Source organism: Lactobacillus sp. W8172, from assembly GCF_016102055.1.
Classification (GTDB): domain Bacteria; phylum Bacillota; class Bacilli; order Lactobacillales; family Lactobacillaceae; genus Lactobacillus; species Lactobacillus apis_A.
Map to the genome: position 1 here is coordinate 230,687 of NZ_JACFPG010000001.1, position 115,343 is coordinate 346,029.

Annotated in this window: 100 protein-coding genes, 1 other RNA gene and 2 other annotated features (2 of these 103 running past the window's edge); of the genes, 67 read left to right on the forward strand and 34 right to left on the reverse strand. The window is 35.9% G+C overall.

The genetic code is table 11. The features are described from left to right. A protein-coding gene (locus H3R21_RS01080; RefSeq protein ID WP_052726776.1) for a TipAS antibiotic-recognition domain-containing protein crosses the window boundary here: on the reverse strand, positions 1-165 show its 5' portion. It extends 147 nt beyond the left edge of the window; the window shows 165 of its 312 coding nt (coding positions 1-165); its start codon is at positions 163-165; its stop codon lies beyond the left edge, outside the window. A 183-nt stretch (positions 166-348) separates the two neighbouring features. Here H3R21_RS01080 and H3R21_RS01085 point away from each other — a divergent pair, with 183 nt between their 5' ends. From H3R21_RS01085 to H3R21_RS01105, 5 genes are all read left to right on the forward strand, one after another. Further along, on the forward strand, positions 349-858 hold the full coding sequence (locus H3R21_RS01085) for a dihydrofolate reductase (protein ID WP_198182402.1): 510 nt from the start codon (positions 349-351) through the stop codon (positions 856-858). Position 859: 1 nt separating this feature from the next. Next, positions 860-1,051, forward strand: a complete 192-nt coding sequence (locus H3R21_RS01090; RefSeq protein WP_109715538.1) for a hypothetical protein — start codon at positions 860-862, stop codon at positions 1,049-1,051. Between the two features lie 63 nt (positions 1,052-1,114). Then, positions 1,115-1,357, forward strand: a binding site (T-box leader). Between the two features lie 42 nt (positions 1,358-1,399). Further along, positions 1,400-2,254, forward strand: coding sequence for a MetQ/NlpA family ABC transporter substrate-binding protein (locus H3R21_RS01095; RefSeq protein WP_198182404.1), 855 nt, complete (start codon positions 1,400-1,402; stop codon positions 2,252-2,254). Positions 2,255-2,282: 28 nt separating this feature from the next. Next, a complete protein-coding gene (locus tag H3R21_RS01100) occupies positions 2,283-3,344 on the forward strand; it encodes a methionine ABC transporter ATP-binding protein (RefSeq protein WP_198182406.1) in 1,062 nt (353 codons plus the stop codon). Then, positions 3,337-4,038, forward strand: coding sequence for a methionine ABC transporter permease (locus H3R21_RS01105; protein ID WP_109715535.1), 702 nt, complete (start codon positions 3,337-3,339; stop codon positions 4,036-4,038). Before H3R21_RS01100 ends, H3R21_RS01105 begins: the two co-directional genes overlap by 8 nt. A 78-nt stretch (positions 4,039-4,116) precedes the next feature. Here H3R21_RS01105 and H3R21_RS01110 read toward each other — a convergent pair whose 3' ends face one another. Together H3R21_RS01110 and H3R21_RS01115 are read right to left on the reverse strand one after the other, a co-directional pair. Further along, on the reverse strand, positions 4,117-4,398 hold the full coding sequence (locus H3R21_RS01110; protein ID WP_046306988.1) for an HU family DNA-binding protein: 282 nt from the start codon (positions 4,396-4,398) through the stop codon (positions 4,117-4,119). Between the two features lie 158 nt (positions 4,399-4,556). Beyond that, positions 4,557-5,411 carry a glycosyltransferase family 8 protein gene (locus tag H3R21_RS01115; RefSeq protein WP_122035277.1) on the reverse strand — a complete coding sequence of 285 codons (855 nt, stop codon included), beginning with the start codon at positions 5,409-5,411 and terminating at the stop codon, positions 4,557-4,559. Between the two features lie 172 nt (positions 5,412-5,583). Between H3R21_RS01115 and H3R21_RS01120 the strand changes: the two genes are divergently transcribed. Both H3R21_RS01120 and H3R21_RS01125 read left to right on the forward strand, forming a co-directional pair. Continuing rightward, entirely contained in the window at positions 5,584-6,234 is a 651-nt protein-coding gene (locus tag H3R21_RS01120) for an SLAP domain-containing protein (RefSeq protein ID WP_198182408.1), read from the forward strand. 200 nt (positions 6,235-6,434) lie between these two features. Next, positions 6,435-7,154, forward strand: coding sequence for an MIP/aquaporin family protein (locus tag H3R21_RS01125; protein ID WP_198182410.1), 720 nt, complete (start codon positions 6,435-6,437; stop codon positions 7,152-7,154). Between the two features lie 59 nt (positions 7,155-7,213). Here H3R21_RS01125 and H3R21_RS01130 read toward each other — a convergent pair whose 3' ends face one another. Continuing rightward, entirely contained in the window at positions 7,214-8,095 is an 882-nt protein-coding gene (locus tag H3R21_RS01130; protein WP_046306982.1) for a LysR family transcriptional regulator, read from the reverse strand. Between the two features lie 193 nt (positions 8,096-8,288). Between H3R21_RS01130 and H3R21_RS01135 the strand changes: the two genes are divergently transcribed. The 7 genes from H3R21_RS01135 (at position 8,289) to H3R21_RS01165 (ending at position 17,939) form a co-directional block, all read left to right on the forward strand. Then, positions 8,289-9,242 (forward strand): N(4)-(beta-N-acetylglucosaminyl)-L-asparaginase, encoded by a 954-nt coding sequence (locus H3R21_RS01135; protein WP_198182412.1) that lies wholly within the window; start codon positions 8,289-8,291, stop codon positions 9,240-9,242. Between the two features lie 22 nt (positions 9,243-9,264). Beyond that, on the forward strand, positions 9,265-9,903 hold the full coding sequence (locus tag H3R21_RS01140; protein WP_198182414.1) for a copper homeostasis protein CutC: 639 nt from the start codon (positions 9,265-9,267) through the stop codon (positions 9,901-9,903). Between the two features lie 52 nt (positions 9,904-9,955). Continuing rightward, positions 9,956-10,195: a binding site (T-box leader), on the forward strand. 141 nt (positions 10,196-10,336) lie between these two features. Continuing rightward, positions 10,337-11,716, forward strand: coding sequence for a branched-chain amino acid transport system II carrier protein (gene brnQ / locus H3R21_RS01145; RefSeq protein ID WP_198182416.1), 1,380 nt, complete (start codon positions 10,337-10,339; stop codon positions 11,714-11,716). A gap of 124 nt (positions 11,717-11,840) precedes the next feature. After that, complete coding sequence (locus tag H3R21_RS01150) at positions 11,841-13,886, forward strand: copper-translocating P-type ATPase (protein WP_198183049.1); 2,046 nt, start codon at positions 11,841-11,843, stop codon at positions 13,884-13,886. 187 nt (positions 13,887-14,073) lie between these two features. Further along, positions 14,074-15,477 (forward strand): class II fumarate hydratase, encoded by a 1,404-nt coding sequence (locus tag H3R21_RS01155; RefSeq protein ID WP_198182418.1) that lies wholly within the window; start codon positions 14,074-14,076, stop codon positions 15,475-15,477. 18 nt (positions 15,478-15,495) lie between these two features. Then, entirely contained in the window at positions 15,496-16,893 is a 1,398-nt protein-coding gene (locus tag H3R21_RS01160) for a flavocytochrome c (RefSeq protein WP_198182421.1), read from the forward strand. A 116-nt stretch (positions 16,894-17,009) separates the two neighbouring features. Continuing rightward, positions 17,010-17,939: an L-lactate dehydrogenase gene (locus H3R21_RS01165; RefSeq protein ID WP_046306973.1), complete on the forward strand. Its 930-nt coding sequence runs from the start codon at positions 17,010-17,012 to the stop codon at positions 17,937-17,939. A 122-nt stretch (positions 17,940-18,061) separates the two neighbouring features. On the opposite strand, the gene H3R21_RS01170 is transcribed toward H3R21_RS01165, so the two are convergent. Together H3R21_RS01170 and H3R21_RS01175 are read right to left on the reverse strand one after the other, a co-directional pair. Further along, positions 18,062-19,009 (reverse strand): sugar-binding transcriptional regulator, encoded by a 948-nt coding sequence (locus H3R21_RS01170; protein ID WP_198182423.1) that lies wholly within the window; start codon positions 19,007-19,009, stop codon positions 18,062-18,064. Between the two features lie 125 nt (positions 19,010-19,134). Continuing rightward, positions 19,135-19,635 (reverse strand): aminoacyl-tRNA deacylase, encoded by a 501-nt coding sequence (locus H3R21_RS01175; protein ID WP_198182425.1) that lies wholly within the window; start codon positions 19,633-19,635, stop codon positions 19,135-19,137. 60 nt (positions 19,636-19,695) lie between these two features. On the opposite strand from H3R21_RS01175, the gene prmA reads away from it, so the two are divergent. The 7 genes from prmA to galE all read left to right on the forward strand — a co-directional run bounded on the left by prmA (position 19,696) and on the right by galE (position 29,175). Next, complete coding sequence (gene prmA, locus H3R21_RS01180; protein ID WP_198182427.1) at positions 19,696-20,640, forward strand: 50S ribosomal protein L11 methyltransferase; 945 nt, start codon at positions 19,696-19,698, stop codon at positions 20,638-20,640. A 427-nt stretch (positions 20,641-21,067) separates the two neighbouring features. Next, positions 21,068-23,305, forward strand: a complete 2,238-nt coding sequence (locus H3R21_RS01185) for a bifunctional (p)ppGpp synthetase/guanosine-3',5'-bis(diphosphate) 3'-pyrophosphohydrolase (protein WP_198182429.1) — start codon at positions 21,068-21,070, stop codon at positions 23,303-23,305. Further along, positions 23,305-23,742, forward strand: coding sequence for a D-aminoacyl-tRNA deacylase (gene dtd / locus H3R21_RS01190; protein WP_198182431.1), 438 nt, complete (start codon positions 23,305-23,307; stop codon positions 23,740-23,742). Before H3R21_RS01185 ends, dtd begins: the two co-directional genes overlap by 1 nt. A gap of 270 nt (positions 23,743-24,012) precedes the next feature. Continuing rightward, positions 24,013-25,299 carry a histidine--tRNA ligase gene (hisS, locus tag H3R21_RS01195; RefSeq protein ID WP_198182433.1) on the forward strand — a complete coding sequence of 429 codons (1,287 nt, stop codon included), beginning with the start codon at positions 24,013-24,015 and terminating at the stop codon, positions 25,297-25,299. 8 nt (positions 25,300-25,307) lie between these two features. Next, the gene (gene aspS, locus H3R21_RS01200) at positions 25,308-27,152 is read left to right on the forward strand and encodes an aspartate--tRNA ligase (protein ID WP_198182435.1); all 1,845 of its coding nucleotides are present in this window, start codon (positions 25,308-25,310) and stop codon (positions 27,150-27,152) included. Positions 27,153-27,218: 66 nt separating this feature from the next. Further along, entirely contained in the window at positions 27,219-27,719 is a 501-nt protein-coding gene (locus H3R21_RS01205) for an NUDIX hydrolase (protein ID WP_198182437.1), read from the forward strand. A gap of 433 nt (positions 27,720-28,152) precedes the next feature. After that, on the forward strand, positions 28,153-29,175 hold the full coding sequence (gene galE / locus H3R21_RS01210) for a UDP-glucose 4-epimerase GalE (protein ID WP_198182439.1): 1,023 nt from the start codon (positions 28,153-28,155) through the stop codon (positions 29,173-29,175). 860 nt (positions 29,176-30,035) lie between these two features. Here the strand turns inward: galE and tpx are convergent. Both tpx and H3R21_RS01220 read right to left on the reverse strand, forming a co-directional pair. Next, positions 30,036-30,539 (reverse strand): thiol peroxidase, encoded by a 504-nt coding sequence (gene tpx, locus H3R21_RS01215; RefSeq protein WP_046306957.1) that lies wholly within the window; start codon positions 30,537-30,539, stop codon positions 30,036-30,038. A gap of 79 nt (positions 30,540-30,618) precedes the next feature. After that, complete coding sequence (locus H3R21_RS01220) at positions 30,619-31,812, reverse strand: aminotransferase class I/II-fold pyridoxal phosphate-dependent enzyme (protein WP_198182441.1); 1,194 nt, start codon at positions 31,810-31,812, stop codon at positions 30,619-30,621. A 147-nt stretch (positions 31,813-31,959) separates the two neighbouring features. On the opposite strand from H3R21_RS01220, the gene msrB reads away from it, so the two are divergent. Further along, positions 31,960-32,388, forward strand: a complete 429-nt coding sequence (gene msrB, locus H3R21_RS01225) for a peptide-methionine (R)-S-oxide reductase MsrB (RefSeq protein WP_198182443.1) — start codon at positions 31,960-31,962, stop codon at positions 32,386-32,388. Positions 32,389-32,439: 51 nt separating this feature from the next. Here msrB and H3R21_RS01230 read toward each other — a convergent pair whose 3' ends face one another. From H3R21_RS01230 to H3R21_RS01240, 3 genes are all read right to left on the reverse strand, one after another. Beyond that, a complete protein-coding gene (locus tag H3R21_RS01230; protein ID WP_198182445.1) occupies positions 32,440-33,318 on the reverse strand; it encodes a YitT family protein in 879 nt (292 codons plus the stop codon). Positions 33,319-33,547: 229 nt separating this feature from the next. Beyond that, positions 33,548-34,093 carry a peptide-methionine (S)-S-oxide reductase MsrA gene (msrA, locus tag H3R21_RS01235; protein WP_198182448.1) on the reverse strand — a complete coding sequence of 182 codons (546 nt, stop codon included), beginning with the start codon at positions 34,091-34,093 and terminating at the stop codon, positions 33,548-33,550. 120 nt (positions 34,094-34,213) lie between these two features. Continuing rightward, positions 34,214-35,041 carry a pyruvate, water dikinase regulatory protein gene (locus H3R21_RS01240; RefSeq protein WP_046306951.1) on the reverse strand — a complete coding sequence of 276 codons (828 nt, stop codon included), beginning with the start codon at positions 35,039-35,041 and terminating at the stop codon, positions 34,214-34,216. A 178-nt stretch (positions 35,042-35,219) separates the two neighbouring features. Between H3R21_RS01240 and rpsU the strand changes: the two genes are divergently transcribed. The 10 genes from rpsU to rpoD all read left to right on the forward strand — a co-directional run bounded on the left by rpsU (position 35,220) and on the right by rpoD (position 45,321). Then, on the forward strand, positions 35,220-35,396 hold the full coding sequence (gene rpsU / locus H3R21_RS01245) for a 30S ribosomal protein S21 (protein WP_046306945.1): 177 nt from the start codon (positions 35,220-35,222) through the stop codon (positions 35,394-35,396). 133 nt (positions 35,397-35,529) lie between these two features. Further along, positions 35,530-35,973, forward strand: coding sequence for a GatB/YqeY domain-containing protein (locus H3R21_RS01250; RefSeq protein ID WP_198182450.1), 444 nt, complete (start codon positions 35,530-35,532; stop codon positions 35,971-35,973). A 17-nt stretch (positions 35,974-35,990) separates the two neighbouring features. Next, entirely contained in the window at positions 35,991-36,947 is a 957-nt protein-coding gene (locus H3R21_RS01255) for a PhoH family protein (protein ID WP_198182452.1), read from the forward strand. After that, complete coding sequence (ybeY, locus tag H3R21_RS01260; protein ID WP_198183051.1) at positions 36,947-37,471, forward strand: rRNA maturation RNase YbeY; 525 nt, start codon at positions 36,947-36,949, stop codon at positions 37,469-37,471. The genes H3R21_RS01255 and ybeY overlap by 1 nt, the downstream gene beginning before the upstream one ends. Next, positions 37,471-38,379: a GTPase Era gene (era, locus tag H3R21_RS01265; protein ID WP_198182454.1), complete on the forward strand. Its 909-nt coding sequence runs from the start codon at positions 37,471-37,473 to the stop codon at positions 38,377-38,379. Before ybeY ends, era begins: the two co-directional genes overlap by 1 nt. Position 38,380: 1 nt before the next feature. Beyond that, complete coding sequence (gene recO, locus H3R21_RS01270; protein WP_198182456.1) at positions 38,381-39,136, forward strand: DNA repair protein RecO; 756 nt, start codon at positions 38,381-38,383, stop codon at positions 39,134-39,136. A 239-nt stretch (positions 39,137-39,375) separates the two neighbouring features. Next, on the forward strand, positions 39,376-40,293 hold the full coding sequence (gene glyQ, locus H3R21_RS01275; protein ID WP_074425307.1) for a glycine--tRNA ligase subunit alpha: 918 nt from the start codon (positions 39,376-39,378) through the stop codon (positions 40,291-40,293). Then, positions 40,286-42,355 (forward strand): glycine--tRNA ligase subunit beta, encoded by a 2,070-nt coding sequence (gene glyS / locus H3R21_RS01280; RefSeq protein ID WP_198182459.1) that lies wholly within the window; start codon positions 40,286-40,288, stop codon positions 42,353-42,355. Before glyQ ends, glyS begins: the two co-directional genes overlap by 8 nt. Before the next feature lie 21 nt (positions 42,356-42,376). Then, a complete protein-coding gene (gene dnaG, locus H3R21_RS01285; protein WP_198182461.1) occupies positions 42,377-44,200 on the forward strand; it encodes a DNA primase in 1,824 nt (607 codons plus the stop codon). After that, entirely contained in the window at positions 44,200-45,321 is a 1,122-nt protein-coding gene (rpoD, locus tag H3R21_RS01290; protein WP_198182463.1) for an RNA polymerase sigma factor RpoD, read from the forward strand. Before dnaG ends, rpoD begins: the two co-directional genes overlap by 1 nt. A gap of 97 nt (positions 45,322-45,418) precedes the next feature. Here rpoD and H3R21_RS01295 read toward each other — a convergent pair whose 3' ends face one another. Both H3R21_RS01295 and H3R21_RS01300 read right to left on the reverse strand, forming a co-directional pair. Then, a complete protein-coding gene (locus H3R21_RS01295) occupies positions 45,419-45,859 on the reverse strand; it encodes an 8-oxo-dGTP diphosphatase (protein ID WP_198182465.1) in 441 nt (146 codons plus the stop codon). A gap of 51 nt (positions 45,860-45,910) precedes the next feature. Beyond that, positions 45,911-46,225: a hypothetical protein gene (locus H3R21_RS01300; RefSeq protein ID WP_198182467.1), complete on the reverse strand. Its 315-nt coding sequence runs from the start codon at positions 46,223-46,225 to the stop codon at positions 45,911-45,913. 142 nt (positions 46,226-46,367) lie between these two features. Between H3R21_RS01300 and H3R21_RS01305 the strand changes: the two genes are divergently transcribed. The 8 genes from H3R21_RS01305 to H3R21_RS01340 all read left to right on the forward strand — a co-directional run bounded on the left by H3R21_RS01305 (position 46,368) and on the right by H3R21_RS01340 (position 53,164). Continuing rightward, the gene (locus tag H3R21_RS01305) at positions 46,368-47,054 is read left to right on the forward strand and encodes a class I SAM-dependent methyltransferase (RefSeq protein WP_198182468.1); all 687 of its coding nucleotides are present in this window, start codon (positions 46,368-46,370) and stop codon (positions 47,052-47,054) included. Continuing rightward, entirely contained in the window at positions 47,047-47,844 is a 798-nt protein-coding gene (locus H3R21_RS01310) for a Nif3-like dinuclear metal center hexameric protein (RefSeq protein ID WP_198182470.1), read from the forward strand. The genes H3R21_RS01305 and H3R21_RS01310 overlap by 8 nt, the downstream gene beginning before the upstream one ends. A 14-nt stretch (positions 47,845-47,858) precedes the next feature. Further along, positions 47,859-49,103: a peptidase T gene (pepT, locus tag H3R21_RS01315; RefSeq protein WP_198182472.1), complete on the forward strand. Its 1,245-nt coding sequence runs from the start codon at positions 47,859-47,861 to the stop codon at positions 49,101-49,103. A 370-nt stretch (positions 49,104-49,473) separates the two neighbouring features. Next, positions 49,474-49,827 carry a GntR family transcriptional regulator gene (locus H3R21_RS01320; RefSeq protein WP_046306922.1) on the forward strand — a complete coding sequence of 118 codons (354 nt, stop codon included), beginning with the start codon at positions 49,474-49,476 and terminating at the stop codon, positions 49,825-49,827. A gap of 11 nt (positions 49,828-49,838) precedes the next feature. Next, positions 49,839-50,543: an ABC transporter ATP-binding protein gene (locus tag H3R21_RS01325; RefSeq protein ID WP_198182474.1), complete on the forward strand. Its 705-nt coding sequence runs from the start codon at positions 49,839-49,841 to the stop codon at positions 50,541-50,543. Further along, positions 50,543-51,364 (forward strand): hypothetical protein, encoded by an 822-nt coding sequence (locus H3R21_RS01330; protein WP_198182476.1) that lies wholly within the window; start codon positions 50,543-50,545, stop codon positions 51,362-51,364. Before H3R21_RS01325 ends, H3R21_RS01330 begins: the two co-directional genes overlap by 1 nt. 229 nt (positions 51,365-51,593) lie before the next feature. After that, positions 51,594-52,298 (forward strand): ABC transporter ATP-binding protein, encoded by a 705-nt coding sequence (locus H3R21_RS01335; RefSeq protein WP_198182478.1) that lies wholly within the window; start codon positions 51,594-51,596, stop codon positions 52,296-52,298. After that, positions 52,298-53,164, forward strand: a complete 867-nt coding sequence (locus H3R21_RS01340) for a hypothetical protein (protein ID WP_198182480.1) — start codon at positions 52,298-52,300, stop codon at positions 53,162-53,164. The genes H3R21_RS01335 and H3R21_RS01340 overlap by 1 nt, the downstream gene beginning before the upstream one ends. A 77-nt stretch (positions 53,165-53,241) precedes the next feature. Here the strand turns inward: H3R21_RS01340 and H3R21_RS01345 are convergent, their stop codons facing one another. Then, on the reverse strand, positions 53,242-53,433 hold the full coding sequence (locus H3R21_RS01345) for an LBP_cg2779 family protein (protein WP_046306912.1): 192 nt from the start codon (positions 53,431-53,433) through the stop codon (positions 53,242-53,244). A gap of 61 nt (positions 53,434-53,494) precedes the next feature. Continuing rightward, entirely contained in the window at positions 53,495-54,073 is a 579-nt protein-coding gene (gene lepB, locus H3R21_RS01350; protein WP_046306911.1) for a signal peptidase I, read from the reverse strand. Positions 54,074-54,156: 83 nt separating this feature from the next. Between lepB and H3R21_RS01355 the strand changes: the two genes are divergently transcribed. Genes H3R21_RS01355 through H3R21_RS01370 form a run of 4 tightly spaced genes read left to right on the forward strand, consistent with a single transcriptional unit; the run spans position 54,157 to position 58,035 of the window. Continuing rightward, complete coding sequence (locus H3R21_RS01355; RefSeq protein ID WP_198182482.1) at positions 54,157-54,909, forward strand: SAM-dependent methyltransferase; 753 nt, start codon at positions 54,157-54,159, stop codon at positions 54,907-54,909. Continuing rightward, entirely contained in the window at positions 54,899-55,864 is a 966-nt protein-coding gene (locus H3R21_RS01360) for a hypothetical protein (protein ID WP_198182484.1), read from the forward strand. Before H3R21_RS01355 ends, H3R21_RS01360 begins: the two co-directional genes overlap by 11 nt. Then, positions 55,857-57,227 (forward strand): RsmB/NOP family class I SAM-dependent RNA methyltransferase, encoded by a 1,371-nt coding sequence (locus tag H3R21_RS01365; RefSeq protein WP_198182487.1) that lies wholly within the window; start codon positions 55,857-55,859, stop codon positions 57,225-57,227. The genes H3R21_RS01360 and H3R21_RS01365 overlap by 8 nt, the downstream gene beginning before the upstream one ends. Positions 57,228-57,246: 19 nt before the next feature. Further along, complete coding sequence (locus H3R21_RS01370; protein ID WP_198182489.1) at positions 57,247-58,035, forward strand: HAD family hydrolase; 789 nt, start codon at positions 57,247-57,249, stop codon at positions 58,033-58,035. A gap of 55 nt (positions 58,036-58,090) precedes the next feature. On the opposite strand, the gene fni is transcribed toward H3R21_RS01370, so the two are convergent. Genes fni through mvk form a run of 4 tightly spaced genes read right to left on the reverse strand, consistent with a single transcriptional unit; the run spans position 58,091 to position 62,100 of the window. Beyond that, positions 58,091-59,107, reverse strand: a complete 1,017-nt coding sequence (gene fni, locus H3R21_RS01375; RefSeq protein ID WP_198182491.1) for a type 2 isopentenyl-diphosphate Delta-isomerase — start codon at positions 59,105-59,107, stop codon at positions 58,091-58,093. A gap of 8 nt (positions 59,108-59,115) precedes the next feature. Next, entirely contained in the window at positions 59,116-60,198 is a 1,083-nt protein-coding gene (locus tag H3R21_RS01380) for a phosphomevalonate kinase (protein ID WP_198182493.1), read from the reverse strand. Between the two features lie 34 nt (positions 60,199-60,232). Then, positions 60,233-61,192 carry a diphosphomevalonate decarboxylase gene (gene mvaD, locus H3R21_RS01385; RefSeq protein ID WP_198182495.1) on the reverse strand — a complete coding sequence of 320 codons (960 nt, stop codon included), beginning with the start codon at positions 61,190-61,192 and terminating at the stop codon, positions 60,233-60,235. Then, positions 61,192-62,100, reverse strand: a complete 909-nt coding sequence (gene mvk, locus H3R21_RS01390) for a mevalonate kinase (protein WP_198182497.1) — start codon at positions 62,098-62,100, stop codon at positions 61,192-61,194. The genes mvaD and mvk overlap by 1 nt, the downstream gene beginning before the upstream one ends. Positions 62,101-62,177: 77 nt before the next feature. Between mvk and H3R21_RS01395 the strand changes: the two genes are divergently transcribed. The 7 genes from H3R21_RS01395 (at position 62,178) to nth (ending at position 75,332) form a co-directional block, all read left to right on the forward strand. Then, positions 62,178-65,714: a PD-(D/E)XK nuclease family protein gene (locus H3R21_RS01395; protein ID WP_198182499.1), complete on the forward strand. Its 3,537-nt coding sequence runs from the start codon at positions 62,178-62,180 to the stop codon at positions 65,712-65,714. 3 nt (positions 65,715-65,717) lie between these two features. Continuing rightward, a complete protein-coding gene (addA, locus tag H3R21_RS01400) occupies positions 65,718-69,335 on the forward strand; it encodes a helicase-exonuclease AddAB subunit AddA (RefSeq protein ID WP_198182501.1) in 3,618 nt (1,205 codons plus the stop codon). A gap of 19 nt (positions 69,336-69,354) precedes the next feature. Continuing rightward, complete coding sequence (locus H3R21_RS01405; protein ID WP_370628073.1) at positions 69,355-72,165, forward strand: helicase C-terminal domain-containing protein; 2,811 nt, start codon at positions 69,355-69,357, stop codon at positions 72,163-72,165. Beyond that, the gene (locus H3R21_RS01410; protein ID WP_198182503.1) at positions 72,134-72,616 is read left to right on the forward strand and encodes a hypothetical protein; all 483 of its coding nucleotides are present in this window, start codon (positions 72,134-72,136) and stop codon (positions 72,614-72,616) included. Before H3R21_RS01405 ends, H3R21_RS01410 begins: the two co-directional genes overlap by 32 nt. A 66-nt stretch (positions 72,617-72,682) precedes the next feature. Next, a complete protein-coding gene (gene asnS, locus H3R21_RS01415) occupies positions 72,683-73,981 on the forward strand; it encodes an asparagine--tRNA ligase (protein WP_046306889.1) in 1,299 nt (432 codons plus the stop codon). Positions 73,982-74,056: 75 nt separating this feature from the next. Next, positions 74,057-74,698 carry a DnaD domain protein gene (locus H3R21_RS01420; RefSeq protein ID WP_046306888.1) on the forward strand — a complete coding sequence of 214 codons (642 nt, stop codon included), beginning with the start codon at positions 74,057-74,059 and terminating at the stop codon, positions 74,696-74,698. A 4-nt stretch (positions 74,699-74,702) separates the two neighbouring features. Beyond that, positions 74,703-75,332, forward strand: coding sequence for an endonuclease III (gene nth / locus H3R21_RS01425; RefSeq protein WP_046306887.1), 630 nt, complete (start codon positions 74,703-74,705; stop codon positions 75,330-75,332). A 110-nt stretch (positions 75,333-75,442) separates the two neighbouring features. Here nth and H3R21_RS01430 read toward each other — a convergent pair whose 3' ends face one another. Next, positions 75,443-77,782, reverse strand: a complete 2,340-nt coding sequence (locus tag H3R21_RS01430; RefSeq protein WP_198182505.1) for a transglycosylase domain-containing protein — start codon at positions 77,780-77,782, stop codon at positions 75,443-75,445. Continuing rightward, positions 77,763-78,404 carry a Holliday junction resolvase RecU gene (recU, locus tag H3R21_RS01435; RefSeq protein WP_232349866.1) on the reverse strand — a complete coding sequence of 214 codons (642 nt, stop codon included), beginning with the start codon at positions 78,402-78,404 and terminating at the stop codon, positions 77,763-77,765. The genes H3R21_RS01430 and recU overlap by 20 nt, the downstream gene beginning before the upstream one ends. A gap of 69 nt (positions 78,405-78,473) precedes the next feature. Here recU and H3R21_RS01440 point away from each other — a divergent pair, with 69 nt between their 5' ends. The 11 genes from H3R21_RS01440 (at position 78,474) to H3R21_RS01490 (ending at position 90,185) form a co-directional block, all read left to right on the forward strand. Continuing rightward, positions 78,474-79,043 carry a DUF1273 domain-containing protein gene (locus H3R21_RS01440; protein WP_046306884.1) on the forward strand — a complete coding sequence of 190 codons (570 nt, stop codon included), beginning with the start codon at positions 78,474-78,476 and terminating at the stop codon, positions 79,041-79,043. Positions 79,044-79,134: 91 nt separating this feature from the next. After that, complete coding sequence (locus H3R21_RS01445; RefSeq protein WP_046306883.1) at positions 79,135-79,566, forward strand: DivIVA domain-containing protein; 432 nt, start codon at positions 79,135-79,137, stop codon at positions 79,564-79,566. A gap of 26 nt (positions 79,567-79,592) precedes the next feature. After that, positions 79,593-79,958, forward strand: an RNA gene (rnpB, locus tag H3R21_RS01450) — RNase P RNA component class B. Between the two features lie 64 nt (positions 79,959-80,022). Further along, on the forward strand, positions 80,023-81,147 hold the full coding sequence (locus H3R21_RS01455; RefSeq protein WP_046306882.1) for a class I SAM-dependent RNA methyltransferase: 1,125 nt from the start codon (positions 80,023-80,025) through the stop codon (positions 81,145-81,147). Further along, a complete protein-coding gene (locus tag H3R21_RS01460; protein ID WP_198182507.1) occupies positions 81,144-82,370 on the forward strand; it encodes a metallophosphoesterase in 1,227 nt (408 codons plus the stop codon). The genes H3R21_RS01455 and H3R21_RS01460 overlap by 4 nt, the downstream gene beginning before the upstream one ends. Positions 82,371-82,382: 12 nt before the next feature. Continuing rightward, positions 82,383-82,721: an acyltransferase gene (locus H3R21_RS01465; protein WP_198182509.1), complete on the forward strand. Its 339-nt coding sequence runs from the start codon at positions 82,383-82,385 to the stop codon at positions 82,719-82,721. Positions 82,722-82,893: 172 nt separating this feature from the next. After that, positions 82,894-84,570, forward strand: a complete 1,677-nt coding sequence (locus H3R21_RS01470) for a formate--tetrahydrofolate ligase (protein WP_198182511.1) — start codon at positions 82,894-82,896, stop codon at positions 84,568-84,570. Positions 84,571-84,579: 9 nt separating this feature from the next. Continuing rightward, entirely contained in the window at positions 84,580-85,038 is a 459-nt protein-coding gene (gene lspA, locus H3R21_RS01475; protein ID WP_074425351.1) for a signal peptidase II, read from the forward strand. After that, positions 85,038-85,946, forward strand: coding sequence for an RluA family pseudouridine synthase (locus tag H3R21_RS01480; RefSeq protein ID WP_198182513.1), 909 nt, complete (start codon positions 85,038-85,040; stop codon positions 85,944-85,946). The genes lspA and H3R21_RS01480 overlap by 1 nt, the downstream gene beginning before the upstream one ends. Positions 85,947-85,950: 4 nt before the next feature. Continuing rightward, entirely contained in the window at positions 85,951-87,006 is a 1,056-nt protein-coding gene (locus tag H3R21_RS01485; RefSeq protein WP_046306876.1) for a carbamoyl phosphate synthase small subunit, read from the forward strand. Between the two features lie 2 nt (positions 87,007-87,008). Next, a complete protein-coding gene (locus tag H3R21_RS01490) occupies positions 87,009-90,185 on the forward strand; it encodes a carbamoyl phosphate synthase large subunit (RefSeq protein ID WP_198182515.1) in 3,177 nt (1,058 codons plus the stop codon). A gap of 45 nt (positions 90,186-90,230) precedes the next feature. On the opposite strand, the gene H3R21_RS01495 is transcribed toward H3R21_RS01490, so the two are convergent. After that, a complete protein-coding gene (locus tag H3R21_RS01495; RefSeq protein ID WP_198182517.1) occupies positions 90,231-91,919 on the reverse strand; it encodes an NFACT family protein in 1,689 nt (562 codons plus the stop codon). Between the two features lie 351 nt (positions 91,920-92,270). Between H3R21_RS01495 and H3R21_RS01500 the strand changes: the two genes are divergently transcribed. The 3 genes from H3R21_RS01500 to H3R21_RS01510 all read left to right on the forward strand — a co-directional run bounded on the left by H3R21_RS01500 (position 92,271) and on the right by H3R21_RS01510 (position 95,467). After that, positions 92,271-92,684, forward strand: coding sequence for a MarR family winged helix-turn-helix transcriptional regulator (locus H3R21_RS01500; RefSeq protein ID WP_198182519.1), 414 nt, complete (start codon positions 92,271-92,273; stop codon positions 92,682-92,684). 73 nt (positions 92,685-92,757) lie between these two features. After that, positions 92,758-93,633 (forward strand): DegV family protein, encoded by an 876-nt coding sequence (locus tag H3R21_RS01505; protein WP_074425361.1) that lies wholly within the window; start codon positions 92,758-92,760, stop codon positions 93,631-93,633. Positions 93,634-94,486: 853 nt separating this feature from the next. Beyond that, on the forward strand, positions 94,487-95,467 hold the full coding sequence (locus H3R21_RS01510; RefSeq protein WP_198182521.1) for an SLAP domain-containing protein: 981 nt from the start codon (positions 94,487-94,489) through the stop codon (positions 95,465-95,467). A gap of 402 nt (positions 95,468-95,869) precedes the next feature. Here H3R21_RS01510 and xerS read toward each other — a convergent pair whose 3' ends face one another. Then, the gene (gene xerS / locus H3R21_RS01515) at positions 95,870-96,955 is read right to left on the reverse strand and encodes a tyrosine recombinase XerS (protein ID WP_198182523.1); all 1,086 of its coding nucleotides are present in this window, start codon (positions 96,953-96,955) and stop codon (positions 95,870-95,872) included. Positions 96,956-98,673: 1,718 nt separating this feature from the next. Here xerS and H3R21_RS01520 point away from each other — a divergent pair. Next, positions 98,674-99,033 (forward strand): helix-turn-helix domain-containing protein, encoded by a 360-nt coding sequence (locus tag H3R21_RS01520; protein ID WP_046306868.1) that lies wholly within the window; start codon positions 98,674-98,676, stop codon positions 99,031-99,033. Positions 99,034-99,108: 75 nt separating this feature from the next. On the opposite strand, the gene H3R21_RS01525 is transcribed toward H3R21_RS01520, so the two are convergent. From H3R21_RS01525 to parE, 4 genes are all read right to left on the reverse strand, one after another. Then, positions 99,109-100,041, reverse strand: a complete 933-nt coding sequence (locus tag H3R21_RS01525) for a manganese-dependent inorganic pyrophosphatase (RefSeq protein ID WP_198182525.1) — start codon at positions 100,039-100,041, stop codon at positions 99,109-99,111. Positions 100,042-100,101: 60 nt separating this feature from the next. Further along, positions 100,102-101,037: a LysR family transcriptional regulator gene (locus H3R21_RS01530; protein ID WP_122035126.1), complete on the reverse strand. Its 936-nt coding sequence runs from the start codon at positions 101,035-101,037 to the stop codon at positions 100,102-100,104. Positions 101,038-101,177: 140 nt separating this feature from the next. Further along, on the reverse strand, positions 101,178-103,631 hold the full coding sequence (gene parC / locus H3R21_RS01535) for a DNA topoisomerase IV subunit A (protein WP_198182527.1): 2,454 nt from the start codon (positions 103,629-103,631) through the stop codon (positions 101,178-101,180). Between the two features lie 13 nt (positions 103,632-103,644). Further along, positions 103,645-105,603 carry a DNA topoisomerase IV subunit B gene (parE, locus tag H3R21_RS01540; protein WP_074425371.1) on the reverse strand — a complete coding sequence of 653 codons (1,959 nt, stop codon included), beginning with the start codon at positions 105,601-105,603 and terminating at the stop codon, positions 103,645-103,647. A 97-nt stretch (positions 105,604-105,700) separates the two neighbouring features. Here parE and plsY point away from each other — a divergent pair, with 97 nt between their 5' ends. Next, entirely contained in the window at positions 105,701-106,336 is a 636-nt protein-coding gene (plsY, locus tag H3R21_RS01545) for a glycerol-3-phosphate 1-O-acyltransferase PlsY (protein ID WP_046306861.1), read from the forward strand. Between the two features lie 112 nt (positions 106,337-106,448). Here the strand turns inward: plsY and H3R21_RS01550 are convergent, their stop codons facing one another. The 7 genes from H3R21_RS01550 to topA form a co-directional block, all read right to left on the reverse strand. After that, a complete protein-coding gene (locus H3R21_RS01550; RefSeq protein ID WP_198182529.1) occupies positions 106,449-107,819 on the reverse strand; it encodes an MFS transporter in 1,371 nt (456 codons plus the stop codon). 217 nt (positions 107,820-108,036) lie between these two features. Next, positions 108,037-108,927: an aldose 1-epimerase family protein gene (locus H3R21_RS01555; protein WP_198182531.1), complete on the reverse strand. Its 891-nt coding sequence runs from the start codon at positions 108,925-108,927 to the stop codon at positions 108,037-108,039. A gap of 19 nt (positions 108,928-108,946) precedes the next feature. Further along, entirely contained in the window at positions 108,947-110,356 is a 1,410-nt protein-coding gene (gene hslU, locus H3R21_RS01560) for an ATP-dependent protease ATPase subunit HslU (protein WP_198182534.1), read from the reverse strand. Positions 110,357-110,373: 17 nt separating this feature from the next. Further along, entirely contained in the window at positions 110,374-110,898 is a 525-nt protein-coding gene (gene hslV / locus H3R21_RS01565) for an HslVU peptidase proteolytic subunit (protein WP_046306853.1), read from the reverse strand. Then, entirely contained in the window at positions 110,898-111,827 is a 930-nt protein-coding gene (xerC, locus tag H3R21_RS01570; RefSeq protein WP_198182536.1) for a tyrosine recombinase XerC, read from the reverse strand. The genes hslV and xerC overlap by 1 nt, the downstream gene beginning before the upstream one ends. A gap of 2 nt (positions 111,828-111,829) precedes the next feature. Next, positions 111,830-113,146, reverse strand: coding sequence for a methylenetetrahydrofolate--tRNA-(uracil(54)-C(5))-methyltransferase (FADH(2)-oxidizing) TrmFO (gene trmFO, locus H3R21_RS01575; RefSeq protein ID WP_198182538.1), 1,317 nt, complete (start codon positions 113,144-113,146; stop codon positions 111,830-111,832). Positions 113,147-113,246: 100 nt separating this feature from the next. After that, positions 113,247-115,343, reverse strand: partial view of a type I DNA topoisomerase gene (gene topA, locus H3R21_RS01580; protein WP_198182540.1) — the 3' portion only. 9 nt of this gene lie beyond the right edge of the window; only the last 2,097 of its 2,106 coding nucleotides appear in the window; its start codon lies off the right edge, out of view; the stop codon is at positions 113,247-113,249.

A 115,343-nucleotide genomic window follows, 5' to 3' on the forward strand; every position in this document is an offset into this window, starting at 1 on the left:
AATTATTTTAAGCCATTTTTGGTGGTTTTGGAAAATCGTATCGCTTAGTTCAGTTTCCTTACTAGGATCTTTTACTACTTGTTGCAGTTCCCGGACTAAGTCAGCTTCAGTTGCTTTCATTTGGTTAAATTTCTCTTCGGAAAAATTGTCAGCTTTACTATTCATTATCTTCTCCTTTTCCTTATTGATTTTATTTAACCACTATAGCAAATTAAATTACAGTATTTTTGCATGAAATGATTAGTGAAAAGGATTATTTAAAAATATAAGAATAAAATTGGTAGAGCTGTAAGCAAAGACTAGCCTTAAATGCGTAAAGCGCGCTATAATGGAGTTGGAGATGAAGTAATGATTACATTTATTTGGGCTGAAGATGAACAACACAAAATTGGTCTAGATGGACATTTACCGTGGTATATTCCTGAAGATCTGAAGCACTTTAAAACCTTAACGATTAACCATCCGATTATAATGGGACGAAAGACTTTTAATAGTTTGCCACGTATTTTGCCTCAAAGACGGCATATTGTACTATCACAAAATCAAGTTTTTAAAGAAGAGTATGAACATAATCCGCAAGTGGTAGTTGTTTCATCAGTTAACAGCTTAAATAAGTGGATTAATGCGCATCAAACAGAGCAACTGTATGTAATTGGTGGAGTTTCAGTCTTTGAAGCTTTAAAAGACCGCGTAGATTGTCTTGAAAAAACTGCAATTGCTGCAATTTTTCCTGCCGATACTGTAATGCCAGATCTTAATTATGATGATTTTAAATTAAGTAAAAAAGTGCATCATCAAGCTAATAACAAATGTCAATATTCATATGATTTTTTAACTTATCTAAGGAAGAAGGATTAGAATGAAGAAGATGATTATCGCTGCTATTATTCTGCTAATTTGTGTGTTGGTTTTGATTAGTAGCATTATACAAGCAGAGAGTATTAACCATAACTTTTGGTGGCAAGCTATTGGTATGGCTATTGTTACCTTTTTTGTAGGAAGAGTTAATGTCGACTTATTCCATAATTTAAAAATCGACCATCTTAAGTAATTTTTAAAATTTGTAGTTGACAGAACAAAAACTAGATGCTAAATTAATAAACAATTAAATAATTAATACATCTTGAAAAGCAGAGTAACTATTATGATTACTGATAAAGAGAGCTGGGATTTTGGTGAGACTCAGCCAGTTAGTAGTGGTGAACATGGGCTCGAAATGATGACCGTTAGTGATATTTAGCTACCGGCGGAGTTGCATCCGTTAGCATTGCAAGCTATTGATTGATAGCTAGTGAGAGATTTATTACGTGAGTAATAAATAATTTAAAGGTGGTAACGCGAAGCACTCGTCCTTATAGATAGGACGGGTGCTTTTTTAGTTTATTTTGGAGGTTTTTTAATGTCGAAGAAGAGAAATAGAAATATTATCATTGGGGTAATAGTCGCAATTATCGTTGTCGCGATAGGTTGGTTTAGCTTTGGTCCTAAACCAAATAATCAAAAGAGTAGTAACCATGTTGTAACGGTCGGAATTGTCAGTGAAACAAAACCCAAACAGGATATTTGGAAGCACGTTGCAGCTACAGCAAAAAAGAAATACGGCGTAACTGTTAAAATTAAGAATTTTACTGATTATACTCAACCTAATAAGGCTGTCAAAAACGGTGATATTGATTTGAACGCTTTCCAACACTATGCATTTTTAGATGCTTGGAACAAGTCAAACCATGGTGGTGTTGTAGCAATTGGTCGAACAGAAATTAATCCAATTAGATTATATTCTAAGAAGTACCATAAACTTAGTGAACTGCCAGAGGGTGCAACAATTGCGGTTCCAAATGATGCAAGTAACGAATCACGTGCACTTTTCGTTTTAAAGAATGCTGGTTTGATTACTTTACCTAAAGACAAGAAACTACCAACAGTGGCTGATATCGTTAAGAACCCAAAGAAACTTAAGGTTAAAGAAGTAGCAGCAGACCAATGTGGTCGTGTAATTGATTCAGTTGACGCAGCGGTCGTTAACAATGACTTCGCTCGTCCTGCAGGCTTAGGTAAGAAACAAACAATTTTCGTTGAGCCGATTAATAAAGACTCATTAAAATGGGTTAACATCATTTGTGCTCGTAAAGGTGAAGAAAAGAAGAAGGACTACTTAGCAGTTGTTAAGGCTTACCAAACCGAAGAAACAAAGCGTTTGGATAAGAAATATTACGGTGACATGCAAAAAACTGCTTGGGATATCAAGTTTTAGTCATCTTTAACGAATGGAGAAGATTTGTATGGGTATTATTGAATTACAGCATGTTAATGTGGATTTTCCTAATAAGAAAAGAGAGGTTGTGCGCGCTGTTCATGATGTCAATTTGACAATAGAAAAAGGCGATATATACGGAGTTGTTGGCTTCTCTGGTGCTGGTAAATCGACATTGGTTAGAACAATTAATCTGTTACAAAAACCAAGTGGCGGTAATATCAAAGTCAATGGCACTGATTTTATTAAAGATGGTAAGCAAGTTATTTCTAATAAGGACTTGCAATTAGCTCGAAGAAAAATTGGAATGATTTTTCAAAATTTTAACCTTTTAAATGAAATTACTGTTGTTGAAAATGTCGCTTTTGCCTTGAAGCATTCTGGTTTAAAAGACAATGAGGTTGAAGAAAAATCATTGAAATTGCTGGAATTGGTTGACTTAAAAGAAAAAGCTGAATTCTATCCAGCTCAACTTTCTGGTGGTCAACAACAGCGTGTGGCAATTGCTCGCGCATTAGCCAATGAACCAGATATTCTGATTTCTGATGAGGCAACGAGTGCACTTGATCCACAAAATACCCAACAAATTTTGGATTTACTAAAGAAATTAAAAGATGAACTTAATTTAACAATTGTTTTAATCACTCATGAAATGAGTGCTGTCAAGAAAATATGTGACAAAGTTGCGGTAATGCAACAAGGCAAAATTGTTGAAAAAGGTAACCTAAGAGACGTAATTCTTCATCCGAAAAACGCTCTAACCAAGAGTTTTGTTGGTGGATCACTGGAAGTAATTAATACTCTTAAATCACTCAATTTAAGTAATTTAAATGATGAAGAGGCAATTTACCAACTTATTTATAGTGTCGCCAATGTTACCAAAACTATTATCATTGATCTTTACCGAGAAATTGACGTTGAAGCAAGTATGCTTTATGGTAACGTCGAATTGTTAGACGATGAGCCAATTGGAACATTGCTGGTCTTAGTTAAAGGAGACAGTGAGAAGCAGCAACAAACTGTTCAATTTTTAGAGAAAGAACAGGTTGCAGTTACGCGGTTAAATGAGAAAGGTGACTTATATGAGTAGTTGGTTTAATAAAGTTTTTCCAAATGTAATTAATTTAGGTTGGACTGGAGATACTGGCTGGGCATCCAGCATATATCAAACTTTGTTCATGACGTTTTGGTCAGCAATTTTTGGGGGGATTCTAGGTATTGTCTTTGGGGTAGTCCTAGTTTTGACTAAAGAAAATGGTGTTAAGCCCAATAAATTTTGGTTCAATCTTTGTGATAAAATTGTTTCCATCTTTCGTGCAATCCCGTTTATTATCTTGCTAGCTTTTATTGCTCCAGTGACCCAAATAATTGCTGGAACCCAAATCGGAATGAATGCTGCACTTGTGCCATTATCTTTAGGAGTTTTTCCTTTTTATGCCAGACAGGTTCAAGTTGCTCTAGAAAGTGTAGATCAGGGTAAGATTGAAGCTGCACAAAGTTTAGGTGCAACAACTTGGGATATTATTTTCAATGTTTATCTGAACGAAGCGCGCTCTGAGTTAGCCAGAGTTTCAACTGTAACTATAATTAGTTTAATTGGGCTAACGGCAATGGCAGGTGCAATCGGTTCAGGTGGACTAGGAAACACAGCTATTTCTTACGGTTATCAGAGGTTTAATAATGATGTTACATTCGTTGCCACTTTGCTAGTTGTAATCTTGATTTTTATTGTTCAAATTATTGGTGATTTCTTAGCTAAACATTTAAACCACCAAAATAGATAAACTAACTATAAATAAAAATAAACAGCAAAAAAACAACAGGCAATTTTGCCTGTTGTTTTTTATTTAAGAAATAAGTAATTATTTTACAGCATCCTTTAAAGCTTTACCTGGCTTGAATGCAGGAACTTTAGTAGCAGGAATAGTCAAAGTCTTACCAGTTTGTGGGTTACGACCTTTTCTTTCGGCACGATCACGAACTTCAAATGAACCAAAGCCGATGATTTGAACTTTTTCACCTTTAGCTAGGTTATCCTTGATTGATTCGATTAAAGAATCGATCACTTTTTCTGCGTCTTTTTGCTTAAGACCAGTTTTTGCTGAAACTTCTTTAGTAAGTTCAGATTTGTTGATTGAAGCCATATTTTCTTCTCTTTTCTATAAATTTTTTAAACAATTCGACAATTTTGAAAAAAATCATACATAAATGACGAAATGCTTTGTGTCGCTTGATATTTCGCAACTTTTTATATTTTAGCACAGTTCCTGTGTCCTTCAATAGAAAAACGCAAATATTGTCGTTAGTTTATTTGTTTAAGAACACGATTAGTCATTTGTTGGTAGTTTAAATACAGTGCTTTGAATCTTGAGTGTTTTTCCTTTTGCCATGGTTTGGGTTTGCCGCAAAAATGTAAAATACTGGTGTTTTCCATTACCCATTCGGTGTTGTATTCGCCTGTACTTCGAGTGAGATACACAGAATAGGCTCTTGCATCATAGTTCCAGCGGGTTTCAGGTATCTTCAAAATGTCCTCACCATAAAGGTAGTTTAGAATATCTTGATCAGGCAAGATTAAGGAATCATGATGCTCTTCGATTGCCTTTGTAATATCTTCAATGTTTACCTTTTGTCGCATCTGATCCAAATCCATTAGCATGATGCCGGAATTAAAATAGCCAGTTGTTGTCCCAAGTCGGATATTATTAATCGAGCTCATAATATCTGTTAGACCTTCATGGACAGAAGCAGCGAACATTTTATTTTGAAGATCTAGATCCCATAGAGGCTTAATTGAGTTGATAACCAAGATGTCAGGATCTAGATAAATAACCCGGTGTAGATTATCTGGTAAAACTTGTCCCGAAAGAAGACGGAAATACATTTCTTTAGGATAATCATGTAAGTTAAGTAATGAATCCGGGAAAATAATATTTTGGTTCATTGCTACAGTTTCGAGCTTAACATTAATTTGTTCACAAAATTTTTCAAGTCCAGCTAGGGCAGAGTCATCGATGTTATCGTGAATCAGCCAAACGCGGAAATCTTGGTCTAAATTGTTAAGTCTGACGGAATACATCATTACCTCAAGGGGCTTAAGATAGTTTTGGTCAATTGTGACCAAAATTTCAATTGGACTGGATTTTCGCTGTTTCATATAAAATCTTCCTTAATAAAAATTGTAAATGAAGTTACCTTCCTAGTATAAAGCAAAATAATAAGAGATACATTCATAGTATAAAAATTTTAATTATTCTAAATACAAGAATTAATTCAATTAATGTAGTAAAATTATTTCTAATAAGATTATTTTATCAATGAGGTGTAATATGAACAAAAAAACGCTATTTAGTTTAGTTGGTGCAGCTTCAATTGCTGTTAGTTTAAGTGCAACTGCTCCAGTTTTGGCAGCAGAAACTACTAATCCAAACCCAACATCAACTACCACAAATACTCCTTCAACAGGTCAAACTGGAACAACTGATACAACTAAACCTACGGACAATGCTGGTACATCAAAGGAACCAACACCCTCTAAGCCTATTAATACTGCCGATTTAAATAAGGCTATGAGTCTTAATGCTAAGTATGCTAAGTTGACAAGAAATTCTTATGTATATGATGCTAAAGGCAAGCGTGTTAAGAATGCCAAGTTAAAGAAGGGCACTATAATTTTTGTATCTGGGTTGACAACTCCAGACGGACAGGTTTTGATTGGCTATAATAACAAAAAGGGTAGGTACATTAAGGTTAATAATGTGGTACTCTTTAAGGCGGTTCAATATAAAGTAAAAAAGAACGCATATGTATATAACAGTAAAGGTAAACGCAATACTCGTGTTTACGTGCCAAAGGGGAAAACAATAACTGTCTTTAAGACTAAGAAAATTAACGATATTAAATACGTTGCTTTTTCTAATTCACAGTACATTAAATGGTCAGTTTTAGACCATAAGAGCGGCAAAGTTATTTCAGGATAATCTTTCTTTTTAAAAGGGTACCTTACTAATTAGGCACCCTTTTTGATTCACACTAACATAGATATATACCTTCATCCAAAAGGATACTGCTAAAAAAGACCAAAATTTTGTTTACAAAATAACGGCAATACTATATATTTAATAAAGTCTTTTTTACTATAAATTTTATTTATAGGAATAATAAAAGTGGGAGAAGAAAAATGAATAATAGTTTGTCTATGCAGTTAATAGGTGAATTTCTAGGAACGGCAATGCTCGTTTTGCTTGGTGACGGTGTTTGTGCGGGAACTAATTTAAATAAGTCGAAATCAAAAGGAGCAGGTTGGATTGTCATTGCTTTTGGCTGGGGTTTTGCCGCCGCATTCAGCGTTTATTGTGCTCGCTGGTTATGTCTAGGACACTATAATCCTGCAGTTACCTTTTCGATGGCAATTGCTCATAAATTGCCATGGTCGTCAGTTTTACCTTATTTCTTAGTGCAAGTACTAGGTGCTTTTGTTGGTGCTGTTTTAGTATGGTTAACATATTACCCACATTGGAAAGAAACAGATGATCAAGGAGCAATTTTAGGTTCTTTTGCTACTGATCCAGCAATTCGTAGTTATGTTTGGAACTTTTTCACCGAAACGATCGCAACTTTCATTTTAGTATATGGACTGCTTGCATTAACTAATGGAGATTTGGCTGACGGGTTAAATCCTTTACTTGCTGGCTTCCTAATTGCATCAGTTTGCTTATCACTTGGAGGACCTACAGGAGTTGCATTAAACCCGGCACGTGATTTTGGTCCTAGATTGGCTCATCAACTATTGCCAATTGCTAACAAGGGTAAATCAGACTGGGCCTACAGTTGGATTCCAATCGTAGCACCATTAGTTGGTGGGGCACTTGCTGCTTCATTATTTAATGTGCTAGCTTAATAATCAAAAAAGCTCATGACTTAACTAGTCATGAGCTTTTTTATTTACTCTTAAAAAAACTAAGATTCGAAATGACGAAGGATATCAATTCCTTTTTTTTGATATTTATTTGGTACGAAACTTTTGCGCATTGCAATTTGCATGTAGGCATATAATTTTTGACCTGACTTAAGTCTGATAACATGCACTCCATTTTGTTCCTTAAGTCTACTTTCCATCACAAGTGCAATACCAACGTTTCTTTTAACTAAGTCTATCACCGTTTGCATTGTTTGTGCAGTGTATATGACATTAGGAATAAAATTACCTAATTTACCGACTTCTTCAAGACACTCTCTAGTTAAGAAACCACGACTACGTGCAACAAATTTTCTATTTTTAAGATTAGCCGCACTAATTTGATGAACATCTTTCCACTGATCTGTTTCACTAGTAATAAGTACTAATTCAGTTTTGTTTAGGTTATGAACAAAATACTCAGGATCGTTAATTGGAACCATCCAAGAATAAATAGCAACATCAACATTTCCATTTTTTAATTCAGCGAACGCGTTTGAGGAACGTTCAATATTTGTATCAATTAAATCAGTTAGGCCTGCCTGATAAAACTTCAGGATAATGTCAGCAATGTAAGAATTACCTGCTTCACCGGAAAAGGCAAGACGAAGTTTTTTGTCACTGGCGTGTCTAACATCATAATTGATATCAGACATGTCCTGCAATAATATTTGAGCTTTTTCATAAAGCATCTCACCCGCAGCCGTTAGTATAATTTTGCTCTTTCGGTTTTTCTGTAAAATTAGCGGATCATCAAATTTTTCAGATAGACGTTTGATTGCCATTGAGATAGTTGGTTGGGTTACATCAAAGAGAGCAGCGGTTGCTGTGTAATTACCCGTCTCTACTAGTTTACAAAAGTATAGAAGATCTTTTTCGTTCATATTATATCTCCTAGTTATAATCAATAACTTTTATAATTCTCTATCTTTTCTGATTATATTAAACTCAAGTTAAACTTGCAAATATTCCTTACCAGACGCTTTATTTGACCATTTTCGTCTTTAGCTTTTGCTTGTCACAATTTTAGGCCTAGTATAAGATTAACGTTAAGAAATGGTAAAGGGAGGCAAAATTATGACCTGGGCAGCAATATCAACCTGGAGAATGTCATTTGATGGCTTAAGTGAAGCTAGTGTACTTTTAGATAAAGGAATTAATGCTGGTGATGCAGTTGAAAAATTAATTAATGTTGTAGAAAACAATGAACACTACAAATCTGTTGGTTTTGGCGGTTTGCCGAATGAAGAGGGCATAGTGCAAATGGATGCTGGCTTTATGGATGGCGATACATTTGCGCAAGGATCAGTTGCTTCAATAGAAAATGTTAAAAATGCCATTTCAGTGGCGCGGAAATTAAGTGAAAATAAAACTAATAGTTTCTTAGTTGGTGATGGCGCAACGAAGTTTGCTGCCAAAAATGGTTTTGAAATGACTAATATGCTAACAGAAAAAGCCAAAAAAGAATGGCAAGGGCGGCTAAGTGCTAATCATCAGGAGCAACTCCGTGCCTACGATGGCCACGATACAGTTGGTGCGGTAACGCTTGATCAGCAAGGCTCGATGGCAGCCGCAACATCTACATCTGGTTTATTTATGAAAAAAGATGGGCGTATTGGAGACTCACCTTTATCTGGATCAGGTTTTTATGCTGATAGCCAAGTTGGTGCTGCTGCAGCAACTGGACTAGGTGAGGATATTATGAAGGGATGCTTGTCCTACGAGATTGTTCGTAAAATGGCCGAGGGACAGTCACCTCAAGATGCATGCGATCAGGCACTGTTTTCTTTTGCTAAAACTTTAACGGATCGTTATGGAAGTTGTGATGCCATTTCGCTGATTGCCTTAAACTCTAAAGGAGAATGGGGAGTTGCAACAAATGTTGAGTTTGCTTTTTGTGTTTCTGATAATGAGCATGAGGCAAAAATCATGATTGCTCAACAGGCGGCAAAAGATAGGACTAAAATTTTCCCAATGACGGAAAAATGGTTGGCAGATTACCAAAAAAGAACAGAGTCAACAATTGATTAAGCTATAAGGAAAAAGATAGAGAATGTTAAAAGAAGCTTGCGTTGAAAATTTTACTAATGTACCTAAAGTGATTGCTGAAGGAGCCAACCGAATTGAACTTAATAATGATTTGGCTGCTGGTGGTACGACACCTTCATTTGGAGTAACTAAAAAAGTCGTGGAATATGCGCATAACTTGGATGTCCCAGTGGTGGTAATGATTAGACCTAGAGCAGGTAATTTCGTTTATACAAAAGATGAAATAGCCATTATGCTTTCGGATATTGAAATGGCTTCACTGGCAGGAGCAGACAGTGTTACTTTTGGGTGTATTGATATGAATGGTGATTTGGATCAAGAAAATATGAGTAAATTGATTCAACTAGCTCATGTCCTTGATTTGGAAGTTGTTATGCACATGGCTTTTGACGAGATAGCTGAGAATCAGCAACAAAATGCTATTGATTGGTTAAGTTCTAAAAAAGTTAAACGCATTTTGACGCACGGGGGCAGTTTAGAGCAAACTATTTCCGATAATTATCCTCACTTAAAAGAAATTATTAATTGGGCTAAAAATAAAATTGAAATTCTTCCTGGTGGTGGAATAACTGCTCAAAACATAGCTAAAGTAGCTAGAGAGCTCGATGTTAATCAAATGCACGGGACGAAAATCGTGAGCTAACGCAAAAAAATTATTGACAAAAAATAAGACAATAATTAAAATACAATTAATATAAAAAGCAATGAAAAGAAGAGTAAGATTATTTAAAGCGTATTAGAGAGTTCTGTTTGCTGAAAATGAACCGTGAGAGTAGTCTGAAAGTAACTTTGAGCTATATGGTGAATTTTTAGTAGCTAATATTGGTGACACCCATTATCGTGTTAGCGTATCGCAGTTATGCCGTACGTGAAGTGACCTAACGACATTTTGTTCGTTGGTAAAATAGGTGGTACCGTGCTAAAGCACCCTTGATGAAAATCAGGGTGCTTTTTTTATTGGTTTTCAAAAAGTTCAAAGTTAAAGTACATGCTAGAAAGTGAGAGAAATGAAAAGTATTTTTTAAAATGAGCATCAATTGGAAACACACAGAAATATGAAAAGGTAGGAGAGTAAAATGGAAGAATTTAAAGACGATATTAATAAAAAGCCATTAAGTTGGAAGGAATACTTAGTAGTTGCCTCATTATTGTTTGGTTTGTTTTTTGGAGCTGGAAATTTGATTTTTCCAATCCATTTAGGCCAATTATCTGGAGCAAATTGGGGGATGGCAACTTTTGGCTTTTTAGTGACAGCGGTTTTGTTGCCCTTACTGGCTGTCTTAGCGATTAGTGCTAGTCATGCTAAAGGTGTTTATGATATTGGAAAGCCCTTAGGACCTAAATTTGCATTGATTTTTATGGTTTTAATCCATTTGACGCTAGGACCATTATTTGCAACACCACGTACTGCGAGCATTTCTTTTTCGGTCGGGTTAGCACCAGTGCTGCCACAAAAATATGCGAAAACTAGTTTATTAATTTTTTCGGCTATTTTCTTTATTTTAGCTTTTATCATTGCATATAAGCAATCAACCATTTTAAGCAGTATTGGAAAAGTCTTAAACCCACTGTTTCTGATTTTATTATTCTCGGTATTTTTACTTGCAGCTCATTCGCCAATGGGTGCTGCTAAAAATCAAAGTGCTACGACTGCTTATCAAACAATGCCATTTTTTAACGGCTTCTTGCAAGGATACAACACAATGGATGCTTTAGCTGGTCTTGCTTTCGGTTATACGATTGTGTCTGCCGTTAATCAATTAGGTAAGACATCTGCTAAGAGTAATGCTAAAGTAACCGCGAGAGCGGGTGTGATTGCTACAAGTGCGATCGGGGTTATCTATATTGGCTTAATTTGGTTAGGTGCAACTACATTAAATCACTTTAAAATTGCGCCCGAGGGTGGAACAACGTTTAATCAAATCGTTACTTATTATTTAGGGGATGTTGGCCATGCACTTCTTGCAACCCTAGTTACACTAACATGTTTGACTACTGCTGTTGGTTTAATTGCAGCATTTGCGCAAGACTTTCACCGTAGTTTCAAAAAGATTAGCTATCACGCATGGCTTGCTATCATGACATTTGTTTCCTTTATCACGGCTAACTTTGGCTTAGATACGATTATTGCTTGGTCCACACCAATGTTGATGTTTTTATATCCAATTGCAATGGTTTTAATCATTTTGTCAATTTCAGGTACTCTTTTTGATCATGATCCAGTTGTTTATTATTGGGGAGTTGGGTTAACACTAATTCCAGCTGTTTTTGATATGCTTGCGTCATTTCCTCCAGCAATTAGTCAACAGGGCTGGGCATTAGCACTAAAATCGATTCAATATCGTTTCTTACTATTTTCAGACATTGGTATGGATTGGGTTATTCCAACTGTTCTTGGGCTGGCAATTGGTTTTGCTGTTCACTTTTATCACAAAGCTAAATTGCAAGATGCTTAACCATTCATATAGTTCAACTTTTAGAGCCTCTTCTTTGACATCACTGCTTGATAAAAGTAGATTTAACTTAAAGAGTTAATTAAATTGATGTAAAAAGAAGTGGGGGCTAATTATTTTGAACGATATGAATATGAGCAAGCAAGGTAAAAATAAAAGTGCTCAGTCTGGGACAAAAATGCACCACTCATCAATGCAAATGAGTGGTGGCAACATGATGATGCACGGAAATCAGATGATGGACATGGGAAATCTAAAACAAAAATTTTGGATTTCTCTAGTGCTTGCATTACCGATACTGTTTCTATCACCAGCAATGGGAATTAGTTTGCCTTTTCAATTTTCTTTTAACGGTTCTGAATGGATAGTAGCTCTTTTTGCAACTATCCTATTCTTTTATGGTGGCGAACCATTTTTAAAAGGTGCTTTTTATGAGTTAAAAGCAAAAAGACCTGAAATGATGACCTTAATCTCCCTTGGCATTGTTACGGCGTATGTTTATAGTATCTATGCTTTTGTTGAAAACAATATCTTACATAATCAAAATCAGGTAATGGACTTTTTCTGGGAATTGGCAACCCTAATTTTAATTATGTTATTAGGTCATTGGATTGAAATGTCTTCCATGATGAGTGCAAATAGTTCAGTAAATGACCTAGCTAAATTATTACCAGATAAGGTCCATCTTCAAGATAATGGTCAGACAAAAGATGTTTCAATTAACGATGTGCAAAAGGATGCAATTGTTTTAGTTAAACCAGGTGAGAGCGTACCGTTAGACGGAATTGTCATTGACGGCTCCAGTGATGTTAATGAATCCTTGGTTACAGGTGAATCACAAAGTGTAATACGTAAAGTTAATGATAAAGTAATCGGTGGTTCAATTAATGGTTCTGGCACAATTGTCGTTAAAGTATCTAGTTCAGCTAACTCTGGTTTTTTGGCAAACGTAAACAAGTTAGTTCAGTCATCGCAAATGAATAAATCTAATTTGCAGAATTTAGCAGATCGCGTGTCCGGTTGGTTGTTTTATGCAGCACTAATTATTGGTGTCATTGCTCTAATTGTCTGGACTAGTTTAAAAGGAATAAGTAACGGACTGGAGCGGATGGTTACAGTCCTAGTCATTGCCTGCCCACATGCATTAGGTTTAGCTATTCCTCTTGTAAATGCAAAAAGCATGTCAATTGGTGCAAAAAATGGGCTGTTGATTCGAAATCGCAATGTAATTGGTATTAGTCAAAAAATTAAATATGTTGTAATGGATAAGACGGGGACACTGACTGAAGGAAAATTTCAGGTTCGTCAGTTTGATACACTAAACCAAACAATCAATAAGGAAGGTGTATTAAGATTAATTGCCTCGCTTGAACAAGATTCAACGCATCCAATTGCAAAGAGTATCTTGCAATTTGCCGATGAAAAGAAAATCAGTCTTTTACCGTTATCAAATAGCAAAACTGCTTCGGGTAAAGGTGTTACTGGAACAATTAACGGCAAGGATTATCAATTAGTCAATGAAAAAACCGCTCGTTCTTTAGTTAATAATTTTCCTAAAATATCTGCTGCTGATTATACGGTAAGCTATCTTTTGCAGGATTCCAATTTGCTCGGGTATGTTGCAGTTGGTGATCAAGTTAAGAAAACAGCAATTTCACTAATTAAAGAACTTAAAGCCCAAAACATTATTCCAGTAATGTTAACTGGTGATAATGAAAATGTTGCGGATAGTATTGCAGAAAAGCTGGGAATTACAGAAGTTTACTCAGGGCTTTTGCCAGAAGATAAACAAAAAATTATCGGAAAGTATCAAGCTAATGGCAATAAGGTAATGATGGTAGGGGATGGAATTAACGATGCTCCTAGCTTAGCAAAAGCTGATATCGGTGTAGCTATTGGTACAGGAACAGATGTTGCAATTGATTCTGCTGATGTCGTTTTGGTTAATAGTAATCCAATTGATATCATCAATTTTTTAAAGCTAGCTAAGAACACACAGAAAAAGACAGTTGAAAATTTATGGTGGGGAGCCGGCTATAACATTATAGCCTTACCACTTGCTGCTGGTGTTTTAGCTCCAATTGGAATTCTTCTCCCACCAGCAGTTGGCGCAATCTTAATGTCGCTTTCAACTGTGATTGTGGCTATCAATGCGGAAACAATCCGAATATAAAACTATTAAAAGGCATCTAAAGAAAGGTGCCTTTTGTCTTTTATTAACTTTTTAAATAATTAAAATGATAGCACTTTAATTTGAAAAATATTGAACAAAAATTAAATAACGCGTATCATAAATAGTGAGGTCGCGAAAGAAATATTTTTCAGTTAGAATAGAAATATAAGTTAAAAAGGAGAAGCAAATGAGCGAAGAAGAATACCGTGTTGAAAGTGACACTATTGGTCCTGTAAAAATTCCTAAGGACGCATTATGGGGACCCCAAACAGAAAGAAGTCGAAATAACTTTCCAAGTGGGGAACTCATGCCGCTGGCAATTATTCGTGCATTTTTAAACCTGAAAAAGGCTGCTGCTGAGTCAAATGTCGAAGTAGGCGATGAACCAGAAGAAAAAGGTGCAGCAATTGAAGATGCAGTTGATCATCTTTTACAATTAAATGATGAAGATTTGCGTAAAGATTTTCCACTTCACGTATTGCAAACAGGTTCTGGTACTCAAAGCAATATGAATGTTAATGAAGTTGTTGCCAATTTAGCTAATAAATTACACCCTGACTTAAATATTTTGCCAAACGATGATGTTAACCGTGGTCAATCCTCTAATGATACTTATCCTACTGCAATGAATATCGTAGCTGTTGAAGCACTTGATAAGTTAGAGCCAGCTATTCAGCATTTAATTGACGAACTAAAGATTAAGCAAGATAAATACTGGAAGACTGTAAAAGTAGGACGTACGCACTTGCAAGATGCAACTCCAATTACCTTTGGACAAGAAGTCTCTGGCTATATTTCTGCTCTGAAACATGACTTATCATACATTCAAGAGTTAAAACCTACTTTATATGAATTAGCAATTGGTGGTACGGCTGTTGGTACTGGACTGAATGCTGCTCCAGGTATGACAGAAAAAATTGTTGCTAAATTATCCGAAGTTTACGGTCATGAGTTCAAAGTTAAGACCAACAAATTCTGGGGTTTAGCTCATCATTCTGGTATTGATGTTGTTCATGGAGCATTAAAGACTCTAGCAGCAGATATGTTTAAAATCGCGCAAGATATTCGCTTTTTAGCCTCGGGTCCAAGAGCTGCTTACCATGAATTAAATATTCCTGCTAACGAACCAGGTTCTTCAATTATGCCTGGTAAAGTTAACCCAACTCAAGCTGAAGCAGTGACTATGGCAGCTGCTAAAGTTTTTGGTAATGACACAACAATTACTTTCGCTGCTTCACAAGGAAACTTCGAAATGAATGTCTTTAAAACCGTCATGATTGCTGCCTTTTTGGATTCATGCGATATTTTGACAGGTACAATTGAAGGCTTTGCCGATAAGATGATTTCTGGTTTAACAGTTAACTCAGAAAAGATGGATGAATTACTAGAAAATTCATTGATGACAGTTACTGCATTGTCACCTCATATTGGTTATCATGCTGCAGCTAAGATTGCACAAGCTGCAGATAAAGAAGGAACAACGCTTAAAGAAGCAGCTTTGAAGAGTGGCGAGTTAACAGAAGAACAATACGATCAATGGATGGATTACATGCAAATGACTAATATTGATCGAACAGAACCAGAAGATTAAACTTACAGGAGGAATTTGATGGCTAAATTTGTTTTTACACCCAATGATAGTTCTGAGATTGCCAATGATTACGATGCTGTAATTATTGGCGCGGGTGGAGCAGGACTTACTGCTGCAATTCAAGCAAATGAATTAGGATTAAAAGTGGCCGTTTTTGAGAAAAACGCAGAGCTTGGCGGTAACACTAATCGGGCTTCGTCCGGAATGAATGCTTCTGAAAGTCTTGTTCAAATCAATGAAGGTATCATTGATAACAAAGAAGATTTTTACGAGGAAACGCTAAAGGGTGGTGGACGCTTGAATGATCCAGAACTACTTCGCTATTTTGTTGATCACTCTGCTTTAGCAATTGATTGGTTAAGTGATCATGGAATTGAATTAACTAATCTGACAATTACAGGTGGAATGAGTAAAAAGAGAGCTCATCGTCCCGCTTCAATGGCTCCAGTAGGTAATTATCTTGTATCAGGTGCGCTTGAACAGATTCAAAAAGAAAATATTCCTGTGTTTAACAATACTAAAGTGACGAAACTGATCCGTGCTGATAAGCAAAGAGTTACTGGTGTTGAAGTTGAAACACCTGCGGGTACTAAAACAGTAAGTGCTAAGGCAATTTTACTAGCAAGTGGTGGTTTTGGTTCTTCTAAAGAGCTTATCAAAAAGTATCGTCCTGATTTGGTTGATTTTAAAACTACTAATCAGCCTGGAGCAACAGGCGATGGCTTAAAACTAGCTGAAGAAGTTGATGCACAGCTTGAACAAATGGACTTTATTCAAGTTCATCCAACTGCACAGACCGACACTGATCACGTGTATTTAATTGGTGAAGGCTTACGTGGTGAAGGAGCAATTTTGGTTAATAAATCTGGTAAAAGGTTTGTTAACGAAATGAATACTAGAAAAATTGTTTCCAATGCAATAAATGATTTGCATGAAGGAGGAGCATATCTAATATTTGATCAAGGCATCAGAGAAAACTTTACTGCAGTCGAATTTTATGATCATGTTGGTCTGGTTAGCCATGGAAACACATTACAAGAAGTTGCGCAAGCAATTGATGTTGATGGTGATAATCTTCAGGCAACTGTCGATACTTGGAATGATGCTATTAATCAAAAGAATGACGCTCAATTTGGCAGAACTACTGGAATGGATCGCTCAATTACCAAGGGACCTTTCTTTGCTATTCACATTAATCCTGCCATTCACTACACCATGGGCGGAATTCATATCACGCCGAAGACTGAGGTCTTAGATACTGACGGTAATGTGATTTCGGGCCTATATGCAGCTGGTGAAGTTTCCGGTGGGCTTCATGGTAATAACCGAATTGGTGGAAATTCAATTGCTGAAACAGTAATTTTTGGCCGTCAAGCAGGTATGCAGATGACTGATTACGTAAGAAATAATAAATAGTTTATTTAAACCAAAAAGTGCTTAGCCTAGTGCTAAGCATTTTTTACGAAGTTAGCTCTATACATCATATTTTGTAAAGAGCTATATAATATACATATTTGAGAGGAATACAAGTTATGTCGAGAAAAGTTTTACTAGTTGGTGATGGAGCAGTCGGTTCAACTTTTGCCAACGACCTTTTGCAAAATACTCAAGTTGATGAATTAGTGATAACAGACGTGGTTAAAGAAAAACCAATTGGAGATGCAATGGATCTTGAGGATATTACTCCATTTGTTGGTTCATGTAATATTCATGCAGGCGAATATACTGATGCAAAGGATGCAGATGTTGTAGTTATTACAGCCGGTGTACCACGAAAACCAGGTGAAACTAGGTTAGATTTAGTCAATAAGAATGTTAAGATTTTAAAGAGCATCGTTCAACCCATTGTGGAATCTGGTTTTGATGGTATATTTGTTGTTTCTGCGAATCCTGTTGATATATTGACCACCATAACGCAAAGGCTTTCCGGCTTTCCTAAGAATAAAGTTATTGGTACAGGTACTTCACTAGACTCAGCTCGACTAAAAGTTGAGTTGGCAAAAAGACTGAATTTATCTGTCAAAGAAATTACTTCTATTGTGCTGGGAGAACATGGTGACACCTCATTTGAGAATTTTGACGAAACGGTTGTTGATGGTAAACCATTATCCAAATTTAGTGAACTGACTTCGTCAGATTTATGTAATATTGAAAGTTACATTCGTCAAAAAGGTGGGGAAATTATCAAAAACAAAGGGGCAACTTTTTATGGCATAGCAATGATGCTAGCGAAAATTGTTGGTGCTATTTTGGAAAATAAGGCAATTGTTTTACCTTTATCAGCGCCAATAAATGGTGAGTATGGTATTAAACATGATTTGTATTTGGGAACTCCTGCAGTGATTGATGGTACTGGAATTAGTAGCGTAATTGAAACCAAACTATCTGAAAGAGAATTAGCAAAAATGGTCGATTCTGCTGATAGAATGCAGAAAATTTTAGATGGTATTGAACTATACTAATACAGCTGATCATGAAACGTAAGTAAAAACTTTTAATGCAGGAAAATGATTAAAAGTTAAACAAAAAAGTGGGGACAAGCATCGCTGTCCCCACTTTTGTTATAATGACTGGCTAAAAGGCTTCAACTAAAGCTTTTATTTTTACGTAAAACTTGTTCAGCGATTCCACTATTGGTTATCAGATGCGTAATCATGTCGCCTCTGAGTGCTCCAAGAAGTGCATCTTCTTTGAAATGGTTTTTTACGATGATAAAGCGATTAGGTACCTGCATTAAAGTATCTAAGTTAATGCCGCAAATATGTGGTTCAATTGGTTTGTAAAAGTTACCATTAATGTCATAGGGACGACCGAAAACAATTCCCGCAACTTGATGACTATCAACATTTTGCAAGACACTTTTAGCATAATTGTCCATAAAAAACTCGTTAGATTCAAGCGATTGCATAGTTCCAAGGCTTGCACAAACCATGTCAAGTTGGTCAAACATTTCTTCGGCGTGGACATAAAATGGTTCTTTCTTTAATTCTGTTACTGTACTTGTATTAACAGAATAAAGTGGCGCAGGAAAAGTCAGACATTTAGCATTAAATTTGTCTGCAGCTTCCTGCACCAATTGGTTTTTCCTTTTGCCTGCATTGACAGCTTGACCTAGAAGCTGCACGAACGTTAAATCCTCACGATTAGCTTCAGAAAAGTCGTTAATAACTTCGCGTAAAAGTGCACCCCACGTTAAACCAACTACATGCGCAGATTTTGTATAATTTTGAATTTGCTTTGCAGCATAGCTAACAATTACTTCATTATCTTGGTTTTTGGTTTCCAGATCTTCTAGGATGTAAACTTCCTTTAGATTGAATTGCTTGCGAAATTCACTTTCCAGTTTTTGCGATCTCTTTGGTGTTTGCGCAATACTAATTTTTACAATGCCCTTGTTTCTTGCGTCTTCAAGTGACTTTGTAATCAAATAACGCGATAAGTTATATTTCTCTGATATATCTGCAATATTCATTTGACTTAAAAAATAGTCATGTGCAATATTAGCAAGCTGTTCATCTGTTAATAATGTCATTTTTAGATTCCTCATCTTTGATCTTATTTTTAAATTATATTCGAAAAAAGCGCTTCATTCTACATTAAAAACAGGATTTAGCTTAAAATAACAATTTAAAAAATCACTTTTAATATTCTTATTTTCTATTCGAGTATATCACAGAAGGTTCCGTCAGTAATTTTCTGTAAATCGTTTGGATTTAAAAAAACACTCCTGCCTATTTTTCCACTTGAAACAGCAATTTCTGTTTCTTTTTCCATACTTGAATCAAGAAAAATTGGAAAATGCTGATTAAAATGGATTCCAATTGGCGTATTGGCACCGTGAACATACCCGGTAGTTTTCACAAGATCCTTTAAAGGAAGCAATTCGCATTTTTTGTTACCTGAATTTTTAGCTAGCTTTTTCATGCTTAAATACTCAGTAACAGGAATAACACCAACTAGAGGACCGGTCTTATTGCCTGAACAGACAATTGTCTTATAGACCAAATGTTCATTCTCGTTTAAAATAGATGTATCCATTTGCGCTACACCACCAGAATCTTCTTGTGTAGCAAATTTTGCTGGACGATAAGATATATTGTTGCGTTCAAGTATTTTTTCTACTAACGTTTTTTCAATATTATTTTTCTTCTTAGACATAATTATCACCTTAGTTAAATATTAGCATTGATGAGGGTGGTTGAAAAAGGGAGTTTAGTCATGAAATTATTAGTTATAAAAATAGAAACAAGTCATGAAGTTGAAGATGCGCTTACTGTCTTTAGTCAAGACGAATTGAACTGCCTAGGCACTGAAACACGTAAACGCTCTGATTTTGAAAATGCAGGTGAGCAGAAAGATTCAACCATTGTACAACTTGATGAAATTGAAAACTTGCCTGAGGATTTAGAGTTCTTTTCATATTTTAATGAAGATGCGGACCGCGATGGTTTAATTGAAAGTTATCAAGCTAAATTAACGGAGTTAAAGTCTTATGGTTTAGACATAGGCTTAAATCAAATCAGTTCTTCTTATATTGAAGACAAAGACTGGAATACGGTTTGGCAAAAATTCTATCATGTAATCAATTTTTCGCGTCACTTGGCAATTGTTCCAGAATGGGAAAATTATCAACCAAAATTTCCTGATCAAAAATTAATCAATTTGGACCCAGGCTTGGCTTTTGGTACAGGCGGACATAAAACTACTCAGCTAGCAATGATGGGGCTAGAACGTGCGCTTATTGAGCCTAAGAGTGTGATTGATGTTGGAACTGGATCTGGAATTTTAGCAATTGCTGCTTCACTTCTTGGCGCAAACAAAGTTGAAGCAACAGACATTTCAGATGAGGCAGTTACATCAGCACAGGCTAATATTGCACTTAATCACATAGGTAATATTGAGGTTAGAAAAGCAAGTTTATTAAAAGACGTTCATGGAAAATTTGATATTATTGTTGCTAATATTTTAGCGGAAATTTTGCTCGACTTAATCCCGCAATTAGATGAACACTTGAATGAAAATGGGCAAGTAATTTTTTCCGGGATAGATTATTTACAATTAGATAAAATCAAAGACGCACTTATTAAAAACGGCTTCCACATTGTTCTAACAATGCAACAGGATCGTTGGGTTGGATTAGTAATCGAGCGTATCGAAAAATAAAAGTTAAATTTAGATAAAAAGTACTATAATATTTAATTAAGTTAAGTAAGGAAAAAGAATTGATCGATAAATTAGAACAAATAGCACTAATTAAAAAATTGAATCAACATAAACCGATGCCGATTATTTGGTGGACATGCTTAGTACTTGTTTTGCCTCTCTTATGTAGTTTATTAGGAATTCAAACAATTTGGCGTGTAGGTTTATTATTTTGTGTTTTTAATTGCGTGGTCAGCTATCAAGTAGGAAAATTAATTAAAACACTTACCCTGAAGCCATATTGGCTGCTTTTTTTACCAATTTGTTTTTGTTTACTAGTATTATTAAAGTATGCAAAATACAATCTGTTATTTGGACTAATTTATCTAATTTTTGAAGTCTTTGGCTTGATGGACAGACAAATCTATAAATAGAAGGGGTGGATTCGATGTCAAAATACGTTGAAATGACGCATGAACAGGTAATTGATGCCTGTAAAAAATATCTCGATGATGAGCAGATTGCTTTTATCGAAGAGGCGTATCAATTTGCGAAGAAAGCGCACGCAAATCAGAAACGTGCTTCTGGACAACCGTATATTGTCCATCCAACTCAGGTAGCTGGTACATTAGCTAATTTAGGTCTTGATCCTGATACAATCGCTGCAGGTTTTTTACATGACACTGTTGAAGACACAGATGTAACTAATGATGAATTAAAAGAAAAATTCGGAAAAGACGTTGCTTTTATTGTTGACGGTGTGACCAAGCTAAATAAATACGAGTACAAGTCTCACCAAGAGTTTTTGGCCGAAAATCACCGAAAGATGTTAATCGCAATGGCTAAAGATATTCGTGTAATTATGGTTAAACTAGCCGATCGTTTACACAATATGCATACGCTTGAGCATTTAAGACCTGATAAGCAACGGCGTATTGCTTCAGAAACGATGGACATTTATGCGCCACTTGCTGATCGTTTGGGTATTGGAACAATTAAATGGGAACTTGAAGACTTGAGTTTTCACTATTTAAATCCTAAGGAATATTACCGTATCGTTAATTTGATGAGTTTAAAACGAAGTGAACGCGAAAACTATATCAATGACACGATAAATACCTTGAAAAGTAGTTTAGATAGCTTAGGAATCAAGTATGACATTCAAGGACGTCCAAAACACATTTATTCCATTTATAAAAAAATGGTTAATAAGCATAAGGATTTCAATGAAATCTATGACTTACTAGCTGTGCGCGTTATCGTGGATACTGTCAAAGATTGTTATGCTGTTCTGGGTGCAGTTCACACTAAATGGAAGCCAATGCCAGGACGCTTTAAAGACTACATTGCCGTACCTAAGGTTAACGGCTACCAGTCACTCCATACCACAATTATTGGGCCTGGTGGGCGTCCACTTGAAATTCAGATTAGAACTGAGCAAATGCATGAAGTTGCTGAATACGGTGTTGCCGCACACTGGGCATATAAACGTGGCAACTTTAACGGAGTTGAGCAAACCGATTCTAATGAAAAGCTTGACATGGTGCGTGAAATTCTTGAGCTTAAAGATGAAACTCAAGATGCCAGCGAATTCATGAAAAGTGTTAAGAGCGAGATTTTTTCTGATCGTGTTTATGTTTTCACACCAAAAGGTGAGGTATACGAATTACCAAAAGGTTCTGTAACTCTAGATTTTGCCTATGAAATCCACACCCAAGTTGGTAGTCATGCTGTTGGCGCTAAAGTTAACGGCAAACTTGTTCCACTTGATTACAAATTGAAAAACGGCGACGTCATTGACATCATGACTCAGTCCAATGCCAGCCCTTCACGTGACTGGATTGATCTTGTAAAAACATCTCGTGCACGTAATAAGATTAGACGCTACTTTAGAAACCTTGACCGGGAAAATAGTATCGAACAAGGCGAGCAAATGGTAGCCGACAATTTGCGTGAGCAAGGTTTTGCCCCTAAAGAATTTATGGATAAGGAACATATCGATAAATTATTGGAAGACATGAACTATCACATGGCCGATGAAATGTACGCTTCTATTGGATTTGGTGATCTTTCGGCAATCAGTGTCGTCAACCGGTTGACTGCTGATATTCGGCATGAAAATGAGCGAAAACGACAAAAAGAGCTTGAAGAAGAAATTTTAAATTCCGGTCAAAAGGCAGTTTCAGAGTCAAATGCCAAAAATAGTTCCGCGACAATGAAAATCAAGCATAAAAATGGTGTGATGATTCAAGGAATCAGTGACCTAATGCTTCATTTAGCCAAATGCTGTAATCCGGTTCCAGGAGACGACATAGTTGGTTACGTTACTAAAGGACGTGGAGTTACTATCCACCGAAGTGATTGCCGCAACATTGCAAATAATAAAGATAGTCAAGGGCGCCTAATTGAAGTTGAATGGGAAAACGTAGAAGAAAGTAGCGCACAATCATTTAACGCAAATATTGAAGTTTTTGGCTATAATCGCAGCAAATTACTTAGTGATGTGATTACAATGCTAAACTCATTGACTCCAAATATTAATAATCTTTCTGGTAAAGTGAATGAGGACAACATTGCCCATATTTATGCTACAGTTGCGGTTAATAACTCAGCTAAGTTAGATCGTATTTTAGCCAAATTACGCGACATTCCAGATGTTTATGAAACTAGAAGGGCAGATAATTAATGCGAGTTGTAATTCAAAGAGTTAATCATGCAGATGTTAAAATTGACGGAGAATCCGTTGGTAAAATTGAAAAAGGTCTTCTTTTACTCGTTGGCCTAAAAGAAGGAGATAACCTAGAAACAGTCAAAAAAGCAGCTGCTAAAATCTCTAAAATGCGTATTTTTGAAGATGAGAATGGCAAAACAAATTTAGGCATTAAAGACGTTGACGGTAAAGTTTTGAGTGTTAGTCAATTTACTTTACTTGCGGATACCAAAAAAGGAAATCGTCCGAGCTTTATTGAAGCTATGCGACCGCCAAAATCCAAAGAACTTTGGGAAGCTTTTAACCAAGAACTTGAAGATAATGGTTTAGAAGTTGCAACCGGAGAATTTGGTGCAGATATGAAAGTAAGCCTTGAAAACGATGGTCCGTTCACTATTGTTTTAGATTTATAAGAAGTTCAACCTAAATCTAGTTGACATTTTTACAGCAAAAATATATTCTTAAAAAAGAATTATCAATGACAAAGACTGAAGATTAGCATTTTTATTGACAGAGACCGTGGATTGAGCTGAAAAAACGGATAAAAGCTAACTGTGACCCCTTTACCAGATAATAAATCGTTTCGCGAGCGTTATTCGCAGCAGGTAAAAGGTGGTACCGTGCTAACTCAGAGCGCCCTTGATTTTATTCAAGGGCGCTTTTTTTATTAGAAGGATGATTAAATGAAAGTACAAAAGCCGAAAGGAACAGTTGATATTCTGCCAGACCAATCTGGTTCTTGGGAAAAAGTAGAGCAAATCCTGCGTGATTTTTTTAAACAGGCAAATTACCGTGAAATTCGTACACCTAGTTTTGAAAACTACGAAGTTTTTTCTCGTTCGAGTGGTGAAACCTCCGATGTAGTTGAAAAAGAAATGTATGACTTTAATGATAAAGGTGGGAGACATATTGCCTTAAGACCAGAGGGAACTGCCGGTGTAGTTAGAGCTTACGTCGAAGATAAGCTTTATGCACCCGAGGTTGTTAAACCGCTTAATGTTTACTATATTGAGTCAACATTCCGCTATGAACGACCACAAGCAGGACGTCAGCGTGAGTTTCATCAAATTGGTATTGAAAGCTTTGGCTCCGACAATTCATTGGCAGATGTTGAAACAATTGTATTAGCTCATGATTTGCTAGCTAAATTAGGTGTGAAGAATTATGAATTGCACCTTAACACACTAGGCAATGAAGAAGTTCGTCAAAATTATCACGATGCTCTTGTTAACTATTTTGAACCATTAAGAGATCAATTATCTGATGATTCAAAAAGAAGATTGGAGAAAAACCCTCTTAGAATTCTAGATTCAAAAGATGAGCAAGATCAACAATTTTTGGATGACGCTCCTAAGATCATCGACTATCTCAACGATGAGGCAAAGGAAAACTTTGACAAAATTCTGGCAATGCTGGATCAGTTAGGCATCAAGTATGTAATTGATAATGATCTAGTACGTGGGCTTGATTATTATACTGGCGTGATTTTTGAATTCATGGTTGAGGACAAGAGTATTTGGCAATCTAAATCAACAATTTTGGGTGGCGGTCGCTATAACCACCTAGTTGAAGAATTCGATGGCCCTGCTACACCAGCTGTTGGTTTTGGTATAGGCGAAGAGAGACTAATGCTTGTACTTCAAAAGCAAAATCCAGCACTATTTACTGATGAAGGAATTGACTTTTTCATTACTAATATTGGTGAAGGGACTGAAATTAAGACAGTAGAAATTGCACGTGCACTACGCAAGCAAGGCTTTAAAGTGCAATACGATGTTGACCAAAAGAAGCTTAAAGCTCAGTTTAAAAAGGCTGATCGAGTTCACGCTAAATATGTAATTACCCTTGGCGAAAAGGAAGTTGAAAACGGAGCTTTGAATATTAAACGCCTACAAGATGGTAAAACACTAGATTTAAAGTTTAGTGATATTGAGAACATGCAAGAAAATATAGCAAAATTAAAGGACTAATATAAATAATGGAAAAAAGAACAAATTACTGTGGCAACATTACCGCTGACTATTTAAACCAAGAAGTTAATCTTTATGGCTGGGTTCAACGCGTTCGGAACTTGGGTAGCCTTGTTTTCATTGATTTACGTGATCGGGAAGGAATTGTTCAAGTTGTTGTTAACCATGATTCTGGTAAAGAATTAATGGAAGCAGCAGACTCACTTGGTAACGAATACGTTATTCAAGTTAAGGGTAAAGTGGTTAAGCGCTCCAGTGTTAATCCCGAAATGAAAACTGGTGAAGTTGAAGTTGATGCCAGTGAGATCATCGTTTTAAACAAGTCGCAAAACCCACCATTTGAAATTAAGGATAATATTGAAGTAAGCGAACAAACTAGATTAAAGTATCGTTACTTAGATTTGCGTCGTCCTAACTTACAATCAGCAATTATTTTGCGGGCAAAAATCTTACAAGCTACCCACGAGTATTTCGATCAAAACGGATTTATTAATATTGAGACTCCTGTATTAGGTAAGTCTTCTCCTGAAGGGGCACGTGATTATTTAGTTCCTTCACGAATTTATCCTGGAAGTTTTTACGCTCTACCTCAATCACCACAATTATTCAAGCAACTGTTAATGGGTGCAGGTTTTGATAAGTATTACCAACTAGCAAGATGTTTCCGTGACGAAGATTTACGAGGAGATCGTCAACCTGAATTTACCCAAATTGATATGGAAACTTCATTTACTGATGAGCAACAAGTACAGGATTATACTGAGGGCTTGCTCAAAAAGATTATGAAAGATGTTATGGGAATTGATTTGAAGACTCCAATTGACCGTATTTCATGGACTGACGCAATGAATAATTATGGTACTGATAAACCTGACATTCGCTTTGGTATGTTAATTCATGATTTAAGTCCTATTTTTAAAGATAGTGACTTTAAGGTCTTTTCAGGTGCAATCGCTGATGGCGGCTTTGTTAAGGGAATAGCTGTTAAAAATGGTGCGCAGGCATATTCGCGTAAGCAAATTGAAAAGAAACAAGATTACATCAAACGCTTCCATGCTAAAGGTCTAGCTTGGGTTAAATTTGAAGATGGCGAATTTTCTGGTCCAATTGCACGCTTCTTGAATGATGAAAATCAGAGTGCATTAATTAAGGAATTTGGCCTTGAAGGTGGAGAGCTTCTTGTCTTCGTAGCTGATAAGTGGAAGGTTTGTTGTGACTCACTTGACCACTTGCGTCGTGAGTTTGCTAAAGAAACAGATATTATTCCTAAGCATGAGTTTGATTTTGTCTGGGTTGTTGACTGGCCATTATTTGAATATGATGAAGGAATTGGTAGATGGATTGCTGCTCACCATCCATTTACGATGCCTGACGATGAGGGTATTGAACTACTTGACACGGATCCACATAAGGCACATGCGCGTAGTTACGATATCGTAATGAATGGTGATGAACTTGGTGGAGGTTCAATCCGTATCCATAAGCGTTCAATCCAAGAAAAAATGTTTAAAGCACTGGGCTTTACTAAGAAGCGTGCCTATGAACAATTTGGCTACTTACTTGAAGCCCTAGACATGGGATTTCCTCCACATGCTGGTTTAGCAATTGGATTAGATCGTTTTGCAATGCTACTTGCCGAAAAAGATAATATTCGTGATGTACTTGCTTTCCCTAAGAATGCAAATGCTTCTGAGCCAATGATGCATGCACCAGCACCTGTAGCCGAACAGCAGTTAACTGACTTAGGTGTTAAGGTAGAAGATCAGTACCGTGAAGCTGCTGCCCAAATTGATGCCAAGTTGCAAGAACAAGCACTTAAAGACTATGCATCCCATTCAACTTGGGAAGAATAAAGATTAATGAAAAGCATGAAAATGTACTTCATGCTTTTTTGTTACTAAAAAAGAAGGATTAGATTAATGACTGAAAAATATCATCGTGCTTTTGGGTGTTACGGCATTATTGGTAATAAAAAGGACTTAGTTGTAATAAAGAAATTAGGAGGACCCTATATTAATCGCTATGACTTACCCGGTGGTAGTCTTGAAGATGGGGAAGAATTAAACCATGCCCTTGTTCGTGAGGTGAAGGAAGAAACAGGATTGAGTGTTTTAGATTTTCACCAAATTGGAGTAACTTCATTCAGATATCCATGGGATTACGAAAAATGGCATTTCAATCAACATATTTGTGTTTTTTATGAAGTAACTAAAACTGATGGTAGTTTAGCAGCAGAAGTTGACCAGTTTGAAGGTCAAGATGCATTGGGTGCAGTCAGAGTAAGTCTAGATCAGCTTAACTTGGAAAACTCTTCGCCATTAGTATTGAAGGCTAAAGAATACTTACTTAAAAGAAATTCGTTTAGTCTAGCAGATCAAACATTTAAAAAATGGTCAATACTTAAAAAAGCTGTTTTTTAAAGCAAAAAAATCAACTTGCTAATGAAGTGATCTCCAAAATTTAGGACAAATTTAATTTGCACTTTTATTCCTTAATAAGCATGCCTTTTTCACCTAATTTTACTTGTATTGAAATCAAGAAATCTTGTGTTTGCAACAATATATAATTATTAAACCAAAATAAACTATAAATTGCGGACTATTTAACAAAATGATAAAATTTTTTATATGAATTATTTAGAGAGAATACAGGACATACTGAGTTATGAGTCAGCAGAAGAAGATATTTATTCATCCTGCAACAAAGATTGTAATTAGATGGTCTTTCTAAGAATATCATAGTTGATTATGTCGATAGTGGACCGGAAGTTTTTAAACTTTTTGGTAACTATAAATACTATATTGCAAGTGCTATAACAAAAATATCTGAATTTAAAATAGAGGTAAAATAACTATGAAAATAAATAAAGTTTTAGTTACGGGTGGAACAGGATATATAGGCTCCCATACAGTTTTAAGACTGTTGGAATGTGGTTATGAAGTTACAGTTATAGAAAATTTGAGCAACTCTAGCGTTGAAGTATTAGATAGTATTAAGAAACTAACGAAAAAAACTGTAAAGTTTTATAGAGTTAATTTGTTAAATAAAGCAGAACTAGAAAATGTATTTGCTGAAAATAAATTCGATGCAGTAATTCATCTTGCTGCATACAAAGCCGTTGGTGAGTCAGTAAAAAATCCGTTAATGTATTATGATAATAACTTGATTAGTACATTGAATGTATTGAGCTTAATGAAAGAATTTAATATCGATAATTTTGTATTTGCTTCATCAGCAACTGTATATGGAGACCCTAAAAAAATTCCTATTACAGAAGATGAAGCGATAAAGCCTGAAAGCCCTTATGCTAATACCAAGGCTATAATTGAAAGTATTATGAAAGATTTGTCAAAAGAAAAACTAAATTCAATTAGTTTACGCTTTTTCAATCCTTTAGGTGCTCATCCAAGTGGAGAAATTGGGGAAGAGCCTAGTGGAATTCCAAAAAATTTAGCTCCTTTTATTGCTCAAGTTGCTATTGGAAAAATTGAAAAATTGAAAGTATTTGGAAATGATTATCCTACCAAAGATGGCACTTGTATTAGAGACTATTTGCATGTAATGGATTTAGCGGAAGCATTTGTGTGTGCACTTCGAAAATTAGATGAATCTCCTAATGGTTATGAGGCTTTCAATATAGGCAGTGGGTCAGGATATAGCGTATTTGATATTGTTCACGCGTTTGAAAAGTGTACTGGTAAAAAAATAAACTATGAAATTATCGGAAGAAGACCAGGGGATGTTCCAGAGTTAAGAGCTGATTCTAAAAAAGCCAATCATTTATTAAAGTGGCAGCAAACAAAGAATTTAGATGAAATGTGTAGAGACACATGGAAATGGCAATCAAGCCATCCTAATGGCTATGAAAGTAAATAACTATGATTGAATCAAATGTAGATTTTGATAATTTAAAATGGTAAAGTAACAAAATAAAAACTGTGAATTGACGACTTATCCATTATGAATAGCGGAAATGGACAGAATGTCTCTAGCTTTGTTAAAAAATACAGAATAAGCAAATATGGGGTATTGTAACAGATGAAAAATTTAATACGTCTGTTAAATTTTGGATTGTAGGATTGTTATTTCCTATAATGACTTCAAAAATGCCGCAAGAATTTGCATTTGCTATTTTAAGGGTAATTTGTTTTACAAGCGTCATATTTGTTCCTGAAACTAAAAAGGCTATACGCTGAAACAAATTGAATCGGAAACCTCAAAATTTCACTACTAATGTTTGAGAAGCTGACCAAGTTACTTTTAAAATAAACTGCATAGAATTTGATATATTCCTAAATCAAAGACAAGCTCAATATTATAATTGAAGACTAACACCTGATATTCAGATTGTGTTAGTCTTTTTAGTTTTATCTTAAATCCCTAATTACTTTAAATATGACGAAGAAAACGCTCGCTAGCCCTTTATCTTGCTCAAAACGATCATTTTCCTAATTGATTAATGCTTCACATTTGTTATGAGGCGTTACATTTTTGAGTTTAACATCATGATATCCATTTTTACAGCACAATTAGCCAACGCTTAAGGGATTTCTCTATGAATCGCTGTGTGGTTTGATTGATATTATCATAATAAGTTGCTCCTCAAGGTCACCAGAATTAAAATTAATCAAAACTAAAAGGACTAACTTCGATTGAATATCGGAGTTAGTCCTCAGTTAACAGCTAATATAAAGTGTCCTAATTTTAGGGTTCACATCATTAGCAAGTTGCCTTTTTTACTTCAAATACTTTAAATTATCTAAGAAAGCTAAAGCCGCATTGTAATTTGGTTCGTTAGTCATTTCTTGAACGAGTTCTTGATAAATAACTTTCTGATTAGCATCAACAATCCAAATACTTCTAGAATCAACGCCAGTCGACTCAATGTATAGCCCCATCTTCTTACCAAAATCAAGCTGGTCATCTGATAATAGTTCCATTTTAGCAACACTTTCAGTAGCACACCAATCCTTTTGCTCCACAGGGCTGTTTGTTGAAACAGTATAGAAATCAACATCTTCATACTTATCAACTTCACCGTTGAAGCGCTTAGTTGAAATGCTGCAGACGCTAGTGTTAATATTTGGCACAACACTAATTAAAGTTGGTTTGATAATTAAATCAGCCATCTTAACTACTGATTCATCAGTTTTTTTTACTTTAAAATCAGGTAGTGTTTCGCCAACAACAGGTGGTTGACCATTAGTTGTTAATGGTTCATTTTTCATTGTAATCTTCATTAAAAATCTCCCCTAAGCAAATAACATAACACTAATTATTTTAACTTAAAGAAGAAGAGATCCTCAAGCAATATGCTTATTATTTATTTAAAAAATCCTGCACATAATCGGTAATTCTGTCAACTGCTGTTCGCAGATGTTCTTCAGAAGAGGCATAGGAGAGACGAACATAGCCTTCGCCGCCTTCACCAAAATAGCTTCCCGGAACAACACCAACTTTTGCTTTATTTGCCAAATCAGTTGCAAACGCGACATCATCTGAACCAAAATGTTCAGGAATTTTGGCAAAAATGTAGAAAGCACCTTCAGGTGTTGCCATTGTAAAGCCATTTTTTTCAAGACCCGTTTGAATGATGTGAAGACGCTTTTCGTAAATTGCGCGTGCTTCTTCATAGTCTTGCTCACCATCTTCTAATGCTTTGGCAGCTGCAATCTGTACGTTATCTGTTACAGAAGTAATTAAGAAGGAACTTACTTTAACAACTGTCTTCATAATTTCGGCTGGACCAGCAATATAGCCAATTCTCCAGCCAGTCATTGCGAAGCTCTTTGACAAACCGGAGAGTAGAATGGTACGTTCAGGAATAATCTGAGCAAGTGAATAGTGCTTCTTGTCGTTATAGGTTAATTCTGCATATATTTCGTCACTAAGTGCAAATAAATTGTAATCAGTAATAACCTGGGCCAACTGCTCAAGTTCTTCTTTATCATATACTCGGCCAGTTGGATTTGAAGGATCTGTCAGCACGATTGCCTTAGCACCTTTTCCTTCATTATTCATTACTCGCTTTAAATGATTAGCAGTCAAAATGAAATTGTCTTCTGAGGTTTCAACTTCAATTGGAATACCACCAGCCATTTTAATAATTCCAAAATAAACGCCCCAAACGGGTGTTGGAACAATTACCTTGTCGCCAGGGTTAAGTACGGACATCAATGCAACATTCAGTGCTGCTGTAACTCCGACTGTAGCACAAATTTCATCAGCTGGATTATAGTAAACATCTAAACTGTCTTTCAGATAGTCACTTACAGCGTTTAAATACTCTTTTTTACCAGCCTCAGGTGCATAGTGTGAGTCATCATTTTTTATGTCTTCAATCGCGGCTCGTTTTATGCGTTCGGGTGTTTGAAGATCTGGCTCACCGACAGTCAGTTTAATAATTCCTGGAATCTGTGAAATTTTATTGCTGAAGGCACGAATTTCTGATTTTGGAATTTCATTAATCTTTTTGTTAATTGTATTGGATAAACTTTTTGCTAAAGTTGGCATAAAAACGAACCTTTCTTAATTTTTTTATTCAGATACAATTATAACCTAGTATCGTTCGAGGGAAAGTATAAATTAGTATTAATTTATTAAGCTTTATGACTGGTTATTAAAAGAAACTTTGTTATAGTTGATTTAGAAGGTGAGAAAATGGATCAAGAAAAGAAAAACGAAAGACTAAAAAAACTGTCAAAAGACCAATTTGAAGTTACCCAACACGCCGCAACTGATTATCCTTTTAAGGGCAAGTACGATGATTTCTATCAAAAGGGCATTTACGTTGATGTTGTTTCGGGAGAACCTCTGTTTTCTAGTGAAGATAAATATGACGCTGGTTGTGGTTGGCCAAGTTTTACAAAGCCAATAAAAAAATTAGTTTACAATCGCGATCAGTCGCTAGGCATGGAACGTACAGAAGTAAAGAGTCCAGACGCTGACTCCCATTTAGGACACGTATTCAATGATGGGCCAATCGACCAAGGTGGCTTGAGGTACTGTATTAATTCATCAGCTTTAACTTTTATTCCTTATAATGAACTTGAAGAAAAAGGATATGGTGAATACAAGAAGCTTTTTTAATAAAAAGGCAATAAAAAACTGCATTTCAATTATTGAAGTGCAGTTTTTAGTTTAAACAATTTCTTGTTCCTTAAAGCTTCCATATACTTTTTCTACTTCAGTAACACTCATGAAAGCATAGGGATCACTTTTCTTAACGATTTGTAAAACGTCGTACATATCGTAACGATCAATGACTGTAATCAAAACTTTTTTCTCAATATGACTATAGGCTCCTTCAACATCATGAAAAATTGTGATCCCACGGTGCATCTTTTCCTGAATACCATCAATAATTGCCTGAGGCTGATCAGTGACAATTGTAACTTGCAATTTTTGATGTTGGGTATAAATTGCATCTATTACTCGTCCGTTGATAAAAATTGTCAAAGCAGAATATAAGGCGCGATTCCAGCCAAAAGCAAAGCCCGCCGCAGCAATAATAATTAAATTGATCATAATACTAACCTTACCGTAACTTGCACCGGTTTTTTTCCGAATCACAATGCCAATAATATCTAGTCCACCAGTTGAAATCCCGTTCTTTAGTGCAAATCCGGTTCCCATACCATTGATCATACCACCAAAAAGTGCACAAACTAATGGGTCAACATGCATATCTATTGGATGAATTACACGCATCATAATCGAGCCCAAGATGACTGTGATTATTGTAAACAAGGTGAATTTATGACCTATTTTAAGCCATGCAATTAAAAGTATTGGTAAGTTTAACGCAAAGTACATTACAGACGTTGATAAAGTGAAGGGTAAAAAACGTGAACTCAGCGTATTAATCAACTGTGCAAAACCAGTAATTCCCGATGAATACATATGGCCAGGCTGCCAAAAGAAATTTAAGGCAATTGCAACTGCTAATGAATAGAAAAAAGAAGCGGAGATTTTGGAAAGTAGGCTGTAACGCCTATTGAAAGTATCTAGTTTGTCCATTAAATTTTGAGTCCTTTATAGTTTATTTCATAATCTAGCAACATCAATTCGGTCATAATATCAGTTTCAGCAATTAATTTTAACAAAAAAGCAACCAGGTTTTAGACTGATTGCTTGATAAATGCAAAATTGCTTTTAGCTTAAGCTCACTGAACTTTATCTAAAACTGTTGCATTTTATACTAACACTATTATTACTTAAAATGATCTCAATTTCTAAAATTTTAAAATTAATCTTGCCAATGTTCTTTTATAAAGGCATCACGACCACCGGATTCTTCTAGTTGGTATCTAAGTGGATCTTTTTTATAGAAGTCTTGGTGATATTCTTCAGCTGGGTAAAAGGGACAAGCAGGTTCAATACTTGTGACAATCGGTTCAGAGAATTTACCACTATTTTGTAAATCAGCCTTGGATTTTTCAGCTGCCTCTTTTTGCGCAGGAGAATTATAAAAAATTACCGGACGATAATTATCACCACGATCTTGAAATTGACCGGAAGCATCAGTAGGATCAGTTACTTGCCAATAGTATTGTAGTAATTGATCATATGGCATAGTTTCAGGATCAAAAGTAATCTGTACCGCTTCAGTATGTCCAGTAGTTCCAGAGCAAACTTCTTCATATGTTGGATTAGCAACGTGGCCACCGGTATAGCCAGAAACAACTTTTTTGATTCCAGGTAAGGAGTCGAATGGTTTTACCATACACCAAAAGCAACCACCAGCAAATATTGCTGTATCAAAGCCGTGATTATCAGATTGTTTGTTAGTCATATGTCCACACTTTCTTTTTAAAAAGCACTTAAATTGATAATTAGACTAATTGTATTTCAAGGGGCAATAGTCCGCAACCAATACGGTTTACGTAAGAATTCAAAATAGCTTCAATATTAATTAGTCTTCGATACCCAAGTGGTCTAAAATTAAAGCAGCAGTTTCTTCTATTGATCGATGGGCAACATTGATGACAAAGCAGCCCAATTTGTCGTAGAGCTTTTGAGCAGAGTCAAGCTCAGCCTTAATTGCATCAGTATTTGAATAAGTAGTGTCTGGGTTTAAGCCATAAGAAATCATTCGTTGACGTCTAATTTCGTTTAGAACAGATAAATCATTTGTGAGACCGATGATTTTCTTTGGATCTACCTGATATATTTCTTTAGGAATATGAGTGTCAGGAACTAAAGGAAGATTAGCAACTTTCAAATTTTTATTTGCTAAGAACAGGGAAAGTGGGGTTTTAGAGGTTCTTGAAACGCCTAGTAGCACAACGTCAGCTTCCAAAAATCCTTTCGGATCTTTACCATCATCGTACATAACTGCAAATTCCATCGCAGAAATACGATCAAAGTATTTTTGGTTCATTTTATGTTGCGCACCAACTTTCATTTGTGGACGAAGTCCGGTAACCTTTTGGATTGCTTCGACAGCAGGAGAAAGAATATCGATGCTCTCAATATGATGTTCACGTACAAACCTAATAACTGGGATCTGCATTTCATCTTTTACTAAACTGTAGATGAGAATTAGATTTGGATATTGCTCAATTTCTTTAAATGTTTCTTCAAGCTTTTCCTTGCTAATAATAAATGGGTATCTACGATAGTTGATTTCTGCATCAGGGAATTGTGCTGCAGCAGCAACTGCATTATTAAACGCTGTATCTCCCGCAGAATCGGAAATAATTACTATGTTAACTTCTTTTTTTGGTGTATTTTCAGCCATTATTTGCTCCTTTTTTATTTTAATTATACATTTTAATAAAAATCTTTTACAGATTTAGTAGAAAAAAATAAGAAATCGCAAAAAATATTACTCTTTTGTATTGACCGTGGAGGATGGTTTGATATAATTGATATAAATGTATGGCGGTAACGTCAAGAAATGGAAGGAGGGATCACATATGGCCAAGACAGTCGTTCACGAAAACGAGTCTATTGATGATGCTCTTCGTCGTTTCAAACGTTCCGTTTCAAGAAGTGGTACTTTGCAAGAATACCGTAAACGTGAGTTTTATGAAAAACCTAGTGTCCGCAGAAAGCTGAAATCTGAAGCAGCTCGGAAGCGTAAGCATTATTAATAACCAAAAACTTCTATCAAGTTGATAGAAGTTTTTTTGTGCCACAAATACTAGTTTTATTGCTAATTTGCTAATCATTACTTATAGAATTTGGTATAATTTAGCTATACTTTTTAGAAAGAGGGAGTTTACTTTGAGTTTATCTGAACAAATAATGTCTGACATGAAAGAAGCAATGAAATCTCGCGATAAGATTAAATTGAATACCGTAAGAATGATTAAGTCTGCTTTAATGAACGAAAAGATTAAGGTTGGTCATGATCTTACTCCAGATGAAGAACTAACAGTTCTCAACCGTGAGAAAAAACAACGTGAAGAATCAATCGAAGACTTTACAAAAGCTAAACGTGAAGATTTAGCTGAAGATACTAAGAAAGAACTTGCTGTTGTTGAAAGCTATATGCCAAAGCAACTTTCAAAAGAAGAACTTGAGGACCTTGTTACTGAAGCAATTAAAGAAGCAGGTGCAACAAGTAAATCTGAATTTGGCAAAGTAATGAAAGTGCTCATGCCAAAAATTAAGGGTAAAGCTGATGGTAAAGTAGCTTCTGACGCAGTTCGCAATCACCTTAACTAAAGAAAAGGAGCAATTATTTGGCTCAAACTACTTTTATTCCTAAAAATGCTGAAAATATTCAAAAACTTGTAGGGGTTAATGATAGAAACTTAAGCATACTGGCCGAAGGATACGATGCAACAATTGTTGATACCGGAAATCAAATCGTGATTGAAGGCAATGACGATAGTATTAAAAAGACGCTGGCTGTTTTGAAAGCTCTTGACAACATCGTTAGTGCTAATATTAATATTAGTGCTCCAGATGTTGTTAGTGCAATGAAAATGGCTGAAAAAGGCACAATTGAGTATTTCCCTGATCTTTATAAACAAATTCTAATTCGTGATGCTAAAGGTAAACCGATTAGAATCAAAAATATGGGACAGAAACAATATGTTGAAGCGATTGAAAAAAATGACGTTGTTTTTGGTATCGGTCCAGCTGGTACTGGAAAGACTTTTTTGGCAGTTGTTTGCGCAGTAGCAGCTTTCAAAAAGGGTGAAGTGTCTAAGATTGTTCTTACTAGACCTGCCGTTGAAGCAGGGGAGTCACTTGGCTTTTTGCCTGGTGATTTGAAAGAAAAAGTTGACCCGTATTTGCGTCCAATCTATGATTCTCTCTACTCAATTTTGGGAACGAATACAACAGATCATTTGATGGAGCGTGGGGTAATTGAAGTTGCACCTTTAGCTTACATGCGTGGCCGTACATTAGATGATGCTTTCGTAATTTTGGATGAAGCACAAAACACGACTGACGCACAAATGAAAATGTTTCTAACTAGACTTGGCTTTAATTCAAAAATGATTGTTAACGGCGACATGACACAGGTTGATTTACCTGGTCGTCAACGCAGTGGCTTAATTGATGCGCAACATATCTTAAAGAATATTAGTCAGATTAAGTTTATTCATTTCTCAGCTAATGACGTCGTAAGACATCCAGTTGTCGCTAAAATTATCAGTGCTTATGAAAAGGAAGAAGAAAAACATTGATTACACCAATCGATATTACCTATAACGATGAGGTTGGCTTTTTAAAAGATAGTGATGAAAATTGGGAAGATTGGATTTCTCAGCTTTTGTTACTTGCAAAAAATGAAATTAGCAAAGACACCAATTTAGAAATGAGTATTAATTTTGTTGACGAAAAGCGTAGCCAAGAAATTAATAAAAAATATCGTGGAAAAGATCGCCCAACAGATGTAATTTCATTTGCCATTGAAGATGGTGGCGATAATTTGGATTTGGCTATTTTCAGCGATGATCCTGAATTTCGCGAAGACATCGGTGATCTTTTTATGTGTCCTAGTGTAATCAAGCGTCATAGTGAAGAATATGGCACGGGCTGGTATCGTGAATTTGGCTATACACTTGTTCATGGCTTTTTACATCTTAATGGTTATGACCATATCGATCCAGCGGAAGCAAAAGAAATGTTTGGCATTCAGGGCAAAGTTTTGGAAACTTATGGTTTGCCATTATACCCTGATCAATTGGATGAAGGCAGAGGTAAATAATGTCTCAAGAAACAAAAAATAAATCAGGTTTTGTAGCTCTAGTTGGGCGACCAAACGTTGGAAAATCGACTTTGATGAACTATTTAGTTGGTCAAAAGGTGGCAATTACTTCTAATAAGCCGCAAACAACCAGAAATAAAATCTCCGGTATATATACTACTGATGATATGCAGGTTGTCTTTGTTGATACACCAGGAATTTTTAAGCCACATTTAGAACTTGACGACTACATGGATAAGGCAAGTTTTTCAAGCCTAAAAGATGTTGACCTGATCTTATTTATGGTGGAACCAGAAAAAATGGGACGTGGTGATGAGTATATTATCGAGCAACTTAAAAAAGTAAATGTTCCAATTCTTCTACTTATAAATAAGGTTGATCAGGTTAATCCTAATGAACTTTTGCCAATAATTGATGAGTATCACAAACTTGATGTTTTCAAAGAGTTTTTACCAATATCTGCTACTCAAGGCGTCGGAATTGCTGACTTGATCGAAGTACTGCGCGAATATTTGCCTGAAGGGCCAGATTATTATGATCCCGAACAAATTACAGATCGTCCTGAGTACTTCATGGTTGCTGAACTGATTCGTGAGCAAATTTTAAAATTAACTGCTGAAGAAGTTCCACATGCAGCTGCTGTTTGGGTTGAACGAATGAATCAACATGAAAATAACAAGCTACAAATTGAAGCAACTATTTATGTTGAAAAAAGTGGACAAAAAGGCATCATCATTGGTAAGGGTGGTGCCATGTTAAAACAGATTGGCATCAAGTCTCGCAAACAAATTGAAGAACTCCTAGGTGAAAAAGTCAATCTTAAGTTATGGGTGAAAGTTCAGCGAAACTGGCGCTCTGATCCAAGATTTTTGAAGCAAATCGGTTATAATTCCAAGGATCTTTCGTAAAATGAGCAAAGAGCTAAAAGAAGTACAAGGAATTATCTTTAAGCGTCAAAAATTTCATGAGGCAGACCTTTTAGCTAAAATAATAACGAAAAATAGCGGGATTATTACAATGATTGCTCGTGGTGCACTTAAGCCTAAGTCTAAATTAGGTGCGAGTCTGCTAAACTTTTCTTACGGTACATATGTGATTGTTTCTTCTGGACAAGGTCTAAGCAATCTCCGCACCTATAAAAATGTTAAGCAGTTTGATGGCATCTTTAATGACCTAACAAAAAATGCCTATGCCTCATTTATTTTGGACTTAGTTGACCATGCTTTTGTCGAGTATCAGGATTTAGGTAAGTACTATGATTTAACAAGTCTAGCTCTTACAAAAATCAACGATGGCGAGGATGCTGAAATGATTACTCAGACAATCCAAATGCAACTTTTAGCAGCTTATGGGGTTGAACCTGAATTGCGTCATTGTGTGATTTGTGGTAAAGAGACCGGTGACTTTGATTATTCAATTGTTAAGGGTGGAATCATTTGTAGCAATCACCTCTATACTGATGCTTCCCGCTTGCATTTGCAGCCAAAAGAAACTGCAGTTCTAAGAACGATTGGCTTAATTCCATTTTCACGTTTAGGCACAATAAAAATTAATCAGGATACAAAAAAAGCTACACGAAAAGCAATTGATCGAATATATCAAGAAACTATTGATTTAAACTTAAAAACAAAAAAGTTTCTTGATGAGCTTAATTTATTTACCTAATCCTTTAGATTAAAATATGATTATGGTAAAATACTATTGTATTTTGACGAAGATGAGGATTAAAAAAAGTACCAGTAAAGCGAATGTTAGATAGTGGAAGGACATCTGGGAAACGGCACCTCTAGTCAAACTAATTAAGAGCAGGGAAATATCCCTGAATTAGGGTGGAACCGCGATAAATCGTCCCTATGCAGTGTTGCATAGGCTTTTTTTATGGCCTGATGCAGGGAGGAAGAAAAATGGCACAGAAAAAAATAACAATTCAAGACATGATTTTTAAATTAGAAGAGTTTTGGTCTTCTAAGGGATGTATGGTAATGCCATCTTACGATGTTGAAAAAGGTGCTGGTACCATGAGTCCATATACTTTCTTAAGGGCTGTTGGACCTGAACCATGGGCTGCATGTTATGTTGAGCCTTCTAGACGTCCCGCAGATGGACGCTATGGTGACAATCCTAACCGTTTATTTCAACACCACCAATTCCAAGTAGTTATCAAACCTGCTCCTGACCAAATTCAGCAATACTACTTAGATAGTCTTAAGGTTTTGGGTATTAATCCATTAGAGCATGATATTCGTTTTGTTGAGGATAACTGGGAAAACCCATCAATGGGTTGTGCTGGTGTTGGCTGGGAAGTCTGGCTTGACGGAATGGAAGTAAGTCAATTTACTTATTTCCAAACTGTTGGTGAACTTGACGTTAAACCAACTATGAGTGAAATTACATATGGTGTTGAAAGACTTGCTTCCTATATTCAAGATGTAAACTCCGTTTTTGACTTGGAATGGGGAAATGGCGTTTTATACCGTGACATCTTTAAAGAAGCAGAATACGAAAACTCTAAATATGCTTTTGAAGAATCTAATCAAGATGACTTGTTGAAGTTCTTTGACGTGTACGAAAGAACAGCGAAAGAACTAATCAAGTTAAATCTAGTTCAACCAGCTTATGATTATATTTTGAAGTGCTCACATACCTTTAATTTGCTAGATGCTCGGGGAGCAGTCTCTGTTACAGAACGTGCAGGATATTTAGCTAGAATTAGAAATATGGCCCATGAAGTGGCTGTATGTTTTGTTGAAGAACGAGAAAAAAGAGGCTTCCCTTTACTGAAAAGCGCAGAAGACAAGAAAGCGGGGCTTGAAAATGACTAAAGACTATTTATTTGAAATTGGAACAGAAGAAATGCCAGCACATGTTGTTGCAAAAAGCGTTAAACAACTTGCTGACAGAACTCAAAAGTTCTTGAAAGAAAATGGCTTAAAGTTTAAGGATATCAAAACTTTTTCTACACCACGTCGATTAACTATTTTGGTTGAGGATTTGGCTGAAAAGCAAGAAGATATTGATGAAATAAAAAAGGGACCTGCCAAGAAGATTGCTTTGGATCAAGATGAAAATTGGACTAAGGCTGCTCAAGGTTTCGTTCGTGGTCAAAATATGACTACTGACGATATTTACTTTGAAGACCTAAAAGGCACAGAATATGCTTATATTCACGTCCAAAAAGAAGGTGAAAAAGCTACTGACATTCTTTTAGGAATGAGTGACATTATTAAGGCAATGACTTTCCCAACTAAAATGCGTTGGGGCGATTCAAATGACTTTGAATTTGTTCGACCAATTCACTGGTTGGTTTCTTTGCTTGGCAATGAGGTCGTTCCTGTTCAAATTCTTGATATCACTGCAGGTCGAAAGACTGAAGGCCACCGCTTTTTGGGTGATTCAGTTGTTTTAGCCAATGCTGATGATTATGAAGATGCTTTAAGAGATCAATTTGTCATTGCTGACGCTAAGAAGCGTAAAGAAATGATAGTTGACCAAATGAATGAGCTGGTTAAACAAAACAATTGGAAAATCAAGATGGATGCTAACTTACTTGAAGAAGTAACTAATTTGGTTGAATATCCAACTGTCTTTGCTGGCTCTTTTGATAAAAAGTATCTTGAAATGCCTCAAGAGGTATTGATTACCTCAATGAAGGATAACCAGCGTTACTTTGAAGTTTATAATAAGGATAACCAATTAATTAATCATTTTATTTCCGTACGTAATGGAAATAAGGATTATTTAGAGAATGTTATTTCTGGCAACGAAAAAGTTTTAGTTGCCAGATTAGACGATGCACAATTTTTCTACGATGAAGATCGTAAGTATCCCCTTAGTCATTTTGTCGATAAGCTTAAGAATGTTTCTTTTCATGACAAAATTGGCTCTATGTCTGAAAAAATGGAACGTGTACGTATAATTGGTGATTACCTCGCAAAGCAATGGAATCTTGATGATCAAACTATCAAGGACTTTGATCGTGCTAGTGAATTGTATAAATTTGATCTTGTAACTCAAATGGTTGGCGAATTTGCTGAGTTACAGGGTGTAATGGGTATGCACTATGCAAAACTTGCTGGTGAAAAAGATGATGTTGCGATTGCAATCAAAGAACACTACATGCCAACCACTTCAGAAGGTGAGTTACCAGAAACTGTAGTAGGTTCATTACTTTCAGTTGCCGACAAACTTGATACAATCATCACTTTCTTTGCTGTAGATATGATTCCAACTTCATCTAATGATCCTTACGCCTTACGTCGTTACGCTTATGGAATTGTACGTATTTTAATTAATCAAAAGTGGTCATTAGCCTTCAACAAAGTTTTGCCTGAACTTGTTTCTGCATTGAACGGAAAAACCCCCGCTAAGTTACCTAAGTCTGATGAAAAAGAAGCAGAAATTGCATCCTTCATCCGTGACCGGATTAACCAGTATCTGACTAAAAACAACTACAAATATGACATTATCGATGCAGTGCTTGCATCAAGTCAACAGGATCCAATTCAAATTTTAGCAGCAGCTAATGTTCTGCAATTACATCATGACGACGAGCAGTTTAGACCTGTTGTTGAAAGTCTTATTAGAATCAACAATATTTTGAAAAAGGCTAAACATAAAGGAAATAATGTCGTTAATCCAGACTTGTTTGTTAACGAAAGTGAAAAAGAACTTTACTCTGGTGTCAACAATTTACAAGACTTAACTGATTTAACGCAACTTTATGATGGTTTTGTTAAATTACAACCAGTTATCAATTTCTATTTCGAAAACAATATGATTTTGGATAAGGATGAAGCAATTAAGAACAATCGGTTAAATCAATTAGGTGCAGTGGCACAGCTTGCTGAACATTTAGGTGATCTAAGTAAGCTAGTCATTAAATAATTTATCAAAGTAGGTGAAAAGATGGCTGGATTGATACCTGAAGAGACGATTAGCAAGGTACGTGAGAACGTCAATATTGTTAATGTCATCAGTCAATACGTTTCACTAGAGAAAAAGGGGAAAGACTACATTGGTCTTTGCCCATTTCACGAAGAAAAAACGCCTTCCTTTACAGTCAATGAAGGAAAACAATTTTTTAAGTGCTTTGGTTGTGGCAAAGGCGGTAATGTTTTTACCTTTTTAATGGAAAAAGAAAATTTAACTTTTCCAGAAAGCGTGCAAAAGATTGCTGATTTTGCTCACATTGAAATTGGTGAATATGGTCAACAAAAGCCTAAATATTCCAACATTTTAATTAAAATAAATGAGGAAGCTGCTGATTTTTATCATCGAGTCTTAGTTTCAACTAATGCTGGTAAACGTGGTCTTGAATATGCTCGTGAAAGAGATTTAAGTGATGATATCCTAAATCACTTTCGTATCGGGTACGCACCGAAACAAAATAATCTTCTCCTAACATATTTACGTGGTAAGGACTACAGCGATGAAGATTTATTAGCAAGCGGTTTATTTGTTCAGTCTAAGAGTGGCGAGATGTTCGATCGCTTTAGAGATCGATTAATGTTTACTCTTACAAATGAGGGCGACTATGCAGTAGGCTTTTCAGGTAGGCGACTATCAACGGATAAAACTGAGGCAAAGTATATCAATAGCCCCGAGACAAAAGTCTTTGAGAAATCACAAGTCTTATTTCATTTTTCTGAGGCGAAAAAGGCGGCTAGATCTGAAAATCATTTAGTTTTGTATGAAGGATACATGGACGTAATTGCAGCTTATAAAGCTGGGGTAAAGTCAGGTATTGCGTCAATGGGTACAAGCTTAACTGACCAACAAGTTTACATGTTGAAACGAATCACTAAGAACATCATTATTAATTATGATGGTGATGATCCAGGAGTGCATGCAGAAGAACGAGCAGTTAAACTGTTTAATAAAGCTGGAGGTTTTGACTTGGGTGTCGTTGTCCTACCAGAAAAACTTGATCCTGATGAATATGTTCAAAAATATGGCGTTGAGAAATATCAAGAACAGATCAAAGGTGCATTAACACCGACAGACTTTTTCCTACAACGACTTGCTAAGAAATATAACTTAGATAATGATCGGCAGAAGCTTGCATATCTCGACGAAGCTATGCAAGAAATTGCTCAGCTCTCAAATCCAGTTGAACAAGATTTATATCTGGATAGGATTGCACAGCAGCAAAATGTTTCTAAAGATTCATTAAAAGTAAATTTGCTAAAATATCGCCGCCAATTTAATGCTGCTAAGCAACATACGGGCGGACAAATTTTAAATGAAGCAGAATTTCAACAAGATAACGGTCCAGCGCCAGAGTATCATCAAGATATTGTTGTTAAGAATGATTCGGTCCAAACAAGGCTATTGTACTTATTCATCCATTCTGAACATGCTCGCGATTATCTTTTGCAGCACAAGTTTTTATTTCCTGATTCCGATTATCAAAAATTAGCGGAATTATGGTTAAATTTCAGCGAAACTCACGAAAAACCGACAGTAAATAGTTTTTTAAATTTTATTCCTGAACAACTTCAAGGTATAATAGTTAATGCCGAAATGGCAGATATGCCTCAGGATTTTTCAGACCGTGAGATTTGTGAACAAATCTATGCTTTAGACATGCGCCAAGTTGACAAACAACTAAATAAGTTGATGAATGAACTTCAAGATGCAAAGAGAACTATGGATACGGACAAAATAATGTCTATTACGCAACAAATTTTACAGTTAAAGAGAATTCAAGGGCAGAGGGGGGCTTTATAGTGACAGAAAAGAAAAGCACTAGCGAAAAAGAACAACCATCTTTAGATAAAGTAGTACAAGAGGTTGTTAAAGCGGTTAAGAAAGATAAATCAATTACTGAAACTGAATTTGTTAATCGTTTGGTTAAGCCCTATGATTTAGAGGGAAAAGCAGTCGATCAATTAGTTCAAGAGTTTGAAGATAACGGCATCAGTATAGTTGATGAAAATGGTGATCCATCCAAACTAGCTTTGAAGAAGCAAAAAAATGTTGAAAAGGCTGAACTAAAAGATATGTCAGCCCCTTCAAGCGTCAGGATGAACGATCCAGTAAGAATGTACTTGAAGGAAATTGGACGTGTTCCACTTCTTAACGCAGATCAGGAAATTGCTCTTGCAAAGAGAATTGAAAAAGGCGACGAAGAGGCTAAGCAAGAATTAGCTGAAGCTAACTTACGTTTAGTTGTCTCAATTGCAAAGCGCTATGTTGGTCGTGGTATGTCATTCCTTGACTTAATTCAAGAAGGAAACATGGGTCTAATGAAAGCCGTTGACAAGTTTGATTACAGTCTTGGCTTTAAGTTTTCGACTTATGCTACTTGGTGGATTCGTCAAGCCATCACTCGTGCAATTGCTGATCAGGCTCGAACAATTAGAATTCCAGTTCATATGGTTGAAACAATCAATAAGCTGATTAGAATTCAAAGACAATTGTTGCAAGACTTAGGTCGTGAGCCAACTCCAGAAGAAATTGGTGCTGAAATGGATATGCCAACTTCTAAAGTGCGCGACATACTAAAAATTGCTCAAGAACCTGTTTCTTTGGAAACACCAATTGGTGAAGAAGATGATTCTCATTTAGGTGACTTTATTAAAGACAAAGATGCAACTAGTCCTGAACAACATGCTTCATATGAGATGCTCAAGGAGCAGCTAGAAGAGGTACTTAATACTTTAACAGATCGTGAAGAAAATGTTTTACGCTTGCGTTTTGGTCTTGATGATGGTCGGACAAGAACGCTTGAAGAAGTTGGTAAAGTTTTTGGCGTTACAAGAGAGCGAATCAGGCAAATTGAAGCAAAGGCACTACGTAAGTTGCGTCATCCAAGTCGTTCAAATCAGCTGCGTGATTTCTTAGATTAAATAGTAAATTAAAAGCTTAGTTTCATTACAATGGATGGAATTAAGCTTTTTTTGTATCTAAAATAGCTAAAAAGTGCTTTTAGCAGCAGTTTACACTTTAAAATAATTCATCTCGGCTATCATCCAAAATATGCTCATCAATATCGTCGTTAAAGTATACAAGTAAGTCACGATCAAAATTATAGGCCAATTGATGATTTAACAATTCTTCTTTCGTCATCCAAACTAAGTTTCCTTCATGAGAAGCTTTTACAGTACCTGTAAACTCTGTCGCAATATAGAAAAAAACTAAATAACGATGATCGTTTTCATCAAAAAATTGCTTAATACCACTAAGACGTGGATTTTTAATGGCGAGATTGGTTTCTTCTTTAACCTCACGAATAACAGAATCATAGAAAGACTCATGTGCTTCAACATGTCCACCCGGAAAAGTTAAACCCGGCCAGGAGGGATCATTTCGATCAATGACTAAAATTTGTTCACCTTTTTTTATCATACACATATTTGTTAAAGTAACTGGTTCCGTCCGATCCAAATTTAGAATTCTCCATCTTTTTAAAAATATTTAACTTTGCGTTCTTTAAAGCTACTTTCCAAAAGGATGAAATGGAAAGTTTTTGCCATTGATATTAATTGTTTGGCTGTTGCTGTCACTGATAATCTTTCCCTTTACGGTATTAGATGTGGACAGGTCGGATTTTTTCAAAGGAACATTGGTCCAAATTACCCTTAAATCTACTCCGTTATCAGTGCTCTGCAAATTATTTCTGAACAAATCTGGCTGTAGAATTTCTGGAGGTACAGCGACGTTAACCGAAGTAGGCATTACCGGCTGAATTAATTTTCTATTTAGCTGATCTCGAATAAAGGGCTTGAGTTTATGAGTCTCTGATTTATTCATTCAAAAAAGTCCTCTCATTACAAAATTACGATATTTTTATTATAAATCTTTTATCAGTAAAAAATACAGCGGTTTCTAACTATTTTGAACAAAGAGCGGTAAGTGTATGCTAAAATTTTATACATGGAAAGTAGGTCAAAAAGTGAATTTACGTTTAAACAAACTCGCAACGATGGTAGATCAAGATGCGCGAATTGCAGATATTGGTACAGATCACGCATACTTACCAATTGAATTAGTCAAATCGGGCAAGGTCAATTTTGCAATTGCTAGTGATATTGGAAAAGGGCCGCTTGATAATGCAAAACAGGATATTAAAGAGGCTAGTTTAGAAGGAAAAATAGACACTCGCTTAGGAGCTGGACTTGAAACCATCTCAGCCAAAGACAACATTGATACTATAGTGATTGCTGGCATGGGTGGTAACTTGATGAGTCAAATTTTAAATGATGCCTTAGTTGACAAAAAAATGAGTTTCGACACCTTAATTCTCGAACCAAATGTTGGAGAATATGGCGTTCGCAAATGGTTAATGCAACACAGCTACCAAATTGTCGATGAACAAATTGTCGCTGAAGCCGGTCATACTTATGAGCTGATTAAAGCTAGAAAAACTGAATCAGATATCCCATTAACAGAAAAAGAGCTATATTTTGGTCCAATCCTAATTAAGACTAAAAATCAGACTTTTACTAGTAAATGGATGGGACAGCTAAAGTACCAACAAAATTTGTTAGTCAATTTAAATAAGGCAAAAAATAAAGATATGTCTCATATCAAACAGGTTCAAGAACAGATTGAAATGATCAAAGGAGAATTAAATGACTAAAGTTAAAGACCTTGTGAAAGTTTTAAACGATTTCTTTTCCGAAAAAATTGCAAGTGCTGGGGATCCCGTTGGCATTCAAATTGGTTCTTTAGAGCAATCAGTAACCAAGGTTATGACCACGTTAGATGTTCGACCACAGGTTGTTGACGAAGCAATAAAAGAGCATGTTGATCTAATTATCAGCCATCATCCTTTAATGTTTAGACCTGCACCTAACTTAAACTTTGCTGATCCGCAAAATGAAATGTATGGCAAAATAATTGCTAACGGCATTACTGTCTATTCAATTCATACTAATTCTGATAAAGCTCAAGATGGGTCTAGCGATTGGCAGGCAGAAGAATTAGGTTTGACTGATGTACAGCCTTTTTGCCTAGATAGTGATGGCATTGCTATTGGACGAAAAGGCAAGCTGCCTAAAACGCTTTCGGCAATTGATTTTGCATACTATGTAAAAGAGAAAATGAATATCAAAATGGTTAGATTGATTACTGCTGATAACCAGCAACAAATTTCAACTGTTTCACTTATTTGCGGAGATGGGGGTAAGTACTGGCACCAAGCAGTTACTGAAAAGATAGATGCCTTTGTAACCGGAGACGTTTATTATCATACTGGTCACGATATGATTTCTTCAGGAATAACAGTAATTGATCCTGGGCACTATACAGAAAAATTATTTAAGGATAAAATATATGAAAAGTTAATTAAATGGAATGAAGAAAATAATTGGGATGTTAATGTTATTAAGTCACATGTTTCAACTAACCCATTCCAAGATTTAGTTTAAATAAAGGAGTTTTTATGGAATACCCAAATTTATTACCCAGATTTTTAAAATATGTAAAAGTTAACTCGCGTTCGGATGAGCACTCAGACCGTTTTCCATCCACTAAGCGTCAAGAAGACTTTCAGAAAGAAGTTGTAATGAAGGATTTAGAGGATTTGGGCTTAAGTGATGTACATTACAACCAAAAATCCGGCTGTGTAATTGCTGAAATTCCTTCAAATATTGATTATGAAGTTCCAGTAATGGGTTTTCTAGCACATTGTGATACGGCAGATTTCAATGCGGAAAATGTTCGCCCACAAGTCCATGAAAACTATGATGGTAAATCAAAAATTCAATTAGGTGATTCTGATTTTTACTTGGATCCTGAGGTTTTCCCTAACCTCAAAAAATATGCCGGTAAAAAGCTTATTACTACATCAGGTGATACATTGCTAGGTGGAGATGACAAGTGTGGTGTCAGTGAAGTAGTAACTCTAGCTGAATATTTGATGAATCATCCAGAAGTTAAGCATGGAAAAATTCGTTTGGCCTTTACACCTGATGAAGAAATTGGTACTGGTGCGCCTCACTTTGACATTGATGAGTTTGGTGCAGACTTTGGGTATACACTTGATGGGGCTGCTCCAGGTAAGCTTGACTGGGGAACTTTCTCAGCAGCAACATTTACACTTAACATTCAAGGAGTAAACGTTCACCCATCAGTTGCTAAAAACCAGATGATCAGTGCAATTCAAGTAGGTATTAACTTCCAAAATCAACTTCCAGCAGATGAAGTACCAGAAAAAACTGATGGACGACAAGGCTTCTTCCATTTAACTGATTTCCAGGGATCCGTTGATAATGCATACCTTGAGTACATTGTCCGTGACTTTGAACGTGATGGTCTTGAGCGTCGTAAAAACTTGGTTAAAGACATTGTCACTAAAATGAATGATGAATTTGGTACTGAGCGAATCAAATTAACAATGAGAGATCAATATTACAATATGGCAGATGAACTTGAAAAACACATGGATGTTGTTAACTTAGCAAGAGATGCATATCGTAAAGAAGGATTGACTGAAATCGACGAGGATCCAATTAGAGGTGGTACAGACGGTAGTCAACTGACTTATCGTGGTTTACCATGTCCAAACCTATTCTCAGGTCAGGAAAACATGCATGGTCGTTACGAATACACTGTTTTAGAATCAATGTACAAAGCAGTTGACGTTATGATCAGAATGGTCGAAATGAACGCAACAAATAATAAATAGTGAAACAAAAAAGGTTAGAAAAGCACTTTCTCTAAAATTAACTTAAATGAGATAAGTGCTTTTATATCAATGATAATTAGTGTTGGGTAATACCAGCTTAATTATGCACATCTACTCTAATAATCAAAAAATGCCGATTAAAACGTTGCTATTAATGAGTTAATCGGCTTTTTTGTTTGAAATTAAGTAAAAATGCAGAGTCGTGGAACACTGAAAAAATAATAAGACTCTTATAAACGATCAATAAGAACATAAAATTGCTTTTTAGAAGTATTTATTAGGAAGAAATAAAAAAGATTGCACTAACATATAAACTGCGGTATTATTACAGTGTATTAGAAATGTGATACAGTAAAAGGATGGTGGATTTGTGGAATTCAAGGATAATATTCCCATTTATCTGCAAATCAAGCAATATCTATATCGTCAAATTGTTACCGGCGAATTAAAGCCAGGACAGAAAATTCCTTCTGTACGTGAACTTGCAGTTCAATTGACTGTTAATGTAAACACGGTACAAAGAGCTTTGCAACAAATGAACGTAGAGGGGATTTTGTATACTAAGCGCGGAGAAGGTAATTTTGTTACCGAAGATACAGACTTGCTTGAAAAGACAAAACAGGAATTGATTAATGATGAGCTAAATAAATTTGTTCAAAGTATGAATGATTTGGGTGTGTCAAATGATCAAATTCATGATATCTTATCAGCTTATTTAAAGTAGGGGAATAGTTAATGAGCAATCTCTTAGAAATTGAGAATTTAACATATAGAAAGAACCTAAAAGTGATTCTTAAAGATATCAACTTAAACTTAAAGCATGGCAAAATCGTTGCTCTTTTAGGCGAAAATGGTGCTGGTAAAACAACACTGATGCGCATAATTGCAGGAATTAATAAAAATTTTCTCGGCATGGTTGCGGTTGATGGAGCTCAACCAGTTGAGGACCGTAAAAGACTCATTTCTTTCTCTGACAGTTTGTCAGGATTTAAGGAGAATACTAAAGTTGCAAAAATAATTAATTTTTATGAATATCTTTATGATGATTTTGACAAAGATAAATTCAAGCAGATACAAAAGTTCATGAGGTTAAATGATGACTTATGTTTGTCCGAAATGTCAAAAGGTATGAGGGAAAAGCTAATTATTGCTCTGACTTTTTCACGTCAAGCAGAACTCTATTTACTCGACGAACCTTTCTCTGGAATTGACGCGATGGCTCGAAAAAAAATTATTAGTTCAATTATTCTGTGGAAAGCAGATGAAGCAACTATTCTAATCTCTGATCATTTCGTTAACGAAATTGCTTCTATGCTTGACGAAGTTGTTGTTGTAAAAGATAAAACAATCTACTGTCACAAGTCAACTGAAGAAATACGTGAGAGTAACCAAAGCATCGAAGAATTTTATGAGAACATATATGGAGAGGGTGAAGAATAATGTTCGGTCGGCTTTTTGCTACTTTATTTACACGAAAAATTAAGAAGGCCAACTACGTATTGCTTGTCCAATTAATTGCAGCCATAGCAATTACTGTACTCAGTTTTACTACGAGTGGACATGTTTATTTTGGAAGGCAAGATTTAGGGGTTTTTCCATCATTTTTCATGTTTGTCCTCTTTTTCTCCTTTATTGCAGCATTGGCTTTATACTGCATAACTTGTAATGAAAATGAGTCAATTAATGTGAACCAGTCTTTGCGGTTATTACCAATCTCTGATTCAAAGTACTATTTAGATAATATCTTCACTTCAATTGCAACATTAGCATATTTTGCATGTATAGAAGTTATTGGCATAGGTATTAGCTTTTTGTTAGCCTTTCAATTTGATGGCACATTTCATTCAGAATTTATGACATCGTTCGAAAAAAGTGGTTTTGTTTTCAGTGTTAACGATTTTATTGTTGTTATCCAGTCACTAATCTTACTTGTTTTATTTTGTCTACTCTTTTATCTAATGCTTAGTTTTTTAAACTTCTCAAGCCAAGCAATTATTAGTTTTTTACCAGTGTCAATTAAAAACAAGTCTTTGCTGGGGTTCATCCGCGTTTTCCTGGTGTTCATTCTCATATGGGCATTAGTCAAAGGAATCCGAGCTCTAACGCCTATTTTTGATGCACCATTTGCAGTCTTCTTTCAATCAACATCATCAAATGATTTAATGGAACCAATTTCGGTGTTCATTTGCTTTGACTTGCTTTTCATTACCATTAATTTGTTCTTGTTCAATCAATATATTGAGCCAAAAGAAAAGAAATAACTATCAAACTACTCATTAAGAATATTAGTGAGTAGTTTTTTGTTAAAAAGGATTGCATGGCAGATTTTTTTAGTCTATCATAATAGTGTAATAGAAATATAATACAGTATAAACAGCTGATTTGATCTCCAAATTGAATTATCTCTGGGTATGAAGATTGACAAACGTACTCGTATAAAGCAAAAGATTTAGTTGTTAATAAAGTGTATTAGAACTAGGAGCGAACTTAATGGGAAATCTACTAGAAATCAAAGATTTGACGTATCGGAAAAATCAAAAAACGATCTTAAATAATGTCAATCTAACATTAGGACCAGGAAAAATTGTTGCATTATTAGGAGAAAATGGTGCAGGAAAAACTACTTTGATGCGTATTATTGATAGTATGGCTAAAAATTATCATGGCACTGTAATGGTAGCAGGAGAGGATAATGAAGTGGAAAGGAAAAAGCACATATCCTTTACTGATAATTTATCTGGATTTTCTGAAAATGCAAAAGTAGAACAAATTAGCAAATTCTATGAAGTTATTTATCAAGATTTTGATGTAAATGAATTCGAACAGCTACGTGGTTTTATGAAAATTGATTCTGAAATGCGTCTTTCTGAAATGTCAAAAGGTATTCGTGAAAAACTAGTTATTGCGCTAACATTTTCGCGTAAAGTAGATTTATATCTATTAGATGAGCCCTTTTCCGGAATTGACGCGATGGCTCGAAAAAAGATTATTAACTCAATTATTTTATGGAAGGCTAAGGAATCTACTATTTTAGTTTCTGATCACTTTGTTAACGAAATTTCTTCCATGCTAGATGAGGTTGTGATTATTAGAGATCATACTGTATATGAACATTTATCAGCGGATGATATTAGAGCTAAAAATCAGAGCATTGAAGAATACTATGAAGGACTTTATCAGGAGGAAGAAGAATAATGTCACTTTTTAATTGCTGCTTTACTGAACTATTCAAATTAAAAACTAAGAAGCTTAACACCTTGATGCTTTTTCAGATTCTAACTTCAATGGCAATAACCTTTTTTTCTCTGTATAAATTTGAAAATAATCACTTTATCCGCAATAGTTATGTAAATGATTTTAATTTCATAACCAACTGGATGACGTCTTTCTTCTTTATTGTTCTTGCTTTTGGATTTATTGCTGTTTGCTTGATAGCAATATTTGCTCAAAGGGTAAACCGCAGTCAAACCTGGCGGCTAATTCCAATGAGCAGCACCAATCTTTACCTTGATAATACGCTTAGTTCATTTGTCTCAATTGTTTATCTCGGAATCTTAGACGTAATTGGACTTTTGCTTTTATTCGGGATGTCGGTACTAACGGATAGTCGTTTCAAAAAGAACGTGATTACAGGTTTCTCCAGTCCTTCAAACGCAATGTCTCAATTATTCAATGAACGAGCTTTCAAAATTTGGGGCTCTATATTACTATTGATTTTAATTACTCTTTTTGTCTTTTTTGTAGTTGATTTTTTAAACTTTTCAAGTCGTGCAATTTTAGAATTTTTACCCACTACAAGCGGTCAAGCTTTTCTCAGAGTCATTTTTATCATAGTCATAGTTGTTGCTTGTTGGGTTGCCTTTAGTGCTAATAGCTTCTTAGCGTCACTTATCGACTTTCCGATAAACTTTCTGTTTAGTAGTATTTTTGGCTATGAGTATAATGATAGGTATATAGACTTTGGTATTTCACTTATTATCATGTTAATCTTTGATATCTTTTTATTGATAGCTAATACTTTGATATTCAACTACTTTTTCGAAGCAAGGGAAAAGAAATAGTGTATTTCTCTTCAAACAAAGAAAAATGACCCCAAGCAAGACTTGAGGCCATTTTTTTCTTTATGCTTATTTTTAACTTAACGCTTGGTAGCGAGAAAGTCATACAGTTGATTGATTTCTTCAGGAGTGAATTCACCTTTACCAGCCTTCATTGCATGAATTTTCTCTACCGATAGGTGACTAGCAAATGCTAAATCTGTATCTGTAGTATGGTGTTCTGTCTGGTAAGTAATAATTGCATCGGATAATTCTTCTATTTGCTGATTCATAATAAAATCTCCTTTACAATTATTTTAGCCAAAAAACCAAAAAATTCAAAGAAAAGTACTGCTAAAATCCTTGAATTTTATTAAAAGGCCAATATCTAAAGGTAACTTTACCGACTAGATTTTCTCTTTTTACAGGTCCAAAAATATGGGAGTCTTTTGAGATATCACGATGATCACCCATTACCCAGTAATAGCCTTTAGGCACTTTATAAGTAAAATTAGTGGTGTATGTATGTCCAGCATCATTGTCCGCTTTTTTGTACTTGTTATTAAGGTATGGTTCAGCTAGTCTCTTGCCATTAATATACATTTTGTCGTTTTTAGAAACGATTTTATCACCCGGCAAACCAATAACACGCTTAATATACATTGCTCCAGGAGTGTCATTTGCGGCCTTAGGAGCTAATAAAACTACCACATCGTTACGTTTAGGCGTAAAGTTCCGTACCGAAATCAAGCGATCTTTATCTTCAAAAGTTGGCTGCATTGATGGGCCAGAAACTTCATCATTTGAAAGAACGAAGTGGAAGACAAGATAGAAAGCACCAAGAATTACCACCATCATTATGACAACGTCTAGGATGAATTTTCCAAGACTTTCTTCTTCGTTATCTTGCTTTTTTGTTACATTTTTTGCCATAAAATATTCTCCTTTATTCAGTTACCTTTTATTATAACTGAAATCTAGTCACATGAATGGTAAAATCATTGTAGGTATTAGAAATGACAGATTATTTAAAGAAAATTAATCAATTAGATGCTCAGTTTGATAACCCACTAATTCATAACCAAATTAAAGAGGTTAATCAAATTGACCGCTACATGAAAGAAAAGAAAATTTTACCGACTGCTCCTAGACGACTTGGATTTTATCCAAATGAAGTTGAAAAGCTCGAAAGTTGTATGCCAAGGCAGCAGAAGGGCAATATAAAAATTGCTAATCAACTTCTTAATAGCTTGAGGCAGTATATATCAATCAATTACGGTGTTTGGTCATTGCCGAATTTAGAAACTGCTAAACTAATTAAGGAGCAGTTTAAAATTAGCTCCGTCTTAGAAATAATGGCAGGAAATGCGTATTGGTCAAAGGCTTTAACTGAAGTAGGTTTAAAGACAATTGCAACAGATTCTTTAGAATGGTCAAAAACCTCAAAAACTGGAAGTCAACAGGCTACAAAGGTATTGAATTTATCTGCACCTGAGGCAATTCGAGCGTTTCCTGACGTCCAACTAGTTATTTGTGCATGGGCACCTAATTTTGACGAGAGTGATTTAAGTGCGATAGAAGCTTGGCAAAAATACAATTCATCCAGTCGTTTGCTGTTTATTGGTGAAAAAAATGGTGTAACTAATTCTGCCACTTTTTGGCACCAAATCCATTTCAGTCATTCGCCAGAATTACAGACAGTTAATCATTCGTTTACGAGTTTTGATTTTATTGAAGAACAAATATTTGAGATAAAACATGAGATCTAAAAAAATCCTCTTACTATTAATTATTTTTTTAACATTACTTGGTTCAGGCACAATGCTTTCAAATGTCCAGTCCCAAGAAGCTAACCAACTACTTGAGGCTTATGGCTTGAGCAACAATACGCGCAGCTTTGAAATCAAGAATAGCCAAAGTGTTAGCGATTTTTTAAAATATTTAGAAAAAACCTTTCCCCAAAATAAAATCCAGCTTCACTTAACGAGTAAAAGAAAGGACAATCAGACATTAGTTTGGTCTAATCATGATGTTTTAACATTACCAACGGAATCTGGGCGATACTTCACCTCTGATGACTTTAAGGGACGCGTTTCATTTGGCGTTTTGGGTTTAAATGCTAAGGTTCCTACATTAAAAACGCAGAATAATGAGTACATTAATTTAAATAATACTTATTATTCCGTGATTGGTACTCTAAAACACTATCGCCGAATGAAACAAAATGGTTATTATTTAACAACCGGTACAAAGCAACCTACAGGTAAATTCAAGCTTAAAGACTATACCATTATTATTGATAGCTCTAATAAGGTAATTAGAAAAATTGCCCGTCATTATGATGTTAAAGTTAAAACACCAGTATTTGTAAGAAAGCATCAAAAGCGCCAACTTTCCGTAATTAAAGAATTACTATTCATCATTTTGCTAGTCCTTGTGGCCACTATTGCTAACCTCATCTTGGCTTACTTGGATTGGCAAACCGTTAAGGCGACCCACTTAAAAGGTAGTTTATTACGCAATTGGCTAGCTAATCATGGCTTTAGAATAATATTAGTAGAGCTATTATTATCACTTGGAGCATATTTCTTCCTTTGCTGGCGTGCTTTTTATTCAAATCGAGAGCACCTTTTAATACTTCTTTTGGGCAGCTGGGGCGTAGTTGCGCTTGTTTATAGCTTCTTCATCTTTTTATGTTGGCGAAAGGAAAACACACATGCTTAATTTACCAGCTGACTTTATTTCTAAATATCAAAAATTACTTGGTCAAGGACAAGCACAAGAACTATTTGATGCGATGAATCAACCCGCCAAAAAGGCATTTAGAATCAACACTTTAAAAGGACAGCGAGAAGTATCTTATTCTCTCAATCAACCGATTCCAGGACTTAAAAATGCATACTATGGCCAGATTAATGGTCAAGACCCGGAAGCTATCAGTGGCTTAGTCTATTCTCAAGACCCTGCAGCAATGTTTCCTGCCATGATTGCTGATATTCATCCTGGAAACAAAGTACTCGATTTATGTGCTGCTCCTGGAGGAAAAAGCACTTTTATCGCTGAACAGCTGAAAGGTAAGGGACTACTTGTTGCAAATGAAATTTCTAATACACGAGTTAAAGCCTTAAGAGAAAACTTAGAGCGCTGGGGGGTAATTAATGCACTAATAACTTCTGCAAGCCCAGAAAAGTTAGTTCAACCGTTTACGCAATTTTTCGATAAAATTATTGTCGATGCCCCGTGTAGTGGGGAAGGGATGTTTCGAAAAAATCCTGAAGCAATTTCTTATTGGTCACAAGATTATGTTATGACTTGCCAAAAAAGACAACAGGATATTCTGACCGAAGCAGTAAAAATGCTTAAGCCTGGTGGCGAATTGGTTTACTCAACTTGTACTTTTTCGCCAGAAGAGGATGAAGAAATCGTATCCTGGTTAGTCGAGCAATTTGGCTTTAAAATTCTCCCAATCAAAGTAAATACATCTGCTGTTGAACCAGGACATCCAGATTGGGCCAATAACGATCCTGCAATAAAGGGGACATTACGTTTTTGGCCAAACGATAATTTAGGTGAAGGGCAGTATGTAGCCAAATTACAATTAGCTGAACGAGAAAAAAGCACCAGCACTAAAGTCAAAAAGCGGAAAACTCATCAAAACAAAGCAAAATTGACGAGGTCAGAAAGTGCATTAGTTGCAGAAGTTTTAAAACCATTTAATTTACCCCTAGAACTTGCTAACTGGTCAACATCTTGTCTAGTAAGTCAAAATCATGTTTATCTTCCTGCCATCGAGGCTGACAATATGCATTTTAAAATTATTAGTAACGGGTTAGAGCTAGGAATTTTAAAGAAAAAGCGCTTTGAACCTAGTCATCAATTAGCGCTGGTTTTAGGACAAAGAAAACAAAAACAGGTAGTAAATTTAACTAAAGAAGATTATGCTAAGTATATTCATGGCGAGACTATTCGCCTAGAATCAACTTTACACGGTTTTGTGCTAGTTAGTTGCCAAAATTGCGTGTTCAGTTTTGGTAAAATAACTAATAATGTGTTAAAGAATTTTTATCCAAAGGGATTACGGAAGTAAAAGAAAGTAACTATTAAAGATGATTAAATTAATTGCCACTGATATGGACGGTACATGGTTAACAGATGAAAAAACCTATGATGAAGAACTATTTTTGCGCGAATTTGCTTTAATGCAGGAACAGGGAATTAAGTTTGTAATCGCAAGTGGAAATCAATATGAAAATATTTATTCTCGCTTTCCTAAAACGGCTCAACAAATGTATTTCATTGCAGAAAATGGTGCACTGGTTGCTAAAGGAAGACAAGTTCTTCACGTTGACAGCTTATCCGATGAAGATTTTCAAACCATTTTGGAAATTGTTCAGGCATACTCAGATGAGAAGGTCACTGTTTCTGGTCTTGCAAGTGCATATGTTTTGGAAAAAGATGGCCAGCGCTATGCAGAAGAACTTAAAAAGTACTACCAAAAGCTACGTATTGTTGAGGACTTTAACCATTTAGACGATCAAATTTTCAAGGTAACGTTAGATGTTCCCGAAGATAGAATGCCAAAGTTGCTAAGTAAACTTCAACGCGATTATCCGCAAATTGGCTTTGTCTCTGGTTCATCCACCTCAATTGACATGTCGACTAAAGGAATGAACAAAGCTGTTGGCCTAGAATACTTAAGCGAAAAATTCCATATTAGCTCACGTGAAATGGTTGCTTTTGGCGATAGTGGTAATGACGTTGGGATGCTAAAATATGTTGGCCGGAGCTTTGTTACCGCCACCGCTTTGCCAGTTGCCAAAAGTGCAGCGGACCAAGTGATCGGATCAAGTAATGAAAGCGCCGTTCAAAAAGAAATATGGCATCTATTAAATTAAGACAAAAAAATATGCAAAGTAGAATTCTACTTTGCATATTTTTAATTATGTAAAATTAACTCAATTGCTCAATTAAGTTCTTCAAGGGCAGGTCGAAGTAATGCTTGATTTTACTTAAATTTGTTAAATCATTTTGACCGTAAATAGCTAACAAACTAGCTAATTCTTTTTGCCACGCCAAAATCATTTGTAATAATGCATCTTCGCCTTGATCCTGATATGTCTGCAAAAAGACATTGGAAATACCGACGTATTTTCCTCCCAAGCATAAACCTTTAAAAATATCTAATGGATTACGAACACCACCAGACACGATAAAGGTAACCTCTTCTTCAGCCGCCATTAAGGCAGAAACAACAGTTGGCAATCCAATCGTTTCAAGATAAGAAAGGTCATTTTGGTTTCGTGCATTTTCAATCTTAGCAAAATTTGTTCCGCCACTGCCAGCAATATCAAATAGTTCAAAGCCTTCATTTTTTAGTAAATGAATTGTCGCTTGGTCTAAACCGCAGCCGACTTCTTTTATAATTATCGGAACGGTCACATTTTGACGTAATTCAATTAAGTTATCTAGCCACAAAAAATCGCGATCGCCTTCAGGCATAGCAATTTCCTGAACTGTATTCAAATGAATCTGTAAAGCATCAGCATTAAGTTCATGAACAATTTTTTGAGCATCCATAGCCTCAGTCTTCGCATTCACATTTGCAATTATGACACCATCAGGATTTTTTTTACGTGCAATCAAAAAGCTGTCAAGTTGTTCAGCTTCTTTAACTAAGATACTTGCAGAACCCAACGCAAGACCTATTTTAGCTTGCTGAGCAATTTTACCAAATGCTTGGTTAATAGAGAATGATTTTGCAGAACCACCGGTCATTGCGTTAATAAAAAAGGGCGCATTGACTTTTTTGCCAAACATAGTTGTTTTAATCGAACTTAAGTCAACTTTTGCTTCTGGCAAAGCAGGTCGTAAAAGTCCCATTTGGTCAAAGCTATTTGGCTTATTCGGTTCATAAAATTGGTTTGCTAAAGAAAGGTGTTCTTCCTTACGGTTTGATCTAACTGACATTTTTCTTCTTACTGCATTAGCTTTACTTGATGAACGTGAAGGTCAAGGGGCAAAACATTGTTTTTCCGCCATTGCTGATCAAGTTCATTAACATTAGTTTGTTCGTCGGTTATAACGATGCCACAATCTCCGTTTCCCGCACCTGAAGTTTTTGCCGCACCACCAAATGACTCAGCAATATTGATCAATTTTGACAAACGGGGAATCTCAATTGCAATTTGATTTATTTGAGCAAAGTGCTGTAACAATTTCCTGTTTTCTCGAATTTGCATCTTTATCAGGTCAATATTGCATTGTTCAAAACCATCAATCATGCGTAATACGCATTTTCGCGATTGTTGTAAAAATTGTTTATATTCGACATTTAATGCTGCTTTATTGGCATTAGTTTCGTCAACTAGGCGTGAAGTTGATGCAGGTTTTTGACTCCATCCAATCAATAAATTCATCCCTTCAGGTGGGGTCAATAATTGAATTTTTAGTCCTGGCCATGCTTCATCAACAACTTCAGAAAGTGACTTTTGTGTTAATTCACGTTTCAGCCATTTTTTATCAAATGTTTGATAGGCAATCCAGCCACCGTAAACACTTGCTGCAATATCTCCTGCAGAGCCGTTTCCTTGAACAGAGTAGTGGGAAATAGCGGACAGCTTATAAACTAGTTCGTTACTAAAAGGTACGTTATAAAAACGTAGAATTGCTTTAACCGTGGCTACTGTGACAGCCGCACTAGAACCTAGACCATATTTTTTCCCGTCAGCTGAATCAAGATCAGAATTGACGTGCAAATCATATACTCGTAATTTGATATGTTGTTCGAGGCAAAAACGTTCCGTTAGGTTAATTGCCGATAAAATATATTCAAAAGGATTATCACGATTGTCGATCACCATTTTGGCACCACGTCGTACCCAGTGAATAGAATCCTGCGAATATTGTTTGGAATGAATCGAGCCAGTAGATGACTTAGATTTAGTAATCGAAACCCGGATAAATTGATTAACTGCGACCAAAATTGCGGGGCAATCCTGTTCTAAAACTGCATATTCACCGGCTATGTATAACTTACCGGGCGCTTGTTCTGTTATCAAAGAATTTAATCTCCTAACCAATTTAAATACATTATTAATCCAAATATTTGATACCTGGACCAAAACTTGCATTTACTATCTTAACATTGTCAAATTCTGATATGAAACGCTTAGTAATTTCTTTTACATTTTTTAACCGAGTCATAACTTTTACATTTGGGCCAGCGTCGATTGTATAGTAACATTCTATTCCTTCTCTTCGCAGCTGCTCAACAAGTTTGATTGCTCTAATCGTCTCCGGTTCAAAATAGGTGAATCCAGGTTGAGCCGTTAAGTTAACAGCATGCATTTCATTAGCATTCAATTCGGCTAATTGACCCAAAGCCGTAAAATCATTTTGCTCAATTGCTTCAATCATTTTATCTATTTCTGCTTGATTGCGTTCTAGCCAAGGCTGGAAAAAGGGCGAGGTTTTGGCCAGCTGCATTCCGTTAGTTGAAGATAATTCTTTGGGGTTAGGATTAAGTTCAACCGCTAATAAATGTAAGTCCATTTCAGGTTGCTCATTTATTGCATACGCATAAGAGGTCAAATCACTATTTCCTTTCTGCCACATCGCAAAACCACCAAATACTGAACGACATGCCGAGCCTGACCCCATTCTTGCCAAGGATGAAAGTTCTTGACGGTCAATCTGCAGATCATAGTACGAGCTAAATGCACCTGCTAAAGCAGCAAACGCCGAACTAGAAGAGGCGAGACCAGCTGCAGTTGGAACATGATTGGTAGATTCAACTTGCAAGTGTCCACTTAAACCAAATCTTTCTTGTAAAAATCTAAGATACGAAAAAACGCGCTGGGCACTTTTACCAGTTTGCTCAGTACCATTTAAAATGAAACGGTCTTTTTCACTATCAGAAATTTTGGTATCAGTATAAAATTCATCTAGTGTCATTGAAATACTCGACATAGCAGGCAAGCGCATAGCCTGGTCTTCTTTTCCCCAATATTTTATTAGAGCAATATTTGTGTGTGCACGAACAGTTTTTTCCATTAAATTTCCTCGATCCAACTATTAACAGCAACATTTTGACATTTTTTTGCAATTGACTTTGCTACTTCAACTTTGTCGCAAAGTACAATGACGATTCCACCTAAACCACTTCCAGACAGCTTAAAGCCCAAGGCTCCATTTTCAAGAGCAAGTTGTTGTAACTGTTTAATTTTACTCGTGGCAAGGCCAAAAGAATCTAGTATTTCTTCAGCTTCATTAAAGATTTTGCCAACACTAACGCGGTCTTGGTTAACCCAAGCTTGTTTTGTATCATCGGCCAATTGACCCAACTGCTTAATCTTTTCATTAGCCACTGGGGATGATTTGACTTGCTGATGAACTTGAGCAACAGCTTTTTTTGTACTACCTAATTCCCCTGTATCCATAATCAAGAGGGTGGCATTTAGCTTGGCGCGTAAAACACTGGGACCTGACTTTTTATTAAAAAAGACAAGGTAATCAGAATTAACGGTCGCAGCATCTAACCCTGACGCTTTTCCATGATTAATTGTTTCAGCATGATTCGTAACTTCAATTATTTCATCATTTGACAAGTTTAAATTAAAGTAGTCGTTCATTGCCTTGGTTGTTGCAAGGGCAACTGTTGCACTTGAGCCCAGCCCGCGCTCGATTGGAATTTCTCCTGTATAAGTTATCCTTAAATTTTCGTTACTATTAGCTTTTGTAAGCATTGTTTTAACGACATACTTCAAGCCGTCGTATTCATCTGGCGCCATAAAAAAAGGCCCATGATATGATGCAGTATCCATCCACATTTGTGGGCCCGGTTCTACGGTTGCTTTAATGTGTAAAGACATGATTGGCAAGGCTAGGGCATTATAGCCATAAACCACTGAATGTTCACCAATCAAAATCACTTTTCCGTGCGCTAAATAACTCGATTTCATTTTATTTAAGATCCTTAATGTTTGTGAAAAAAGTTTAGCTCCTATGCTAAAATATGTAGCAAAGGAGAAGAGAACAAATGATCAAAATTCTAGTCGGTCGTCAAACCGATCCAATGCAGGAAAAAGTTTTACAAGCAGCAGTTGAAAATTATCAAAAATTTTCAAAGCAACAAACTTTTGTCATTGTTCCCAATCACATTAAGTTTACCACAGAAATCAGAGCAATAAATAGGCTTGCTATTAGTCAAGGCAATACTGAGCAATCAGTTAAGAACTTGCAAGTGTTATCTTTTTCACGACTTGCGTGGTTTTTCCTAAAGGATTCAAAGCAGGTAATGCCCACCCAGCTTGACAACACTGCGGCAGCAATGATTTTAGCTAAAGTCATTGAACAAAAACGTGATCAGCTCCACCTCTTCAAAAATGTCAATGTTAGTCCTGGCCTAGTTAAGCAACTTTACAGTACTATTTTGCAAGTTAGAGAAGGTAATCTAGACTTAGATGACTTTGATCAAGATAAGTTAGACCTTGAAACTAAAAACAAAGTGGCCGATTTAAAAATTCTTTATGAAGCTTTCATTGACACCATTAAAGATAAGTTTTCTACTTCTAACGAAATTCAGTTACAGCTAAATGAATTTCTGGCTAGTGGGATTGATTTGAGTAAGACTGACTTTTACTTTAGCGATTTTTCACACTTTTCCTTGCAGGAATGTTTGACTGTCAAATTATTGATGAAGCATGCAAATAGTGTAACTCTGGCTTTTAAAACAAAAACCGGTGAGCTTGACGCTAAAGCAGAACCCGGTGATTATGACTATGTCATTCAAAGAACGATTAATCAATTAGTTAAATATATCGAAGCAAACGAACTAAATTATCAGGTTGAAACAACTAAACCCTCGGCAGCGCCAACTAACCGAGAACTACTTAACTCATTTTGGACTGGTGCCGTCCCTGAAGTGGGAAAATTAAATAATATCCAGCTAATTCGTGCCGACAACCGTTATGCTGAAGCATATTTTGTTGCTCGAACTATTTACCAGCAGGTAGCGCTTAATAATTACCGCTACCGCGATTTTTTAGTGCTTGCGCCAAATCTGCACGAATACGAAACCTATCTTTCGCCAATTTTACGGCAAAATGACATTCCATTTTTTAATGATTTACAACAGGAAATGAAGTATCATCCCTTAGTTGTTTTAATTGAGAATATCGCTCAGCTGTTAACTAGGCCACTTCAAACACAAAATATGCTTGCGATTATGAAGACACACTTAATTATTCCGGATTGGTATAAGGATGAAACTTCATACATTCATGACGTTGATGAGCTCGAAAATTTTGTTTTAGCCCACGGCATTAACCATAACTTGTGGAAACGCGATTTTACAGATTATATTGCTGCTGAAGTTATTCGACTAGACAGAGTTCCAGATGAAGTTGCCAAAATTGAAAAATTAAAGGACTTTTTTGTTAAAAAGATTACTTCTTTGTTAAAAAAACTAGCAGAAGAAACAGACACGCAAAAGGCAATCACCATTTTCTTCAACTTTTTAGTTAACAATCAGGTGCCAGCAGTACTAGAAAAGTGGCGCCAAGATGCCCAAGAAGATGGTGACCTTCAACAAGCAAGGCAATCAGAACAAGTTTGGGATTTATTAATTACGCTACTTCATGACTATCTATTAATCAATCCAGATGAGTTTGAGCTTGACAGTTTCTTCAATGTACTAATCAATGGCTTTAAAGAAGCAACATTTGCCCAGATTCCTTCTACACTGGATGCTGTCAATATTTCTGAAACGGGAATTGTTCAGCTCAGTGGATACAAGCAAGTCTTTATCATGGGCGCCACCAATACAGGTTTGCCTAAGATTCAAAATGTACCAGGCTTTTTGAGCTCTGAAAATTTACAAACTTTAACTAACAGTGGTGCATTTAAGGAAGATTCTTATATTGAAGACCAGCAACAAACCAGTAACCTTGACCAAAATTATCAATTTGGTCTGCTACTGGCGCTTGGTAGTGATATGACCTATGTTTCATACTCTGTAGTAAACGCAGAGAATGAGTCGGTTCAACCTTCTATTTATTATGAACGACTTAAACGTGTCGCAGGTGTCGATACCAGCGTGCAAGAAGCAGCTAATAAAAAAGAGGCTGAAGAAAAGGAAAGAGTTGAATTTGCTCAACATAATCTTCCAGAAAAGCTAAATGATCTCTTGTCTTTTTTAACCAATCCGCAAGCTAGTCTTGGGTATTTAACATACCTAAAGCAGGCACATCCGGAAGTTAATATTGAGCACTTATTTGAACTGACTAAGGAGCGCATCCCTAAAAAGACTAAAATGGTGCTTGACGCAAGTCAGTTTGACAATCACCCACAAGATATCGGTGCAGAGCTTGCTCAGCAATTATACGGAGAAAACCTAAACTCTTCAGTTTCGCAACTCGAAACTTTTTATGAAAATTCTTATGAATACTTTTTAAATTATGGTCTTCGTTTACGCAAACGATTTGATAATGAATTTGATGTAATCCAAGCCGGAAATTATTTCCATGAAACCTTTGATCGTTTAGTGAAAGAGCTGAATAAGGAAAAGCTTGATTTGGCCGAAATTGATGATCTGAAGCTGAATCAATTGCTTGAAGTTGCTCGCGAAAAAATGAAGAGTGAAGCAAAATATAAACAGCTTCGTAATGATCCATTTAATGTGTTCCTCTTTAAGTGTCTCGATCAAACCACTACTAATGTGGCTGTTAATTGGCATCGCGCAGTTAAAAAGACTCCATTAAGAGCAAAGTACTCTGAACTTAGCTTTGGCTTTGGTGAAAAAGTACCTGGACTAGACTTATTAGTGCCAAATCTAGATGGGAAGCATTATGTCAATTTACGAGGAAAAATGGACCGGGTCGATTTGGCAAAGGTTAGTGATCAAAACGAGTACATTGCCCAAGTTATCGACTATAAGTCTTCCGCCAAAAAGTTTAATTTAGGACTGTTTTATCAGGGAATTTCACTGCAAATGGTCTCGTATATGGATGTACTAATGCGAAATCAGCAGTTTTTTACTGGTAAAGAGCCAATGTCATTACTCGGAGCATTTTACCAAACCATTACCAGACAAACTGAACGTTTAAACGGTAAGGATCTATACGGCAATAACTTACAACTTAAGCAAGCTAACTTAGATGGAAAAACGAAGCTCAAGTATAACGGTCTTATTAACTATGATCAGGCCGTTATCTTAGACGCCGATCCTGCACTAAGTAATGGTGGTACCACTTCGGAAATCTATGCTGGGGTCAATAGTAAGAAAGATGGTTCGTTGAGTTTTCGTGGCAACGCGTTTAATGATGAAGAAATTGAACTTCTTCTAAAATATGATGAAGAATTAATCAAAGATGCATCTAGTCAAATTCTCTCTGGTAAGGTTCAGCTCAATCCCTATAAATATGGCCAGCAAGTCACTGCTTTGACATACTCTGACTATCGGGATATCTTCTTCTTTGATGCAATGCTAAAAGAAAACAAATACCATCAAATTGATAATTTGAGTAAAACAGAATTAATGAACAAAATTAAAGAGAAACTGGGAGAGGAGGAATAAGTGATGCCAAATTATACGAATGAACAACAGCAAGCAATAGACGATCGTGACCTTGATATTCTGGTTTCTGCTTCTGCTGGGAGCGGAAAGACAACTGTTTTAGTAGAGAGACTTATGCAGGAAATTCTCACTGGAACGGGTGTAAATGAGTTATTAGTCGTGACCTTTACTAAAGCAGCTGCTCAAGAAATGAAAGCAAAAATCAAAAGTGCCCTTGAGCAGAGACTAAATAAGCATGAAAAACTTAAAATTGACTTACGAGAGCAGCTTAACTTAATTGACGCTGCTAATATCTCAACGATTGATGCTTTCTGTCTAGATGTTATTCATCGTTTTTACTATGTCATTGACCTTGATCCTAGTTTTAGTGTTTTAACGGATGAGACTCAAGCAGCATTAATGCGTGAGCGAGCACTGCAAGAAATTGAAAGTGAATTTTTAGAAAACGATGATCAAGCTTTTATTGCTTTTTACGAAAATTTTGCCGGCGACCGTAGTGCTGAATCTGCACGTGACTTGTTATTAGACTTATATAATTATGCAATGGCTAAGCCTGATTACCGTGACTGGTTAAAAAACTTACCAACTCAATATGAAATTGGTGACGATGTCACTCATTCAAAGCTATGGCAAAAGAACATTAAGCCTTATCTTTTGATCACTTTTTCTGATTTAAAGGAAAAACTTGAGCAGTTGCTGGCAACAGCTGCCATGGAAACCAAAGAATTAGCAAAAGTTAAAGACAGCTTCCAACTCTTTGATAAGTGCTTGCAAAATTATCTAGTTAGTATTGAAAGTGATGAAAATTATGATAAGCAAAGAGAGCTACTAAGAAGTTGCCTCTTTACTAGTTTTCGTAAATCGAGCAAATGGGATGAAGATTTACTTGATTTTTATGAGGAATGCGTTGAGCTTAAAAAAGATACTTCCGAGCAAGTATTTACGTCTTTTACCTCCTTTTATGCTACTGATGAAAAAGAACAAATTGCTTTACTAAACAAAGGGCATCAAATTATGACTGCAATCGTCAAAGCAGAGCTAGCCTTAATTGAGCGATTTGACCAATTGAAGCGTGCAGAAAATCTGGTTGACTACAGTGATATGGAGCAATTTGCTTATCAAATACTGAGTCAAGATACTTCAAATTCGCAAATGGCGCGGTCGTTTTATCAAACTAAGTTCAAAGAAATCTTGGTTGATGAATATCAGGATATTAATCCCTTGCAAGAACGAATACTGCAGTTGATTAAAAAGGACGGTCAAAATAATTTATTTATGGTGGGGGATGTTAAGCAATCAATCTACGGTTTCCGTCAAGCTGAGCCTTCGCTTTTCCTCCATAAGTATCAAGAGGCAGCCAAAGATGAGAACAAGCAGGATGAACGGATTCTATTATCTGCAAATTTCCGTTCAACAAAGCCGGTAATTAAACTCGTTAACCAGGTATTTGATCATGTTTTGACTACTGACTTTGGTGGAATTGACTACCAAAAAGAAGGGCAGTTAGTTTTAGGTGCTAATTACTATCCCGAAAAACTGCCCCAAGCCAGTGAACTAATATACAGCGAAAAAGATGGCCAAGATGGTTCAACTAATGCCGAAGATGAAGACGAAATCGATTCAGCTGAAATTGCAATGGTGATTAACCGAATTAAGCAGTTTAAAAACGAGAATTTGCAAGTTTACGATACTCAGACCAAGGAAAAGCGGAACTTTAAATACAGCGATATTGCGATTTTAACTAGAAGTCGTAGCGATAACTTAGCAATTATGCAGGAGTTTGCCAAAAATGACATTCCGTTACTGGTGACGGATGCGAAAAATTACTTTCAAACGCTTGAATTAACAATTGTGCTAAACTACTTGCGCATCATTGATAACCCAGATCAGGATATTCCGCTAGTTGCAGTATTGCGGTCACCACTATTTAATTTCACTGAAACTGATTTAGCCAAAATCAGAGTACATAGTAAAAATACCGATTTTTATGATGCCTTAACTTCTTATGTTGCGGTTAATGATGAGCTGAGTCAAAAAACAAAGATTTTTCTAAATCAGTTAGAAGAGTTACGTCACTTTGCAGCTAATCATCGTATTTCTGAGTTAATTTGGAGTATTTACGAACGAACTAATTTACTTGAAATAATGACTGCTTTGCCAAACGGAAAGCAAAGACGCGTCAACCTTGAAGCACTTTATGAGCGTGCCAGTTCATATGAAAGTGCTGGCTTTAAAGGACTATATCAGTTTATTAACTTTATTGAGCGAATGAGGCGCAGTCAAAAAGACCTAGCACAACCTCTAGTTACTAAAGAAGCGGGGGACTCTGTTAGACTAATGACTGTCCATGGTTCTAAAGGGCTTGAATTCCCAATTGTTTTTTATATTGGTTTACAGCACCGCTACCAAATGCGCGATTTAAGCGGTAATTATATTATTAATGCAAATAATTTGGGGCTGACAATCAGGCAAGAACATTATCGCGCCGATACACTGCTCAAATCTTACGATAATATTGCTCAAAAACAGCAATTGTTGGAAGAAGAGGCACGTATTCTTTATGTAGGGATGACACGTGCACGTCAAAAACTAATTCTTATTACAGAAGTCAAAAATTACGAAAAGACGCGCCAAAAATGGCAAAATCAGCTCAATGGTCGACAGAAATTGCCTTTAAGTAGTAAATTAAACGCTACTAGCTCAATGAGTTTTATTGGTCCAGCAATTAATTTTGACAAATATCCCGAAATCAAGATTAGTGATATCACGAATTCATTAGATGAAGATACACCATTTTTGTTAGTCCACTATGAAAATGAAAAAATTTCTTCTGAAATAGCTAAAACAGAAGAAGTGGCCTCTGACCAAGATCATGTTTTATTAACAAGAATAGCTCCTAAGTTGTACGATTACGACTATCCTTTCAGAGATGCCAGTTCGACTACGGCTTATCAATCTGTTTCTGAAATAAAGAAAGCATTCAATGATCCGTTGGAAACTGAGTTAGAAAATGCACACTTATTGGCTTCAACCAATCGTTATCTTCAACCAATTGAAACTAAACCTGACTTTTTATTCGAAACTAAATTTACTGGAGCAGAGATTGGTACTGCAACACACTTGCTTCTCCAGTACTACGATTACAATCAAAAAGGTGAGCCGGAACAACTTGAACTTGAAATAAAAGATTTAATTAAACAAGACAAGTTAAATCCAGAAATTGTTCCTAGCATTAATCAGCAACAAATCAATTGGTTCGTTCGCAGTGATTTTGCTAAACCGTTCTGGCAAAATCCTGCTCAACTTAAGCGAGAGGTTGAATTTTCCAGCCTGCTTTCTGCTAGTACCTTGTTTAACGATTTTAGTGATCCAAATGCTAAAATATTAATTCATGGTACAATTGATGGTTATTTCGTTGAAGATGATGGCATAATATTATTTGATTATAAAACTGACCACATTGATCAGCATAATTTAGATTTAGCAATTGCTAATATTAAGCAAAAGTATACTGGTCAACTGCGTTTATACGAGCGAGCACTTAACTCATTTGCTGAAAAACCAGTTAAACATAAGTATCTAATCTTACTTGACGCAGAAAAAATAGTAGAAATAAATTAATTGAAATGAAGGTGAACTGATGACTGCTTTTGCTAAGGATACCTTTGCAGTCGTTGATCTTGAAACAACAGGTACCCAGCGCGAAGACGATAATCATATAATTCAATTCGGTTGCGCGATTATTAAAAACATGGAAGTCGTCAAGACCTATTCTTTTATGATTAACCCTCATCGCGAAATTCCTTTAACGGTTCAAAATTTGACCCACATTCATGATAGTGATGTTGCCAACCAAAAGGACTTTTCTTATTACGCACCAAAAATCATCAAAATTTTGAAGGACACTGTGTTCGTAGCACACAATGTCAATTTTGATTTACCTTTTTTGAATTACGAACTTGTGCAACATGGTTATGAAGCTCTAACTAACCGAGCAATTGACACGGTTGAATTAGCTAAAATCGCTTTCCCAACTTTACCGTCCTATAAACTAACAGATTTGACTAATCAGCTTCAAATAAAGCATCTTAATCCGCATAAGGCAGATTCTGACGCATATGGAACCGCAGTTTTACTAATCAAAATCATCAAAAAGCTTGAATCGCTACCGCAAGCAACTTTAAATACACTGAGCTCACTAGCTCACGGTTTAATTCGTGATACGTCATGGGTTTTCTCGACAATCGCAGATGAAGCTCGCAAGCAAAAGCGCCCACTAAATAAAAGTCAGATGCAAGTGCGTAACATCGTTTTGCAAAAACAGGAAGTACATTCAACAGTTAAAAACGGTGACGCCGAAGCTGTTTTTCCAACTAATAATAAGGCGAAGTATAGTTTATTTAAAAACAAAATTAATTATCGCCAGCCGCAAGTTGACTTGATTAACCGAATTAATCTTTTTCTTGAAAGTCCCGATCAACGGGCTTTATTGGTAGAAGCTCCAAATGGGACAGGGAAAACTTTCTCTTACTTGTTTGCATATTCATACCGGCTCTACACTAATCGCAAATTAGTAATTGCTACGCCAACCAAGGTACTACAAGATCAGATTATTAGTCAGGAAGTGCCACAGCTACTAAATGTAACTAAACTTGATTTAGCGGCAGAAGTTGTTAAATCAAGTAGTCATTATTTGGATCTTGATGGGTTTTATCAAACCCTTTATCAGGGCACGCCTAATAAAATGACTTTAGTCTTGCAGATGCGGATTTTGGTCTGGTTAACAGAAACTAAGACTGGTGACCTAGATGAACTGCAATTAACCAATTATAAGGCACCGTTATTTGTTAAAATATCACATCCTGGTGACGCACGTGTTGGAAGTAGTTTTGCGGACGTTGACTTTTGGAATTTAGCACGCCAAAGGCAGGAAGAAGCAGACATTCTTGTTACTAATCACGCATATTTAGCTAATCACTACAATGATTCAATTTGGGGACAAAATCCTTACTTAGTAATTGACGAAGCACACCGTTTCGTTGATAACGTTATTGCTTCACGTAATGATTCGTTCCAGTTTGAATCTTTTTGGGGCACTTTGACACATTTACGCAATTTGCTCTTTTATGCAGATGATAGTGTTCTAAACCAGTATGGTGATGATGTGCAGTTTAATTTTTTACTAGCAAAATTAGACCCAGCAATCCTGAAACTAATCAATATTATCAACCAGCTGCAGCAAGAACTTTATCAAAAACGTAGCCAAGCAATTAGCAAAAACATGTTGCCGAATAGTAATTTGTTACTGAGTTTTCAAGCAAGCGACTTATTCGGCGAAGACAGCAAGTTTTTAGCTACTTTAGCCAAACTGCAAAAGAAACTTGAAGAAGTCCGCCAGCAAACAAACGAGATTTTGTTTAAGCTTTATAATGAAACAGACACTTCAGGCACTGATCGAGACGCTATTTTAAGTGAAATCACAGAGCAAATTGATCACCTTGATTTTTACATTACCAAAAGCTACCAGCTATCTGATTTATTACAAACAGATACCAGTATGAGCCAAGAAGGCTTTATTGTTACTTTAACTAATCCAGCTGATCCACTAAGTGCAAATTTAAGTTGGCTAATGCTTGACGCTTCAGATGAACTAAAACAAATCTACGATCGTTTTGATCATCTTTCTTTTGTCAGTGCTACCTTAACAAGTGAAGGCAACTTTGATTATCTTGTTAAACAACTTGCCTTAACAGATATGCATCCCCAAGAATATGTTGGTAAAAGCACCTTCAAATTGGAAAGTCATTTGCAAGTACTTGCCGTTAGTGATCTACCTGATGTCGCCACTAATCAGTTTGATCAATCACTGGCAGAAATACTAGCACATGATTTAAACCATAAAAATCACGTGCTTGTGCTGATGACTAATTTGAATAAAATCAAAGATGTCTACAGTATAATTTCGAATTCTCCAGCTCTACGTGATTTTGAAATTTTGGCTCAGGGAGTTTCAGGCTCTAACAACCGCATTACTAAACGTTTTGCAATTGCTCAAAAGGCAATTATTTTAGGAGCTGATAGTTTTTGGGAAGGAATCGATTTCCATGATTGTAATATCGACCTCGTAATTGCAGCAAAATTACCCTTTGAATCTCCAGACTTGCCTGAAGTAAAATTACGCCAGCAACAATTGCAAAAGCAAGGAATTGATATTTTTAAGACAGATGCAATCCCGCGTGCAATCATTCGTTTTAAGCAGGGGATGGGAAGACTAATCCGTGGTGAAAACGATCGAGGTCAATTTTTAATTTTAGATTCACGCCTTTGGACAAAAGATTATGGTAAAGTATTTTTAAATGCTATCCCTGTTAAAACAAACAAAATTAGTTTAAAAGAATTACGGAATAAGTTAGATAACTATGATAGAAGACGACACAAGACAAACGATTAAATTTGTAGCATGGCTAATTGGAATAATTATATTTCTCTATGCCGCTTCAGTTCTCATTTTTTATAAAGCAAGTAACCCTGAACGAAACGAAACAAAGCAGTTAAATCAAATTGCATTAGCTAAGTCCCCAATTACTAAAATTGAAAAAAATTATCACTTAGATCGGGGAGTTAACAGCTATTCATTAAAAGGTTCAAGTAAAAATCGCCAACAATACTATTTTATTTACCTGCCTGGTTCGAAAAAGGGCTACTTACTCTCAGCTAAAAAGGGCGTTAGTGAAGCTAAAGTTCGAAGTAGCTATCAGGCTCAAAATCCTAATAACAAAATTACCAAAGTTAATCTAGGTTGGTACAATAATCGAGCAGTTTGGGAAGTGACAGCAAAAGATTCAGCTGATCACTATCAATACCAATTATATGAATTTAAAAATGGAAATTTGCTAGGTTAAGTCGCTAAATAGCAAAATCTTTGGTATGATTAAATTGATTTGATAAGGAAAGTGGAACAAGAATTTATGACAAAATTAATTTCAATTGCTGATTGTTCTAAACATGTAGACGAAGAAGTTCAAATGCATGTTTGGCTAACAGATAAGCGCTCAAGCGGAAAAATTGTTTTCTTGCAGTTACGTGATGGTACTGCATTCTTTCAAGGTGTAATCAGAAAAAATGATGTTTCTGATGAAGTTTTTGAAGCTGCTAAGTCTTTACACCAAGAAGCTAGCTTCTACATTACCGGTACTGTTCATCAAGATGAACGCTCACACTTTGGTTATGAAATTCAAATTTCTGATTTAAAAGTTATTACTAATAGCGAAGGCTATCCAATTGGTAACAAGGAACACGGAATTGACTTTTTACTCGATCATCGCCATTTATGGCTACGCAGTAGAAGGCCATTTGCAATTATGCGTATTAGAAACATGATTTTTAAAGCCACAGTCGACTTTTTTGAAAACGAAGGCTTTGTAAAATTTGATGCACCAATTTTTATGCATTCTGCACCAGAAGGCACTACTGAGTTATTCCATACTGAGTATTTCGGTGGGGATGCTTATCTTTCTCAATCTGGACAATTATATGGTGAAGTAGGTGCCGAGGCTTTCGGTAAAATCTTTACTTTCGGACCAACCTTTAGAGCTGAAGCATCTAAGACTCGTCGTCACCTAACTGAATTCTGGATGATGGAGCCGGAAATGGCTTGGATGCATCAAGATGAATCACTTGATATTCAAGAACGTTTTCTTTCATACGTTGTTAAGCAAGTACTAGATAATTGCCAATATGAATTAAGTTTACTTGGTCGTGATCCAAAGAAATTGGAGCCAGCTGCTGAAGGAAACTACACCCGCTTATCATACGATGATGCTGTAAAAATGCTTCAAGAAGACGGTCGTGACTTTAAATGGGGCGATGATTTTGGTGCTCCAGATGAAGCTTTCATTTCCGAAAAATTTGATCGTCCATTCTTTATTGTTAACTATCCTACTTCAATTAAACCATTCTACATGAAGAAGAACCCGGAAAATCCAAAAGAATATCTTTGTGCAGATGTTTTAGCCCCAGAAGGATATGGCGAAATTATGGGTGGCTCTGAGCGTGAAAGCGATTATGACACCTTAAGAGAGCAAATTAAGGAAGCCGGTTTGAACGAAGATAATTACAGCTGGTACCTTGACTTACGTAAGTATGGTAGCGTGCCACACTCTGGCTTTGGAATGGGCTTTGAACGTGTAATTGCTTGGATTTGTAAGCTAGACCACGTACGTGAAGCAATTCCGTTCCCAAGAATGATTAACAGAGTTGAACCTTAAATTTGATTAATTAAATAAGTTAAAAAGTTGGACTAAGTTACTTTAGTTCAACTTTTTTAAAAGGGAGAAATTGTCATGCAATATAATGACTACCGCTTTTTAGGATTTACCGTGTTCTCAAACGGATTACTTGCGTATTATCCTCAACTTAAAATTACTAATTCTGAACTGATTTTAATTATCCAACTAGAGTTATTTGCACAAAAAGGAAACAAGTTTCCATCGAATGAACAGATGGCAGCCAATACTAATTTTTCAGCAACAGAAATTGCTAGTATCATTCAACAGCTAATAGATAAAAACGATTTAACGATAGATCAAGTGACAGATGAAAAAGGACGCATTGGCAACTATTATAATCTTGATCGGCTTTATTCAAAATTAGATGATTTGCTAGAAAAAAATGTCGCAACACCGAAGTCTGGAGAAGAAACTACAAACACTACTTCCGAAATTGACAATAGTCCTTTGAACCAATTAATGAGACAATTTGAGATTGAATTTGGTCGTTATTTAAGTCCAATTGAACGTGAAGAAATTTCTGCTTGGTTAAACGTTGATCACTATGATCCAGAAATAATAAAACTTGCCTTGCGAGAAGCAGTTTTATCGCAGGCATATAGCCTTAAGTATGTTGATCGGGTTCTACTTAATTGGCAAAGACATAACTTAAAAACACCAAGCGAAGTTCAGAAGTTTTTACAAAGGAATCGATAAAGAAATGCCTAAAGAAAAATTATTGAGTACAGAGGAAGCTCGTAAAGTACTGCGAACTATTAATCAAATGTATCCCGATGCTAAAAGTGAGTTGGTTTGGGACAATAAATTTCATTTATTATGTGCTGTTTTAATGAGTGCACAAACAACCGACAAAATGGTAAATCGAGTAATGCCAAAGTTCATTGAAGATTACCCAAATCCGGATGCATTAGCAAAGGCTTCAATTAAAGACATTGAAAACCATATATCAAAAATTGGTCTTTTTCACTCTAAGGCTAAGCACTTAAAAGAAACTGCTAAAATTTTAGTTGATAAATATCATAGTCAGATTCCTAAAAACAAAAAAGATTTAGTTTCTTTACCTGGAGTAGGAGAGAAAACAGCTAATGTTGTTCTAGCAGATGGCTTTGGCGTACCTGCAATTGCAGTGGATACGCACGTATCTCGCATCTCAAAAAGATTCCATATCGTTCCGCAAAATGCCAAACCTTTGGAAATTGAACAGAGATTAGAGGAGGTTTTGCCCAAAGATGAATGGATTCATACTCATCACGCAGTGATTCTGTTTGGTCGTTATTCGATGACTGCACGTGACAAAGATGATCCGTATACATATTTGAAGACAAAGTGAAAATGCTCTTTGTTAAGTCATGTGAATAAAGAGTAGGGATTTACTACTAGTACTCAATGCAATTAAAAACTTCAGCTCATAGATTGAGTTGAAGTTTTTTTCTCTAGTACTTAATGATGTTCATGCTCTTCAGAAGACTGATTTTGTGAGCCAGAATCATTACCTTGATTGTTTTCAGTTGTATCAGAATTATTATTTTGATTTGGCTTTTCTTTGTTTTTATCCTTATCAGGCTTACCAGAATTATTATTTGCAGTGCCCTGATCACGATCATGTCCTGTATCATTTTTGTTATCATCCGAATGATTATCAGAAGACTTCTTTCTTGGGGCGACTGTACGCTTTTGCTCATTATAATTGGTTGAACTTGAGTCATCGTCTTTATCGTCACTAGTGTCATCAACAATTCCAGCAGGAGCATGGCCACGAACAAATAGTTGCCATTCACCAGTTGAAGACACCATTGGCGGATTAGAGTTTTTGACAATTTTGGCTCTAATTACCGAATTCGGTTTTTGCCAATCAACATTTTGCTTGTTTCTCATCATATAAGTCATCATGTTCTTATAGAAGAGTTGTGCAGATTGTTGACCAATTCCTGAAATAGTACCATCTTTAAGATTATCGTAACCAGTCCATACCCCGATAGAGTAGCTTTGCGTATAGCCCACAAACCAAGAGTCTTTTGGGGTCGATCCGTAGCCAGGGTAACGAGCAAGTTCCTCATTGGAATACTTGACTGAACCGGTTTTTCCCGCTTGATATAAATCTTTAATCTGAGCATTAGTTCCTGACCCACGCTTAATAACGCCTTTAAGCATATCTGTAATCATATACGCTGTGGACTTGCTCATCACTCTAATACCTTCAGAGTCATAATTTCTAGTCAAGCCATCAGGAGTCTCAATCTTTGAAACAAATTGTGGCTTATGATAGATTCCGTTCGCTGCAAAAGCACCATAGGCACCAGCCATTTGCAAACTTGAGGCATCGGCTCCAATTGCTACAGAGAGACCCGAATTTTTAGGAACATGAATATCCATTTGACCAGCAAATTTTGCAGCTCTCTTAACACCAACTTGTTTCAAAGTTTTAACGGCTGGAACATTTCGGGATTGTTCGAGCGCATGACGCATTGTCATTAGTCCATCATACTTGTTATCCCAGTCATAGAGTTGAATATCAGTGTTAGGATAATAGTATTTACTATCATCTAACATTTTAGCAGTTGACCAGTTTAAATATTCAATTGCAGGACCATAATCAAGAACTGGCTTAATTGAAGATCCAGTGGACCGACTTGTTTGAACAGCACGATCAAGTCCTAATTGAACAGTGGAAGGTAAGTGACGACCACCAATTATTGCTACAACATGTCCGTTACTTGGATCTACAACAGATGCACCAATTTGCATTTTGTCATTTGTAAAAGGTACCTGATTACTGTTAGCTAACTCATATAGTTTGTTTTGAGCTTTTTGATCAATATTAATTGTAATCTTTAGGTTGTCACGGTAAGGGTCAAAGCCTTTATCTTTTACTTCTTGGATAGTTTCTTTAATGTAAGGGTCATCTATTTTACGTAAGTCAGATTGTGCACGTTGACGATGTGGCTTTATTCCCTTAGTAATGCTTTCATTTTTCGCCGTTTGATATTGTTCGTTGGTAATCTTTTTGTTATCGAGCATTGCTTTTAGCACAAGATCTCGACGATACTTAGCATATTTAGGGTAGACATATGGATTATAAACTGTTGGTCGATTAGGCATTCCAGCAAGTAATGCTGTTTGAGCCAAGTCTAGTTCACCAATTTTCTTACCATAATAAAAGTTTGCTGCAGTACCAATTCCATAATTGCCGTAATTCATATATACCTTATTGATATAAAACTCGAGAATTTCATCATGTGAATATTCTCGTTGCACCCTCATTGCAAGCCATGCTTCTTGAGCTTTACGGCGAAGCGTTCTTTGGGAAGGGTCAGTTGAAAAGACAGTTAGCTTAACTAACTGTTGCGTAATCGTTGAACCACCCGCTGAAACACTTTGACTTTTGGCATTTGTTAACATTGAGCCAACGATTCTGATTGGATCAATGCCAAGTTTATCTTTATAAAAACGTTTGTCCTCAACAGATACAATTGCATCCTTTAACAACTGCATGTCTGAATTATCTTTAGCGTAAATTCTTTTCTCAGAGCCCAATGAAAGTAGAAACTTGCCATCAGTATTGTAAAGAGCAGTTGAACCACCGCTTTGTAGTTGAGCTCTACTTATGTTGGGAGCATCCTTGGCATAATATGCAAAAAGTCCAACTCCTGAAAGCAGTACTAGAAAAATAGCCAAAAATAGCCAGCTGATTATTCGTCGCCACAATGGTTTTGGCAGACTTTTACGGTAACTTTCTCGTGATTCGCGTCCATTATCTGAATTATAATTTCTGTTTGCCATTATTTAATTTCCTATCTGCGATGAATTGATCAACTGCCTCTAAATAGGGTAAAGTGGGTTGAAAGCCACTAGTAATTTCAATTGACCATTCTTCAACTTCTTCTATGGTTACTGAACTTTTGTCCTTTTCCCACCAAGCTTTAATAATTGCACTTGCAGGGGTAACAAAGTATCTATTAAGTGCAGTGAAACCTATAATCGTAAAACAAATCCCCTGCTGCTTTAAACATTGCTCCAAATGAATAATTTGGTGTTCGTGAAAGTTTTTTAAGGGAAAGTTCGTTTTATTTTTGGTTTCTTTAGCCTCAAAGTCGAGGTAATAACCCTTATATACACCATTATAGTCCGTTGTGGATTCTTGGCGAAAATAAGCTTCTTTTATTACAGCTCTTGAACGTTTAGGATAATCTACCTTAACAATTTGAATTGGAGTTGGCTTTTTATGAACAACCGCAATTTCTTTTGTTAGGTAATATTTGTTTGATTCATTAATCATTTGTTCAAGAGTCATCCCGCGATCAGAAAAACTAATATCATCTTTATGGACATATTTTTTTCTTTTTTTAGGTTTATCGCTGGATTTACGAAAAGCGGCAGAGCTGCCACTCGGATATTTGACCATCAATCTCACTCCTGCTAGCATTATAGCAATAAAGGTAAACTTTTTGAATAAGGAGCCATCTCTTTCACTATGCAACGTCTTTGGATAACAGGATACCGAAATTATGAGCTAAATACTTTCGGTGATAAGGACCCTAAAATAAAGTTAATTAAATTACTAATAGAAAAGCGCTTAATCGATTTGCTAGAAAACGATCAGCTTGACTGGCTAATTACTGGGGCTAATCTTGGAATCGAGCAGTGGGCTTGCGAAGTCGCAATCAGCTTAAGAGAGAAATACCCTTTGCATGTTTCAATTATTATTCCATATGAAGAATTTGCTAATCGCTGGAATGAGACAAACCAAAACAAATTTTTAACTCTCAAAAGTCAAGTTGATTTTTTTGCAGCTACTTCTAATCAGGCATATCAAAGTCCGGTTCAATTACGAAACTATCAGAATTTCATGTTATTGCATACCGACGGAGCAATGATGATTTACGATCCCGAAACCCCAGGCAAACCTAAGTTCGATTATACCGCAATTAAAAACTTTCAGGAAGAAAATGAGTATCCTTTAGAATTAATTGACTTTTATGATTTGCAAGATTTTGCTGAAGAATATCAATCGGATCACGATGAAAGCAATTTTATCAACTAAATATAAAACTTTTTCTAAGCTTAGCTTTTTAGTTTTAAGAAAGGGGGCTTTTTGCTAGAATAAAAGAGGAATATTAAAGGAGCTTTTATTCATGGCAGATTTAAATGATATCAAACTATCCACTCAGGATATTTTAAAGAAACAATTTAGAACAAAAGTTAAGGGAATTGATCCAGATGAAGTCGATGCTTTTTTGGATCAAGTAATTGCTGATTACGACACATTTGAGCAAATCATTGAAGACCTGTACGGCCAGATTGGTAAACTGCAAGGTGAATTAATGAATAATCAGCCAAAGGAGACTCCCGCTGATTTGCAGAAAACAAGACGAATTACGCCAATTCATTCTGATGATACGGTTAAAACATATAACCCAAGTCAAAGCAGTGATGCGTTTAATTCACTTAGCGACGACTCACAAACAGAGAATTCAACAAATATGGCAATAATTCAACGAATTTCAGCCTTGGAACGTAAAGTTTACAACTTAGAGCAACGAGTTTATGGGTTACAAAAAGAGTAAGCTCTGTTATAATTTTTAATAGTGCAAATTTTGAGCAGTCGCGGTTTGACTTTTAGTCAGGCTGAGGAAAGTCCACGCACACACAAGCTGCGATGCTTGTAGTGATCGTATTTAGCCCAATAAGCTAAAGGATTTTAAATAATTACGGCGAAAAAAGTGCTAAGTTAATATTAATATGCATGAATATTCTGAAAAGTGCCACAGTGACGAAGCTTGAGTGGAAACACTCTTGGTGGAACGAGGTAAACCCTGCGAGTGTGCAACCCAAATTTGGTGGGGGCGTCTCAACCAAAAGGAAATGAACTAAATGGTTGGATTGCTTTTTAGCAAAGATAGATGGCTGCTGAAGGTAATTATGCCAAAATTACTGGAACAGAACGTGGCTTATAGAAATTTGCATGGCAGCGCTGAGCTTTTCAAAGAGCTCAGCGCTTTTTTAAATGAAAGAGTTAATGAATGAAAAAATATCAACTATATACAACAATGGGTGCCGGTTTTGAAAGCGTAGTAGCAAAAGAATTACAATCACTTGGCTATGAAACACGTACTGAAAATGGTCGTGTCTTTTTTGAAGGCAATCAATCTGACATAGTTAAGACTAACTTATGGCTAAGAACTGCTGATCGGGTTAAAATTTTACTTAAAGAGTTCAAAGCAACTGATTTTGATACTCTTTATAATCAAGTTTATGACATTGACTGGGCTGAATTACTGCCTGTTGATGCAAAGTTTCCTGTTCAAGGCCGTTCAGTTCGTTCTAAACTACATTCGGAGCCAGGTATCCAATCAATCGTAAAAAAAGCGATTGTTAATAAAATGTCTGATCAGTATCATCGCCGTGGCTTTTTACCTGAAACGGGTAGTGAATATCCTTTGGACATTCATATCTATAAAGATCTTGCCCGAATTTCTCTTGATACCACTGGCGCAAGTTTATTCAAGCGCGGCTATCGTATTGAGCACGGTGGGGCTCCTTTAAAAGAAAATTTCGCAGCTTCTTTAATTAAGTTAACGCCTTATGATGGAACGCATCCCTTGATTGACCCAATGACTGGTTCTGGTACCTTAGCAATTGAGGCAGCCTTAATTGGTCGAAACATTGCTCCTGGAACTTGGCGAAAATTTGCTTTTGATGATTTTGATTGGTTTGATTCTGATTTACATGATGATCTTTTAGAACAAGCAAAGTCAGAGGTTAGAACCCTTGACCAACCAATTTGGGCTTGTGATATAGACCAATCAATTTTAGAAATCGCCAAATTGAACGCTAATAATGCTGGTGTTTTACAGGATATTTATTTCAAGCAAGTAGCTGTTAAAGATTTTGCAACTGATTTAGAAAATGGTGTAATTATTGCTAATCCACCATACGGTAAACGTCTTAAAGAGAAAAAGACTGCCGAAGAGCTTTATGTTCAAATGGGAGAAGCACTTTCTAAGTACGATGACTTTAGCCAATACTATTTGGTGGGTGATCCAGAGTTTGAACAATTTTTCGGAAAAACTGCTACAAAGAAACGTAAGTTATTCAACGGAAATTTACGTGTTGACTTTTATCAATATTGGGCTAAGAAAAAATGATTACTGACAGATTAAATGATGAATTTTGGGTTATAACCGACACTCACTTAATCGCAGATTCTTTGCATGATGCTGGGGAAGCTTTTAGGAACATTCAGAAAACAAGTCAAGGTAAGGACTTAGACTACCAAGAAATTGCCTTACGTGCTTTTTGTAAGATGGCAAACGAAAAAAAGCCAGCAGCAATTATTGTTACCGGTGATGTTACTTTCAACGGTGAACTAATTTCTGCGCAAAAGTTTCAAGAGATATTCAGTTCCTTAACTGACACCAAGCTCCTAGTTGTGCCCGGAAATCATGATATTTATGATGGCTGGGCGCGAGAATTTAAAAAAGACCAACAACTGTACACTGAACAAATTAGTCCTGTAAACTGGCGCAAAGTTTTTAATAGTTCTTATGAATGTGCATTAAAAAGAGATCATCATTCTCTAGCTTATTGTGTCCAGTTTAATCCTGACTATTTGTTTTTCATGTTAGATTCTAATATCTATGGTCAACATGAGGCAATCGGTGCACCATCTACAGCTGGCCAAATAAACGAAGAACAATTAGTCTGGTTTGGAAAGCAGTTAGATTTTGCAAAAGTTCATCATTTAAAACCTGTTTTATTTATGCATCATAATCTGTATGCCCATAACCCTGCAGTAAATCAAGGCTTTGTTTTAAATAATGCTCCGTTTATTCGGCAATTATGTAAGGAATATGATGTTAAAGCGGCTTTTTCAGGTCATATTCATGCTCAGAACATTGTTGATCCACAGTTGCCAACGCCAACTACTGAAATTGTAACTTCAAGCTTCTGCTCTTATGACCAAGCTTACGGTGTTGTCAAAATCACACCAGATTCACTTCAATATGAACGGCGTATTTTTAATATGACACCATATTTATCTACTGAAGAACAAAAAAATCCAACTTTAATGAATTTTCACCATTATCTAAAGGAAATCCAACTTCATAATTTAACGAATAATTCTAGTCAAAAGGATGACACCACAAACAATTCCGTGTTACTTCAAAAAGTGGATCAGTTATTCATTGAAATGAATTATAACTATTTTACAGGGCATAACCACATTAGCCAAAGTGACTTAACCCAACTTTATTCGTCACCTGAATTTAAGCTTTTGGTTACCCAGCGACCACGTTTTTCCAAATATTTAAAAACGCTGTATGATACTACTGATCATAGTAATTTACAGGTGAGAATAGATTATTAAGAAGAGATATTAATGAAAAAACACCATTTTATTATTTTAGGAAGAGTCGGCATTATTTACTATAGCTGGCTTCTAATTATTCTTTTCACGACCTTAACCCTAGCTTATGAAAGTACAAAAGCAGTGAATTGGCCTGCAATTTGTTTTGGAATTATCTTTTTACTACTAGTAATCTATACTTACTTAGCTTCATATTGGACTAAAAAGAGTCTAAAACTTCCATTTAAAAAGAAAATCAACTGTCAGGTTGCCCCAAAGTTACGCTACACTTGGCATTTCTTTAATGTCTATGAAATTAAGATTTCTGCTTTGCAAACCTATTATCTGTTAGGAATTGGCAAGTTCAATTAACAAGAAATATTAAGTTTTACTATCGTTACCAATAAGCGAATATTATTAAGCAAAATTTGTTATAATTAGTATTAAGTTACTAAAAGGTGGGACCTAAATTCTAATATGAAAAGACTGAAAACATTTTAAACATTAACAATTAAATTTTTATATATAGAAAGGGGCATGTGCAATGAAATCAGACATTCAAATTGCTCAAGATGCTCAAGCATTACCTATTAAAGAAATCGCCGCAAAAATCGGCTTAAGTGAAAACGATATTGAGCCATATGGCAACGATAAAGCCAAAATCAATTGGAAAGCCATCAATAAAACAATGGCAAATGATTATTTAGGTAAATTGGTCCTAGTGACATCTATTTCACCAACACCTGCTGGCGAAGGTAAGTCAACCATGACAATCGGCTTGGGTGATGCTATCAATAATCAATTACACAAGAAAACTGTAATTGCCTTACGTGAACCCTCAATGGGACCAGTTTTTGGTTTAAAGGGTGGAGCTACTGGTGGTGGCCAAGCTCAAGTCATTCCAATGGAAGACATTAACCTTCACTTTACTGGTGATATGCATGCCTTGACTTCTGCAATTGACACCTTAGCTTCCCTAGTTGACAACTATATTTATCAAGGAAACGAACTAAACATTGATCCAGATCGTATTTTGCTTAAGCGTGGAATAGATGTAAACGACCGTAGTTTGCGTAATATTACAATTGGCCAAGGTTCAAAATTTAACGGCGTTGAACATAAATCAAGTTTTGCAATCACGGTTGCAAATGAATTAATGGCCATTTTGTGTTTAGCAACTGACATCAACGACTTGAAGAAACGTATCGGTTTAATGCTAGTTGGTTATACTAAAGATGATCAGCCAGTTTACGTAAAAGATCTTCATTTCGAAGGCGCAATTGCTGCACTGCTATCTAATGCTCTTAAGCCTAACTTAGTTCAAACAATCGAGCACACACCTGCACTTGTTCATGGTGGTCCTTTTGCCAACATTGCTCATGGAGCTAATACCGTGATGGCAACAAACTTGGCTCTTCACTTAAGTGATTACACATTAACTGAAGCAGGCTTTGGTAGTGATTTGGGCGGACAAAAGTTTATGGACTTTGTTTCAAAGCACTTAGAAAAGATGCCAGACGCTAGCGTTGTTGTCGCAACTGTTCGTGCTCTAAAATATCAAGCAGAAGGTTCAACAGACAATCTAGACAAAGAAAATCTTGATGCTTTACGCGAAGGCTTTAAAAATCTAGAACGTCATATGAACAACATGCGTAACTACAATGTACCTGTAATCGTCTTGATTAATCGGTTCGCTACGGACACAGAAAGAGAGCTTGAGCTGTTGCAAAATTTGGTTAAAGAGCAAGGAATCGATGCAATAGTAGTTGACTATCATGAAGAAGGCTCTAAGGGCGGTATAGAAGCTGCTCAAGCAGTTATCGGCCTAGCAAACTCAAACCAAGCCAACTTACAATCAACTTACAACGATGATGATCCGGTGAAAACTAAGATTGAAAAAGTAGCACAAAAGATCTACCACGCAAGTAACGTTGAATATACCGAAAAAGCTGAACGTGACATTCACGAATTAGAAAAAATGGGGAAGGATAAACTACCCGTTATCATTGCTAAAACACAATATTCGTTTACTGATAATCAAAAATTGTTGGGCGCTCCGACTGATTTCACTTTGCATGTCAAAGGTGCAAGTTTGAAGAATGGTGCAGGTTTTATCGTGATTACTACTGGACATGTTTTAGATATGCCAGGATTACCAAAACATCCAGCAGCACTTGATATTGACGTTGACAATAACGGTAAAATTAGCGGGTTATTCTAAGTTTAAAGTATGAGTTTTTTATACCTTATTATTACTGCGGTTGTCGTTAGCGGCGATCAAGTTCTTAAGCATTTTATCGCCACTAATTATGAAGTCGGTGAAGTCCATCAGATTATTCCTGGCATTCTATCTTTTAATTATCTTCAAAATAGTGGAGCAGCTTGGAATATTCTGACCGGTCAAATGTGGCTCTTTTACATTATCAGTGCCATTGCGATTTTTGTATGCCTTTACTATCTATTTAAGGCCAATGTTCATAGCAAATTATTTAAGTTTGGTATTGCTTTGGTTTTAGGTGGTATTATTGGCAACTTGATTGACCGTATTCATTTGAAATATGTTATAGACATGATTCAAGTCGATTTCATTCACTTTAATATTTTTAATCTTGCGGATTCTGCAATTACTGTTGGTATTGTTCTGGTATTTATTTACCTACTCTTTTTTGATGAAAGTGATAAAAACTAATGCCTGAAAGATATGAATTAGAAGTCGCAAACGAAAATGAACGTTTAGATAAGTTTATTGCTGAAAAAATAAGCACTTTATCACGCACACGAATCAAGGAACTGGTTAAAGAAAACCATATTCTTGTAAACGGCGTTAACGAAAAAGTTTCGTATAAAGTTCAACAAGGCGATCATATCGTTGTCGATGTTCCTGCACTGAAACCATTATCAATTGATCCGGAAAATATCCCAATGGACATTGTTTATGAAGATGAAGACGTTATAGTGGTTAATAAGCCGCAAGGCATGGTCGTTCATCCTTCAGCGGGACATCCCGATCATACATTAGTCAATGCATTGTTGTTCCATACCAAAGATTTAGCAGCTAGTCCTGAAGGTTTTAGACCTGGGATAGTTCATCGAATTGATAAGGATACTTCAGGCTTATTAATGATTGCTAAAAATGCTCAGGCACGTGAGTGTTTAGAAGAACAATTAGCGCACAAAACAAATAAACGTTTATATCTTGCAATTGTTCATGGTAATTTTGGTGAAAATTCGGGCTTAGTTGATGCTCCAATTGGTAGAGATCATTTTAATCGAAAGAAAATGGCTGTAACTGAAACTGGTAAAAATGCTGTTACTCATTTTACGGTTTTAGAACAATTTCAAAATTATAGTTTGATTCAATGTCAACTTGAAACTGGAAGGACACACCAAATTAGGGTTCATTTAGCGTATATTGGGCACCCAGTAGCAGGCGATCCGTTGTATGGACCGCATCATACCTTAAAAGGGCATGGTCAATTTTTACATGCTGCAGTCTTAGGCTTTAATCATCCTAAAACAAATCAGTGGCTAGAATTCAAAGTTGATCCTCCAAAAATTTTTACTCAGAAACTAACCGAACTAAGAGAAACTAAGTGATTAAATGAAGCGATTTTTAATTCTTGAAGATGGTAGTTCATTTGCTGGAGAAGGCTTTGGCGCCTCAATTATTTCAACTGGTGAATTAGCAATTCAAACGAGCAACTTTGGATATCAAGAAGCGTTAACAGATCCGACCAATGCTGGTAAGATTCTGGTTTTTACTACCCCTATGATTGGTAGTAACGGAATTAATGCTATTGACTATGAGAGTATTAATCCCACAGTAAAAGGCATTATTGTCAACGATGTGGCTAAAAATATTTCTGATAGTGAAAATTTTCAAGATCTTGATTCTTTTTTAAAGGAAAAGAATATTCCTGCAATTTCGAATATTGATACCAGGGCTCTTGTCCATCGCTTAGTTAAAGAAAAAACAATTAAAGCTTCAATTATGGATACTGACGATGAACATGCTTTTGATCAAATCAAAGCCTTAGTTCTACCAAAGAATAAGTCTGCAAGTGTTTCTACTAAAAATCCGTATGCTGTACCAAATGTTGGTAAGACTGTAGCAATCATTGATTTGGGTTTGAAGCATTCAATGCTGCGCGAATTGTCTTTGAGAAAAATAAACGCAACCGTTTTACCATATGACGTTTCCGTACCTGATATTAAAAATTTGCGGCCAGATGGTATCATTGTGTCAGGCGGCCCTGGGAAAGTTGAAGAAGTTAGTCCTACTCTTAGCCCTATTTTTGAAGCCTTTTATGGTCAATCTCCATTATGGGGAATTGGCTTAGGCTTTTTGGCGTTGAGTGATTATTTAAATTTTGATCTTGTCAACTTATCCAGGACTTACAATGGAACTAATTTTCCAGTAATTGAGCAACATTCAAACAAAATTTGGCAAACTGCGATGAACATTGACCAGTTAGTCGCACCTGCTAGTATTCAACTAGAACTTGACCAATCATATTTTGATTTACATAGTAATCTAATAGCTGGTTTTAGTAGTAAAAAAGAAAAGGTAATTGCGACCGCTTTTAATGCAGAAGGGGCTCCTGGTAGCCTAGACGCACTGGAAATTTTTGACAGTTTTATAAAGATGATGGTGTAATTATGCCTTTAGATAATGATTTAAATAAAGTACTCATCATTGGATCAGGCCCGACCTTAATTGGTAGTGTTTCTGAAACCGACATTTTAATTAGTGACGCAATCAAAGCACTAGTTGAAGATGATATTCAGGTTGTTCTGGTAAATCCAAACCCTGCAACAGTTTCAACTGACAAACAGCCCAAAGTAACAACTTACCTTGAGCCTATGACATTGGATTTCTTAAAACGGATTATTCGGATGGAAGAGCCGAGTGCTATTATCTCAGCTTATGGCTCCACGATGGGAATAAAAGTTACACGAGAATTGGTAAGTGATGGCATTCTAACCCAAATGGGTATTCGGTTACTGACAATCAATGAGCAGACCCTTCAAGTTAATACAGAAGAGAAGATGACCGCTTTTTTAACTAAAAACGGAATTTCAGCCAGCAGATACTTAAAATTATCTGGGCTTACTGCAAATGAAATTGAAAAGCAATTAACAGAACATGTTAATTATCCTGTTCTGTTAATTAAGGAAAAGCCGTACTTAAACGATAAAAAAATACTTTTTGATAATGCGCAAGATATTGCAGACTATCTTAAGGAGGAGCGTCAAAATGAAGACTTTCCTGAAAATCGCTACTATTTAACTGAAGATCTTTCTAATTGGGAAGAAATCATTCTCAATATTATCCGTGATAGTAATGGTAACGTTTTGTTTACTAGTTTGGCAGACAATATTGAACCGGTTTCCATTGATTCTGGCGATTCAGCCGCAGTAATGCCTGCTTTAACGCTTAATAATGACCAAGTCCAAACTTTAAGGAAAATCGCCAAAAAAATTGCCGCAAATTTGAACATTGTTGGTATTTTGAATATTCACTTCGCGGTCAAACACAATGGTACCAATTTTGCTGTGCGCGTCCTGTCCATTAAACCACGACTAACTCGTAGCGCAATTTGGTCACAAAGAATTGGCTTATATAGTTTAGGTTATGTTGTTTGCAAAGTAGCTATCGGTTACCATCTAAATGAAATCACAGATCCAATGTCTGGCCTCAACGCAGCGATTGAGCCAGCACAGGATAAAATAGCAATCAGGTTACCATTCTGGTCATTAACTCAGTCCGACACTAATCATTATCAACTTGGTAGTCAAATGCAAGCCAGTGGGGAAGCAATCGGAATTGGCCAAAATTTTGAATCAGCTTTTCTAAAAGGTTTAGCTTCAACCGTTAATGTCAAAATTGCAATTAATGAGTTCCGCAAAGAAATAGCAAAAAGTGACGAGGACATTATTGAAGATTTACTTCATCCTGATGAACTTCACTTAATTAAGTTATTAGCTGCAATCTCTAAAGGCTTTACATACCAGGAATTGCAAAAAATCATCAGCATCCATCCAGTCTATTATCAAAAATTTGAACATCTTGCGCATCTTGGTCGTCAATTAGCCGAAGAAGAAGTTACTGACGACTTGTTAATCGAAGCAAAAAAGAGAGGTTTCCGCAACCTGTTAATTTCAGATTTAACTGGAATCAATTTAAAAGAAGTAGAGAAGCGAATCGAACGGCTCCAATTAAAGCCAGCTTATTTGCAAATAGACGGTTCGGCTGGTGTTTATGAACCAAAGGTGCATGCTTTTTATAGTGCTTTCGGCGTACAAGATGAATCAATCCAGTTAGATTCAAAAAAGAAAATCCTAATCGTTGGAATGTTGCCTTCACAGGTATCAGTTACTAGTGAATTTGATTACATGGTAAGTCATGCAATAGATACTTTACATAATAATAAATATGACACTGTCATTATTTCCAATAATGACGAATCTGTTGCTACCAGCTATCAAAAAGCTGATAAAGTCTATTTTGAACCTATCACAGTTGAAAATATTGTTCATATTGCCGAGAAAGAAGGGATTAAAGAAGTTCTCCTTCAATTTTCAGGCAAAGAAATTAGTGGCTTAGCAAAAAGATTGATGAACAATGGCTTGAGTATTCTAGGAACGGGAGACGTTAATCCCAAAGATCGAATTGAGCAAGTCTTAAATTCTTCATTAGACTCACTAAGGCAAACCCAAATGATAACCACTTTAGATCAAAAAGCTGGAGAAAAATTTATCGAAGAAAATGATTTTCCACTTTTAATTGGTGGTTTCAATAGCCAAGGTGTAAAGCAAAAATCTGCAGTTGTTTATGATAAGCCGGCTTTGGAAAAGTATTTAAATGAAAATCAGTTATCCAAAATTTCATTGTCACATTTTATTGAAGGCAATAAGTATGAAATCACTGCCATATCAGATGGTGAAAATGTTGCTATACCGGGTATTATCGAGCACTTAGAACAAAGTGGTTCTCATGCTTCTGATTCAATCGCTGTGTTTAAACCACAAAATCTGTCTACACGAGACCAAAAACGTTTGACTGAATATACCACTGATTTAATAAAACAAATTAAACTACGGGGAATTTTTACACTTCATTTCTTAATTGTTAAAGACAATGTTTACTTGTTACAGATAAAGCCATATGCTGGCCACAATGTCGCTTTTTTAACCCAGGCATTGGGTAAGGACATTACAGCATGTGCTACTGAAGTTTTAACTGGTAAAAACTTAAATGAGCTAGATTATGAACGAGGCTTATGGCACTCAAATAACTTCATTTATGTTAAAATGCCAGTATTCTCATACATCGACTATCACAGTGAGAACACCTTTGACTCCAAAATGAAATCTTCTGGATCCGTTATGGGACGTGATACTGCACTGTCTAAGGCACTCTATAAAGGATACGAAGCAAGTGGTATTTATATTCCTAGTTTTGGTACAATTTTCATGTCAGTACGTGATGCCGATAAAAAGAAAACGACTGAGCTTGCTAAACGCTTTTATCAGCTTGGTTTTAAGATAATTGCCACGGAAGGAACAGCTAATTGCTTGGCTGAAGCGGGGATTACTACCGGAGTGGTAAGTAAAATTCATTCGGACTCAAACAGTCTCTTAGACAAAATACGACAACGAAAAATTGTCATGGTAGTTAATATTACCGATTTATCTGATTCAGCTAGCGGAGATGCAACAAGAATTCGCGATGAAGCTTTAAATATTCATATTCCGGTACTTTCAAGTATTGAAACAACAGAATTAATCTTAAGGGTTCTTGAATCTTTGTCACTAACCACTCAACCAATTTAAAAACTTAACTTTAAGCAAAAAGAGGATAAATGATTATCCTCTTTTTTAGTCTATTCTTTTACTTAAAACACGTTCTTCTTCTGGGGTTACCTCTATTGAGTTTTGCCCAGTATAAATTACAAAACCTGGTTTTGCACCATTTGGCTTCTTTACACGCTTATCTTGAACATAATCAACTTGCACGTGAGCTGAGTTTTTAGCTTTTGAAAAGTAAGCCGCAATTTCAGCTGCTTCCACGATATCTTTATCAGTTGGATCGTCGTCCTGTAAAATGACATGTGAACCTGGAATATTCTTAACGTGAAACCAGATGTCAGTCTTATTTGCCTTCTTTAAAGTTAGCCAATCGTTTTGATAATTGTTTTTACCAACTAAGACTGTTTTTCCAGAAGACAATTTAAACTTATTCAAATTTCGTTCTGATATTTTCTTCTTCCGCTTTTGTTTTTGTGGCTTTTTCAAATAGCCTTGAGCTGTTAGCTCATCTGTAATCTGGTCAATATCTTGCGGTTCAGCATTATCAATTGCAGTTTGTACTGAATCAAAGTAGGCTAAATTATCCTGAGCAATTTTAATTTGTTCCTTGACATGTTTAATTGAATCACGAAGCTTCTTATAACGCGTAAAATACTTTTGGCCATTTCGAGCAGGAGAGAGAGCAGCATCAAGCTTTATCTCAATCGGCTGATTATTTTCGTAATAGTTAGGTAATTCGATTTTCGTCATACCTGGTTTAACCTGATTTAAGTTGGCATTAAGAATTTCTCCTCGAATTCGGTAACCTTCAGAATTTTCAGCTAAATCCAATTGCTTATTTAGTTTACCAATTTTTTTGGTCAACTTTTTTTGCTCATTCTTTACTAGACGCTCTATTTGACCAGATTTTTGCTTAACCCAATCCTGGTTGGCTTGATCAAGATAAAAGTCCTCTAGAGCTTCATTAATGTCCGAATATGAGCGTTCCTTAGTTAAGTCAAGATGGTAGGGGAGGTATGAGAATATTTTTTGTTTATGCTCCGGAGTTTGTAAGATGAATGCTCCACTTTTATCAAATTGACCGATAAAAGTTGAAAAAGATGAGTAAGAGTAATCATCTTCTAAATAACCGGTTAGTTCATTCCTATCATCACGATCAAGTCCACCAATTTGGCGAGCAAAAGCTAGCGGTTCTTGCTCTGACTTTTGCTTATTAAATTCATTTTCAGTTAACTCAAAGCCATTAATACCAGGATTCAATGGTGGAAGTTCATATTTAGCTTTGGGTAACAACATTCTAGCCCTATTTTCATCAGGATTAATTCGTTTTAGCAAATCAATAATGTGACCATCATGTTCATTATAAAGAATAACATTACTGTGTCGTCCCATTAACTCAATCGATAAGACTAGTTTAACTTGGTCGCCAAGCTCGTTTCGATTGCTAAAACGCAGGTTTACAATTCGATCTACGCCAATTTGATCAATTCCTTGAAGCACTGATCCTTCAAGATACTTCCTTAACACCATAACAAAAGTAGGTGCCTTATCAGGATTACTTATTGATTGCTTAGTTAAATAGAAGCGTGGATACTGCGCGTTTGCAGAAATAAGTAATTGGTAGTTTTTTCGTTCTTTTCGAAAAGTTAAAACCAGATCCTGATCAAAAGGCTGGTAAATTTTAGAGAGTCTGCCACCAGTTAAAACTGGTTCAATACTCTCTAAAAGACTATGAATAAACAATCCGTCAAATGCCATAATATCACCTCAAAATACGCTTTCTATTATACCAATTATTTACAAATAAGTATCTAAAGAAAGTAGTCTCAACCTGAAAATAAGATACTAGTATTACTATATTAACTAATGGACCTTACGAAATTATTTATTGCAAAAAGCAGATATACTGGTAATATAGATTTATGGTTATCATTGCTACATAACTATAAGCTAAAAATAATATAACAGCTTTTGTAGCAATTTGGTTGCTACATATGGTTCATTTGTTTCACGGCTTGGCATATATCATTCATGCTGATGGTCGTTTTAACAAATTGAATTAACAGGAAATTGTTTTTATTTGTTGCTTTATAAGAAAAAGGTAGTTAAATGGATATTTTATCTTTTAGTACAATTGCAGAAAGTATTAAAAAAACTATTAGTAAAAAATGTGGCTTAAATCTTTCACAAACGCGTATTCTGCTATATTTTGGCAAGAATAATAATACTGCCCTCAAAATGGGTGACCTAGCTGACAAGCTTAAAATCTCTCTTTCCACATTGAGCAGACAGCTACAACAGAAAAAAACGCTTGAATTAGTAATTATTACTCGCTCAGAAAATGATTCTAGTAAAACTGTTGTTCTTAATGAAAAAGGGATTGCCAAAATCAAAGAACTCAAAAGTTCTTTGAAAGAGATCGAAGCAAACTTATTTGCTGGTTTTTCTGATAAAGATATCTCAGTTTTTAATAGTATGTTTAATAAACTAGTCAAAAAAGCAGAGAAGAATTCACTTAAATAGAAAGTCGAACCACTTGTTTTTTTATGCTATAATTCATCTATGTTGTACAGATTAGAATCGAAAGGTTATTTAGATGAAAATTGCATTGGTTACTGATAGTACTAGCGTTATTACTAAAAAAGAAGCTGAAGAAAACAATATAGTTGTTGTTCCTATTCCAATTATCATAGGTGGAAAAGAGTACTTGGAAAATATCAATATCACACCTGATCAATTGTTTGAAATGCAAAGACAAGGGGCTGATTTTCCCAAGACTTCTCAACCAAGCATTGGCGATATGATTAAGCTTTTCGATGAATTACATGATGAAGGCTATGAAGCAATCATTGCGATTACTTTATCCAGTGGTATTTCTGGGTTTTATCATACTTTATGCAATATTGCGGAGAATCATCCAAAATATAATCTACATCCAATTGATACAAGAATGACTGTTCGTTTACAAGGTGATTTGGTTTTGGCCACTTCAAGAATGATTAAAAATGGGTTAGATCTCGATACCATCCTTGAACGAGTTGAAAAAATTCGTTCCACAATTGACGAAATTTTTGTTCCTAATGACTTGAATAACCTTAGTAGAGGTGGTCGTTTAAGTAATGCTGGTGCATTTATCGGCTCAATGCTTAATATCAAACCACTGTTAACTTTTAAGGACGGTAATATCGTTGCATTTGAGAAAATTCGCTCAATGAAGCGTGCTTTTTCAAGAATTAAAAAGCTGACCACTCAAAAAATTGATGAATTACCTTATAAAGATAAAATCAAGCTTTTCATTATTGACTCAAATGATAGTGAGCAGGTCAATGAAGCTAAAGAGTGGATAGAGAAAGAGTTCCCTAACCAGAATTATTCTGTCACTACTTTTAGTCCGGTAATTGCTACGCACTTAGGTGAAAAATCGTTTGCAATTGGCTGGATGATTGATATTGATAAGATTGATTTGGGCTAAGTAGAAGCAGCTTATAGGCTGCTTTTTTTGTAACTTGAGGTAAATAAACAAATAAGCCTGCTGTAGCAAGACTATTTGGTGCAATCTTTACCCCTGTGGCTTTGTGCTTTGTAGCAACTTAATCTAAACATTATGTTAAGTTGCTTTAGTTTAAAAAATTAGTTCATTTAATAGAGGATAGTTTTATTATCTGAATAGACTTTTTAAAACTCACTAACTTTAATAGAACCACTTAAATCTTTTAGAAGTTCTAAGGTGTCATTATTTGGTATATTGGTTGTTGTTATGCACAATGTTATATCAATTTTTTCTGATTAGTATGAACATTCTCGTTTATTATCTGGTAAATATTGACTTTTTTGCTGAATACATCATAAATTAGTCCAATAAAACCTATTTATGCTACTAGATTTCCCTTTTTATCTTTATTTCATAGTCATGGGAGAATAGATAATAGTCTTTTGTGGTATCGATAGTAAAGTTAGATGTTAGGAGCAATTGAATTTTTGAGCTTGTGTAAGACCTATTTAATATACGTATTAGTCCTAAATCCGATAGGATTGCATTCCAGTTATTAATAGTTTTAGGGCTAAAATTCTAGTCCTTAGCCATTGTGTCAATGCTTACGAATGAATCTCTTTTTTGTTATTAGCATGATAACAGTAGTAGATATACAGGCTAATAGTTAGTGACTTGATTAGTGGGAGATAATCTTTTATCCCGGTAGATACTAAAAAGTAACCGTTTTTTCATTTTTGCTTAATTAAGTAATTAGACATCAAGAAAAATAACTACTAAAATTAGATACTAAAGTACATAGTTGTTAATTTTTTAAGATAATATGAGGTATATCATGAAGAAAACTAAAAAAATACTTATTAGTTTAGCGGCTGGATTATTGGCAACAACATCTGCAGCTACTTTAATAACTAAGGCAAATCAAGTTCACGCAGTAGAGACCGCGGAGAAAACTCAAAATGCCGCAGAAGGTATGTTAACGTTAAATCACAAAACCCGTGTTTATAACAAGAAGGGGCAAAAAAGATATTCTTATCTTGGCTGTAACGGCTTACTTAAGAATGGCTCAGAGGTTAAGTATGCTGGAACAGTTGAAGCAATAAATAATCCAGATGTTAAGCGTTATTCATTTCATGATAATGACTGGAACTGGTTGTATTTACCCTATAAGATAATTAAAGGTAAAGAATACTTTAGCATTGGTCATGGCGGTTATATCAAAGCAGTTAATGTAGGAGCAATTAATGGGCAACCGCTATATACAGATGGAATAACTACCACTACCAAAGCATGGTCATCACAAACCAATGTACCTGTTTATGATAATCAAGGTAATAAAACTTCTAAAAAGCTAAAAATTGGTCAAAAAGTCGCCTTAGATAGACAAGCAAATATTTTTGATCTTACCGAAAAAGGTGACGGATACAATGGAGGCACTAATTTTTATCGACTGAAAGGGTCAAATGATTTTATAAATCGGAATAACGTTAAAAATGTTAAACACTTCCTACCGGAGTACACTAACTATACTCGGGTGTTGTTTGTCAATGATGCGTATTTATATAACACAAAAGGTGAAAAAATAATAGAGAAAGATAATAAGCCACTTTATCATAAAGGGGATGGCGTTACAGTAACTTCTATGGTTAATATTACGGATAAAGTAACAGGTGAAACTGTACCATTCTACCGTTTGGCCGATCAATATCTAAATATTGATCAAAAGAGAAGTAATGAATGCTACATAAAGGCTTCTGATACAAAGATTATGTGGGGAAAGCAACTGGAGCCTACTAAATTAGAAGTTAGTAAATAGTAATAATTGTTTTAAATAAGCTAAAGCAAGAAAATTTTAAAGCTTTCTTGCTTTTTTCTCATTTCCCTTACTTAGTTCATATCCTAGTGTTTCCCAACTAAGGGAAATGTCAAATGCTTAAATTGAATAGGCAATGTATCTGCAAGTAATATCTATGCTTTACAACTAACTGCGTATTGATCAAACAAACCCCTATATAACATGAGGTTTTCCTTTGCAAAGAACTTGGCGGTAAATTCGTTGTAAACACTGAAACGACCGAATATGATTATTTTGACGTTGATCATCTTCCACCATTATCAGTAAATGATACTACTGCAGATGAAGTAAAAATGTGCTTAAAGGCTGCACATGATCCGCATTGGCAAGTTATTTGTGACTAACATAAAAAAAGCTGGATAGTTAATCCAGCTTTTTTTCTCCTTGATTTTTAACATTAGCAATTTCATTTAAAGCATCACGCTGTTTCTTTTGGTCAACATGCGTATATAAGTCTGTTGCCGATGTGCCTTTTTGGCCCAATTGTTGCGCAACGAGCACTTGATCTTTAGTTACCCCATAAAGTTCGGAGGCAAGCGTATGACGCAACTTATGCGGTGTTAACGGATGGCCAAACGCTGCAGAGTATTTATTAACCATTTTTTCAATTGCACTAGTTGTAATTCTCTTAGTTTGACCATGCCATCTGGTAAGGAAAAAGGCATTCTGCTTTTTATCAGCAAAATAACGCTTCTTACGTATTTCTCGATAACTGTTCAAATACTTAATCGTCCACTTTGCAATTGGCACGCTGTCGCGTTGACCACCTTTTCGGGTTACATCAAGTGTAGCTTTCTTTAAATTGATGTCAGCTAAGTCAATTCCTGCACACTCAGAAACTCTTATTCCAGTTCCTAAAATAAGGGCAATAATTGCCATATCGCGTTCTTTATTAATTTTAAAAGATGGCAGGGCATGCTTGTTGCACTGCTTTTCAAAATTTTTATCAATAAAATCCAAAAACTGATATTTTAAATCACCAGTATACATATGAGACTCCAAAATATGTGCGCGGTAGTTTAACGTTTTTGTATTGTTAAGTGAGTCAATCTTCAACATAACATTTCTTTCGAAATAAGGCTCACCATTGTTATTGTCGGCTGTGATGGTTAAAAACTTAAATAAAGAGCGCAATGCATTGATTGAGCGGTTAATTGTAGTGGGGGAGTTCAAGTTACCCTGCTGATTTTTAACATGCCCCAAGTAATTGATATAAAGCATTATGTCGTTACGCTGAAGATTAGCCAAAGTATCAGTAGTAATATGCTGGTTGTCTTCAGCGTCAGATATTCCTTCTTGCCTTAACCAATCAAAAAAACGCCTGATTTCAGTCAAATATTGGTAAGAGGTTGCTAAAGAGTGATTGGTACCAAAATTATACTCTTTAACAAAATCCGGCATTTTCTTCAATTCTTCTTCAATAAGGTCTAAGTACTTTTTAGTTTCCACGTAGTTCTCCTAACTATGCTTTTTAATCATTATAAAGCAAAAACGGAATGTATGTTTGTCTTTTTGCTAAAAAGAGTGATTTAATCCTATTTTGTAACTGGGGGAGCAGAAGGATGGGGGAGTGAGTAATAGTCAGACTACTTTACATAGCATTTATTTTATAAAGTACATCCTAACAAATTAATTCATCTCAACCATCATATAGCTTGACGCGTAAGGAATATTTACTTTAGGTTATCAAAACACTAGAGAAAAGGGGCGGTTTTTATCTATTTCATGAAGTAAAGTCTATTTTATTGGTGGTTTCCTATGATTTATTAGGCATTTGCTCACGTCTCTAACTTGTCCGCAAATCTATCTAAATCGAACTGACATTTTGTATTTTTACCGCAGAACCAGTTTGAATTGCTACGAAGAATTTAAAAAGCTGATCTTTAAACCTAAGATTAGCTTTTTAAATACGCGATAAAATTTTTGATAAAAAAGTTTAACTTGTTTTGACAACTTTAAACAAGTTAAACTCAAATAAATTTGACTAACAACTAATAGTGTACGTTTATACCTATCATTAAAATTATAGTTTTAATGATAGCAACTCAAAAAATAGTTGAGTCACTTCATTTTTTGACCCAAATTGAATATTTGACCATATGGGATCCTTTAAGGAATAAACGCCCTAATTTCTCTACAGATATAATTAACTGAATAGTGAATTTCGACAATTTTCTACTTTTGTTCAAAAATCGTTTTTCTACCTTAATTGAGTGAAAATTCTGCCGAATCATCTAATCGGTTTGATCAGTTGATCAGTTATCGAGCAAAAATGATTTTAACGCGCTTAAAATCACTCTAACAGCACAGCAGAAGATAGTATCCGTAAACAAAGTATTTTGGTCCTATTAAACTGATCTTTTTAGACAATTGAACTCAAACATTTGCTTAACAAAAAAGTTTGATGCTAGTACTAGTAATTTAAATACACGGGTAATGCTCTCACTGATAAATAATATTCTCTTCAGTTTTTTATATTTAACTTTACATAATATATATTATACGAAGTTATACATATAAAAATCATAAGACCTACTTTTCAATTTATTTCTATTTTTATTTCTTTTTTCCCACTATTCATTTTAAAAAAATAAAATGATGAGCTGTTAATGCTTAAAAAAGCTCAAGTAGACACAGATTGATTTAGTTGGTTGATCTATGGGTTTAGCGACAATTTCTAACCAGTATATATTGGTGAATTAGCGCATTGCTTTTTTGAACGTTATTTATTTAAGTGCGTCAACGATGCTACTTCATTACTATTTTTATTTTTGGGTTTCAAATCTAATAAATGGTTATAAAAAGCTTTTTCTGTATTTACTATTTCTAGTTTATATATTATTATTAACTGTCCAAAAACTGGTTTTAGAGAAATTTTGAATAGCATTGGCAGTACCTATTTTCGTGACTTAAACTATTATTTGCAAGCTTTTATCTCTTCACTTTAGGTTTATTTTTTTAGCCCTTTTTATTTGCTTTTTTTTGTTTTTGTCCTACAATACTATCTGGGGTATAGTTAAAAAACAATTTTGCTAATCTGTGGCTTTAGCTACATTACTAGTTAAATTGTTTTGTTCATTATTTTTATTGTTTTAATTTTTAATTCTATAATTGTTCTGTTATTATGGAAGATGGAATTATATTTTTGAAAGGGTTGAATTTATTCCATGAGTATAAATTTAGGAAAAGAAATATGCCGTCGTAGACGCGAACAGAAACTGACGCAGGAGGATCTCGCTGAGTTAAGCGATTTGTCAGTTAACTTTATTTCACGTCTTGAACGTACTAAGAATCAGAATATTAGTATTCAGAAACTCGACTCAATTGCTAGAGCCCTGAACACTACTACTCCAGACATCATTATGAATGCTTATCGCTTTAAAGAAGTTAAAGTCGAAAATCATCATGATAATACACCTGTATTTATCAAAAAAGTTCTTAATGAATTAAGAAAGATGTCTCCAGAAAAAGCTGAACGAGTATGTAAATCTTTTATTGTTTTAGCTAAAGAAATAAATAAAGAATAATTGTTTCAAATTAAATATCAAACAAAAACGAGCTAGTTTTACCTAGCTCGTTTTTGTTTTACTATTTTAAATTTCTTATTCAAAAGCCTCTGTTAATTGAGGCACTACCTGCTTTTTACGAGAAACAACACCTGGTAAGTCAATTTCAGAATCAACAACTTTACCAAATGCCTTTTCAAAAGCAGCTTTAGCATTATCATTTCCTACTACTACAAGTGCCTTTGAATCCGAATCGAGTACATTAGTGATTAGCAACATAAATAAATCATAGTTCTCAGCTTCTGAGACATCTTCCATTGCCTTCAAGAAGCTGTCCTTGCGTTCCATTGCCTCAGGAAGATCAACAACGTTAATTTGAGCTACACGAGCAGTTTGACCGTTAAGTTCAAAGCTCTTAGCATCAAGGTCAATTAACTCTTCTTCAGACTTATCAGCAATGTTCGTACCAGCCTTTAGTTCTTCTAAGCCGTAAGATTGGTAATCGACACCTGCTATTTCAGCCAGAGCTTCAACAGCCTTTTTATCCTTATCAGTAGTGGTTGGTGACTTTAATAGCAAAGTATCAGAAATAATTGCTGACAGCATAATTCCGGCAATATTCTTGGGAATTTCGACATCATTGTATCTATATAAGTCATACATGATTGTACTTGTACAACCAACTGGTTCATCAAGATAGAATAATGGTGAAGTTGTGTTGAAGTTCATGATTCTATGGTGGTCAACAACGTGTGTAACTGTCACTTTGTCAATATCAGAAACACTTTGTTGTGGCTCATTATGATCAACCAACATTACCTTATCTACTTCATTAGCAGCAGTTTTAATTACTCTAGGTGCTTCAAAACCAAATTTCTTTAATGCAAATGAAGTTTCATCATTAGCTTCACCAAGTGCTACTGGTTCAGTATTATAGCCTAATTTATTTTGTAAGTATGAATATGCAATTGCAGTACCAATTGCATCTGTATCAGGATTTTGGTGACCAAAAATTAGCTCTTTTTCCATTAATTTTCCTCTTTTTCTTTTATATTTATCTCTTTACTTAGTAGTTTACCTAAATAATAGTTATTCGTCCAAGAACTTTTTCAGTTCCGTTAAAATGCTCTTAATACGTGGCACGTCAATCTTACCCTTACGATAAATAATTGAAACAGAATATTCTGGAGTACCTTCTATATATACAGGAGTTAAATTAATTTCACTCTTATGCAGTTGATAATATGAAGAACTGACAAATGTGTCATAACTTGTTTCTTCCGCAGTCTCTACTAATTGCTCAGTTGAAGAAAAACTCAATGGAACTTTCATACCATTCTTAGCATTAATTTTGCTACCAAATTTTTCCTTCATCAACTGTGTTAAGTAAAAGTTGTCTGGATATGCCACCCACTTTTTGTCCATAAATTTTGAAGAAGGGTAAGCCTTCCCTGCTTCTAGTTCGTGATCATGAGTTAATACTGTAAGCCGGTCTTCACAAATCTGCATGTACTCATATTGATTATGCAGATTAACCTGACTTTTCTTTATATTTGCAGGTACATAGAACAACCCAAAGTCTATTAAATTATTATCGAGGTTATACCACAAATCTTTGCGATTAAAGTAACAAACGTTAATTGTGATATCTGGGCTTTGCTGATTGAAACGAATTAAAAATTTTCTTAATAGCTCAGAACTAACACTGTCTAAAACTCCAATTGAAATATTACCTTTATCAGCTTGAGTAAACTCTTGGATATCATTAACAACAGAATTGATTGTTCCTAAAAGCTTAATTGCTCCCGTTTGTAATTGCTTGCCGGCTTCAGTTAGATAGAGTTTCTTGCCCATTTGCCCAAATAAAGGTGTCCCAATTGCATGTTCGATCTTTTTAATTTGTTGAGTTAAGGCTGGCTGCGTAATTCCTAAAATTTGCGCCGCCTGAGTGTAATTCATGGTATCGATTAATTGCAAAAAATAATGTAATGACTTTGTTGATAGTATTGTATCTGTTTTAGGCATATAAATTAATCCTTCTATCTTAACAATAATATAACTCTATTTATATGCTATTATCGTTCAAAAACCCCTTCATGTCAAAGAGTTGTTCAAAATATACCGCTGCAAGATCTATTAAATAACAGTGTATGTATAAATATTATTTACCGTGAACTAAGGGGGTTACCGATTCTTAAACTAACAGGTAAACCTTCACTTGTAGTATCTATCACAAATGAACCATTTGAATAGCGATCTCCAAGTGGAAATTCGTTCGTATTCACTTTAATGTGTCGCTTACTTGAAGTTGTAATCATTAAAGTATGATCTTGACCATATGAGGCAACAGCAACAACGCGGTGTGGATTATTCTTCAGCTCACGTAGAACGAGAACTCCTCTTTTGGCCCGAGATACCTTATTAATCAGATTGGCTTTAAACTGCTTAAATGCTCCTCTCTGGGTAATTAATCCTACACGCATTAGATCAAGATAGTCAGGTTGGATTAAGACATAAGATACAACAAAGTCGTCATCTTTCAGATTAACTGATTTAACTCCAACGGCCTTTGCACCCGATTCAGGTATTTCACTAATATCATAGCGAACTGCATAAGCATTATGAGTAAATAAAATTATTTCTTGCTTAGAATCCGGTTGAACCAAGTCAACTCGTACAACCTTACTATCATTGTTTTTCATTTTAATCGCAGTAATTGCTCGCGATTTATATGTTCTGGTTGGCTGTAAGTTTGTTAATTGTAGCTGCTTAATATAGCCATCATCTGTTGCTATTAAGAAGTTAACTTTTTGATCCAACTGCTCAAAGTCAAAGACACGAATTATTTGTTCATCATTATTTAGACCTATTTCTTGTGATAAGTGCTGTCCAGTATCTTTCCATTTCGTCTCAATTAGTTCGTTAACGGGACGGAAAATCACATTACCACGATTGGTAAAGAGATATAGGCCAGTAAGTGTAGACAAAGTCTTCTCAAATACGACTTCATCCCCATCAGGAAGACCATTTTCTTTATCATCACTTGACTGCCATGATCTTAATGAAGAGCGCTTTAAATAGCCGTCTTTACTAATCAATACACGAACTTGTTCATCCGCTACTAACGCCTTTTCGTCAATTTTAATTTGTGCTGTTTCTGATGAAATTTCTGTTCTTCTCGGATTCCCAAATTCTTTCTTAACAGCTGACAGTTCTTTAATAATTTCCTTGTCTAAAACCTTTGAATCTGAAAGAAGTGTACGATATTGCTCAATTTTCTTATCAAGTTCTGCTTGCTCAGCTACCAAAGCATCAACATCGGTATTGGTTAAGCGATACAGTTGCAGAGAAACGATTGCTTCTGCTTGACGCTCAGTAAAATCAAATTGCTCCGAAATGTTTTTCTTAGCTTCAGTCTTATTCTTAGATGCACGGATAACCTTAATTACTTGATCTAAGATATCCATCGCATGAATCAGACCTTGAATAATTTCAAGACGTGCTTCTGCTTTATTCAAGTCATACTTTGTCCGTTTAATGACAACATCTTTTTCATGCTCCAAGTATGAAGAAAGAATATGCTTCAAACCAACTTGCATAGGCGTCATATGATCAATGGCAACCATATTGAAGTTATAAGAAACTTGTAATTCGGTGTTCTTGAACAAGTAGTTTAAAATGTTTTGCGCATCTGCACCCTTTTTCAGTTCAATCGCAATGGATAAACCATGACGATCAGTCTCATCACGTACTTCCGCAATACCATCAATTTCTTTGTTAAGACGGATTTCATCCATCTTTTTGACAAGTAAAGCTTTATTTACTGCGTAAGGAATCTCTGTAATGATAATTTCTTCGCGATGCCCGCGGATTTCTTGAATTGTTGACTTAGCACGAACCTGAATACGACCACGGCCAGTTTGATATGCTTCTCTTAAACCTTTTTTACCAAGAACAATCGCCCCAGTTGGAAAATCTGGTCCCTTAACAAATTTCATCAATTCATCAAGCGTCGCATCAGGATTCTTCAAGAGATAGATAGTCGCATCAATTACTTCAGCCAAGTTATGTGGCGGAATTTCTGTAGCATAACCAGCAGAAATACCTGTTGAACCATTAACAAGTAAATTGGGATAGCGTACAGGTAAAACTGTCGGCTCATATTCAGTATCATCAAAGTTAAGCACCATATTGACAGTATCTTTATCAATATCTTCCAAAAGCATATTGGAAATTTTGCTTAGACGAGACTCCGTATAACGCATGGCTGCAGGACCATCACCGTCCATTGAGCCATTATTACCGTGCATTTCAATTAGCGGCTCACGCATTTTCCAATCTTGAGAAAGGTGGACTAACGCGCCATAGATAGAGCTGTCACCGTGAGGGTGAAAGTTACCCATGATATTACCAACCGCCTTAGCAGCTTTTTTAAATGGCTTATCATAAGTATTATTATCTTGGTACATTGCGTACAAAATTCTTCTTTGTACGGGCTTCAAGCCATCACGAATATCAGGTAAGGCTCTTTCTTGAATAATATATTTAGAATACCTTCCAAAACGTTCACCCATGACTTGCTCAAGTGGCATTTCACGAATTCGTTCTTTTGTAGCCATTAATTAAACCCCTCTATTCATTTTCTTCTTCAAGAATTGAAGCATTTTCGCCTAATCTAAATTTGACGTTTTCCTCAATCCAATTTCTTCTAGCTTCTGCCTGATCACCCATTAAAGTAGTTACTCGTCGCTCAGCTAGTGCAGCATCATCAATCTTAACGCGAATCAGCATTCTGGTCTCTGGATCCATTGTAGTATTCCATAGTTGTTCTGCATTCATTTCACCAAGACCTTTGAAACGCTGCAAAGAATAACCACGGCCCATTTCCTTTTCATCATTTACAAGTTCTTCATCAGTCCAGGAGTATTTAACTTGAGCTTTCTTCCCACGGCCTTTTTGTAAACGATATAGTGGGGGCAGTGCAATATAAATTTTACCGTGCTCTATCATCGGCCTCATGTAGCGGTAAAAGAAGGTTAATAGCAAAATTTGAATATGAGCTCCATCGTCGTCGGCATCCGTCATAATGATTACTTTGTCGTAATTAGAATCTTCGACTTTAAATTCGGCACCAACACCGGCTCCGATGGTATAAATCATAGTATTAATTTCTTCGTTTTTAAAAATATCTTGTAATTTAGCCTTTTGGGTGTTTAAAACCTTACCACGTAAAGGCAAAATTGCTTGGAAACGACGATCTCGGCCTTGCTTGGCAGAACCACCGGCTGAGTCTCCCTCCACTAGGAAAAGTTCATTTTTCTTAGGATTGCGAGATTGCGCTGGTGTTAGCTTCCCAGATAGAACTTCTTTTTTACGACGTTTCTTGCCATTACGACTTTCGTTTCTAGCTTTCTTGGCTGCTTCACGTGCATCCCTTGCTCGCTGTGCCTTTTTGACAAGTTCCTGAGCTAGTTCACCATTTTCCATCAAATAGTACGACATTTTTTCGTAAACAATCGCATCTACAACGGATCTTGCTTGAGGTGTACCTAGTTTGCCTTTGGTCTGCCCTTCAAACTCTAGCTGCTCTTCAGGTATCTTGACAGACAAAACAGCACTTAAACCTTCACGATAGTCAGAGCCATCAATGTTCTTATCTTTTTTGGTTAGTAAGCCTTGCTTTTTAGCATAGTCATTAAACGCACGAGTAAATCCGCTTCTAGCACCCACTTCATGGCTACCACCGTCAGCAGTCCGCACATTATTGACAAACGAAACCAAGTTTTCTGAATAACTATCACTGTATTGGCCACTAAATTCAACTTCAATTTCATCTTGCTTACCATCAAAGTAGAAGACATCATTAAGGGTTTCTTTACCTTCATTTAAGTAGGATACAAAGGACTCAATCCCATTATCATACTTAAAATCATCATGATGCTGTGGTTCGCGCTCATCAGTTAAAACAAAGCGCACACCCTTTAATAGAAAAGCAGATTCACGAATTCGTTCTTGAATTGTTTCGTACTTATATTTAATAGTAGAAAAAATTGTTTCATCTGGCTTAAAGGTAATGCAGGTTCCTGTTTTTTCTTTAGTTTTACCTAAACGCTTTAAAGTACCTACTGGATGACCACCGTCTTTAAATTCTTCTTCATACGCAACACCATCACGAACAACCTTTACATCCATATAGCTGGATAAAGCATTAACTACCGAAGAACCAACACCATGCAAACCACCTGATGTCTTGTAGTTCTGTTCGGTGAATTTTCCTCCGGCATGAAGAACCGTCAGAATAACTTCGATTGTTGGACGACCAGATTTGTGCATCCCCGTGGGCATGCCCCGACCAAAGTCGCGCACAGTGACACTGTTATCTTGATGAATTGTAACATCAATTTCTTGACCATATCCGGCCATTGCTTCGTCAACAGAATTATCGACAATTTCGTAAACTAGTTGATTCAGGCCATGAATATCAGTTGATCCAATATACATCCCTGGACGCTTACGAACAGCCTCTAAACCATGAAGAATCTGAATCGATGAATCATCGTAAGAATTTGCGTTTTTATTTGTTTTAGCCAAATAAATTCCTCCAGTTTTCAATCATTTATATATTTTAATCCTCAAGCCAAGTAATCTTTGATAAAATAGCCTTAGACTTTAAGAGAGCAGGATATAAATGATAAATCTAAAATTAATACTGGTATTTATTCTAGCATACTTAATAGGTTCCTTCCCCACTGGGGTAATTATCGGAAAAATATTTTTTGCTGAAGACATTCGTGACTATGGTTCAGGCAACATTGGTACCACAAACTCTTTTCGAGTTTTAGGTCCTTTTGCCGGGAGCTTTGTTTTGGTAGTTGACGTTCTAAAAGGAACTTTAGCTACTAACTTGCCACGTCTATTTCATATTGCTGGTCCTAAATACTTACTATTAATTTCCGGTGGCCTAGCAATTCTAGGTCACACTTTTTCAATTTTTCTAAAATTTAAGGGTGGTAAAGCAGTTGCAACAAGTGCCGGTCTCTTTTTAGGCTACAACCTAAAGTTTTTCGGCGTTTGTGCCCTAATCTTTCTTCCCCTTGTTTTCATTACTTCATATGTGAGTTTAGCCAGTCTAATTGCGGTAGTCCTAATTTTCATTAGCACTTTCTTTTTTCATGACCTTTTCCTTGAAATTATCGTTGGCTGCATTATGGTTATACTTTTTATCCGGCACCGCAGCAATATTAAGCGACTAATTAACCATCAAGAAAACATTATTCCGTTCGGTTTATGGTATTGGTACAAGAAAAAACACAACAAGTTATAAACACTAAGTGAATAAATAGAGCTAGCAACTATTTGCTAGCTATTTTATTATAGTTATAAGAACAAAAGTTCGCAACGGAATATTTTGGCATCTTTTTGCAGGAAAAAGTATCCTATTTTCGCTTAGCCTCAATTAAACTAACTAGACAAAGCACAGCCACAATAACCGAGATTAACAAAAGCACCTCAAAACTTAATTTTAGACCGGCAAGTGCTCCATCAACAATATCCTTACTTTGAGTTTGACCCCAAGTCAAAAGTGACGCCGCCATAGCTGTCCCCATTGCACCAGAATACGATTGAGCCGTCATAAAAATTACATTGCCGTCATTAGACTCCTCATTTTCAAGCCTTGCTAAACTAAACGTCATAATATTACTGTAGCTCAGACCCAAGCCAATCATAAAAACTACATAACTAATCACTATGATAGAAACCGATGACCCATTGAAACTTGCAATCAAAAAGCTAAAGCAAATAATAATTACACCTAAAATTATCGGCAGACGCGGATTAGTTTTATCGTAAATAATGCCGGCCAACGCTGCAACAATAGCATCTGTAATTGCGGCGGGAAGGATAAGCAGGCTAGTATTTGCAGTTGTCTGCGCAAATGCTGTTTGCAAAACGTTAGGAAGTAAAAAAGATAGGCATAGCGAAATCAATTGCAATAAGAAAAAGGCAATTAATAGGCCATCAAAACGCGCACTTTTAAAAAGAGCTAGCTTGATTACAGCATGATCACTCTTTTGTTCGCAATAAACAAAGACTAAGCAACTAATTAGCGCAACAAGCAGTAAAACAATCTGTCTTAAGCCAAATTGCTGGTCAGTTAAATCAAGTAGCAACCATAAAGTCGACACCAAAAATACACTTAAAAAAGCTCCACCTTGGAAATCAAATGGTACATGAACTGGCTGTTTGACTTGAACAATACTTTGTTCTCCTAATAACCAGGTAATAATGATTATTGGAATAATTAAAATAAATAAGGCTTGCCATGGTAAATAGTTCAAAATAAGACCACCATATGCAGGACCAACAGCAGGAGCAAAAGCAATAACTAGTGTTCCGATGCCCATCAAAGTTCCAACTTTCTCTTTTGGTGCCTGCTCTAATATCAGGGAGAACATTAATGGTAGGCCAATTCCATCTGCAATTCCTTGTAGGAGACGACCACCTAAGAGCATCGTAAAACTACTTGTAAATCCTGCCATAATTGTTCCAATCAAAAAAGAAATAACCGCAACCCTAAATAAGGCGATTGCTCGATACCTTTTACGCAAAAATGAACCAAAAGGGATGATAATCGTTGAAACAAGCATATATCCCGTAGTTAGCCATTGCACGGTTTTTGCTGAAACTGCAAATTGTTTCATTAACTGCGGGAAAGCGATATTTAGCGCAGTTTCAATTACTATTCCCAAAAAGCTCAGCACCCCAACAGCAATAATTGCTCCTACTAGTTTCTTATTGTTTGTCATTAATTTTCCTTCCTTAGCACTAAACTTTGACTCTTCTAGAATATTATCACAATATATAGTAGTGCTAAATAGTAGGTCAGTTAGCAACAAGTGATTTGAATTATACAAAAAATTGCTAATTATAATTAAAATCAATAGGAAAAATATTTTTATCATTCAATTTTGATCGCACAAAAAAAGTATGACTAGTCGCCATACTTTTTTGCTTAGTTATAAGTTATTCATCTTTATCATGGAACGCCATACTGAAGCCAGCCGTGAAAGTTTCACCGGCAGGCAAATGGTTCATCCCATATTTTTCTTCTAGCTTTTGGTTGGTATCACTTCGATCAGCTATTCCCCACCAAGGTTCAATACAAACATAATCAGCTGTTTTTGGATATTGTGACCAAACGCCAACAAACGGAGCATCCCGTAACCAAACGTTAACGTGGAAATTGTTTACATCTGTTCTGAGAGAAACCTGATTTTCATGACCACGTAATTGGAAAATTAATGCATCGTCTTTAAACAAATGATCACTTAGCGCAATCAGACTATTGGTTGAAGCTAAAGAACGATTTTGCCAATCCAAATAAGCTCCCTTTAAAGGAATTCGTACCCTTGCACGGGATGGTTTAGTACTAAAGTAGAAATCTTCCTTTGTTAGCTCAGAAGTAGTTGGAATATTAAAGCCAGGATGACCACCGATACCAAAAATCATTTCACCATCGGACCTATTGACCACACTGAAATTTTCTTCCAATAAATTATTGAGTAAGTTATAGTTTACGCGTAATTCAAATTTAAATGGATAGACTTTTCTTGTCTCTTCATTATCAGTCAGTAGAAGCGTAATACTTTCATCAGTCTGTTGCTCAACTTTAAATTCTTGATCACGTGCAAAACCATGTTGATTTAAATGATAGGTTTTGCCTTGATAGGTATATTCATCATTTTTTAGCCTACCAACAATTGGAAATAGAATCGGTGCATGCCGATTCCAGACCTCTGGATCTGCTTGCCAAATATATTCATACCCACTATGTAAACTTTTAACACTCTGGACTTCAGCACCCTTACTTGCAATTGTGACTTGCAAAATGCTGTTTTTAATTGTGTAATCCATGTTAAATCATCGCCTTTTGTTAAAGAATGAACTTAGTTAAATCTTTATTTGTTATTATATCACTAAGTTTTTCATCAACATATGCTTCAGTTATTGTAATTTCACCCATTGCCATGTCAGGGCCTTCATACAAAACATCTTCAAGCAACTTTTCCAAAATAGTTGATAGTCTTCTAGCACCAATATTATCCGTTCCCTGGTTAACATCAAACGCTATTTGAGCTATTTTATCGACTGCTTCTTTTGTGAAGACTAATTTGATGCCGTCAGCCTTCATCAATGCAACATATTGCTCAAGCAAAGAATCTGCTGGATCTTTCAAAATCTTCACAAAATCTTCCTTAGTTAAAGCATTAAGCTCAACGCGAATTGGAAAACGTCCTTGAAGTTCAGGAATCAAATCACTTGGCTTAGATTCTGAAAAGGCACCGGCAGCAATAAAGAGAATATGATCCGTTGATACAGGTCCATATTTGGTTTGAACAGTTGAGCCTTCAACAATTGGTAAGATATCGCGTTGAACACCTTCACGGGACACTTCTCCCGAAGTCTTCTTGTTTCCAGCAGCTATTTTATCAATTTCATCGATAAAAATAATACCATTGTTTGATGTACGCTCAATTGCCTTTTGATAGATTGAGTCATAATCAACTAACTTCTTTGATTCTTCTTGAATTAGAACTTCACGTGCATCCCTAACAGACATGGTCCGTTTGATACGTTTCTTTGGCATCATTTCATTAAGCATTGAGCCCATATCCACACCCATTTGGTTCATCATATTGCCCATTGGGTTGATTTTTGGAGCTTGTTCTACTTCAATTGTCACGTCACGGTCTTCTAGCAAGCCCTTATCAAGTTGTTCTGCAACTGACAAACGCTCATTTCTGATTTCGTCCGTTACTTCTTCTTGGTCAGCTTCAGGAACGTTATTAGCGTTTTGATCATTTGGCATGAGCATTGACATCATGTCCTGCAATTCCTGCATTTGATTTCTTCTTTTTTCTTTTTTAATGCCAGGAACAAGCATACGTACAATTGTTTTATTTGCTTCTTTTGCTGCTTGAGCACGAACATGGTCAAACTGATCCTTTTCTTCCATTCGAACAGCTTCACTGACTAAGTCACGTACCATTGATTCGACGTCACGGCCAACATAACCAACTTCAGTAAATTTGGTTGCTTCAACTTTAACGAAAGGTGCATCAACAATAATTGCCAGTCTTCTAGCAATTTCTGTTTTTCCGACCCCAGTTGGACCTGCCATTAACATGTTTTTAGGAGTAATGTCTTCCTGCATCTTTTTAGGCAGTTGCATGCGCCGATAACGGTTATAAAGAGCCACTGCAACAGCTTTTTTAGCTTCATCTTGACCAATAATATATTCGTCTAATAAGCTAACAATTTGTTTGGGTGTTTTAATCTCCATTACTTATTCACTCACCTTTAAAGTTCATCCGTATGAATTTGATCATCGGTAAAAATATCGATTCCAGAAGCAATTTCAACTGCTTCATGAGCAATCTCACTAGCTGACATATCAGAAGAATGTCTAATCATAGCAATCGCTGCAGCCTGAGCAAAATTACCACCAGAACCAATTGCAACTACGTTTTCATCTGGCTCAAGAACTTCTCCGTTTCCTGAAATTAGTAACAAGTCCTTGTCATCAAATGCAATCAACATTGCGTCTAGCTTTTGCAAAGTTGCATCTTTTCGCCAGGACTGCGCCATTTCAACTGCAGCACGACGCAAATCGCCACCAAACGCTTCAAGTTTACCTTCTAGCATATCTTGTAAACTAACTGCATCGGCAACACCACCAGCAAAGCCAATAACCACGCGATCATGGTATATCCGGCGAATCTTTTTTGCTGTTGCTTTTGCGATTACCTTTTCACCTAAAGTAACCTGGCCGTCACCGGCAATTGCAGTTTTTCCGTTATATCTTACTGAACATATAGTCGTCATTATTTTGCCTCATCTTTCTTATCATTACGTGTAAAGAACTGATCATAATTTGCCTGTAAATGACTCATTGTTACATGAGTATAAATTTGTGTTGTCGACAAATTAATGTGTCCTAATAACTCCTGAACACTACGCAAATCGGCGCCATTATTAAGCATAGCTGTCGCAAATGAGTGGCGTAATTCATGGGGATGCACTTTTCCGTTTATCCCCGCATTATTAAATACTTTTTGCATAATGTATTCAATTCCGCGTGTAGTTAACGGCTTCCCTAAATTATTTAGAAAAACAGTCTTATTATCATCTGCATTTTTTAAGAGCTTAGGTCGGCCTTCATTCAGATAGTTCGACAGTGCCTCTTCAGTTTGCTCATCAAAAGCCACGTAACGATCTTTATTTCCTTTTCCATGAACTAAAATAATCTTTAACTCCAAGTCGATTTGCTCAATTTTTAGTTCACTTACTTCACTTACCCGCATGCCAGTTGTATAAAACAATTCAAACATTGCTAGATTGCGCATTGTTAATGGCTCATTGGACTTAAGTGAATCAAAAACCTGCTTGATTTCAGGAGCATAAAAGAACTGCGGTAGTTTATGATCTTTAGCGCGCAAAACAACCGTTTGCGTTGGGTCTATTTTAACAATTTTCCGCTTAGTTAGAAAGCGGTAAAATGACCGCAAACTCGACATTTTTCGTGATTGTGTGGACCTTGCTACTTTGCGCTCTGCGAGATTTTGTATAAAAAGCTCAACATCCCGTCTAGTAACTTTTTTCCAGCCATCAAAACCGCCATTATCTTGCCAAAATTTTTTTGCCTCAAGCAAATCATTTTGATAAGAAATGACCGTATTTTTACTGTAATGCCGTTCGTTTTGAAGATAAGAAATAAAAAGCGTTAGTTCATCACTTTCATTAGCACCTGTCATTTTTACATCAATTCTTCCTGCTTAAAAGTTGCAAGATCTGCTAAACTACGTTCACTAATTTTTTCATGCCGTTCACGCTTATTGCGAATTTTCTTTCCTTCTAAACCAGGAATCAGGGCAAAACTGGCATTCATTGGCTGAAAATGTTTAACACTAGTGGTTGTAACATAGTTGGCCATTGAACCAAGTGCAGTATCCTTCGGAAAGACAACAGGAGCTTGATCACAGGCAGTCTTTGCTGCATTAATACCAGCAACTAAACCGCTACCAGCACTTTCAACGTAACCTTCAACTCCAGTCATTTGACCGGCGAAAAAGAGTCCCGGTTGCTTTTTCGCTTCATAAGTAGCTGCTAAGACTTCAGGAGAAGCCATGTAAGTATTGCGGTGCATTTTACCATAGCGAATAAAGCGTGCATTTGCCAAGCCTGGAATCATCGAAAAGACTCTCTTCTGCTCACCATACTTAAGATGAGTTTGGAAACCAACAATGTTATACATTGACGCAGCTGCATTATCCTGACGCAGCTGAACAACCGCATAAGGAGTTTTTCCAGTATGCGGATCCTCTAAGCCGACTGGCTTAAGTGGCCCAAAGAGCATAGTCTTTTCACCACGACCGGCCATTACTTCAATTGGCATGCAGCCTTCAAAAACATCTTCCTTTTCAAAACTATGCATTTCAGCAGTTTCCGCATTAACCAATTCATGAGCAAACTTTTCATATTCTTCTTGTGTCATTGGACAGTTAAGATATGCGGCATCACCACGGTCATAACGTGATTTTTTATAAACAATATCCATATCAATTGAGTCTGCCGCAATAATTGGGGCTGCTGCATCAAAGAAATGTAAGCTATCAGTACCAGAAAATTGTTTAATTTGATCTGCTAATGCATCACTAGTCAAGGGGCCAGTTGCAACTACCGTAATACCATCTTTAGGCAATTCAGTAATTTCTTCTCCATGAAAAGTGATATTTGGCAATGCATGAAGCTTTTGCGTGATATATTCACTAAATTCATCACGATCGACTGCTAAAGCTCCTCCAGCTGGAACCTGCGTTTTATCGGCAGCTTCAATAATTAACGAATCTAGTTGACGCATTTCTTCTTTTAATAATCCAACGGCATTAGATAGTTGATTGGATCTCATTGAATTTGTGCACACTAATTCGGCCAATTCACCTGTTTTATGTGCAGGTGTCATCTTCTTGGGACGCATTTCATAAAGATCAACTGAAATCCCGCGCTTTGCTAATTGCCAGGTAGCTTCACTTCCGGCTAAGCCACCACCAATAACAGTTACACTTTTTGGCATGTTTATATCTTCCTTTTACTAAAAAATCAGTTAGATTAAGCTTAAATAAAAGAATATCATCAAATCGTTTTGATTTGATGATATTTACATAAATTTAATTTTATTTTGTTATTTTTTCATCCTTAGGTTCTTCTTTGTAGTCACCGTTTGGACATGAAATTACTAAGCCCTTTTTAGTTTTCTTTTCAACTAAGAAATGTCCATCGTTTGGACAATTACGACTAATCGGCATATCCCACGAAACAAAGTCACATTCAGGGTAGCGTGAGCAACCATAGAATTTACGATTACGCTTAGATTTTTTCTCAACAACGTCTCCTTTGCCACATTTTGGACAAGTAACGCCAACTTTTTTGACAATCGCCTTAGTGTTACGGCAATCAGGGAAACGTGAACAAGCATAGAACTTACCATAGCGTCCCATTTTGATGACCATTGGGGCACCACAGATATCACAGTTAAATCCAGCAGGCTCATCCTTAATCTGAACTTTTTGAATCCCTGCTTCAGCTTTATCTAGTTCTTTCTTGAATGGGTGGTAATATTCATCAACCACTTTTACCCAGTTCTTTTTACCAGCCTCAATACTGTCGAGGTCATTCTCTAATTGAGCAGTAAAGTCGATATTAACAATATCTGGGAAAAACTTTTCGATTAAATTATCAACGATTTCACCCAACTCAGTTGGTACAATCGATTTAGCCTCAAGCTTAACATAGTAACGTCTTTGAATCGTGTCAATAGTCGGTGCATATGTTGACGGACGACCAACACCATTTTCTTCCAGCGTGTGTACTAAACTTGCTTCTGTATATCTAGCAGGTGGTAAGGTGAAATGCTGCTTATTATCGGATTTTGCAAGTTTAACTTCGTCTCCATCATTTAAATCTGGAAGCTCAATATTCTTTTCTTGCAAGTTATCATAAACTTTTGTAAAACCAGCAAATTTCATTTTTGAACCAGTAGTCCTAAATGTAACACCATTTTGTTCAATATCTGCTCTAACAGTATCATAAACTGCTGGTGTCATTTCACTTGCAACAAACCGTGCCCAAATCAGTTTATACAAACGATATTGCTCAGTTGTTAATACGGATTTGAGGGACTCAGGTGTGCGGTAAACACTAGTTGGTCTAATTGCTTCATGGGCATCCTGAGCATCTTCCTGGTTTTTGAAGTGCCTTGCACCTTTGGCCGCGTATTCTTTGCCATACTTCTCATTTAAGAACTTAGAAGCTTCTGCTTGAGCAACTGGTGATGTTCTCTTAGAGTCGGTTCTCATATAGGTAATCAAACCTACTGTCCCCTGTTTACCCAAACTAATTCCTTCATAAAGCTGCTGAGCAATGCTCATCGTTCTTCTTGTACGGTAGTTCAACCGCTTATTGGCTTCTTGTTGAAGCGTTGAAGTCGTAAAAGGAGCTGCAGGTTGCCGACGACGTTCACGCTTTAAAACATTGTTAATTTCAAACGGCTTCTTTTTATCGATTTTGGACAAAACCTTTTGAACTGCTTCATTATTAGGTAGTTCTTGCTTTTTACCATCAACACCCCAAAAAGATGCATTAAATGACTTAGTTTTCTTTTTAAACTCAGCGTCAATTGTCCAATATTCTTCAGGCTTGAAGTTTTTAATTTCTTTTTCGCGGTCAATTACCAGCTTGAGTGCAACAGATTGAACACGTCCTGCACTTAAACCTTTTTTAACTTTGTCCCATAATATTGGCGAAAGTGAATAACCAACAATTCGATCAAGAATTCTTCTTGCTTGTTGCGCATTAACCGTGTCCATGTCAATTGCACGCGGATTTTTAAAACTGTTTTTAACTGCATCCTTAGTAACCTCATTAAAGGTTACACGGTTTTTAGCAGTATCATCCAAATTTAGCGTATGCGCGACATGCCAAGCAATTGCTTCTCCTTCACGATCCGGGTCGGAAGCCAAATATACTTCTTTAGCTTTTTTGGCTTCTGACTTCAATTCTTTAATCGTGTCACCCTTACCACGAATAGAAATATATTTTGGTTTATAATCATTATCAAAATCAATTCCCATCTGTGATTTAGGCAAATCACGAATATGACCTTTAGAAGCAATAACTCGGTAATTACGACCAAGATATTTTTCAATTGTCTTAGCCTTTGCGGGTGACTCAACGATCACCAATGTCTTTTTTCGTTTACTTGGCTTTGATTT

What these genes read in the sequence shown, in the direction of transcription:
- H3R21_RS01085 (WP_198182402.1), top strand. Translation starts at nt 349, where the DNA reads ATGATTACATTTATTTGGGCTGAAGATGAACAACACAAAATTGGTCTA.
- H3R21_RS01090 (WP_109715538.1), top strand. Translation starts at nt 860, where the DNA reads ATGAAGAAGATGATTATCGCTGCTATTATTCTGCTAATTTGTGTGTTG.
- H3R21_RS01095 (WP_198182404.1), top strand. Translation starts at nt 1,400, where the DNA reads ATGTCGAAGAAGAGAAATAGAAATATTATCATTGGGGTAATAGTCGCA.
- H3R21_RS01100 (WP_198182406.1), top strand. Translation starts at nt 2,283, where the DNA reads ATGGGTATTATTGAATTACAGCATGTTAATGTGGATTTTCCTAATAAG.
- H3R21_RS01105 (WP_109715535.1), top strand. Translation starts at nt 3,337, where the DNA reads ATGAGTAGTTGGTTTAATAAAGTTTTTCCAAATGTAATTAATTTAGGT.
- H3R21_RS01110 (WP_046306988.1), bottom strand. Translation starts at nt 4,398, where the DNA reads ATGGCTTCAATCAACAAATCTGAACTTACTAAAGAAGTTTCAGCAAAA.
- H3R21_RS01115 (WP_122035277.1), bottom strand. Translation starts at nt 5,411, where the DNA reads ATGAAACAGCGAAAATCCAGTCCAATTGAAATTTTGGTCACAATTGAC.
- H3R21_RS01120 (WP_198182408.1), top strand. Translation starts at nt 5,584, where the DNA reads ATGAACAAAAAAACGCTATTTAGTTTAGTTGGTGCAGCTTCAATTGCT.
- H3R21_RS01125 (WP_198182410.1), top strand. Translation starts at nt 6,435, where the DNA reads ATGAATAATAGTTTGTCTATGCAGTTAATAGGTGAATTTCTAGGAACG.
- H3R21_RS01130 (WP_046306982.1), bottom strand. Translation starts at nt 8,095, where the DNA reads ATGAACGAAAAAGATCTTCTATACTTTTGTAAACTAGTAGAGACGGGT.
- H3R21_RS01135 (WP_198182412.1), top strand. Translation starts at nt 8,289, where the DNA reads ATGACCTGGGCAGCAATATCAACCTGGAGAATGTCATTTGATGGCTTA.
- H3R21_RS01140 (WP_198182414.1), top strand. Translation starts at nt 9,265, where the DNA reads ATGTTAAAAGAAGCTTGCGTTGAAAATTTTACTAATGTACCTAAAGTG.
- brnQ (WP_198182416.1), top strand. Translation starts at nt 10,337, where the DNA reads ATGGAAGAATTTAAAGACGATATTAATAAAAAGCCATTAAGTTGGAAG.
- H3R21_RS01150 (WP_198183049.1), top strand. Translation starts at nt 11,841, where the DNA reads ATGAATATGAGCAAGCAAGGTAAAAATAAAAGTGCTCAGTCTGGGACA.
- H3R21_RS01155 (WP_198182418.1), top strand. Translation starts at nt 14,074, where the DNA reads ATGAGCGAAGAAGAATACCGTGTTGAAAGTGACACTATTGGTCCTGTA.
- H3R21_RS01160 (WP_198182421.1), top strand. Translation starts at nt 15,496, where the DNA reads ATGGCTAAATTTGTTTTTACACCCAATGATAGTTCTGAGATTGCCAAT.
- H3R21_RS01165 (WP_046306973.1), top strand. Translation starts at nt 17,010, where the DNA reads ATGTCGAGAAAAGTTTTACTAGTTGGTGATGGAGCAGTCGGTTCAACT.
- H3R21_RS01170 (WP_198182423.1), bottom strand. Translation starts at nt 19,009, where the DNA reads ATGACATTATTAACAGATGAACAGCTTGCTAATATTGCACATGACTAT.
- H3R21_RS01175 (WP_198182425.1), bottom strand. Translation starts at nt 19,635, where the DNA reads ATGTCTAAGAAGAAAAATAATATTGAAAAAACGTTAGTAGAAAAAATA.
- prmA (WP_198182427.1), top strand. Translation starts at nt 19,696, where the DNA reads ATGAAATTATTAGTTATAAAAATAGAAACAAGTCATGAAGTTGAAGAT.
- H3R21_RS01185 (WP_198182429.1), top strand. Translation starts at nt 21,068, where the DNA reads ATGTCAAAATACGTTGAAATGACGCATGAACAGGTAATTGATGCCTGT.
- dtd (WP_198182431.1), top strand. Translation starts at nt 23,305, where the DNA reads ATGCGAGTTGTAATTCAAAGAGTTAATCATGCAGATGTTAAAATTGAC.
- hisS (WP_198182433.1), top strand. Translation starts at nt 24,013, where the DNA reads ATGAAAGTACAAAAGCCGAAAGGAACAGTTGATATTCTGCCAGACCAA.
- aspS (WP_198182435.1), top strand. Translation starts at nt 25,308, where the DNA reads ATGGAAAAAAGAACAAATTACTGTGGCAACATTACCGCTGACTATTTA.
- H3R21_RS01205 (WP_198182437.1), top strand. Translation starts at nt 27,219, where the DNA reads ATGACTGAAAAATATCATCGTGCTTTTGGGTGTTACGGCATTATTGGT.
- galE (WP_198182439.1), top strand. Translation starts at nt 28,153, where the DNA reads ATGAAAATAAATAAAGTTTTAGTTACGGGTGGAACAGGATATATAGGC.
- tpx (WP_046306957.1), bottom strand. Translation starts at nt 30,539, where the DNA reads ATGAAGATTACAATGAAAAATGAACCATTAACAACTAATGGTCAACCA.
- H3R21_RS01220 (WP_198182441.1), bottom strand. Translation starts at nt 31,812, where the DNA reads ATGCCAACTTTAGCAAAAAGTTTATCCAATACAATTAACAAAAAGATT.
- msrB (WP_198182443.1), top strand. Translation starts at nt 31,960, where the DNA reads ATGGATCAAGAAAAGAAAAACGAAAGACTAAAAAAACTGTCAAAAGAC.
- H3R21_RS01230 (WP_198182445.1), bottom strand. Translation starts at nt 33,318, where the DNA reads ATGGACAAACTAGATACTTTCAATAGGCGTTACAGCCTACTTTCCAAA.
- msrA (WP_198182448.1), bottom strand. Translation starts at nt 34,093, where the DNA reads ATGACTAACAAACAATCTGATAATCACGGCTTTGATACAGCAATATTT.
- H3R21_RS01240 (WP_046306951.1), bottom strand. Translation starts at nt 35,041, where the DNA reads ATGGCTGAAAATACACCAAAAAAAGAAGTTAACATAGTAATTATTTCC.
- rpsU (WP_046306945.1), top strand. Translation starts at nt 35,220, where the DNA reads ATGGCCAAGACAGTCGTTCACGAAAACGAGTCTATTGATGATGCTCTT.
- era (WP_198182454.1), top strand. Translation starts at nt 37,471, where the DNA reads ATGTCTCAAGAAACAAAAAATAAATCAGGTTTTGTAGCTCTAGTTGGG.
- recO (WP_198182456.1), top strand. Translation starts at nt 38,381, where the DNA reads ATGAGCAAAGAGCTAAAAGAAGTACAAGGAATTATCTTTAAGCGTCAA.
- glyQ (WP_074425307.1), top strand. Translation starts at nt 39,376, where the DNA reads ATGGCACAGAAAAAAATAACAATTCAAGACATGATTTTTAAATTAGAA.
- glyS (WP_198182459.1), top strand. Translation starts at nt 40,286, where the DNA reads ATGACTAAAGACTATTTATTTGAAATTGGAACAGAAGAAATGCCAGCA.
- dnaG (WP_198182461.1), top strand. Translation starts at nt 42,377, where the DNA reads ATGGCTGGATTGATACCTGAAGAGACGATTAGCAAGGTACGTGAGAAC.
- H3R21_RS01300 (WP_198182467.1), bottom strand. Translation starts at nt 46,225, where the DNA reads ATGAATAAATCAGAGACTCATAAACTCAAGCCCTTTATTCGAGATCAG.
- H3R21_RS01310 (WP_198182470.1), top strand. Translation starts at nt 47,047, where the DNA reads ATGACTAAAGTTAAAGACCTTGTGAAAGTTTTAAACGATTTCTTTTCC.
- pepT (WP_198182472.1), top strand. Translation starts at nt 47,859, where the DNA reads ATGGAATACCCAAATTTATTACCCAGATTTTTAAAATATGTAAAAGTT.
- H3R21_RS01325 (WP_198182474.1), top strand. Translation starts at nt 49,839, where the DNA reads ATGAGCAATCTCTTAGAAATTGAGAATTTAACATATAGAAAGAACCTA.
- H3R21_RS01330 (WP_198182476.1), top strand. Translation starts at nt 50,543, where the DNA reads ATGTTCGGTCGGCTTTTTGCTACTTTATTTACACGAAAAATTAAGAAG.
- H3R21_RS01335 (WP_198182478.1), top strand. Translation starts at nt 51,594, where the DNA reads ATGGGAAATCTACTAGAAATCAAAGATTTGACGTATCGGAAAAATCAA.
- H3R21_RS01340 (WP_198182480.1), top strand. Translation starts at nt 52,298, where the DNA reads ATGTCACTTTTTAATTGCTGCTTTACTGAACTATTCAAATTAAAAACT.
- H3R21_RS01345 (WP_046306912.1), bottom strand. Translation starts at nt 53,433, where the DNA reads ATGAATCAGCAAATAGAAGAATTATCCGATGCAATTATTACTTACCAG.
- lepB (WP_046306911.1), bottom strand. Translation starts at nt 54,073, where the DNA reads ATGGCAAAAAATGTAACAAAAAAGCAAGATAACGAAGAAGAAAGTCTT.
- H3R21_RS01355 (WP_198182482.1), top strand. Translation starts at nt 54,157, where the DNA reads ATGACAGATTATTTAAAGAAAATTAATCAATTAGATGCTCAGTTTGAT.
- H3R21_RS01360 (WP_198182484.1), top strand. Translation starts at nt 54,899, where the DNA reads ATGAGATCTAAAAAAATCCTCTTACTATTAATTATTTTTTTAACATTA.
- H3R21_RS01365 (WP_198182487.1), top strand. Translation starts at nt 55,857, where the DNA reads ATGCTTAATTTACCAGCTGACTTTATTTCTAAATATCAAAAATTACTT.
- H3R21_RS01370 (WP_198182489.1), top strand. Translation starts at nt 57,247, where the DNA reads ATGATTAAATTAATTGCCACTGATATGGACGGTACATGGTTAACAGAT.
- fni (WP_198182491.1), bottom strand. Translation starts at nt 59,107, where the DNA reads ATGTCAGTTAGATCAAACCGTAAGGAAGAACACCTTTCTTTAGCAAAC.
- mvaD (WP_198182495.1), bottom strand. Translation starts at nt 61,192, where the DNA reads ATGGAAAAAACTGTTCGTGCACACACAAATATTGCTCTAATAAAATAT.
- mvk (WP_198182497.1), bottom strand. Translation starts at nt 62,100, where the DNA reads ATGAAATCGAGTTATTTAGCGCACGGAAAAGTGATTTTGATTGGTGAA.
- H3R21_RS01395 (WP_198182499.1), top strand. Translation starts at nt 62,178, where the DNA reads ATGATCAAAATTCTAGTCGGTCGTCAAACCGATCCAATGCAGGAAAAA.
- addA (WP_198182501.1), top strand. Translation starts at nt 65,718, where the DNA reads ATGCCAAATTATACGAATGAACAACAGCAAGCAATAGACGATCGTGAC.
- H3R21_RS01405 (WP_370628073.1), top strand. Translation starts at nt 69,355, where the DNA reads ATGACTGCTTTTGCTAAGGATACCTTTGCAGTCGTTGATCTTGAAACA.
- H3R21_RS01410 (WP_198182503.1), top strand. Translation starts at nt 72,134, where the DNA reads ATGATAGAAGACGACACAAGACAAACGATTAAATTTGTAGCATGGCTA.
- asnS (WP_046306889.1), top strand. Translation starts at nt 72,683, where the DNA reads ATGACAAAATTAATTTCAATTGCTGATTGTTCTAAACATGTAGACGAA.
- H3R21_RS01420 (WP_046306888.1), top strand. Translation starts at nt 74,057, where the DNA reads ATGCAATATAATGACTACCGCTTTTTAGGATTTACCGTGTTCTCAAAC.
- nth (WP_046306887.1), top strand. Translation starts at nt 74,703, where the DNA reads ATGCCTAAAGAAAAATTATTGAGTACAGAGGAAGCTCGTAAAGTACTG.
- H3R21_RS01430 (WP_198182505.1), bottom strand. Translation starts at nt 77,782, where the DNA reads ATGGCAAACAGAAATTATAATTCAGATAATGGACGCGAATCACGAGAA.
- recU (WP_232349866.1), bottom strand. Translation starts at nt 78,404, where the DNA reads ATGGTCAAATATCCGAGTGGCAGCTCTGCCGCTTTTCGTAAATCCAGC.
- H3R21_RS01440 (WP_046306884.1), top strand. Translation starts at nt 78,474, where the DNA reads ATGCAACGTCTTTGGATAACAGGATACCGAAATTATGAGCTAAATACT.
- H3R21_RS01445 (WP_046306883.1), top strand. Translation starts at nt 79,135, where the DNA reads ATGGCAGATTTAAATGATATCAAACTATCCACTCAGGATATTTTAAAG.
- H3R21_RS01455 (WP_046306882.1), top strand. Translation starts at nt 80,023, where the DNA reads ATGAAAAAATATCAACTATATACAACAATGGGTGCCGGTTTTGAAAGC.
- H3R21_RS01460 (WP_198182507.1), top strand. Translation starts at nt 81,144, where the DNA reads ATGATTACTGACAGATTAAATGATGAATTTTGGGTTATAACCGACACT.
- H3R21_RS01465 (WP_198182509.1), top strand. Translation starts at nt 82,383, where the DNA reads ATGAAAAAACACCATTTTATTATTTTAGGAAGAGTCGGCATTATTTAC.
- H3R21_RS01470 (WP_198182511.1), top strand. Translation starts at nt 82,894, where the DNA reads ATGAAATCAGACATTCAAATTGCTCAAGATGCTCAAGCATTACCTATT.
- lspA (WP_074425351.1), top strand. Translation starts at nt 84,580, where the DNA reads ATGAGTTTTTTATACCTTATTATTACTGCGGTTGTCGTTAGCGGCGAT.
- H3R21_RS01480 (WP_198182513.1), top strand. Translation starts at nt 85,038, where the DNA reads ATGCCTGAAAGATATGAATTAGAAGTCGCAAACGAAAATGAACGTTTA.
- H3R21_RS01485 (WP_046306876.1), top strand. Translation starts at nt 85,951, where the DNA reads ATGAAGCGATTTTTAATTCTTGAAGATGGTAGTTCATTTGCTGGAGAA.
- H3R21_RS01490 (WP_198182515.1), top strand. Translation starts at nt 87,009, where the DNA reads ATGCCTTTAGATAATGATTTAAATAAAGTACTCATCATTGGATCAGGC.
- H3R21_RS01495 (WP_198182517.1), bottom strand. Translation starts at nt 91,919, where the DNA reads ATGGCATTTGACGGATTGTTTATTCATAGTCTTTTAGAGAGTATTGAA.
- H3R21_RS01500 (WP_198182519.1), top strand. Translation starts at nt 92,271, where the DNA reads ATGGATATTTTATCTTTTAGTACAATTGCAGAAAGTATTAAAAAAACT.
- H3R21_RS01505 (WP_074425361.1), top strand. Translation starts at nt 92,758, where the DNA reads ATGAAAATTGCATTGGTTACTGATAGTACTAGCGTTATTACTAAAAAA.
- H3R21_RS01510 (WP_198182521.1), top strand. Translation starts at nt 94,487, where the DNA reads ATGAAGAAAACTAAAAAAATACTTATTAGTTTAGCGGCTGGATTATTG.
- H3R21_RS01520 (WP_046306868.1), top strand. Translation starts at nt 98,674, where the DNA reads ATGAGTATAAATTTAGGAAAAGAAATATGCCGTCGTAGACGCGAACAG.
- H3R21_RS01525 (WP_198182525.1), bottom strand. Translation starts at nt 100,041, where the DNA reads ATGGAAAAAGAGCTAATTTTTGGTCACCAAAATCCTGATACAGATGCA.
- H3R21_RS01530 (WP_122035126.1), bottom strand. Translation starts at nt 101,037, where the DNA reads ATGCCTAAAACAGATACAATACTATCAACAAAGTCATTACATTATTTT.
- parC (WP_198182527.1), bottom strand. Translation starts at nt 103,631, where the DNA reads ATGGCTACAAAAGAACGAATTCGTGAAATGCCACTTGAGCAAGTCATG.
- plsY (WP_046306861.1), top strand. Translation starts at nt 105,701, where the DNA reads ATGATAAATCTAAAATTAATACTGGTATTTATTCTAGCATACTTAATA.
- H3R21_RS01550 (WP_198182529.1), bottom strand. Translation starts at nt 107,819, where the DNA reads ATGACAAACAATAAGAAACTAGTAGGAGCAATTATTGCTGTTGGGGTG.
- H3R21_RS01555 (WP_198182531.1), bottom strand. Translation starts at nt 108,927, where the DNA reads ATGGATTACACAATTAAAAACAGCATTTTGCAAGTCACAATTGCAAGT.
- hslU (WP_198182534.1), bottom strand. Translation starts at nt 110,356, where the DNA reads ATGGAGATTAAAACACCCAAACAAATTGTTAGCTTATTAGACGAATAT.
- hslV (WP_046306853.1), bottom strand. Translation starts at nt 110,898, where the DNA reads ATGACGACTATATGTTCAGTAAGATATAACGGAAAAACTGCAATTGCC.
- xerC (WP_198182536.1), bottom strand. Translation starts at nt 111,827, where the DNA reads ATGACAGGTGCTAATGAAAGTGATGAACTAACGCTTTTTATTTCTTAT.
- trmFO (WP_198182538.1), bottom strand. Translation starts at nt 113,146, where the DNA reads ATGCCAAAAAGTGTAACTGTTATTGGTGGTGGCTTAGCCGGAAGTGAA.